119 protein-coding genes (1 of these 119 cut by a window edge) are annotated in these 112654 nt (G+C 59.2%); 78 read left to right on the forward strand and 41 right to left on the reverse strand.

Annotated elements, in window-relative coordinates; translation table 11 throughout:
- The first annotated feature begins 208 nt into the window (after positions 1 to 208).
- Both EQV90_RS10770 and EQV90_RS10775 read left to right on the forward strand, forming a co-directional pair.
- Positions 209 to 961, forward strand: a complete 753-nt coding sequence (locus EQV90_RS10770; RefSeq protein WP_240878080.1) for a hypothetical protein — start codon at positions 209 to 211, stop codon at positions 959 to 961.
- Positions 948 to 1526: a hypothetical protein gene (locus tag EQV90_RS10775; protein WP_240878081.1), complete on the forward strand. Its 579-nt coding sequence runs from the start codon at positions 948 to 950 to the stop codon at positions 1524 to 1526. The genes EQV90_RS10770 and EQV90_RS10775 overlap by 14 nt, the downstream gene beginning before the upstream one ends.
- Positions 1527 to 1612: 86 nt before the next feature.
- Here EQV90_RS10775 and EQV90_RS10780 read toward each other — a convergent pair whose 3' ends face one another.
- The 3 genes from EQV90_RS10780 to EQV90_RS10790 form a co-directional block, all read right to left on the reverse strand.
- Positions 1613 to 2143, reverse strand: a complete 531-nt coding sequence (locus tag EQV90_RS10780; RefSeq protein ID WP_240878082.1) for a hypothetical protein — start codon at positions 2141 to 2143, stop codon at positions 1613 to 1615.
- 633 nt (positions 2144 to 2776) lie between these two features.
- A complete protein-coding gene (locus EQV90_RS10785) occupies positions 2777 to 3343 on the reverse strand; it encodes a hypothetical protein (protein ID WP_240878083.1) in 567 nt (188 codons plus the stop codon).
- Positions 3291 to 3938, reverse strand: a complete 648-nt coding sequence (locus EQV90_RS10790; protein WP_240878084.1) for a hypothetical protein — start codon at positions 3936 to 3938, stop codon at positions 3291 to 3293. Before EQV90_RS10790 ends, EQV90_RS10785 begins: the two co-directional genes overlap by 53 nt.
- A 139-nt stretch (positions 3939 to 4077) precedes the next feature.
- Here EQV90_RS10790 and arfB point away from each other — a divergent pair, with 139 nt between their 5' ends.
- Entirely contained in the window at positions 4078 to 4491 is a 414-nt protein-coding gene (arfB, locus tag EQV90_RS10795) for an alternative ribosome rescue aminoacyl-tRNA hydrolase ArfB (protein WP_240878086.1), read from the forward strand.
- Positions 4492 to 4526: 35 nt separating this feature from the next.
- Here arfB and EQV90_RS10800 read toward each other — a convergent pair whose 3' ends face one another.
- The 6 genes from EQV90_RS10800 to phhA form a co-directional block, all read right to left on the reverse strand.
- Positions 4527 to 5714, reverse strand: coding sequence for an MFS transporter (locus EQV90_RS10800; RefSeq protein ID WP_003441767.1), 1188 nt, complete (start codon positions 5712 to 5714; stop codon positions 4527 to 4529).
- Positions 5715 to 5754: 40 nt separating this feature from the next.
- Positions 5755 to 5931, reverse strand: coding sequence for a hypothetical protein (locus tag EQV90_RS10805; protein WP_003441776.1), 177 nt, complete (start codon positions 5929 to 5931; stop codon positions 5755 to 5757).
- 84 nt (positions 5932 to 6015) lie between these two features.
- Positions 6016 to 6147, reverse strand: a complete 132-nt coding sequence (locus tag EQV90_RS21690; protein WP_255401987.1) for a hypothetical protein — start codon at positions 6145 to 6147, stop codon at positions 6016 to 6018.
- 171 nt (positions 6148 to 6318) lie between these two features.
- Positions 6319 to 7515, reverse strand: a complete 1197-nt coding sequence (locus EQV90_RS10810; protein ID WP_003441778.1) for an amino acid aminotransferase — start codon at positions 7513 to 7515, stop codon at positions 6319 to 6321.
- Positions 7515 to 7871 carry a 4a-hydroxytetrahydrobiopterin dehydratase gene (locus EQV90_RS10815; RefSeq protein WP_003441779.1) on the reverse strand — a complete coding sequence of 119 codons (357 nt, stop codon included), beginning with the start codon at positions 7869 to 7871 and terminating at the stop codon, positions 7515 to 7517. Before EQV90_RS10815 ends, EQV90_RS10810 begins: the two co-directional genes overlap by 1 nt.
- Positions 7872 to 7928: 57 nt before the next feature.
- Positions 7929 to 8720 carry a phenylalanine 4-monooxygenase gene (gene phhA / locus EQV90_RS10820; protein WP_240878087.1) on the reverse strand — a complete coding sequence of 264 codons (792 nt, stop codon included), beginning with the start codon at positions 8718 to 8720 and terminating at the stop codon, positions 7929 to 7931.
- A gap of 305 nt (positions 8721 to 9025) precedes the next feature.
- Here phhA and EQV90_RS10825 point away from each other — a divergent pair, with 305 nt between their 5' ends.
- The 50 genes from EQV90_RS10825 to EQV90_RS11070 all read left to right on the forward strand — a co-directional run bounded on the left by EQV90_RS10825 (position 9026) and on the right by EQV90_RS11070 (position 60149).
- Complete coding sequence (locus tag EQV90_RS10825) at positions 9026 to 10582, forward strand: sigma-54-dependent phenylalanine hydroxylase transcriptional regulator PhhR (RefSeq protein WP_003441784.1); 1557 nt, start codon at positions 9026 to 9028, stop codon at positions 10580 to 10582.
- Positions 10583 to 10868: 286 nt separating this feature from the next.
- A complete protein-coding gene (locus EQV90_RS10830) occupies positions 10869 to 11609 on the forward strand; it encodes a flagellar basal body rod protein FlgF (RefSeq protein ID WP_003441790.1) in 741 nt (246 codons plus the stop codon).
- A 52-nt stretch (positions 11610 to 11661) separates the two neighbouring features.
- Positions 11662 to 12447, forward strand: coding sequence for a flagellar basal-body rod protein FlgG (gene flgG, locus EQV90_RS10835; protein ID WP_003441792.1), 786 nt, complete (start codon positions 11662 to 11664; stop codon positions 12445 to 12447).
- A gap of 16 nt (positions 12448 to 12463) precedes the next feature.
- Positions 12464 to 13159, forward strand: coding sequence for a flagellar basal body L-ring protein FlgH (flgH, locus tag EQV90_RS10840; protein WP_003441795.1), 696 nt, complete (start codon positions 12464 to 12466; stop codon positions 13157 to 13159).
- Between the two features lie 60 nt (positions 13160 to 13219).
- Entirely contained in the window at positions 13220 to 14290 is a 1071-nt protein-coding gene (locus EQV90_RS10845; RefSeq protein WP_232286858.1) for a flagellar basal body P-ring protein FlgI, read from the forward strand.
- A 10-nt stretch (positions 14291 to 14300) separates the two neighbouring features.
- Complete coding sequence (gene flgJ, locus EQV90_RS10850; RefSeq protein WP_240878089.1) at positions 14301 to 15554, forward strand: flagellar assembly peptidoglycan hydrolase FlgJ; 1254 nt, start codon at positions 14301 to 14303, stop codon at positions 15552 to 15554.
- A gap of 10 nt (positions 15555 to 15564) precedes the next feature.
- The gene (gene flgK / locus EQV90_RS10855; protein ID WP_240878090.1) at positions 15565 to 17613 is read left to right on the forward strand and encodes a flagellar hook-associated protein FlgK; all 2049 of its coding nucleotides are present in this window, start codon (positions 15565 to 15567) and stop codon (positions 17611 to 17613) included.
- A gap of 14 nt (positions 17614 to 17627) precedes the next feature.
- Complete coding sequence (locus tag EQV90_RS10860) at positions 17628 to 19217, forward strand: flagellar hook-associated protein 3 (protein WP_240878091.1); 1590 nt, start codon at positions 17628 to 17630, stop codon at positions 19215 to 19217.
- 354 nt (positions 19218 to 19571) lie between these two features.
- Positions 19572 to 20501: a ketoacyl-ACP synthase III gene (locus tag EQV90_RS10865; RefSeq protein ID WP_003441810.1), complete on the forward strand. Its 930-nt coding sequence runs from the start codon at positions 19572 to 19574 to the stop codon at positions 20499 to 20501.
- A 287-nt stretch (positions 20502 to 20788) separates the two neighbouring features.
- The gene (locus EQV90_RS10870) at positions 20789 to 22510 is read left to right on the forward strand and encodes a flagellin (protein WP_240878092.1); all 1722 of its coding nucleotides are present in this window, start codon (positions 20789 to 20791) and stop codon (positions 22508 to 22510) included.
- 73 nt (positions 22511 to 22583) lie between these two features.
- Positions 22584 to 22934, forward strand: coding sequence for a flagellar protein FlaG (locus tag EQV90_RS10875; RefSeq protein WP_240878093.1), 351 nt, complete (start codon positions 22584 to 22586; stop codon positions 22932 to 22934).
- 95 nt (positions 22935 to 23029) lie between these two features.
- Positions 23030 to 24391: a flagellar filament capping protein FliD gene (gene fliD / locus EQV90_RS10880; RefSeq protein ID WP_240878094.1), complete on the forward strand. Its 1362-nt coding sequence runs from the start codon at positions 23030 to 23032 to the stop codon at positions 24389 to 24391.
- Between the two features lie 96 nt (positions 24392 to 24487).
- The gene (fliS, locus tag EQV90_RS10885) at positions 24488 to 24877 is read left to right on the forward strand and encodes a flagellar export chaperone FliS (protein ID WP_010656441.1); all 390 of its coding nucleotides are present in this window, start codon (positions 24488 to 24490) and stop codon (positions 24875 to 24877) included.
- Positions 24878 to 24901: 24 nt separating this feature from the next.
- Positions 24902 to 25195, forward strand: coding sequence for a hypothetical protein (locus tag EQV90_RS10890; RefSeq protein ID WP_003441825.1), 294 nt, complete (start codon positions 24902 to 24904; stop codon positions 25193 to 25195).
- Positions 25196 to 25371: 176 nt separating this feature from the next.
- A complete protein-coding gene (locus EQV90_RS10895) occupies positions 25372 to 26847 on the forward strand; it encodes a sigma-54 dependent transcriptional regulator (RefSeq protein WP_240878095.1) in 1476 nt (491 codons plus the stop codon).
- A gap of 239 nt (positions 26848 to 27086) precedes the next feature.
- Positions 27087 to 28253 carry an ATP-binding protein gene (locus EQV90_RS10900; RefSeq protein ID WP_003441830.1) on the forward strand — a complete coding sequence of 389 codons (1167 nt, stop codon included), beginning with the start codon at positions 27087 to 27089 and terminating at the stop codon, positions 28251 to 28253.
- A 5-nt stretch (positions 28254 to 28258) separates the two neighbouring features.
- On the forward strand, positions 28259 to 29638 hold the full coding sequence (locus EQV90_RS10905) for a sigma-54 dependent transcriptional regulator (protein WP_003441834.1): 1380 nt from the start codon (positions 28259 to 28261) through the stop codon (positions 29636 to 29638).
- A gap of 234 nt (positions 29639 to 29872) precedes the next feature.
- A complete protein-coding gene (fliE, locus tag EQV90_RS10910; RefSeq protein WP_003441837.1) occupies positions 29873 to 30205 on the forward strand; it encodes a flagellar hook-basal body complex protein FliE in 333 nt (110 codons plus the stop codon).
- Positions 30206 to 30220: 15 nt separating this feature from the next.
- Entirely contained in the window at positions 30221 to 32002 is a 1782-nt protein-coding gene (fliF, locus tag EQV90_RS10915) for a flagellar basal-body MS-ring/collar protein FliF (protein ID WP_240878096.1), read from the forward strand.
- Positions 31995 to 33017, forward strand: coding sequence for a flagellar motor switch protein FliG (gene fliG, locus EQV90_RS10920; RefSeq protein WP_003441844.1), 1023 nt, complete (start codon positions 31995 to 31997; stop codon positions 33015 to 33017). Before fliF ends, fliG begins: the two co-directional genes overlap by 8 nt.
- Complete coding sequence (gene fliH / locus EQV90_RS10925; RefSeq protein WP_010656437.1) at positions 33018 to 33785, forward strand: flagellar assembly protein FliH; 768 nt, start codon at positions 33018 to 33020, stop codon at positions 33783 to 33785.
- A complete protein-coding gene (fliI, locus tag EQV90_RS10930; protein WP_003441848.1) occupies positions 33775 to 35133 on the forward strand; it encodes a flagellar protein export ATPase FliI in 1359 nt (452 codons plus the stop codon). Before fliH ends, fliI begins: the two co-directional genes overlap by 11 nt.
- 6 nt (positions 35134 to 35139) lie before the next feature.
- A complete protein-coding gene (fliJ, locus tag EQV90_RS10935) occupies positions 35140 to 35592 on the forward strand; it encodes a flagellar export protein FliJ (RefSeq protein WP_003441852.1) in 453 nt (150 codons plus the stop codon).
- Positions 35593 to 35728: 136 nt separating this feature from the next.
- Positions 35729 to 36031 carry an STAS domain-containing protein gene (locus tag EQV90_RS10940; protein WP_003441855.1) on the forward strand — a complete coding sequence of 101 codons (303 nt, stop codon included), beginning with the start codon at positions 35729 to 35731 and terminating at the stop codon, positions 36029 to 36031.
- A complete protein-coding gene (locus tag EQV90_RS10945) occupies positions 36028 to 37725 on the forward strand; it encodes a fused response regulator/phosphatase (protein WP_240878097.1) in 1698 nt (565 codons plus the stop codon). The genes EQV90_RS10940 and EQV90_RS10945 overlap by 4 nt, the downstream gene beginning before the upstream one ends.
- 30 nt (positions 37726 to 37755) lie before the next feature.
- Entirely contained in the window at positions 37756 to 38118 is a 363-nt protein-coding gene (locus tag EQV90_RS10950) for an Hpt domain-containing protein (RefSeq protein WP_003441860.1), read from the forward strand.
- Between the two features lie 77 nt (positions 38119 to 38195).
- A complete protein-coding gene (locus tag EQV90_RS10955; RefSeq protein ID WP_240878098.1) occupies positions 38196 to 39467 on the forward strand; it encodes a flagellar hook-length control protein FliK in 1272 nt (423 codons plus the stop codon).
- Between the two features lie 185 nt (positions 39468 to 39652).
- The gene (fliL, locus tag EQV90_RS10960; RefSeq protein ID WP_003441871.1) at positions 39653 to 40144 is read left to right on the forward strand and encodes a flagellar basal body-associated protein FliL; all 492 of its coding nucleotides are present in this window, start codon (positions 39653 to 39655) and stop codon (positions 40142 to 40144) included.
- Positions 40145 to 40153: 9 nt separating this feature from the next.
- The gene (fliM, locus tag EQV90_RS10965) at positions 40154 to 41122 is read left to right on the forward strand and encodes a flagellar motor switch protein FliM (protein ID WP_003441872.1); all 969 of its coding nucleotides are present in this window, start codon (positions 40154 to 40156) and stop codon (positions 41120 to 41122) included.
- Positions 41123 to 41180: 58 nt separating this feature from the next.
- On the forward strand, positions 41181 to 41645 hold the full coding sequence (gene fliN / locus EQV90_RS10970; protein ID WP_003441873.1) for a flagellar motor switch protein FliN: 465 nt from the start codon (positions 41181 to 41183) through the stop codon (positions 41643 to 41645).
- Positions 41646 to 42086, forward strand: coding sequence for a flagellar biosynthetic protein FliO (gene fliO, locus EQV90_RS10975; protein WP_003441874.1), 441 nt, complete (start codon positions 41646 to 41648; stop codon positions 42084 to 42086). It begins immediately after the preceding gene.
- Complete coding sequence (gene fliP / locus EQV90_RS10980; RefSeq protein ID WP_003441875.1) at positions 42086 to 42829, forward strand: flagellar type III secretion system pore protein FliP; 744 nt, start codon at positions 42086 to 42088, stop codon at positions 42827 to 42829. Before fliO ends, fliP begins: the two co-directional genes overlap by 1 nt.
- Before the next feature lie 24 nt (positions 42830 to 42853).
- Complete coding sequence (gene fliQ / locus EQV90_RS10985) at positions 42854 to 43123, forward strand: flagellar biosynthesis protein FliQ (RefSeq protein WP_003441876.1); 270 nt, start codon at positions 42854 to 42856, stop codon at positions 43121 to 43123.
- Positions 43124 to 43906 carry a flagellar biosynthetic protein FliR gene (gene fliR, locus EQV90_RS10990; protein WP_003441877.1) on the forward strand — a complete coding sequence of 261 codons (783 nt, stop codon included), beginning with the start codon at positions 43124 to 43126 and terminating at the stop codon, positions 43904 to 43906. It begins immediately after the preceding gene.
- Positions 43907 to 43908: 2 nt separating this feature from the next.
- On the forward strand, positions 43909 to 45045 hold the full coding sequence (gene flhB, locus EQV90_RS10995) for a flagellar biosynthesis protein FlhB (RefSeq protein ID WP_240878099.1): 1137 nt from the start codon (positions 43909 to 43911) through the stop codon (positions 45043 to 45045).
- A gap of 72 nt (positions 45046 to 45117) precedes the next feature.
- The gene (locus EQV90_RS11000) at positions 45118 to 45687 is read left to right on the forward strand and encodes a hypothetical protein (protein ID WP_010656434.1); all 570 of its coding nucleotides are present in this window, start codon (positions 45118 to 45120) and stop codon (positions 45685 to 45687) included.
- A gap of 218 nt (positions 45688 to 45905) precedes the next feature.
- Positions 45906 to 48035 (forward strand): flagellar biosynthesis protein FlhA, encoded by a 2130-nt coding sequence (gene flhA / locus EQV90_RS11005; protein ID WP_003441880.1) that lies wholly within the window; start codon positions 45906 to 45908, stop codon positions 48033 to 48035.
- 11 nt (positions 48036 to 48046) lie between these two features.
- Positions 48047 to 49360, forward strand: a complete 1314-nt coding sequence (gene flhF / locus EQV90_RS11010) for a flagellar biosynthesis protein FlhF (RefSeq protein ID WP_003441881.1) — start codon at positions 48047 to 48049, stop codon at positions 49358 to 49360.
- Positions 49361 to 49479: 119 nt separating this feature from the next.
- Positions 49480 to 50310 carry a flagellar synthesis regulator FleN gene (fleN, locus tag EQV90_RS11015; RefSeq protein WP_003441882.1) on the forward strand — a complete coding sequence of 277 codons (831 nt, stop codon included), beginning with the start codon at positions 49480 to 49482 and terminating at the stop codon, positions 50308 to 50310.
- Entirely contained in the window at positions 50307 to 51050 is a 744-nt protein-coding gene (gene fliA, locus EQV90_RS11020) for an RNA polymerase sigma factor FliA (RefSeq protein WP_232286857.1), read from the forward strand. Before fleN ends, fliA begins: the two co-directional genes overlap by 4 nt.
- Before the next feature lie 207 nt (positions 51051 to 51257).
- A complete protein-coding gene (locus EQV90_RS11025) occupies positions 51258 to 51629 on the forward strand; it encodes a chemotaxis response regulator CheY (RefSeq protein ID WP_165439717.1) in 372 nt (123 codons plus the stop codon).
- 20 nt (positions 51630 to 51649) lie between these two features.
- Positions 51650 to 52438 carry a protein phosphatase CheZ gene (locus EQV90_RS11030; protein ID WP_003441885.1) on the forward strand — a complete coding sequence of 263 codons (789 nt, stop codon included), beginning with the start codon at positions 51650 to 51652 and terminating at the stop codon, positions 52436 to 52438.
- A gap of 70 nt (positions 52439 to 52508) precedes the next feature.
- Positions 52509 to 54695, forward strand: a complete 2187-nt coding sequence (locus tag EQV90_RS11035) for a chemotaxis protein CheA (RefSeq protein WP_240878100.1) — start codon at positions 52509 to 52511, stop codon at positions 54693 to 54695.
- A gap of 48 nt (positions 54696 to 54743) precedes the next feature.
- Positions 54744 to 55874: a chemotaxis response regulator protein-glutamate methylesterase gene (locus tag EQV90_RS11040; protein WP_127196238.1), complete on the forward strand. Its 1131-nt coding sequence runs from the start codon at positions 54744 to 54746 to the stop codon at positions 55872 to 55874.
- The gene (locus tag EQV90_RS11045) at positions 55874 to 56614 is read left to right on the forward strand and encodes a flagellar motor protein (protein WP_010656431.1); all 741 of its coding nucleotides are present in this window, start codon (positions 55874 to 55876) and stop codon (positions 56612 to 56614) included. Before EQV90_RS11040 ends, EQV90_RS11045 begins: the two co-directional genes overlap by 1 nt.
- A 2-nt stretch (positions 56615 to 56616) precedes the next feature.
- A complete protein-coding gene (gene motD, locus EQV90_RS11050) occupies positions 56617 to 57507 on the forward strand; it encodes a flagellar motor protein MotD (RefSeq protein ID WP_003441890.1) in 891 nt (296 codons plus the stop codon).
- A 50-nt stretch (positions 57508 to 57557) separates the two neighbouring features.
- The gene (locus EQV90_RS11055) at positions 57558 to 58346 is read left to right on the forward strand and encodes a ParA family protein (RefSeq protein WP_003441891.1); all 789 of its coding nucleotides are present in this window, start codon (positions 57558 to 57560) and stop codon (positions 58344 to 58346) included.
- Between the two features lie 84 nt (positions 58347 to 58430).
- Positions 58431 to 59204, forward strand: coding sequence for a CheW domain-containing protein (locus EQV90_RS11060; protein WP_161718832.1), 774 nt, complete (start codon positions 58431 to 58433; stop codon positions 59202 to 59204).
- Between the two features lie 69 nt (positions 59205 to 59273).
- Complete coding sequence (locus EQV90_RS11065; RefSeq protein WP_010656429.1) at positions 59274 to 59756, forward strand: chemotaxis protein CheW; 483 nt, start codon at positions 59274 to 59276, stop codon at positions 59754 to 59756.
- A complete protein-coding gene (locus tag EQV90_RS11070; protein ID WP_003441894.1) occupies positions 59757 to 60149 on the forward strand; it encodes a DUF2802 domain-containing protein in 393 nt (130 codons plus the stop codon). It begins immediately after the preceding gene.
- 739 nt (positions 60150 to 60888) lie between these two features.
- On the opposite strand, the gene EQV90_RS11075 is transcribed toward EQV90_RS11070, so the two are convergent.
- Both EQV90_RS11075 and EQV90_RS11080 read right to left on the reverse strand, forming a co-directional pair.
- Complete coding sequence (locus tag EQV90_RS11075) at positions 60889 to 61209, reverse strand: EscU/YscU/HrcU family type III secretion system export apparatus switch protein (RefSeq protein ID WP_003441895.1); 321 nt, start codon at positions 61207 to 61209, stop codon at positions 60889 to 60891.
- On the reverse strand, positions 61206 to 62777 hold the full coding sequence (locus EQV90_RS11080; protein WP_240878101.1) for a flagellar hook-length control protein FliK: 1572 nt from the start codon (positions 62775 to 62777) through the stop codon (positions 61206 to 61208). Before EQV90_RS11080 ends, EQV90_RS11075 begins: the two co-directional genes overlap by 4 nt.
- A gap of 191 nt (positions 62778 to 62968) precedes the next feature.
- Here EQV90_RS11080 and ccmA point away from each other — a divergent pair, with 191 nt between their 5' ends.
- From ccmA to EQV90_RS11140, 12 genes are all read left to right on the forward strand, one after another.
- The gene (gene ccmA, locus EQV90_RS11085; protein WP_010656427.1) at positions 62969 to 63604 is read left to right on the forward strand and encodes a cytochrome c biogenesis heme-transporting ATPase CcmA; all 636 of its coding nucleotides are present in this window, start codon (positions 62969 to 62971) and stop codon (positions 63602 to 63604) included.
- On the forward strand, positions 63601 to 64269 hold the full coding sequence (gene ccmB, locus EQV90_RS11090) for a heme exporter protein CcmB (RefSeq protein WP_240878102.1): 669 nt from the start codon (positions 63601 to 63603) through the stop codon (positions 64267 to 64269). Before ccmA ends, ccmB begins: the two co-directional genes overlap by 4 nt.
- Before the next feature lie 84 nt (positions 64270 to 64353).
- Positions 64354 to 65112, forward strand: coding sequence for a heme ABC transporter permease (locus EQV90_RS11095; protein ID WP_177412974.1), 759 nt, complete (start codon positions 64354 to 64356; stop codon positions 65110 to 65112).
- Complete coding sequence (gene ccmD / locus EQV90_RS11100; protein ID WP_003441903.1) at positions 65109 to 65285, forward strand: heme exporter protein CcmD; 177 nt, start codon at positions 65109 to 65111, stop codon at positions 65283 to 65285. Before EQV90_RS11095 ends, ccmD begins: the two co-directional genes overlap by 4 nt.
- Positions 65282 to 65737, forward strand: a complete 456-nt coding sequence (ccmE, locus tag EQV90_RS11105; protein WP_003441905.1) for a cytochrome c maturation protein CcmE — start codon at positions 65282 to 65284, stop codon at positions 65735 to 65737. The genes ccmD and ccmE overlap by 4 nt, the downstream gene beginning before the upstream one ends.
- 3 nt (positions 65738 to 65740) lie before the next feature.
- Complete coding sequence (locus EQV90_RS11110) at positions 65741 to 67729, forward strand: heme lyase CcmF/NrfE family subunit (protein WP_003441907.1); 1989 nt, start codon at positions 65741 to 65743, stop codon at positions 67727 to 67729.
- Positions 67726 to 68262 carry a DsbE family thiol:disulfide interchange protein gene (locus EQV90_RS11115; RefSeq protein WP_003441908.1) on the forward strand — a complete coding sequence of 179 codons (537 nt, stop codon included), beginning with the start codon at positions 67726 to 67728 and terminating at the stop codon, positions 68260 to 68262. The genes EQV90_RS11110 and EQV90_RS11115 overlap by 4 nt, the downstream gene beginning before the upstream one ends.
- Entirely contained in the window at positions 68259 to 68735 is a 477-nt protein-coding gene (locus EQV90_RS11120) for a cytochrome c-type biogenesis protein (RefSeq protein ID WP_003441910.1), read from the forward strand. The genes EQV90_RS11115 and EQV90_RS11120 overlap by 4 nt, the downstream gene beginning before the upstream one ends.
- The gene (ccmI, locus tag EQV90_RS11125; RefSeq protein ID WP_003441913.1) at positions 68728 to 69930 is read left to right on the forward strand and encodes a c-type cytochrome biogenesis protein CcmI; all 1203 of its coding nucleotides are present in this window, start codon (positions 68728 to 68730) and stop codon (positions 69928 to 69930) included. The genes EQV90_RS11120 and ccmI overlap by 8 nt, the downstream gene beginning before the upstream one ends.
- Before the next feature lie 84 nt (positions 69931 to 70014).
- The gene (locus tag EQV90_RS11130) at positions 70015 to 70410 is read left to right on the forward strand and encodes a hypothetical protein (RefSeq protein ID WP_003441914.1); all 396 of its coding nucleotides are present in this window, start codon (positions 70015 to 70017) and stop codon (positions 70408 to 70410) included.
- A gap of 364 nt (positions 70411 to 70774) precedes the next feature.
- Positions 70775 to 72460, forward strand: a complete 1686-nt coding sequence (locus EQV90_RS11135) for a sodium:solute symporter family protein (RefSeq protein WP_003441915.1) — start codon at positions 70775 to 70777, stop codon at positions 72458 to 72460.
- Complete coding sequence (locus tag EQV90_RS11140; RefSeq protein WP_003441916.1) at positions 72442 to 72573, forward strand: putative transporter small subunit; 132 nt, start codon at positions 72442 to 72444, stop codon at positions 72571 to 72573. Before EQV90_RS11135 ends, EQV90_RS11140 begins: the two co-directional genes overlap by 19 nt.
- A 47-nt stretch (positions 72574 to 72620) precedes the next feature.
- On the opposite strand, the gene EQV90_RS11145 is transcribed toward EQV90_RS11140, so the two are convergent.
- Positions 72621 to 73343: an SDR family oxidoreductase gene (locus EQV90_RS11145; RefSeq protein ID WP_010656423.1), complete on the reverse strand. Its 723-nt coding sequence runs from the start codon at positions 73341 to 73343 to the stop codon at positions 72621 to 72623.
- Between the two features lie 173 nt (positions 73344 to 73516).
- Between EQV90_RS11145 and EQV90_RS11150 the strand changes: the two genes are divergently transcribed.
- Positions 73517 to 74359, forward strand: a complete 843-nt coding sequence (locus EQV90_RS11150) for a PhzF family phenazine biosynthesis protein (RefSeq protein ID WP_010656422.1) — start codon at positions 73517 to 73519, stop codon at positions 74357 to 74359.
- 15 nt (positions 74360 to 74374) lie between these two features.
- On the opposite strand, the gene EQV90_RS11155 is transcribed toward EQV90_RS11150, so the two are convergent.
- The 7 genes from EQV90_RS11155 to gcl form a co-directional block, all read right to left on the reverse strand.
- Complete coding sequence (locus tag EQV90_RS11155; RefSeq protein ID WP_003441919.1) at positions 74375 to 76312, reverse strand: DNA topoisomerase III; 1938 nt, start codon at positions 76310 to 76312, stop codon at positions 74375 to 74377.
- Between the two features lie 212 nt (positions 76313 to 76524).
- Positions 76525 to 77529, reverse strand: coding sequence for a sulfate ABC transporter substrate-binding protein (locus EQV90_RS11160; protein ID WP_003441920.1), 1005 nt, complete (start codon positions 77527 to 77529; stop codon positions 76525 to 76527).
- 93 nt (positions 77530 to 77622) lie between these two features.
- Positions 77623 to 78444 carry an ion transporter gene (locus EQV90_RS11165; protein ID WP_003441923.1) on the reverse strand — a complete coding sequence of 274 codons (822 nt, stop codon included), beginning with the start codon at positions 78442 to 78444 and terminating at the stop codon, positions 77623 to 77625.
- A 39-nt stretch (positions 78445 to 78483) separates the two neighbouring features.
- Complete coding sequence (locus EQV90_RS11170) at positions 78484 to 79395, reverse strand: urea transporter (protein WP_010656421.1); 912 nt, start codon at positions 79393 to 79395, stop codon at positions 78484 to 78486.
- Positions 79396 to 79544: 149 nt separating this feature from the next.
- Positions 79545 to 80435 (reverse strand): 2-hydroxy-3-oxopropionate reductase, encoded by an 891-nt coding sequence (locus EQV90_RS11175; RefSeq protein WP_003441938.1) that lies wholly within the window; start codon positions 80433 to 80435, stop codon positions 79545 to 79547.
- Between the two features lie 135 nt (positions 80436 to 80570).
- Complete coding sequence (gene hyi / locus EQV90_RS11180; RefSeq protein ID WP_003441941.1) at positions 80571 to 81353, reverse strand: hydroxypyruvate isomerase; 783 nt, start codon at positions 81351 to 81353, stop codon at positions 80571 to 80573.
- A gap of 56 nt (positions 81354 to 81409) precedes the next feature.
- Positions 81410 to 83185, reverse strand: a complete 1776-nt coding sequence (gcl, locus tag EQV90_RS11185; RefSeq protein ID WP_010656420.1) for a glyoxylate carboligase — start codon at positions 83183 to 83185, stop codon at positions 81410 to 81412.
- 266 nt (positions 83186 to 83451) lie between these two features.
- Between gcl and EQV90_RS11190 the strand changes: the two genes are divergently transcribed.
- A complete protein-coding gene (locus EQV90_RS11190) occupies positions 83452 to 83892 on the forward strand; it encodes a heme-binding protein (protein ID WP_003441948.1) in 441 nt (146 codons plus the stop codon).
- A gap of 321 nt (positions 83893 to 84213) precedes the next feature.
- On the opposite strand, the gene EQV90_RS11195 is transcribed toward EQV90_RS11190, so the two are convergent.
- Positions 84214 to 84819: a TetR/AcrR family transcriptional regulator gene (locus tag EQV90_RS11195; protein ID WP_003441950.1), complete on the reverse strand. Its 606-nt coding sequence runs from the start codon at positions 84817 to 84819 to the stop codon at positions 84214 to 84216.
- A 133-nt stretch (positions 84820 to 84952) separates the two neighbouring features.
- Here EQV90_RS11195 and EQV90_RS11200 point away from each other — a divergent pair, with 133 nt between their 5' ends.
- Positions 84953 to 85894 carry a DUF808 domain-containing protein gene (locus tag EQV90_RS11200; RefSeq protein ID WP_003441952.1) on the forward strand — a complete coding sequence of 314 codons (942 nt, stop codon included), beginning with the start codon at positions 84953 to 84955 and terminating at the stop codon, positions 85892 to 85894.
- On the opposite strand, the gene EQV90_RS11205 is transcribed toward EQV90_RS11200, so the two are convergent.
- Complete coding sequence (locus EQV90_RS11205; RefSeq protein ID WP_240878105.1) at positions 85884 to 87083, reverse strand: MFS transporter; 1200 nt, start codon at positions 87081 to 87083, stop codon at positions 85884 to 85886. The genes EQV90_RS11200 and EQV90_RS11205 overlap by 11 nt on opposite strands.
- A 116-nt stretch (positions 87084 to 87199) precedes the next feature.
- On the opposite strand from EQV90_RS11205, the gene EQV90_RS11210 reads away from it, so the two are divergent.
- Positions 87200 to 87802 (forward strand): TetR/AcrR family transcriptional regulator, encoded by a 603-nt coding sequence (locus EQV90_RS11210; protein WP_003441956.1) that lies wholly within the window; start codon positions 87200 to 87202, stop codon positions 87800 to 87802.
- Positions 87803 to 87821: 19 nt separating this feature from the next.
- Here EQV90_RS11210 and EQV90_RS11215 read toward each other — a convergent pair whose 3' ends face one another.
- From EQV90_RS11215 to puuE, 8 genes are all read right to left on the reverse strand, one after another.
- Positions 87822 to 88607, reverse strand: coding sequence for an outer membrane protein OmpK (locus EQV90_RS11215; protein ID WP_003441958.1), 786 nt, complete (start codon positions 88605 to 88607; stop codon positions 87822 to 87824).
- Between the two features lie 358 nt (positions 88608 to 88965).
- Positions 88966 to 89751, reverse strand: a complete 786-nt coding sequence (locus EQV90_RS11220) for an outer membrane protein OmpK (RefSeq protein ID WP_003441959.1) — start codon at positions 89749 to 89751, stop codon at positions 88966 to 88968.
- A gap of 122 nt (positions 89752 to 89873) precedes the next feature.
- The gene (locus EQV90_RS11225; protein WP_003441961.1) at positions 89874 to 91238 is read right to left on the reverse strand and encodes a nucleobase:cation symporter-2 family protein; all 1365 of its coding nucleotides are present in this window, start codon (positions 91236 to 91238) and stop codon (positions 89874 to 89876) included.
- A gap of 84 nt (positions 91239 to 91322) precedes the next feature.
- Complete coding sequence (locus tag EQV90_RS11230) at positions 91323 to 92612, reverse strand: urate hydroxylase PuuD (RefSeq protein WP_240878106.1); 1290 nt, start codon at positions 92610 to 92612, stop codon at positions 91323 to 91325.
- Between the two features lie 49 nt (positions 92613 to 92661).
- Positions 92662 to 93165 (reverse strand): ureidoglycolate lyase, encoded by a 504-nt coding sequence (locus EQV90_RS11235; RefSeq protein ID WP_240878107.1) that lies wholly within the window; start codon positions 93163 to 93165, stop codon positions 92662 to 92664.
- Positions 93166 to 93280: 115 nt separating this feature from the next.
- On the reverse strand, positions 93281 to 94276 hold the full coding sequence (gene alc / locus EQV90_RS11240; protein ID WP_003441968.1) for an allantoicase: 996 nt from the start codon (positions 94274 to 94276) through the stop codon (positions 93281 to 93283).
- Positions 94277 to 94337: 61 nt separating this feature from the next.
- A complete protein-coding gene (gene uraD / locus EQV90_RS11245; RefSeq protein WP_003441971.1) occupies positions 94338 to 94853 on the reverse strand; it encodes a 2-oxo-4-hydroxy-4-carboxy-5-ureidoimidazoline decarboxylase in 516 nt (171 codons plus the stop codon).
- Positions 94850 to 95779, reverse strand: a complete 930-nt coding sequence (gene puuE, locus EQV90_RS11250) for an allantoinase PuuE (RefSeq protein ID WP_003441974.1) — start codon at positions 95777 to 95779, stop codon at positions 94850 to 94852. The genes uraD and puuE overlap by 4 nt, the downstream gene beginning before the upstream one ends.
- 373 nt (positions 95780 to 96152) lie before the next feature.
- On the opposite strand from puuE, the gene uraH reads away from it, so the two are divergent.
- Entirely contained in the window at positions 96153 to 96506 is a 354-nt protein-coding gene (gene uraH, locus EQV90_RS11255; RefSeq protein WP_003441977.1) for a hydroxyisourate hydrolase, read from the forward strand.
- A 127-nt stretch (positions 96507 to 96633) separates the two neighbouring features.
- Here the strand turns inward: uraH and EQV90_RS11260 are convergent, their stop codons facing one another.
- The 3 genes from EQV90_RS11260 to EQV90_RS11270 form a co-directional block, all read right to left on the reverse strand.
- Positions 96634 to 97260 carry a LysE family translocator gene (locus tag EQV90_RS11260; protein ID WP_003441992.1) on the reverse strand — a complete coding sequence of 209 codons (627 nt, stop codon included), beginning with the start codon at positions 97258 to 97260 and terminating at the stop codon, positions 96634 to 96636.
- A 68-nt stretch (positions 97261 to 97328) separates the two neighbouring features.
- Positions 97329 to 98648 carry an NCS2 family permease gene (locus tag EQV90_RS11265; protein ID WP_165439772.1) on the reverse strand — a complete coding sequence of 440 codons (1320 nt, stop codon included), beginning with the start codon at positions 98646 to 98648 and terminating at the stop codon, positions 97329 to 97331.
- A gap of 272 nt (positions 98649 to 98920) precedes the next feature.
- Positions 98921 to 99361, reverse strand: a complete 441-nt coding sequence (locus EQV90_RS11270) for a MarR family transcriptional regulator (RefSeq protein ID WP_003441996.1) — start codon at positions 99359 to 99361, stop codon at positions 98921 to 98923.
- An 82-nt stretch (positions 99362 to 99443) separates the two neighbouring features.
- Here EQV90_RS11270 and EQV90_RS11275 point away from each other — a divergent pair, with 82 nt between their 5' ends.
- Both EQV90_RS11275 and EQV90_RS11280 read left to right on the forward strand, forming a co-directional pair.
- Entirely contained in the window at positions 99444 to 100610 is a 1167-nt protein-coding gene (locus tag EQV90_RS11275) for a PLP-dependent aminotransferase family protein (protein ID WP_003441999.1), read from the forward strand.
- Positions 100611 to 100621: 11 nt separating this feature from the next.
- A complete protein-coding gene (locus EQV90_RS11280) occupies positions 100622 to 101224 on the forward strand; it encodes a glutathione S-transferase family protein (RefSeq protein ID WP_010656413.1) in 603 nt (200 codons plus the stop codon).
- A gap of 121 nt (positions 101225 to 101345) precedes the next feature.
- On the opposite strand, the gene EQV90_RS11285 is transcribed toward EQV90_RS11280, so the two are convergent.
- The 6 genes from EQV90_RS11285 to EQV90_RS11310 all read right to left on the reverse strand — a co-directional run bounded on the left by EQV90_RS11285 (position 101346) and on the right by EQV90_RS11310 (position 105004).
- Entirely contained in the window at positions 101346 to 102077 is a 732-nt protein-coding gene (locus EQV90_RS11285) for a hypothetical protein (protein ID WP_240878108.1), read from the reverse strand.
- A gap of 156 nt (positions 102078 to 102233) precedes the next feature.
- On the reverse strand, positions 102234 to 102605 hold the full coding sequence (locus EQV90_RS11290; protein ID WP_003442008.1) for a glutathione S-transferase N-terminal domain-containing protein: 372 nt from the start codon (positions 102603 to 102605) through the stop codon (positions 102234 to 102236).
- 100 nt (positions 102606 to 102705) lie between these two features.
- The gene (folE, locus tag EQV90_RS11295) at positions 102706 to 103251 is read right to left on the reverse strand and encodes a GTP cyclohydrolase I FolE (protein WP_240878109.1); all 546 of its coding nucleotides are present in this window, start codon (positions 103249 to 103251) and stop codon (positions 102706 to 102708) included.
- Between the two features lie 77 nt (positions 103252 to 103328).
- Positions 103329 to 103886, reverse strand: coding sequence for a Smr/MutS family protein (locus EQV90_RS11300; protein ID WP_003442014.1), 558 nt, complete (start codon positions 103884 to 103886; stop codon positions 103329 to 103331).
- A gap of 63 nt (positions 103887 to 103949) precedes the next feature.
- Positions 103950 to 104270, reverse strand: coding sequence for a hypothetical protein (locus EQV90_RS11305; protein ID WP_003442017.1), 321 nt, complete (start codon positions 104268 to 104270; stop codon positions 103950 to 103952).
- A 143-nt stretch (positions 104271 to 104413) separates the two neighbouring features.
- On the reverse strand, positions 104414 to 105004 hold the full coding sequence (locus tag EQV90_RS11310; protein WP_003442020.1) for a cysteine hydrolase family protein: 591 nt from the start codon (positions 105002 to 105004) through the stop codon (positions 104414 to 104416).
- 273 nt (positions 105005 to 105277) lie between these two features.
- Between EQV90_RS11310 and prmB the strand changes: the two genes are divergently transcribed.
- A complete protein-coding gene (prmB, locus tag EQV90_RS11315; RefSeq protein ID WP_003442023.1) occupies positions 105278 to 106186 on the forward strand; it encodes a 50S ribosomal protein L3 N(5)-glutamine methyltransferase in 909 nt (302 codons plus the stop codon).
- A gap of 45 nt (positions 106187 to 106231) precedes the next feature.
- Here the strand turns inward: prmB and EQV90_RS11320 are convergent, their stop codons facing one another.
- Both EQV90_RS11320 and EQV90_RS11325 read right to left on the reverse strand, forming a co-directional pair.
- Positions 106232 to 107023, reverse strand: coding sequence for a hypothetical protein (locus tag EQV90_RS11320; RefSeq protein ID WP_240878110.1), 792 nt, complete (start codon positions 107021 to 107023; stop codon positions 106232 to 106234).
- Positions 107024 to 107082: 59 nt separating this feature from the next.
- Positions 107083 to 108081 carry an alpha/beta fold hydrolase gene (locus EQV90_RS11325; protein WP_240878111.1) on the reverse strand — a complete coding sequence of 333 codons (999 nt, stop codon included), beginning with the start codon at positions 108079 to 108081 and terminating at the stop codon, positions 107083 to 107085.
- 143 nt (positions 108082 to 108224) lie between these two features.
- Between EQV90_RS11325 and aroC the strand changes: the two genes are divergently transcribed.
- The 3 genes from aroC to EQV90_RS11340 all read left to right on the forward strand — a co-directional run bounded on the left by aroC (position 108225) and on the right by EQV90_RS11340 (position 111142).
- Positions 108225 to 109316, forward strand: coding sequence for a chorismate synthase (aroC, locus tag EQV90_RS11330; protein ID WP_003442032.1), 1092 nt, complete (start codon positions 108225 to 108227; stop codon positions 109314 to 109316).
- A 34-nt stretch (positions 109317 to 109350) separates the two neighbouring features.
- Positions 109351 to 110505 carry an MFS transporter gene (locus tag EQV90_RS11335; protein WP_010656409.1) on the forward strand — a complete coding sequence of 385 codons (1155 nt, stop codon included), beginning with the start codon at positions 109351 to 109353 and terminating at the stop codon, positions 110503 to 110505.
- 91 nt (positions 110506 to 110596) lie between these two features.
- Positions 110597 to 111142 carry an acireductone dioxygenase gene (locus EQV90_RS11340; protein ID WP_240878112.1) on the forward strand — a complete coding sequence of 182 codons (546 nt, stop codon included), beginning with the start codon at positions 110597 to 110599 and terminating at the stop codon, positions 111140 to 111142.
- Between the two features lie 111 nt (positions 111143 to 111253).
- Here EQV90_RS11340 and EQV90_RS11345 read toward each other — a convergent pair whose 3' ends face one another.
- On the reverse strand, positions 111254 to 111532 hold the full coding sequence (locus EQV90_RS11345) for a DUF3509 domain-containing protein (RefSeq protein ID WP_003442035.1): 279 nt from the start codon (positions 111530 to 111532) through the stop codon (positions 111254 to 111256).
- Between the two features lie 313 nt (positions 111533 to 111845).
- Here EQV90_RS11345 and EQV90_RS11350 point away from each other — a divergent pair, with 313 nt between their 5' ends.
- On the forward strand, positions 111846 to 112379 hold the full coding sequence (locus tag EQV90_RS11350) for an ankyrin repeat domain-containing protein (protein WP_003442036.1): 534 nt from the start codon (positions 111846 to 111848) through the stop codon (positions 112377 to 112379).
- A gap of 70 nt (positions 112380 to 112449) precedes the next feature.
- A protein-coding gene (locus EQV90_RS11355) for a hypothetical protein (protein ID WP_003442037.1) crosses the window boundary here: on the forward strand, positions 112450 to 112654 show its beginning. 326 nt of this gene lie beyond the right edge of the window; only the first 205 of its 531 coding nucleotides appear in the window; it begins with the start codon at positions 112450 to 112452; its stop codon lies off the right edge, out of view.

Below are 112654 nucleotides of genomic sequence, written 5' to 3' on the forward strand. Positions count from 1 at the left end.
CGAGCATTACAACGAGCAGCATCCGCACAGTGCTTTGAAATATAGGTCGCCGAGAGAGTTTAGGCGTTTGGCAGCAGCATCAATTTAACGGGGAGTTGGTGTCCGGTTTGGTAGGGGCAAGTCCAATTGCTTATATCGTGAACTGCCAAGCGAGATAAAATATTACCTCGCAGATATCTTTATCGAAGAAGATGGTTTAAGAGCTACTTTGCTGATTAATAAGAGTGACCCTACTGAGCCTGATCAAACCATATCAAATCCTATCGAAGGCAATAGGCAAGAGCTTGAAAAGCCTGAGGGGTATGGGAATGACTACTCTGCACATGTATGTATAAACTTGACTCCTGTCGCACCTAATCTATATTCAATGGTTTATGAGTCTCCTCGAGGTGGAATACCAGGCGCGCAAGTCCATAGCTTTTTGAATCACCTTCTCCGTGAATGTAGAAAAGCTAATGAGGCAGTTTACAAAGTCGCGCATCCTGCCGGAATAATGGAAAGGGGCGCCCCGGTCTTAGTAAATGCTTTACATACGGTCGATATGAACGGAAAAATATCCGATGACTTTTATAGTGACTTGGCTAATGGTAGCTTAGGTCGTATTGAGTTAGCTAATTATGAAAGTGTCGGCCTCGTATGGGATCAAAGTGCTGGGCTTACGGAAGAGAAAAAAATAATTGTTTTGCGGCCTCAGTTAGATAACTTGCCTGCCAATGGGGTTTTAGAATCTTTGAAACAGGCATTTACGCGGGGAAAGCAATTTAATTTCGAGCAGGCAGTTATAGTGTTCAAGGATCCATCAGATACTCAGCACACTGTTACAGTTAATACGGATGACTTTACGCTGACAGATAATGAAAAATATGTTAAAAAGGCATTTATCGTTACTCCAGATGTAAATCATAACGGTTATGGTGATATTGATGAGGATATCAAGTTGGCGTTATATGCAGCCCTTTAATGCTTTGATAAAGCAGGTAGTTCGCCCTTTTTCCTACCTAGCTATAAAGCATGAGCATAAATGGATCATGGATTGGGTTTTGCCTGGCGTGCTTGCGATCGCTACTGCTCTTTTCATATTTGTATTTAGGCACACCCTAAATATTTATGGCGACTCAGGTGTGATATCAAGAATCTTAGGGTTTATCCAGAATCTTCCAGGGTTTTATATTGCCGCCTTAGCAGCTATTGCGACATTTGGGCGTACAGATATCGATAATATGATACCTACACCCACGCCGACTATAATTGAGGTTCGTGCGGGAGAGCGAAGTGAAATACCTCTAACGAGACGACGTTTTCTATGCATGATGTTCGCGTTTCTAACTGCTGAGTGTGTGGTAATTATACTAGCGTCCATTGCATCTCTTTCTTTTGCCAGTGACTACGTAGGTAGGGCTTCTGAAGGATTGAAATTGCTTAGTGGTGGCGTGTTCGTTGTTTATATATTTTTCTTTTATCAAATGTTATTAGCAACTTTTTGGGGGTTGTTCTACTTGGGTGATAAAATTCATCAGGTTGACTAGGGGGTTAAATAACACGGCGACTTTACCAGTTGCCGTGTTATTTGTTGTGTGGTTGGTTTTGTATGGCTATTATGGTAGTCATTAAATTAATCCCTGTTCCCCCTTTTTTTCTTCTCTCTGTAATACTTGATGATTGGGCTGCTGTGTTTCGCTTTTGTTATTTTTGAAAATAGCTTGTTAATATCTTCTACACCTGACTCTTTACGAATCATCTCCTTTGCATTGCGCAAGTTTTTGTAAAATCTTTCGAGTGCAATCTTTTTTTCTGCCTCATCTTCAAGGTCGTAAACATCCTCCATGCCCATTAATAGTGGGCAGCAATGGACTACTATTTCGTCATTCAAGTACATGTTGTAAATATCACACCATTCCACAATAGAATGAACTCCGTCCGAGACGGCTATAAGTCTTTCTCCGAAGCTGTAGTCTTCATTGCTGGTGACATTGTTTGCTATCTCGCTACAAGCAGCAACTCTCTCGTAAAGACCTTCGTATATTTCCAGCCTCTTATCGAAAACGCGAGAGGCATAACTTTCAATTCGGCTTTTGCGACGGAGAATCTCATTAATGAATACTCCAACTATTACGCCTAGTAATCCAATCAGTGCTGTTTCCATAATTTTTTCCTGAGGTTGATTGTTGATATTTAAGGGCGCTCCCAGGGGCAGCTAGCTCAAAAGTTTAGCCCTCCAACTCACTGCTCTGAAATACAAGTCAGACAATATCTTCACCAAAATGCCAAGTCAGCTTAAAAACGCTAAAATAAACAAAAATAGCATGAAAAAGCACTTATCCCCCTCCCGCCGACGCGCTTTGTGTATTTTTTTTGTGCAATTCCAGAGGTAATGTAATCAGGGGGCTAGCCCAAGCTCGCCGTGGGGCTTGGCAGGTTAGAGTCAATTTCATTATATGTAAGCTTGTGAAAAAGAATGCAAAGGGATTGCAGTGACCTTTACCGGCCAATGACGACGTTGAATGCTACGAAAGCCAGCGTACATAAGGGGTAGGCTGGATTTTTCTAAAATAAACCGCTCATATTTTTCTGTGTAACCTGACAGTGCTTATCTGATACTGAAAACCCTGTAGGCCAGGTGTATTAAGGCATGCAGCCAATCTCACAGTGTTTTGGTGATTTCATTTCTTGCCGTACATCCGATACTTGGTGCGTAGCTAAAAGAGCTCAGAAAAGAAGAAAGCCACACAGAGGCGGCTTTAAAAAGGGCAGCAAGAATCCAGTTGTCACGCGGTACTTATGCTTTGCTGGCCTGTCTGAGTTTCATCAGTGCACCGGGTGTTTCTACGTGCACTTCTCCATGAACCGTACTCGGCATCACGACCAAGGTAGGGGCCAGTATTTCCCGTTCAGCACCGTTGAATAGCTTTTCAAGTTCCTGACCGAATGCCCTCCAGGTGAGTTCTTGAGTTTTCGCCTGCCTTTCGCGTTGACTGTTGCAACTAGATAACACCCCATCATGTTCATCAATACTTTTGATAAATAATGCGCGCGATAGCGCAAAAAGCTGAAGAAGCTTATCCCGCATACCTTCCTGTGTTAGAGTTTTTGCGAGAAGGGCTTGCCAATACGCTTTATTAATTTCCCCAGGCGCTCCTACCAACGTCATACGAGCTTCAGCCAAATTAATCATTAACTTGCGCTGGGTGCTGCTTCGAACGTCAACTGTAAGTCGTAGTACTTCCGCTTCTTTCTGGAGTTTTGCACCGCGCTCAATCTCTGCGTTGATCTCGGGCTGACTGGCATTTGGCTCACTCGCTAACTGTCGCCAGGCTCGTTCTGTTGCTCTGGCTTGCGCATCCAATATGGACTGATCTGTTGCCAATCCCACGGCCTTTCGGCTTGCGCCGCAGCACTCCGGATAAAATGAGTTGAATATCCTCTGGCTCGATCCGGGCTGCAGGACGCTGCACTAAATCCGGATGGTAATCTTTGATGTGGGATTTGAACTGGTTTGCAACGGCTTTATGGCTGACTTTGCCTGTGCTTTCCAAGTTGGCAACGTAGGAGTCCAGCAGCTCGCCAAAGCTCCCGCGTCTTGCTTCTATATCGTTTCTTTGGAGCTGTTCTAGCTTGGCGGTTGCCTTGAGTTCCACTTGTTCGCTGAGGTAAGGCTCCAAGCCACCAGCAGCAATGGATGCGGTTGCAACACGCAGCGCTGCAAGCCGCATCGTGTCCAAGTCCATTTCGTTTGTACCTGAGCGCGGCTTTTTGACCAGGGTTCCCAGTAGGATGCGTTTATCAGCTGCGTTCGTACGTTCGCGGTAGTAGCCGTTTATAAATCCTGCTGTCTTGCGCTCAAGTGTCAGAGTGCCTTTGCCACGGGTGCCAATAGGCTCAGATTTTTTGCCTTTGACGTTGTAGGCTTCCATTTCTGTCAGTCGAATTCGCTTGGCCATTTTTCCCGTTTATTTCCCGTTTCGCCTGAAAATTCACGTTATTCCGTGAAACACTGAGACAATAGAAGAACGCCTAAAGCCCCAATAATCAAGGGCTTTGTGGGTACTAAGAGGCTTCAAGAATCACTGTGAGAATGCAATGCTGAGGGTTTCCAACAACGTTCATATTCCCGATAACGAGATCGAGCTGACAGCCATTCGTGCTCAAGGCGCAGGCGGGCAGAACGTCAATAAAGTCTCAAGCGCGATGCACTTGCGCTTCGACATAGCCAACTCGTCCTTGCCGCCGTTTTATAAAGAACGGCTGCTGGCGCTGCGTGACAGCCGCATTACCAGCGATGGCGTGCTGATCCTCAAGGCACAGCAATATCGCACTCAGGAACAGAACCGGGCGGATGCCCTGGAGCGCTTGGCAGAATTGATCATCAGCGCCACCAAGGTCGAGAAAAAACGCCGCCCGACCAAGCCGACCTTAGGCTCGAAAAAGCGGCGGCTGGAGTCCAAGACCAAGCGTGGCAGCATCAAGGCCGGGCGGGGCAAGGTGGATTTCTGAACCTGTCACTTCTATCTCGTGAACTGCTGCAACCTTTACGCAGGCCTTAAGCGCTTGGCCTGACGGTACAAGTAAACACTCAGTAACAGCCCGCCAAACGCCGCCATTGCCGCGAACAGAAAGATCGAGGCAAAGCCAAAGCCTGCGGCTACAGCGCCGACCAGTGGCCCGGTAATGCCCAGTGACAGGTCAATAAACAGTGAGTAGGCACCCACCGCCGCCCCGCGGCTGGAGGCTGGCACCAGATTCACGGCTTCAACCCCCAGTGCCGGGAATACCAGCGAGAAGCCGAAACCGCTGAGTGCCGCGCCGGCCAGTGCCAGCTCGGGGCTGGGTGCCAGCCACAGCAGCAATAGGCCCAGGGTTTCGACGCTCAAGCAGGCAATTGCCACCCGAAAGCCGCCGATACGGTTGATCAGGTTGCCGAACAGCAGTCGGGCGCCGATAAAGCTGGCCCCGAACAGACTCAGGCACAGTACGGCGTTGTCCCACTGGTTGGTGGCGTAGTACAGGGTGATAAAGGTGGCGATGGTGCCGAATCCTATCGAACCCAGCGCCAGGCCTGCGCCGTGAGGCAGTACCCGGCCCAGGACATGCAGGAACGGCAGGCGCACGCCGCTGACAATGGGCGCGGCGCGTTTCGGCCAGGCCAGCAGCAGGCCAACTATGGCCAGGGCAATAATGCTCGCGCCCATGCTCCACATACCCCAATGGCTGACCATCAGCACGCCCAGCGGTGCACCTATGGCAATGGCGCCATAACTGGCGATGCCATTCCAGGAAATCACCTTGGCCGTGTTTTGTGCGCCGACCCGGCCAATGCCCCAGCCGATGGCCCCTGAGCCGACCAGGCTTTCAGCACTGCCCAGCACCAGCCGGCCGATCAGCAGGCAGGTCAGGCTCAGGGCCGGCATGGCCGCCGTCCACGTGGACGCCAGCATCAATACACCGCTCAGGCCGCAGCCGGCCAGGCCATACATGACGGCGCGTTTACTGCCGCGATTATCGATGATGCGGCTGGCATAAGGACGGCTCAGCAGCGTGGCCAGATATTGCACGCTGATCACCAGTCCGGCGATGACTGTGCCGTAGCCCAGGTGGTTGTGTACGTATCCGGGCAATACAGCCAGCGGAATGCCGATATTCATATAGCCGATAAAGGTAAACAGAACGATGGAAACCACTTGTAGCGTGATCGCCATTGGACGCTGTGTTTCAGGCATGGGGTAGGGGTCCTGCGGGGTGCGGTTGGGTGCAGATTGATTATAGCGGCGCAACCAGTTGTGTCGCGATCAGGGCGGCCAGGGCGTTTTCCTTGGTGCCAAAACGTTTGAGCAAGGTGGCTTGCTTCTCTGGTGTGAGGCGCTCCCAAAGGACGATCATTTTCTCGGCGGTGCCGATCAAAACGCTGGCTTGGGTTTCGCTGAAGGTATCGGTCACGCTGTAATCCTGGGAGGGGGGTGAAGCGATTGTGTCAGGCGCTGTGAAAAAACCAATGCTTTTTCACACCGCCTGATGAAGCCGTCAGTCTTCGCTGTCGGCCATGAGGCTTTCAGGGGCCTCTTCCAGTGCGGGGTTTTCGCCACTGGTGTGTTCCGGGATTGGCTGCTGAGCTTCTTGCAGGCTTGGGAAGGGGAGGTTTGGGATTTCGTGCATCGTCGCGCTCCTCGCAAGGTGTGTTTTAAGTAGCTTGCTAAGGATACAGGAGGGAGTGTGACAATTTGTCTTTTTCTTGGGTCTGGCGGGGATTATGTCGAACTTTTCATGTTTTCGTTGTCGCAACCAGAGCCTGCAGGAGCGAGCTTGCTCCTGCAGGTTGTGGTGGGACTAGCGGGTACACACCTGCGCGATGGCCTTGGCCAGCAGGCTCAGGCGTGTGCCATCGACCCCGGCCATATTGGCCCGCCCGGAGCCGACCATGTACACGCTGTGCTTTTCACGCAGCAACTGCACTTGCCCGGCAGTCAGGCCGGTGTAAGAGAACATCCCGCGTTGCTGGTTGATATGGGCAAAGTGCTCGGCCAGCCCGAACGGTGTCAACGCCTCAACCAGCCCGCTGCGCAACTGCGCGATACGGCTGCGCATGGCCTCAACTTCCCCGGCCCACTCTTGTTTGAGCTGGGAATCACCGAGAATGGTCGCGACTACGGCCGCGCCATGATCCGGCGGGTTGGACCAAAGATTACGCGCCAGGTAAGCCAGCTGGCTGCGGATGTCAGTCAGCTTTTCGGCGTCGTTGGCGCATACGATCAAGGCACCCACCCGTTCGCGATACAGGCCGAAGTTCTTCGAGCAGGAGCTGGTGATCAGCACTTCCGGCAGCTCCCGGGCGAACAGGCGGGTGGACCATGCATCCTCTTCCAGTCCGTCGCCGAAGCCCTGATAGGCAAAGTCGATCAGTGGCAGCAGTTCGCGGCGGCGCACGACCTCCAGCACTTGCAGCCAGTCAGCCCGGGACAGGTCAAAACCGGTCGGGTTGTGGCAGCAGGCGTGCAGCAGCACCACGTCGCCCTTGGGCGCCTGCTCAAGAGCGGCAAGCATGGCGCCAACATCGAGTGTGTTGTCACTGCCCACATAGGGGTAGTGGCTGATTTTCAGGCCCGCGGCGGCGAAGATGGTTTCGTGAATCGGCCAGGTCGGATCGCTCAGCCAGATTCCGCGGCCCGGCAGGCACTGCGCGATAAAGTCTGCGCTCAGGCGCAGGGCACCGGTGCCACCCGGGGTCTGGGTTGCACCGGCACGGCTGGCTGCCAGCAAGGAGGAGTCGGCACCCAGCACCAGCTCACTGATCAATTGGCCAAAACGGCTGTCACCGTGGCCGCCGATATAGGTTTTGGTCTGCTGCTGATCCACCAGGCGCTGTTCCGCCTTCTTCACCGACTGCAAGATCGGCGTCAGGCCATTGGCGTCTTTATAGACCCCCACGCCCAGGTCGAACTTGTTCGGGTTGGGGTCCTGGTTGTAAGCGTCCATCAACCCGAGAATCGGGTCGCCAGGGACCCGTCCAATGGCTGCGAAGTGCATTACTTACGACCCTCAGCGGTTTTCGCCACTTCGTCGGTGCGTGCGGCCATGATGAAGTCGTTGCGGTGCAGGCCTTTGATCGAGTGGCTCCACCAGGTCACGGTCACTTTGCCCCACTCGGTGAGCAGGCCCGGGTGATGGCCTTCAGCTTCGGAGATTTCGCCGACGGCATTGGTAAAGGCCAGGGCGAACTTGAAGTTTTTGAACAGGAAAACCTTTTCCAGTTGCATGACGCCGTCGCGAACTTCGATGTTCCAGTCCGGGATCTGTTTGATCAGGATCGGCAACTCTTCATCGCTGACCTGTGGAGCATCGGCGCGGCAGGCTTCGCAGTGGGCTTGGTTCAGTGTGTTCATGGTGTATTCCTGAAGTCAGTTGTTCTTCTTGTGGAAAAAAATGTTCAAAAAGACCGGTCAAGCCGCTTTCGGCTTGGGCGCGAACTTGGGCGCGTGCAGGCCCATGGTCATGCCTTTTTCGACCATGCCCATGATGTCCTCGTGGGCCAGATCAAACAGCCGCTTCAAGTCCGGTAGGACAAAATACAGCGGCTGCAGAATGTCGATGCGATACGGCGTGCGCATGGCTTCCAGCGGGTCGAAGGCCTGATGTTCAGGCTCTGCCGACAGGCTGTAAACCGTTTCTTTGGGTGACGAGAGAATCCCGCCGCCGTAAATGCGCTTGCCTTGCGGGGTGTCGACCAGCCCGAACTCGATGGTCATCCAGTACAGGCGGGCCAGATACACGCGCTGCTCCTTGGATGCCTGCAGGCCGAGTTTGCCGTAGGTGTGGGTGAATTCGGCGAACCAGGGGTTGGTCAGCAGCGGGCAGTGACCAAAAATCTCGTGGAAAATATCGGGTTCTTGCAGGTAATCCAGCTCTTCCGGGGTGCGAATAAAGGTCGCTACCGGGAATTGCTTGTTGGCGAGCAATTCAAAGAAGGTCTGGAACGGAATCAGCGCGGGAACGCGGGCAACTTGCCAGCCAGTGGTGGCGCCCAATACCTGATTGATTTCGCTTAATTGCGGGATGCGATCGTGGGGCAGGCCGAGTTTTTCGATGCCTTCCATGTATTCGGGGCAGGCGCGGCCTTCCAGCAGTGTCAGCTGGCGGGTAATCAAGGTATTCCACACCCCGTGTTCTTCGGGTGTGTAGTCGATAAAGCCGTTGGCATCCGGCTCGCGAGCGACGTATTTCGTTTGCTTCATGGGGCTCTCCGCAATGAAATCGTTTTTATTATTCGGGTTGTTGCGATGCCTTAGTGATACCCCAATTGAGTGCGTCATGCCCCTAGCCTTGAGCCAGTATTACTGGGATGATGCGGCTTATTCGTAAAGTTTTCGTTACGCTTGTATGGTTGGGCCGTCACTCTTGAGTGTGTGACGGCTAAACTGTCAAATAATCGTGACGCTGAAATGCCCGATTTTCAAATTTCTGCACCTGTGGCAGCCGGGTTATCGGCTCCCACCCTTGTTTATTGTCCCAGCCACGCTATTTTTCCCGAGCCTGCCCCATGCGTATCAAAGTCCACTGCCAAAACCGGATTGGCATCCTTCGCGACATTCTTAACCTGCTGGTTGCCTACGGCATTAACGTCAAGCGCGGGGAGGTCGGTGGCGATCAGGGCAACGCGATCTATTTGTACTGTCCGAACTTGATCAATCTGCAGTTCCAGGCCCTGCGTCCGAAGTTTGAGACCATTGCCGGGGTCTTTGGGGTCAAGCGGGTGGGTTTGATGCCCAGCGAGCGCCGGCACATGGAACTCAACGCCTTGCTCGGGGCCCTGGAGTTTCCGGTGCTGTCCATCGACATGGGGGGCTGCATTGTGGCGGCCAACCGTGCCGCCGCGCAGTTGCTCGGGGTTCGGGTGGATGAAGTCCCGGGGATTGCCCTGTCGCGCTATGCCGAAGACTTTGACTTGCCCGAACTGGTACGCGCCAACAAGTCGCGGATCAACGGCCTGCGGGTCAAGATCAAGGGCGACGTGTTTCTGGCCGACATCGCCCCGTTGCAACTGGAGCATGATGAAAGCGAGGCCATGGCCGGGGCGGTTCTGACCCTGCATCGCGCGGACCGCGTGGGCGAGCAGATCTACAACGTGCGCAAACAGGAGCTGCGTGGCTTCGACAGCATCTTCCAAAGCTCGAAAGTCATGGCTGCGGTAGTCCGCGAGGCCCGGCGCATGGCACCCCTCGACGCTCCTCTATTAATAGAAGGTGAAACCGGCACCGGCAAGGAGCTGCTGGCCCGTGCCTGTCACCTGGCCAGCCCGCGGGGACAGTCGCCGCTGATGGCACTCAACTGTGCCGGTCTGCCCGAATCGATGGCCGAAACCGAATTGTTCGGTTACGGCCCCGGGGCCTTTGAGGGCGCGCGGGCGGAAGGCAAGCTCGGTCTGCTGGAACTGACCTCGGGCGGTACGTTGTTTCTCGATGGCGTAGGGGAAATGAGCCCGCGCCTGCAGGTCAAATTACTGCGTTTCTTGCAGGATGGCTGCTTTCGGCGTGTCGGCAGTGATGAAGAGGTGTACCTCGATGTGCGGGTGATGTGCGCCACCCAGGTCGACTTGTCCGAGCTGTGTGCCCGGGGCGAGTTCCGCCAGGACCTTTATCACCGGCTCAATGTGTTGTCGCTGCATATCCCCCCGTTGCGTGATTGCCTGGACGGTCTGGAGCCTTTGGTCGAGCATTTCCTGGATCAGGCCAGCCGGCAAATCGGTTGCCCGTTGCCGCGCCTGGCACCTGCGGCCATGGCGCGGTTGAGCCACTACCACTGGCCGGGTAACGTCCGGCAGCTGGAAAACGTGCTGTTTCAGGCGGTTTCGTTGTGCGATGGCGGCATGGTCAAGGCCGAGCATATCCGCCTGCCGGACTACGGCGTGCGCCAGCCGTTGGGGGAGTTTTCCCTGGAAGGCGGGCTGGAACAGATTGTCGGACGTTTCGAGAAGTCAGTGCTGGAGCAGCTGTATTCCGAGTATCCAAGCAGCAGGTTGCTGGGCAAGCGCCTGGGGGTTTCCCACACCACCATCGCCAACAAGCTGCGTGAGCACGACATTATCAAGCCGGCCTAGGCCCAATCGCCGGCAAGCCGGCTGCCACAGGGTGAGTGAGTATTTCACTCGCCCTGCAGGCGCGAGCTCTTGATTGCCGCGTCCGACGTCACAGGCCATGCCTTGCCGCTACCGGCACAATAGCGCCGTTTTTACGTCTTCAACCTGTGCTTGCACCTCCCACGACCCGTCTTCAGGCCCCGCAGCGCGGCCATTGGCACCGTCAAAAAAAAGTTGGTGCGCAAATTGCTAGATGCTCTGCAGTACAGCGGTGGGCGGCAAGCGTCCGTCAGACAGAGGAAAGACTGTGGACAAGTACCTTTATGTGGCAATGACCGGCGCCAGCCAGAACGCACTGGCGCAAAAGGCTCATGCCAACAATCTGGCGAACATCTCGACCAACGGCTTTCAGCGAGACCTGGAACAGGCCCGCTCGATGCCGGTATTCGGTGACAGCTTTCCAGCACGTGCCTTTGCCTTGACCGAGCGCCCGGCCACTGACTTCACCCCCGGGGCCATGATTGAAACCGGGCGCGATCTGGATGTGGCCGTGGCCGGTGATGGCTGGATGGCCGTGCAGTCTCCCGACGGCAGTGAAGCCTATGTGCGTACCGCGAGCATGAATGTGGATGCCCTGGGCATTCTGCGTGCTGGCAATGGTATGCCGGTGATGGGCAACGGCGGGCCGATTGCCGTGCCGCCCGAGCAAAAAATCGAAGTCGGTGAAGACGGCACCATCTCCATCCGCGCCATGGGCGAAGGCCCGCGGGTGATGGCGCAAGTGGACCGCATCAAGCTGGTTCAGCCGGACCTGAAAACCATGAGCAAGGGGCTGGACGGCATGATCCACACCAACGACGGCCAGCCGGCCCAGGCCGACGCCAACGTGCGCGTGGTCTCGGGGTTTCTGGAGGCGAGCAACGTCAATGCCGTCGACGAGATGACCTCGGTGCTGGCGCTGTCCAAGCAGTTCGAACTGCATATCAAAATGATGAACACCGCCAAAGAAGACGACCAGGCCATGACTCGCGTCCTGGCGATGAGCTAACTCGGCCTATTACTTAAACGTGTCGCCCTGACCGGCGCGCGAGGAGAGCACCATGCTTCCGGCACTGTGGGTTGCAAAAACAGGTTTGGCTGCACAAGACACCAACCTGACCACCATTTCCAACAACCTGGCCAACGTCTCGACCACCGGTTTCAAGCGTGATCGTGCCGAGTTTCAGGACTTGCTGTACCAGATCAAACGCCAGCCCGGCGCCCAGTCGACCCAGGACAGCGAACTGCCGTCGGGCCTGCAGGTCGGCACCGGGGTGCGCATTGTCGGCACGCAAAAGAACTTCTCGGCCGGCAGCTTGCAAACCACCGACCAGCCGCTGGACATGGCGATCAATGGCCGCGGCTTTTTCCAGATCATGCAGCCGGACGGCACCACGGCCTACAGCCGCGACGGTACCTTTCACCTGGATTCCAACGGCCAGATCGTCACCGCCAGCGGTTTTGCCCTGGAACCGGCAATTGTGGTGCCGGCCGATGCCCAGACTTTTACGGTCGGGCAGGATGGCACCGTGTCAGTAACGATTGCCGGCAACCCGGCCGCACAAGTGATAGGTAACGTGCAGACCGCCGACTTCATCAACCCGGCCGGTTTGCAGTCCCAGGGCGGCAACCTGTTCCTGGAAACCGCGTCCAGCGGCGCACCGCAGATCGGTACCCCGGGCCTCAACGGTTTTGGCACCACGATGCAAAGCACCCTGGAAACCTCGAACGTCAGCACCGTGGAAGAAATGGTCAACATGATCACCACCCAGCGCGCTTACGAGATGAACTCCAAAGTGATTTCCACCGCCGACCAGATGCTGTCGTTTGTCACGCAAAATCTGTAAGTACGCAGGAGCCGTCATGAAACCTTTTTGTTCTGTTCTGGCCTTGGCCGGCGTCACCTTTCTGGCGGGTTGCGTCAGCCCGCCACCACGGCCCAACGACCCCTATTACGCACCTGTCCTGCCGCGTACACCGCTGCCGGCAGCGGCCAATAACGGCTCGATTTACCAGGCTGGCTTTGAACAGAACCTGTACAGCGACCGCAAGGCGTTTCGCATTGGTGACATCATCACCATCACCCTGAACGAAAAAACTCAGGCGAGCAAAAACGCCAACTCGGCGATCGGTAAAAACAGCAATACCAGCATCGGCCTGACCTCGTTGTTTGGCGGCGGCCTGACCACCAACAACCCGCTGGGCGGTGGCGATCTGAGCCTAGATGCCGGCTACAGCGGCAGCCGCGCGACCAAGGGTGACAGCAAGGCCGGGCAGGGCAACAGCCTCACCGGTTCGATCACCGTGACCGTGGCCGATGTATTGCCCAACGGCATCATCGCGGTACGTGGCGAGAAGTGGATGACGCTGAACACCGGTGACGAACTGGTACGGATTGCCGGCCTGGTCCGCGCCGATGACATCAGCACCGATAACACCGTGTCCTCGACCCGGGTGGCTGATGCGCGCATTACCTACTCGGGCACCGGCTCGTTTGCCGATGCCAGTCAGCCGGGCTGGTTTGACCGCTTCTTCCTTAGCCCGCTGTTTCCTTTCTAATAAAGAGTCCATTTAGTGATGACCGCCCATCTCAAGCACTTGCTGGCAGCCGTACTGCTGATGTCGACCGCCCTGGGCGTTCACGCCGAGCGGTTGAAGGACATCGCCAGCATTTCTGGCGTGCGCTCCAACCAATTGATTGGTTATGGCCTGGTGGTCGGACTTAACGGTACGGGCGACCAGACCACACAAACCCCGTTCACCCTGCAGACGTTCAACAATATGCTCTCGCAGTTCGGGATCAAGGTGCCGCCTGGCTCGGGTAACGTGCAGCTGAAAAACGTCGCCGCGGTGTCCATCAGTGCCGATTTACCGGCGTTCGCCAAGCCGGGGCAGGTGATCGATATCACCGTTTCCTCCATCGGCAACTCCAAAAGCCTGCGCGGCGGCACGCTGTTGCTCACACCGCTCAAGGGTATCGATGGCAATGTCTATGCGGTCGCCCAGGGCAATCTGGTGGTGGGCGGTTTTGATGCCGAAGGTCGCGACGGTTCGAAAATCACCGTCAACGTGCCTTCGGCCGGGCGCATTCCCGGCGGAGCGTCGGTAGAGCGTGCGGTGCCGAGCGGTTTCAACCAGGGCAACAGCCTGACCCTGAACCTCAACCGTTCGGACTTCACCACGGCCAAGCGCGTGGTCGACAAGATCAACGACTTGCTCGGCCCCGGTGTCGCCCAGGCGATTGATGGCGGCTCGGTGCGTGTCACTGCGCCACTGGACCCGAGCCAGCGGGTCGACTACCTGTCGATCCTGGAAAACCTCGAAGTCGATCCGGGGCAGGCAGTGGCCAAAGTCATCATCAACTCGCGCACCGGCACCATAGTGATCGGCCAGAACGTCAAGGTTTCGCCTGCGGCCGTGACCCACGGCAGCCTGACCGTCACCATCACCGAAGACCCGATCGTCAGCCAGCCGGGCCCGTTGTCCAACGGCCAGACCGCTGTCGTGCCGCGTTCGCGGCTCAATGCACAGCAGGAAGCCAAGCCGATGTTCAAATTTGGCCCGGGCACCACGCTGGACGAAATTGTCCGGGCGGTGAATCAGGTTGGCGCGGCGCCTGGGGACTTGATGGCGATTCTCGAAGCGTTGAAACAGGCCGGCGCCCTGCAAGCCGACCTGATAGTGATCTGAGGCCGTCATCATGGATATGCGTAAGAGCGGTGCGGTCAGTGGCAGCGATTCGGGCGCCTTTACCGACCTCAATCGTCTGAACAAGCTGAAGGTCGGCGACCGCGAAAGCGACAGCAACATGCGCAAGGTGGCGCAGGAATTCGAGTCGCTGTTCCTCAACGAGATGCTCAAGTCCATGCGCTCGGCGAACGAAGTGCTGGGCAAGGACAACCCGCTCAACACCCCGGCGGCCAAGCAGTATCAGGAGATGTACGACCAGCAACTGTCGGTGACCTTGTCCCGTCAGGGTGGCGGTATCGGTCTGGCCGATGTGCTGATGCGCCAGATGTCGAAGAACAAGTCCGCAGTGCCGGGGGAGGCCGCCACGGTTGCCTTGAACCCTGAGGTGAAAACACCTGCCCCGGTCGCCCCTGCGATCGACAGCCCGTTTGTGCGCTCCAGCGGCCAGCGTCCGCTGTGGGCTTCGCGGGTGGCCACCAGCGCCGTGGAAAGCGGCCATAAAAACGATGTGGCGATGCTCAATCAGCGTCGTCTGGCCTTGCCGAGCAAGCTGACCGATCGCTTGCTGGCCGGGATCGTGCCTTCGGCCGATGCGGCCCGCTCAACCCTCAATACCGGTACGGTGCCCGGGCGCACCAGCCCGTCGCTGGATGCGGTGATCAAAGGCAGCCGTCACCCCATGCTCAGCGCCGGCGGTGTGCAAGGGCGGATGCAGATTTACGGGCGTGCCGTGGCGCAACCGCCATTGGCTCCGACCAAACAGGCATTCGAGTCGCCGGACGCCTTTGTGGCCACCATGTTGCCGATGGCGCAGCAGGCCGCCGACCGTATCGGTGTCGATCCGCTGTATCTGGTGGCGCAAGCGGCACTGGAAACCGGCTGGGGCAAGTCGGTGATGCGCCAGCAGGACGGCAGCAGCAGTCACAACCTGTTCGGCATCAAGGCCACTGGCAGTTGGCAGGGGCCGCAGGCTCGGGCAATTACCAGCGAGTTCAAGGGCGGGCAGATGGTCAAGGAGACGGCGGACTTCCGTTCCTACGACTCCTATCAGGACAGCTTCCACGATTTGGTCACGCTGTTACAAAGCAACAATCGTTATAAAGAAGTGCTGAACGCAGCCGATAAACCAGAGCAGTTTGTTCGCGAGTTGCAGAAGGCCGGTTATGCAACCGACCCTGAGTACGCGAGCAAGATTTCGCAGATTGCCAAGCAAATGAAGACCTACCAGAGCTACGTCTCGACGGGTTCTTTCACGCATTTATAAGGTTTGAACCATGGCGAGTTTGATCAACATCGGGATGTCGGGGCTGAACGCCAGCCAGGGGGCTTTGGCCACGGTCGGCAATAACATTGCCAACGCCAACACCTCGGGCTACTCGCGCCAGCAGATCGTGCAGGGCAGTGCCGGCTCGCAGCAAGTGGGCGGGGTGTTTATCGGCACCGGCACCACCCTGGCTGACGTACGCCGGGTGTACAACTCCTACCTCGATGCGCAGTTGCAAACCACCACTTCATTGAACGGCGATGCCCAGGCTTACCTCGACCAGATAGGTTCGGTGGACAAGCTGCTGTCAGATAAAAGTACCGGTGTCTCGGCCGTACTCAACAGCTTCTTCTCGTCCTTGCAAACGGCGGCCGGCGCCCCCGGCGACGCGTCCGCCCGCCAGTTGCTGCTGACCAATGCACAAGCCTTGAGCAACCGCTTCAACTCGATCTCGACCCAGCTCAACCAGCAAAACGAAGGCATCAACAGCCAGTTGGACACCCTGACCTCGATGGTCAACCAGCACACGGCCACCATTGCCTCGCTGAACCAGCAGATCGCCCAGGCCACCACCGCCGGCAATACGCCGAACAACTTGCTGGATGCCCGCAACGAGGCCGTGCGTACCCTGAATGAACTGGTCGGAGTAACGGTCCAGGAACACGACAACGTCTATGACGTGACCCTGGGGACGGGTCAGGCGCTGGTGCAGGGCAATACCTCCAATACCCTGTCGGCGGTGCCGGGCAAGGTCGATAAAAGCCAGTTCAGCATTCAGATCAACTACGCGCAGTCCAGCTCCGACGTGACCTCGGTCATCTCCGGCGGCAAGATCGGCGGCCTGTTGCGCTATCGCGATGACGTGCTGGCACCGGCCATGAACGATCTGGGGCGCACTGCGATTGTGGTCGCCGACGCGATCAACAAGCAGTTGGGGCAGGGCCTGGATGCCAATGGCGAGTTTGGCTCGTCGATGTTCAACAGCATCAACAGCGCGCAGGCCATCAGCCAGCGCAGCCTTGCGGCGACCGGTAACAGCCCGGGTTCGGGCAACCTGAACGTCAGCATCACCGACAGTGGCGCATTGACTGCCTACGACTATCAGGTGACGTTCACCAGCGACAAGGACTACACGGTCAGACGCTCGGACGGCACCAGCATGGGGGCCTTCAATCTGGATCAAAAGCCTGCTGCGGTCATCGACGGCTTCACCATGGACCTTAACGGTGGTGCGTTGAGCAAAGGTGATCAATTCCAGGTCAGCCCGACCCGCAACGGCGCCAGCAACATCGGCGTACAGATGAGCGATGCCAGTAAATTGGCGTTCGCCGGCCCTTTGGTGGCAGGCAAGGGCGGCTCCAACAGCGGTACGGGGGCCTTGAGCACGCCGAGCCTGTCCTCGGCGCTGGATATTTACGCGGGTGCGGACCTCGGCCTGGCGCAGTCGCAGATTGAAGGCGCAATGCCGGTACGGATTGCTTTTGACGAAGCTGCAAACGGCGCCCAGGGCTACCGCGTGCTGAACGAAAAAGGCGAGGAAATCGGTAAAGGCACCCTAGTGCCGGGCCAGGACAACAAGGTCACGATCAACCTGCCGGTGCTGGACGCTGCGGGCTTGCCGGTCACAAACGCCGACGGCACGCCGAAAACCATTGGCTTTGACACCACCATCAGCGGGTCGCCGGCCAAGGGCGACAGCTTCGACATCAAGTTCAACAAGGACGGCAAGGCGGACAACACCAACGCCAACCTGTTGCTGGGCCTGCAAACCAAAGCCACGGTCGGCGTCGGCAAGGACGGCACCGGCGGCGTCAGCATGGGTTCTTCCTACAGCCAGCTGGTGGCGAAAGTCGGTGGCCAGGCCAGTCAGGCCGCCGTCGACGGCACGGCCAACACCGCAGCGCTGGCGTATGCCACGCAGACCCGCAGCTCGGTGTCCCAGGTCAACCTGGATGAAGAGGCCTCCAACCTGGTCAAGTTTCAGCAGTACTACACCGCATCGTCGCAGATCATCAAAGCGGCGCAAGAAACCTTCAGCACGCTGATCAACAGTCTTTAAGGGAGTCCTCGACGATGCGTATCTCTACTTCCCAGTTTTTTGAGTCGACCAGTGCCACCTACCAGAACAACTTCTCGTCGGTGATCAAGACCCAGAGCCAGATCGACTCCGGCGTGCGCATTCAGACCGCTGGCGATGATCCGGTGGGTGCCGCGCGCCTGCTGCAATTGCAGCAGCAAAAAGACATGTTGGGTCAGTACACCACCAACATGAACGGTATCAAGGCGTCGCTGGGCAGTCAGGAAACCATCCTCGACAGCATCAACACCGCCCTGCAAAAGGCCAGTGAGCTGGCTCTGGGGGCTGGCAGCGGGAAAAGCGATGCCGATCGCGCGACGATTGCCAGCGAACTGGGGAGTATCGAAGACCAGGTGTTCAGCCTGCTCAACAGCAAGGATGCCGCGGGCAACTATATGTTCTCGGGCTCCAAGACCGATACGCCGCCCTATACCCGCAACAACGATGGCACTTACAGCTATCAGGGCGACGATACCCAGCTCAATCTCAAGGTCTCGGACACCCTGAGCCTGGCCGGCAGCGACACGGCCAAAAGCTTTATGGAAAACTCGGTCAATACCGGGCGTACACAGGTCACTGCACTGCCGGTGGTAGACGCAACCGGTGCGGTTATCCCGGACAATGGCAAGGTTTCGCTGTCCGCCGGTTTGATCACCTCAAGCCCGGTGTTCAATAAAGGCTTTGCCGAGGGTCAGCCCTACACCCTGGAATTCACCAGCAGCACCCAGTACAAGCTGACTGACGCCCAGGGCAAGGACGTGACCTCTGAAGTGCCAGGCAATGGTGTCTTCGATTCCACCAAGGAGGGTGCTCACAGCATCAGCCTGCGCGGCGTATCGTTCGACATTAACCTTAATCTCAAGGACATCCCGGCAGCCGATCAGGATGCGGCGGTGGCGGGGCACTCTTTCACCCTCGAGGCCAAACCCGACACCTTCAACACCTCCCGTACCCCGAGCAATACCTCGACGGCACAGATCACCGGGACTGGCGTGGCGGATGCCAAGGCCTACAGCGACAGCTTTCCGGGCAATGGTGCGGTGATCAAATTCACCAGTGACACCGAATACGAAATCTACGCCCAGCCAGTGACTGCCAGCAGCAAGTCGATTGCCAGCGGCAGCATGACCGGCGACACGCTCAGCGCCATGGGGGTTACCTTCGATTTCACCGGCGCGCGCGCGGCTGGCGACCAGTTTGTGGTCAACAGCAACAACCACCAGAGTCAAAGTGCGCTGGACACCATCAGCCAGCTGCGTAAAGCACTGGTGATCCCCAGCGACAAAGATCCGGCGGCCCAGCAGATCCAGAAAGACGCCATCAACTCGGCCATAGGCAATCTGAAAAACGCCAGTGCCGGGGTCGACAGTGCCCGGGGTTCGATTGGTGCGCGCTTGAAGGCGGTGGATATCCAGGCCGACGAAAACATCAGCATGGGCCTGGCCAACGATTCCACCACTGCCGCCATTGGCAACACAGACATGGCCGGCGCTTCGATCGACTTGGCATTCCAGAAAGCCATGCTTGAAGCCTCGCAACTGGCCTTCGTCAAGATCTCCCAGCTGAGCCTGTTCAATCAGCTGTAATGCAGAATTTGCAGCATACCTGTGGGAGCTGGCTTGCCAGCGATACCGGCAAAACCGGCCTGTCTGAAGGGGCAGGGTGATGCTATCGCCGGCAAGACGACTCCCACTTGATCCTCGGTTTACCCGAAACGTTTTGTAAAAAACCGCACCAAATCGAGTGACCTATGAGTCATAACGCGCATCTTCACTGTATCGTGTGAAACGTACGGGCGGGTGCCGGGCCTTTTCCAGGCTGTTTTGTCTATTTTCATGCACCCATATTCGCCGCTTTTTGCGCGACTAAGCCCTTTTATTGTCAGCGCCCCTTGATTGTTCGAGCGGGTGATCTCCAGCTATTAGTATTGGGAAGCCACAATGATTGGCATTAAAAGCATCGCCAGTTACGTGCCTGCAAACGGTGTAGACAACTATGCCCAGGGCGCGAAGTTCTCCAAGGACGAAGACTTCATTCTGGGCAAGATTGGCTCGGCGTTTCTGCCGCGCAAAGATGCTGACCAGGAAACCTCGGACCTGTGTGTCGAGGCCGTCAACGCACTGTTTGCCAACAATCCGCAGCTCAAGCGCGAATCCATCGACGCGCTGATCGTCGTGACCCAAAACGGTGACGCAGAAGGTTTGCCCCACACCGCTGCCATCGTCCAGGACAAGCTGGGCCTGCCGACCCACGTAGCCGCCTTTGATATTTCCCTGGGGTGCTCGGGCTACGTCTACGGCATCTACGCGATGAAAGGCTTCATGGAAGCCACGGGCCTGAAAAACGGCCTGCTGATCACCGCCGACCCGTATTCGAAAATCGTCGACCCCGAAGACCGCAACACCACCATGCTCTTCGGCGACGCCGCTACCGCCACCTGGATGGGCGAAGACGCACCCTGGCAGCTGGGCAAGGCCAAGTTCGGCACCGACGGTTCGGGTGCCCCGCACTTGAAAGTCAGCGACGGCGTGTTCTTTATGAATGGCCGCCAGGTATTCAACTTCGCGTTGCTTAAAGTGCCTGCACACTTGCACGAGTTGATGGACGAGTCGCAACTGACCTCCCAGGACATCGACGCCTTCTGCATCCACCAGGGCAGCGCGGCGATCGTTGATGCGGTCGCTCGGCGCTTCGAAGGCGAGCCGGAGAAGTTCATTAAGGACATGGTCGAGACCGGCAACACCGTGTCCTCGAGCATTCCGTTGCTGCTGGAAAAGCACGTGATGGACACCCCTGACTGGAAGCGCGTGGCCCTGAGCGGCTTCGGCGTAGGCCTGTCATGGGGCTCGGCGATCATCTATCGCCCTTGAGCTGAGGCTTGAACCACAAAACGCCCATGGCCAGAAGCCATGGGCGTTTTGCGTTGTGGCGTCCCCACTGTGGGAGCTGGCAAGCCAGCTCCCACCGGCAAACAGATCAGCTCCGGGTCTGTGTAACCCCTTGAAACACAAGGGCTGGCCCCCTGCCAGTAAAAAAAATTAAAAAACCCCTCAAGCAACCTGCATTCACGACGATAACTATTACGAAGGTTCTCTAGGCCACACCCGGCGGTTGCCAGGGCCGGAAGCCGCAGTATTCATCCAATGAGGATTTCGTCATGGCTTTATCAGTAAACACTAACGTCACGTCCCAGACCGTTCAGAAGAACCTGAACAAAGCCGGCGACTCGTTGAGCACCTCGATGACCCGTCTGTCTTCCGGCCTGAAAATCAACAGCGCCAAAGATGACGCTGCCGGCATGCAGATCGCCAACCGTCTGACCTCCCAGGTTAAAGGCATGACTGTCGCCATCGCCAACGCCAACAACGGCTCGTCGATTGCCCAGACAGCTGAAGGCGCGATGCAAGAATCGACCAACATTCTGCAACGTCTGCGTGAACTGGCCCTGCAGTCCGCGAACGGTGATAAAAGCGCTGATGACCGTGCATCCCTGCAGCAAGAATTCACCGCCAAAGTCGGTGAGCTGACCCGTATTTCGTCGACCACCACCTTCGGTGGCCGTAACCTGCTGGACGGCTCGTTCCAGAACCAGTCCTTCCAGGTCGGTGCCGATGCCAACCAGACCATCTCGTTCGGCATGACCGATATCAGTGCTACCGGTTTGAAAGGTTCTTTCGGTGAGGCGAATGCTACTGGCGGGATCACGCAACTGGCTGCCAAGGTTACTGGTGGCGCGATCGATCTGAGCGGTACAACAACCCCGAACACACTTGCCACTGCTGCGGCCTATGCTACGCCAACCGCTGATCAGGTCCTCACATTTGGTGGTGCGAGCACAGGTAGCGTAACGCTGACTTCTGCAGAAGATAGCGCTGCGAAAGCTGCCGATAAAATCAACCTGTCGTCAGGTACCACGGGCATTACTGCAAAAGAAAATGCGGGCAAGCTGGAGCTGAGCTCCACTGCAGCATTTACTGTGTCCAGCAGTATTGCCGGCAACTTCGCAACTGCAGCTACTGCTTCAGCTGCTGGTACACCTGTTACCGGGTTGGCCAAAGACGCTGATATCAATGTTAACGGTACGAAAATTTCGCTGACTGCCGGCATGAAGCTTGAAGGCACTGGCGGAGTCATTGAGACAATCAATGCTCAGACGACTGCCGCCGGTAAAACGGGTGTCACGGCAAGCGCTCAGGATGGTCGTTTGGTGTTGACCTCCCAGGACGGCAAGGCTGTGAGCCTGACCGACCAGGCAGATACGCCTGAAGGTAAAGGTGCTTTGGCGCAGTTGGGTCTGGCCGCAGGCAAGACCGAGGCTAAGCTGACAGCTGATACTTCAGTCACCATGAACGGCGTTGAAGTGAAGTTCAAAAAGGGCGACTCGATGGACTCCATCGTTTCTTCGATCAACAGTGCAAGCACCGGCGTAACCGCCAGCAAAAATGCTGATAACACGCTGAAGCTGTTCTCCACCAAGGACATCACTGTTGGTGACGGTAGCGCCGGTACTGGCTTGGACTCCCTGGGTCTGACTGCGAAAACCACAAGTTCCAACACTGTTGAAACCAGCGTAGCCAGCCTGAGCATTTTGTCCGCCGAAGGCGCTCAACAATCGATCCAGGCCCTGACTGGCGCAATCCAGCAGATCGATACTCAGCGTTCCGAGCTGGGTGCCGTGCAAAACCGTTTCGACAGCACTGTGTCCAACTTGCAAAGCATCTCCGAGAACTCGACTGCTGCCCGTGGTCGCGTTCAGGACACCGACTTCGCATCCGAAGCCGCAGAGCTGACCAAGCAACAAACCCTGCAACAGGCCGCTACCGCGATCCTGTCCCAGGCGAACCAGCTGCCGTCCGCTGTGATGAAACTGCTTCAGTAATTTCAGCCCTCGGTTGACAACGGAAGGGCGCGTTTACGTGCCCTTTCGTTTTTTTCAGTTTTGAGGTGATGGCATGGACATGAGCATCAAGCTGAGCACCGCTTACCCGAGCCCTGCAGCAGTACCGAACCCCGCGCCGGCACCGGTCGCAACCACTCAGGCAGGAGCGGTTTCTACCCCGGTGACAGGCAAGCCGCCTGAGCGTGCGGAGCTGGAAAAGGCTGTTAGTGACATACAAGCATTCGCACGGTCGAACCAGCGCAAGCTGGACTTTTCGATTGATGACACCACCGGCGTGATGGTGGTCAAGGTGATTGCCTCCGACAGCGGAGAGGTGATTCGCCAGTTACCTTCAGAGATGGCCCTCAAGCTGGCGCAAAACCTGGCTGATCCCCACAGCCTGCTTTTTCAGGGCAAAGCCTGAAGGTGGCATGAATTGTGATGCTGTCTGCTTCCTCGGCCTTGCTCGTCAAAAAAGCGTAAGCCCATAAAGCGGCAGCCCGGATAAGGAGAATACAGATGGCAAGTTCTACGATTACGGGTGTTGGTTCGGGTTTCGATACCATCGGTATTGTTAAAGCGTTGGTGGATGCTGAAAAAGCGCCCAAGCAAACCCAGATTACTGCGCAACAAAAAGACACCACGATTCAGTTGTCCGCTGTGGGCACGGTAAAAGGCGCGCTTGAAACCTATCGCGCAGCCATTGCCAAACTCAATAGTGTCTCCAGCTTCAACGGCCTGGCGGCTACCTCGTCAGACGAAAAAATTTCCAAGGTCACCATTGATGACAAGGCCTCCAGCGGTACCTACGCGCTGGATGTGACCAAGCTGGCGACCGCCTCGAAAGTTACCAGCAAGGTATTTGAGGGGGGGACCTCGTCAGTGGTCAACTCGGGTACCGAGCCCACGACCCTTACCATTTCGCAGTCCGGCAATGATTACAATGTATCGGTCCCGGCTGGCGCTACCCTGCAGCAAACCCGTGAAGCGATTAACACCCAGCTGCAATCCAAGGGCATCAGTGCCAACGTTTTGACCGATGCCAACGGGTCGCGCCTGGTCATCGGTTCGCAAACCACGGGCAAGGGTACTGACATCACCATCAGTGGTGACTCAGGGTTGTCGACCGGCTATGACGCCGGTAAAGCTCCAGAGAATGCCATTTACACCATTGATGGCATCGCCATGGAGTCGTCGAGCAACAAGATCACTTCGGCCATCAGCGGCGTGACGCTGGAGTTGATTGATACCAAGGCGTCGACCATTACCGTGGCCTCCAATACGGCAACCCTGAAAACCTCGGTTCAGTCCTTTGTCAGTGCTTACAACGCGCTGCTGACCAGTATCAACACGCAAACCAAAGTCACCGCCACCGGTGATGCCGCAACCACCACCTCGGGCGCCCTTACCGGTGATGCCTCGATGCGGCAACTGGTTAACGGTATTCGTAACGAGCTGCTGCAGAACAGCAGTTCGTCGAGCATGGGCAGTCTGTCCCAGATGGGTATCAGTACCGATCAGAAAACCGGGCTTCTGACCCTGGATGACAAGAAGTGGGATGCCGCAGTGGCAACCCCCAACGGTGCGCTGGAAATCAGCAAGGTTTTTACCGGTGACACCGGTCTGGTTGCGCGTATGACCAAGGCCACAGACAGCTATGTCGGTACCACCGGGCTGCTGGCGAGTCGAGTCACTGACTTGAATACCAAGCTGACGGATCTGACAACGCAGCAGGCGGATCTGGATCGACGGATGGAGAGCATGAAGACTTCCCTGACGTCCAAGTACACCGCGATGGACACCCTTATCGCCCAGATCAACGCCAGCAGCTCCAGCATCATGACCACTCTGAACTCGCTGAATAACCCTAAATCCAGCTGATTTCCCGCAGCCGGATCACTAAAGTTTTAGCCGTGACAGTCGACATAAAGATCAAGTCCTGGCCATTTTTGCCTGTCACCGTAATGAGGTAGCAACATGAACCCGATGCGCGCCCTTCGTCAGTATCAGAAGGTCAATTCCCACGCCCAGATCTCTGAGGCCAGCCCCCATCGCCTGATTCAAATGCTGATGGAAGGCGGTCTGGATCGCATGGCCCAGGCCAAGGGCGCGATGAGCCGTGGTGATATCCCGCAGAAGGTGGTGTTGATTACCAAGGCTATCGACATCATCACTGGCTTGCGCCAGGGCATGGATGAATCAAAGGCTGAAGACAAGGTCGCCTTCCAGCGCCAGGACAGCCTGTACGAGTACATGACCATCCGTTTGACCCAGGCCAATGCGCAGAACGATCCCGAAATCATCGACGAAGTGGCCCGCCTGCTGATCACGGTCAAAAGTGGTTGGGACGAGATTGCACCACAATAAAATTGAAGGCCCGAGGAGTGCGTCATGAGCCAACTGCAACGAATTCAAGAAACCCGTGAAGCACTGATCGATGCCCTGGCTGAACGCAACTGGGATGCCATCGGCCAGCTGGATTCAGCCTGCCGGGTGTGTGTCGAGAGTGTGCTGGATGAGGCGCCTGTGGATGAGGCGGTGTTGCGCGAGAATCTGGAAGGGTTGCTGGTGGTCTATCGCATGCTGCTGGAGGCGGCCACCGACGAGCGCCAACTGCTGGTCGAGCAAATGTCACAGATCAATCAAGCAAAAAGCGCATCAAAGGTTTACCATCTGTTCCGTTAAGGCATAAGGAATATGTGGTTAATTGACACATGCGCGCCATAAATTTGACTATGTATGTCTTTTGACTTAACTAGTGCTGTATTCTTTTTCAGTCGTCTTAGATATCCAACAGGTTGGGGCGACTAAATATGCCCTGCGTTTCGGGGCATTGAGTTGACTAGGGAAGTTGCTATTGCATGTGGCGTGAAACCAAAATTCTGCTGATCGATGACGATAGCGTCCGCCGCCGCGATTTAGCGGTGATTCTGAATTTTCTGGGTGAAGAAAATTTGGCCAGCTCCAGCCTTGAGTGGGAGCAGGCTGTCAGCTGTTTGTCGTCCAGTCGCGAAGTGCTCTGCGTGCTGGTAGGTACTGTCAGCATCGCTGGCGGTGTTTCCAGCCTGCTTAAGACACTGGCCGGGTGGGATGAGTTCCTGCCGATCATGCTTTTAGGTGAAATTTCTGCGGTCGACCTGCCGGAAGACCAGCGCCGCCGCGTTTTATCCAGCCTCGAAATGCCCCCCAGCTACAGCAAACTCCTCGATTCCCTGCACCGTGCCCAGGTCTATCGCGAGATGTATGACCAGGCCCGCGAGCGCGGCCGTCATCGCGAACCCAACTTGTTCCGCAGTCTGGTGGGCACCAGCCGGGCGATTCAGCATGTGCGGCAAATGATGCAGCAAGTGGCCGATACCGACGCCAGCGTGTTGATCCTCGGCGAGTCCGGAACCGGCAAGGAAGTGGTCGCACGCAATCTGCATTACCACTCCAAACGCCGCGACGCGCCATTTGTGCCGGTTAACTGCGGGGCGATTCCCGCAGAGTTGCTTGAAAGCGAGTTGTTCGGCCATGAGAAGGGCGCCTTCACCGGCGCAATCACCAGCCGCGCCGGGCGTTTAGAACTGGCCAATGGCGGCACGCTGTTCCTCGATGAAATCGGCGATATGCCGTTGCCGATGCAGGTCAAACTGCTACGCGTCCTGCAGGAAAGAACCTTTGAGCGTGTGGGTAGCAACAAGACCCAAAGCGCTGATGTGCGGATCATCGCCGCCACCCATAAAAACCTCGAAAGCATGATTGAAGTCGGCGCTTTTCGCGAAGACCTGTACTACCGCCTCAACGTCTTCCCGATCGAAATGGCGCCCCTGCGCGAGCGGGTCGAAGATATCCCGTTGCTGATGAACGAGCTGATTTCGCGCATGGAGCACGAAAAACGCGGCTCCATCCGCTTCAACTCCGGCGCCATCATGTCGCTCTGCCGTCATGCATGGCCGGGCAATGTCCGCGAGCTGGCCAATATGGTTGAGCGCATGGCGATCATGCATCCGTACGGGGTGATTGGCGTCGCCGAACTGCCGAAGAAATTTCGCTACGTGGACGACGAAGACGAGAACCTGGTCGACACCCTGTTCAGCGACATGGAAGAGCGGGTGGCGATCAACAACAGCACCCAGGACTTCAGCGCCACGGCGATGCTGCCCCCTGAAGGCCTGGACCTCAAGGACTACCTCGGTGGTCTGGAGCAAGGGTTGATCCAGCAAGCGCTGGATGACGCCAATGGCATTGTCGCCCGCGCCGCCGAGCGCCTGCGCATTCGCCGTACCACCCTGGTCGAGAAAATGCGCAAATACGGCATGAGCCGTCGCGACGGGGAAGAGCCGGCGGAGGATTGACGCCTGCTACTGCTTTTGACTCTGTAGCAGCGAGCCAGCTCGCGAGTCTGTTGCTCCAGGATGCCCGGAAGCCGCCATCACCCGCGGGCTTGCGCCGGTACAGTTTCAAGCCGCTTCTTTAGGCACGGGTATTGCACCGCTTGGGTCAACGAACCGTTTTATGACGGTCAGCCAAGCGAGAACGCCCCATGCCGCACATAGCCCAACAGTCCTCTGGCCCTGATCTCGCAGGGCAAGCCATGTCGCTGGGGGCTACGCCGTCTACTCCGGCGCAACTGGAGCACGCGTTCTCGCTGTTCAATCAAATGTCGACCCAGTTGACCGATTCCTACAGTCTGCTCGAAGCCCGGGTCACCGAGCTTAAAGGCGAACTGGCATTTGTCAGCGCCCAACGCATGGCGGAACTTGCGGAGAAAGAACGGCTGGCCAACCGCCTGCAAAACCTCCTCGATCTATTACCGGGCGGGGTCATCGTGATTGATGACCGCGGCCTTGTGCGCGAGGCTAATCCTGCGGCCAGCGAGCTGCTTGGCTTGCCCCTGGAGGGCGAGCTGTGGCGCCACGTGATCGCCCGCTGCTTTGCCCCCCGTGAAGATGACGGGCACGAGGTATCGCTCAAAGACGGGCGGCGCCTGTCGATTGCCACCCGATCGCTGGATGCAGAGCCCGGGCAACTGGTATTGCTCAACGACCTGACAGAAACCCGGCGCCTGCAAGATCAACTCGCCCGCCATGAGCGTTTATCTTCGTTGGGGCGCATGGTCGCTTCGCTCGCCCATCAGATCCGCACGCCGCTGTCGGCGGCACTGATCTACGCCAGCCATCTGACTGAACAGGTGCTTCCCGTCGAAACCCAGCAGCGCTTTGCCGGGCGTCTCAAGGAGCGTCTGCATGAGCTGGAGCACCAGGTGCGCGACATGCTGGTGTTTGCCCGTGGCGAGCTGCCGCTGACCGATAAAGTTGCCCCCAAGGCCTTGATGCAGGCCCTGCAAGCCGCAGCCCAGACCCATGTTCAGGGCGTGTCGATGCGCTGGCAGTGCGACGCTTATGGCGGTCTTGTGTTGTGTAACCGTGACACCCTGGTCGGTGCATTGCTCAACCTGATCGAAAATGCCCTGCAAGCCGGTACACCTCAGGTGCGGCTCAAGGTTCATCTGTACGCCCGTGACAACACCTTGCGCCTGTGCGTCAGTGACAGCGGCAGCGGCATCGAGCCCAAGGTGCTGGAGCGTCTGGGCGAGCCGTTTTTCACCACCAGGGCCACCGGTACCGGGCTGGGCCTGGCGGTGGTCAATGCAGTGGCCCGGGCCCATCAGGGTCAGCTGCTTTTACACTCGCGGCCGGGGCGCGGCACTTGTGCCTTGCTCAGCTTGCCGCTGATTCCAGGCGAGGCGCAGGAAAACTGATGGCGATGGCAATCAAGGTTTTACTGGTCGAAGACGATCGCGCTCTGCGTGAAGCCCTGGCGGACACCCTGTTGCTGGCCGGGCACGGTTTTCGCGCGGTGGCATCGGCCGAAGAAGCGCTGGAGGCAGTTGCTGGCGAGTCATTCAGCCTGGTGATCAGCGACGTCAATATGCCTGGTATGGACGGGCACCAATTGCTTGGCCGGTTGCGTGTCAGCCAGCCGCAATTGCCGGTGTTGCTGATGACCGCCCATGGCGCCGTCGAGCGCGCCGTGGATGCCATGCGCCAGGGTGCGGCGGACTATCTGGTGAAGCCGTTTGAGCCCCGGGCGCTGCTGGATCTGGTCGCCCGGCATGCGCTGGGTAGCCTTGGGGCGGCAGACAGCCAGGGACCGGTGGCGGTTGAGCCGGCCAGCCTGCAATTGCTCGATCTGGCGGCGCGAGTGGCCCGCAGCGACTCCACGGTGCTGATCTCGGGCGAGTCGGGCACCGGCAAAGAAGTGCTCGCGCGCTACATCCACCAGCATTCGCACCGCAGCAGTCAGCCGTTTGTGGCAATCAACTGCGCGGCAATCCCCGACAACATGCTCGAAGCCACCTTGTTCGGCCATGAAAAAGGTTCGTTCACCGGGGCCATTGCGGCGCAGGCGGGCAAGTTCGAACAGGCGGACGGCGGCACCTTGCTGCTCGACGAAATCAGCGAAATGCCCCTGGGGTTGCAGGCCAAATTGTTGCGGGTGCTGCAAGAGCGCGAAGTCGAGCGGGTCGGCGGGCGCAAGCCGATTGCGCTGGATATCCGCGTAGTCGCCACCACCAACCGTGATCTGGCGGGGGAGGTGGCAGCGGGGCGTTTTCGCGAGGACCTGTACTACCGGCTTTCGGTCTTTCCTCTGGCCTGGCGCCCGTTACGCGAGCGCACCGCGGACATCCTGCCGTTGGCCGAGCGCTTGTTGGCCAAGTACATCAGCAAAATGAAGCACACCGCGGTGCGCTTTTCGCCCCAGGCCAGAGCCTGTCTGACCACCTATGCGTGGCCGGGCAATGTACGGGAGCTGGACAACGCGATTCAGCGGGCGCTGATCCTACAGCAGGGCGGTTTGATTGAAGCGCCGGACTTCTGCCTGGCAGGTCCGGTGGCGTGCGCGCCATTGCCGGTTTTGGTCGAATCCTTGCCGCTTGATACGGCCGAGTCGTCGGGAGCGCTGGGTGATGATCTGCGTCGCCGCGAGTTCGAGATGATCATCGAGACCTTGCGCGCCGAGCGCGGCCGTCGCAAAGAGGCCGCCGAGCGCCTGGGCATCAGCCCGCGCACATTGCGCTACAAGCTGGCGCAAATGCGCGATGCCGGGATGGATGTCGAGGCCTGCCTGTTTGCCGCGACGTAACCGGGGCCGTGGCTGTAGTCGCTGACGAGGCTGCGATGGCGTTGTGCTGGCTTCGCGGCCGCTGCGCATCCGATCGCAGCTTGGTGCCTCTTCAGCGACAACGGGGGTTTCTGCCTGCGACGATTGGTAACGTTAATTCTTCGAAAACGACAAAGAGCTGGCACCCTTGTTGCTACACCCCAGGATGCGTTGTGAAAGTGTCAAAAAATTGCGGGTCGTCGGAGGCAGTCGTCCATGAGCCAAGGTATTGAATTTAATCGATTGATGTTGGACATGCGGGCCATGCAAATGGACGCCATGGCCCAACCGAAATCGGCTGTGCAGGCCGTTCCCGAAGCGGGTGCCAGCAGCTTCTCCGACATGCTCGGCAATGCGATCAACAAGGTCAGTGAGACGCAGCAGGCGTCGAGTCAGTTGTCGAACGCGTTCGAAATCGGCAAAACCGGCGTTGATCTGACTGACGTGATGATTGCGTCGCAAAAAGCCAGCGTCTCCTTTCAGGCATTGACCCAAGTGCGTAACAAGCTGGTTCAGGCGTACCAAGACATCATGCAGATGCCGGTTTAAGGACGATATTAAGTCATGGCTGATGCACTCCCGGATAACGTTCCGGCCAATCCAGGCCCGGCCGGCGGCAAAGCGCCGCTGTTCGGGTTGTCTTTTCTGGACAACCTGGCCGAAATGACCATGTTGCGTCAGGTCGGCCTTATGGTCGGTCTGGCTGCGAGCGTGGCGATTGGCTTTGCCGTGGTGCTGTGGTCGCAACAACCCGATTACCGGCCGCTGTACGGCAGCCTGGCCGGTATGGATGCCAAGCAGGTCATGGAAACCCTGGCCGCCGCCGACATTGCCTACACCGTTGAGCCCAACTCTGGCGCCTTGCTGGTCAAGGCCGATGACGTCTCCCGTGCCCGGCTAAAACTTGCCGCCGCCGGCGTCACGCCTACCGACAGCAATATCGGCTTTGAAATCCTGGATAAAGACCAGGGCCTGGGCACTAGCCAGTTCATGGAAGCCACCCGCTATCGCCGTGGCCTGGAAGGCGAACTGGCGCGCACCATTTCCAGCCTCAACAACGTCAAGGGCGCCCGGGTGCACCTGGCGATCCCCAAGAGCTCGGTGTTCGTGCGCGATGAGCGCAAGCCCAGCGCCTCGGTGCTGGTCGAGCTGTACGGCGGCCGTTCGCTGGAGCCGGGCCAGGTGCAGGCGATCATCAATCTGGTGGCCACCAGCGTTCCGGAGCTGAACAAGTCGCAGATCACGGTTGTCGACCAGAAAGGCAACCTGTTGTCCGATCAGGCGCAAAACTCCGAGCTGACCATGGCCAGCAAGCAGTTCGACTACAGCCGACGCATGGAAAGCATGCTGACCCAGAGGGTGCACAACATCCTGCAGCCGGTGCTGGGCAATGACCGCTACAAGGCGGAAGTGTCTGCCGATGTTGATTTCAGCGCAGTCGAGTCCACCTCCGAGCAGTTCAACCCGGATCAGCCGGCCCTGCGCAGCGAGCAGTCCACCAGCGAGCAGCGCACCGCCAGCAATGGCCCGCAGGGTGTTCCCGGGGCGCTGAGCAATCAGCCCCCGAGCCCGGCGTCGGCGCCGCAACAAACCGCCCAGGGCGGTGCAGCAGGCGCGGGCATGATTCAGCCCGGCCAACCGCTGCTGGATGCCAATGGTCAACAAATCATGGACCCGGCGACCGGCCAGCCGATGTTGGCCCCGTACCCGGCAGACAAGCGCTCGCAATCGACCCGCAACTTTGAACTGGACCGCTCCATCAGCCACACCAAGCAGCAGCAGGGTCGGGTCAATCGCCTGTCCGTGGCGGTGGTGATCGACGACAAGGTCAACATCAACCCGGCCAACGGTGAAGTTACCCAGGTGCCATGGACCAGCGATCAACTGGCACGTTTTACCCGGCTGGTGCAGGACGCGGTGGGTTTTGATGCCAGTCGTGGCGACAGTGTCAGCGTGATCAACGTGCCGTTCTCCACCGAACGCGCGGAAGTGGTTGCCGATATTCCGTTCTATTCCCAGCCCTGGTTCTGGGATGTGCTCAAGCAAGTGCTGGGTGTGCTGTTCATTCTGGTGCTGGTGTTCGGGGTGTTGCGTCCGGTGCTGAACAACATCACCGGCCATGGCCGCAACAAGCAGGTGGCGGGTATTGGCAGTGATGCCGAGATGGGCAGCCTGGATGGCGAACTGGCCAACGATCGCGTCAGCCTTGGGGGCCCGCAGAGCATCATGCTGCCGAGCCCGAGCGAAGGCTATGACGCGCAGTTGAACGCCATCAAGAGTCTGGTGGCTGAAGACCCGGGCCGTGTGGCTCAGGTGGTAAAAGAGTGGATCAACGCTGATGAGTGATAACCGAGCTGCTGCCAACGCCAAGCTGACCCGGGTCGACAAGGCAGCCATTTTGCTGCTGTCCCTCGGCGAGTCTGATGCGGCCCAGGTACTGCGCCATATGGGGCCCAAAGAAGTCCAACGGGTGGGTGTGGCGATGGCGCAAATGCGCAACGTGCACCGCGAGCAGGTTGAACAGGTGATGAGCGAGTTCGTCGAGATCGTCGGTGACCAGACCAGCCTGGGGGTCGGCTCCGACAGTTACATTCGCAAAATGCTCACATCGGCCCTGGGCGAAGACAAAGCCAACGGCCTGATCGATCGCATCCTGCTGGGTGGCAACACCAGCGGCCTCGACAGCCTGAAGTGGATGGAACCCCGTGCCGTGGCGGACGTGATCCGTTTTGAACACCCGCAGATTCAGGCCATTGTGGTGGCCTATCTCGACCCCGATCAGGCGGGCGAAGTGCTCGGCCACTTTGATCAAAAGGCGCGGCTGGACATCATCCTGCGCGTTTCCTCGCTCAACACCGTGCAGCCGGCGGCACTTAAAGAGCTGAACCAGATCCTCGAAAAGCAGTTCTCCGGCAACTCCAACGCTGCGCGCACCTCTTTGGGCGGCATCAAGCGGGCGGCCGACATCATGAACTTCCTCGACAGCTCGATGGAATCTCAACTGATGGACTCGATTCGCGACATCGACGAAGACCTGTCCGGGCAGATCGAAGACCTCATGTTTGTCTTCAACAACCTGGCGGATGTCGACGACCGCGGCATTCAGGCGCTGCTGCGCGAAGTGTCCTCCGACGTGCTGGTACTGGCCCTCAAGGGCTCCGACGAGAACGTGCAGGAAAAAATCTTCAAGAACATGTCCAAGCGGGCCGCCGAATTGCTGCGCGACGACCTGGAAGCCAAAGGCCCGGTACGGGTCAGCGATGTCGAAACCGCACAGAAAGAAATCCTCACCATCGCCCGCCGAATGGCCGAAGCCGGAGAAATCGTTCTCGGCGGGAAGGGCGGCGAAGAGATGATCTAAGTGAGCAATGGTGAGTCGCCCGGAGATGTGATTCGCGCCAAGGATGTGGGGGCCTTCGACGTATGGGGCCTGCCCAGCTTTGACCCGTGGCGCGAGCCGCTCGAGGTTGAGCCCGAGGTGGTCGAGGAGCCGCCGGTCGAGATGCAGGAGGTGCCGCTGGATGAAGTCCAGCCGCTGACCCTTGAGGAGCTCGAAAGCATCCGCCAGGAAGCCTACAACGAAGGCTTTGCCACGGGTGAAAAGGAAGGCTTTCACAGCACTCAGCTCAAGGTGCGCCAGGAAGCCGAGGTCGCTCTGGCGGCCAGGGTGGCCAGCCTTGAACGCTTGATGAGCAGCCTGATGGCGCCGCTGGCCGAGCAGGACCAGCAGCTGGAAAAAGCCATGGTCGGCCTGGTCGAGCACATGACCCGCCAAGTGATCCAGCGCGAACTTAAAACCGATTCCAGGCAGATCGAACAGGTATTGCGCGAGGGCCTGAAGCTGTTGCCCATGGGTGCCGATAACATTCGCCTGTTTATCAATCCCCAAGACTTCGATCAGATCAAGGCCTTGCGCGAGCGTCACGACGAACGCTGGAAAATCGTCGAAGACGACAGCCTGCAAGCGGGCGGCTGCCGTATCGAAACCGAACACAGTCGCATCGATGCCAGTATCGAAACCCGGATCAAACAGGCGATGAGTCAGCTGTTCGATCAGCTTCACGAGCAGGCATTGCACCCGGCCGCGCCGGACATCGACGTCGATCTGGACCAGCCCGATGCACCTTAAGCGCACCAGCTTCGCCAGGCGCCTGGGCGCCTATGCCCCGGTGGTCGCATTGCCCGCGCAGCCGGTAGTCGAAGGCCGCCTGTTGCGCATGGTCGGCCTGACCCTGGAAGCCGAAGGTCTGCGCGCGGCCATGGGCAGTCGCTGTCTGGTGATCAACGATGACAGTTTTCACCCGGTGCAAGTCGAAGCCGAGGTGATGGGGTTTTCGGGCAGCAAGATTTTTTTGATGCCCGTTGGCAGTGTCGCCGGAATCGCCCCGGGTGCCCGGGTGGTGCCCCTGGCCGATAACGGTCGCTTGCCAATGGGCATGAGCATGCTCGGTCGTGTACTCGATGGTGCGGGGCGGCCGCTGGACGGCAAGGGCGGGATGAAGGCCGAAGACTGGGTGCCGATGGATGGCCCGGCCATCAACCCGCTCAAGCGTGATCCCATCAGCGTGCCGCTGGACGTGGGCATTCGCAGCATCAACGGTTTATTGACGGTCGGCCGTGGACAGCGTCTGGGCCTGTTTGCCGGTACTGGCGTGGGCAAGAGTGTGCTGCTGGGCATGATGACCCGCTTTACCGAGGCCGACATCATCGTGGTCGGGCTGATCGGCGAACGGGGTCGCGAGGTGAAGGAATTCATCGAGCACATCCTCGGCGAGGAGGGCCTCAAGCGTTCTGTGGTGGTGGCATCCCCGGCTGACGATGCGCCGCTGATGCGTCTGCGCGCGGCCATGTACTGCACACGTATTGCCGAATACTTTCGTGACAAGGGCAAGAACGTGTTGCTGTTGATGGACTCGCTCACCCGATTTGCCCAGGCCCAGCGTGAAATTGCCTTGGCCATTGGCGAGCCTCCGGCCACCAAGGGCTATCCGCCTTCGGTATTTGCCAAGTTGCCCAAGCTGGTGGAGCGGGCCGGTAACGCCGAAGCCGGGGGCGGCTCGATCACTGCGTTTTACACCGTGCTGTCCGAAGGCGATGACCAGCAGGACCCGATCGCTGACTCGGCGCGGGGCGTGCTTGACGGGCACATTGTGCTGTCCCGGCGTCTGGCCGAAGAAGGTCATTACCCGGCGATCGACATTGAAGCGTCCATCAGCCGGGTGATGCCGTCAGTGGTTACCCCGGAACACATGCGTCGTGCCCAGCAGTTCAAGCAGTTGTGGTCGCGCTTCCAGCAGGCCCGGGACTTGATCAGCGTGGGGGCATACGTGCCCGGCGGCGATCGCGAAACCGATACCGCGATTGCCTTGCAGCCAGCGATGGTGGCGTACCTGCGCCAGGGGCTGAACGACAATATCAGCCTGGGTGAAAGTGCTGGTCATCTGGGGACAATCTTCGCTCCGGCCGCGGGCGGTTAATCGACCATGGCCAGTGATGGAAGGGCAGCGCGTCTGGCGCCGGTGGTGGACATGGCCGAAAAAACCGAGAAGGCCGCAGCGCAGCGGCTGGGGCATTTCCAGGGCCAGGTCAATCTGGCCAACAGCAAACTCGGCGACCTGGAAAACTTCCGCGGGGAATACCAGTCGCAATGGATTGAGCGCGGCAGCCAGGGCGTCACGGGGCAATGGTTGCGCAACTATCAATACTTCCTCAACCAGCTTGAAACCGCCGTCGGGCAGCAGCGCCAAAGCCTGGTCTGGCATGAGAACAACCTCAACAAGGCCCGCGAAACCTGGCAACAGGCCTATGCCCGGGTGGAAGGGCTGCGCAAACTGGTCCAGCGTTACGCCGAAGAAGCCCGCCAGCTGGAAGACAAGCGCGAGCAAAAACTGATGGACGAGCTGTCCCAGCGTTTACCGCGTAACAATCCTTACTGAAATCCCCCCTCTCCTGTAGGAGCGAGCTTGCTCGCGAGCAGGCTCGCTCCTACAGAGTTTGTGCGGCGTCACTCCCTGGGTTTCAGAGCGTCTATAGTTTGCGGGTCAACCCGAAACCCGACACGGGAGCTCCCCCATGGCAGTGACGTCTGAAATCTCCGCAGATGGCCGCAAGCTGACGATCGCGATCAAAGGCCGGTTCGACTTTGCCAAGCATCAGCAATTTCGTGAGGCTTACGAAAAGCTCGACTCTGATACCGAATGCGTGGTGGATCTGAAGGAAGCGACCTACGTCGACAGTTCGGCGCTGGGCATGCTGTTGTTGCTGCGCGACCATGCCGGCGGCGACAACGCAGAAATCAGGGTGATCAACAGCAACCCGGATGTGCTCAAGATTTTCAATATTTCCAACTTCGACAAACTGTTCGATATCACGTGAACACCTCCTTGACCGTGTTGATTGCCGAGGACAGCAGCGCTGACCGCCTGCTGTTGTCGAGCATTGTGCAGCTTCAGGGGCATAACGTGCTGCTGGCAGCCAATGGTGCTGAAGCCGTAGCGCTGTTTGCCCGGGAGCGTCCACAGCTGGTGTTGATGGATGCTGTGATGCCAGTGATGGACGGATTCGAGGCCGCGCGCCAGATCAAAGCATTGGCGGGCGAGGTGCTGGTACCGATCATTTTTCTCACGTCCCTGAATCAGGCCGATGCCCTGGCCCGCAGTCTCGAGGTCGGCGGCGACGACGTGCTGAGCAAGCCTTACAACCCCATGCTGCTGGCGGCGAAAATCACCGTGATGGACCGGATGCGGCGTCTGCAGGAAACCGTGCTGCAACAGCGTGACCAGATCGCTCGGCATAACGATTACTTGCTCAACGAGCAGCGGGTGGCCAAGGCCGTGTTTGACCGGGTGGCACACGCGGGCTGTCTGAGCGCGCCGAATATCAGTTACCTGCAATCGCCCTATGCCTTGTTCAATGGTGATTTATTGCTGGCGGCCTACACCCCGACCGGAGATACCCATCTTCTTTTGGCCGACTTTACCGGGCACGGCCTGCCGGCTGCGATTGGTGCCATGCCTTTGGCAGAAGTGTTTTACAGCATGACGGCCAAAGGCTACGGGCTGGCCGAAATGCTCCGGGAAATGAACGCCAAGCTCCAGGGCATCCTGCCCGTCGACATGTTTTGCTGCGCCACGGTGCTGTGCGTCAGTGCCCAGCGGCGCAGTGTCGAAGTCTGGAACGGCGGCATGCCCGATGGCTATCTGCAAGCCCGGGCCACGGGGCAGCGCAGGGCATTGACCTCGCAGCACCTGCCGTTGGGCGTATTGCGTGCCGAAGCCTTCGATCACTCCACCCGTGTATGGCCAATGCTGCCCGGTGACCAGCTGTTTTTACTGACCGATGGTGTGATCGACACCAGCGGCCCGGATGAGCAGCTGTTCGGAGTTGAGCGCTTGCAGCAGGTACTGGATGCCAATCGCCAGCCGCACATGCTGATTGCCGAGGTCGAACAGGCCCTGCACGATTTCCAGGGCCATTCCCGTGATGATGTGAGCATGGTGCAGATCACGTCACAGTTGCCGCAGCCTCTGGATGTGCCGGTCATGCCTTATTCCGACAGTGACCAGTGCAGCCCGCTGGACTGGTCGGCCAGCTTTGAATTCCGCGGGGCCACGCTGCAACGGTTCAATCCGCTGCCCTATCTGTTGCAATTGCTGATGGAGGTTCACGGCTTGCGGGCCCGGGGTGCAGTGATTCATGCGGTACTGTCCGAGCTTTACAGCAATGCCCTGGAGCACGGCGTTCTGGGCCTTGATTCACGGCTCAAGCGAGATGCCCGGGGGTTTGCCCGCTATTACCAGTTGCGTAATGAACGTCTGGCAGCGCTGCGAAGCGGGTTTGTACGGGTGCGGGTGCAGGTCGAACCTGTGCCACGGGGCGGGCGCTTATTGCTGCAGGTAGACGACAGTGGTGAGGGTTTTGATGTTGCAACAGTGCTGTCCAGACCGCTGGACCTGAACCGTTTGTCGGGGCGTGGGGTGAGTTTGGTACGCCAACTGTGCCCTGCAGCGCAATGGTCCGCCGATGGTCGCAGTGCGACCGTAGAGTTTTCATGGGAGGCTCTGGCATAATCCGATCATTCTTGATCAAGGAGTGAACAAGTGTCCGACATTCATATGGATCCAAAGGTAGTCAGTGCGTTGCGGGACGTAATGGAAGGCGGGTTTGAGGATTTGCTCGACACCTTTCTTTCTGATTCCGAAGAGCGTCTGGATCAACTGCGCAGCACACACGAAGCCCACGACCTGAGTCTGGTCGCCCACAGCTTCAAAGGCAGCAGCAGCAACATGGGTGCCATTCGTTTGGCGCATCTGTGCGGCCTGCTTGAAGAGCGCGCGCAAAAGAAGCCGCTGGCCGGCATCAAGGAACTGGTCGTCAAAATCGACGATGAATACCAGATGGTGCGTCGTCTTTATCGTGCCGAGCGCCAGCGTTTCAACCCGTCGAACTTTGCCTCCGGCTGATTCGGCCAAAGCTGGCCCGAACCTTGCTCTGACTCATCCACCTGTACCTATGCCAGCCGTACAGTGGAGACCTGTTAATGCCCCTTGCCGCCAATCCCTTTCTTCAGACCTCCGGTACTGCTGCGTCCAAAACGCCTGCGGTCAAAACTCCCCTGTCTGGCACCGAGCCCGCTAAATCCGGAGCTGAACCCTTTTCCAGGGTGTATGCGAAAGCGTCTGAAACCAAGCCCTTGAGTCATGTGCGGGAACCCTCTGCGGGAGCGCTCGCCAAGCGTAATCAGGGCAGCGACCAGGCGTCTGAAAGACCGCCGGCGGTTGCCGATAGCGGCAAGACCTTGCCTGCTGGCAAGACCAAAGACACCGGCAGCGCAAGTCAGCAAGATGCCGCTGACGGGGTGCGCGACGAGGCGACTGTGCCGGTGCAGGCAGTGGTAGCGCCGCCTGCGGCTGAAGCTGCAGTGCCGGTAGAGCCGGCGCAGCCCGAGGTGCAAGCCGCGCAATTGGCCGCTGCGGCGCAAGCACAGCTGCAGCCGCTACCGGTGGAGGATGACAGTTTCGATCCTGAGGCCGATCCCCTGGACGATATGCCTGCGGTGCGCCTGGCCATGGAGCAGGGCGGGCATGTCTCGGCCGGTAGCCAGACGCCGGGGAAAAATGCGGCACTGGAGAATTCCCCGGCCACTGTTCAGGGGCAAACCGCTGCGGTTGCCATGCTGATCGACCCGAAAGCCGACGGTTCAGCGTCCGGCGAGGGGGGGGAGGAAGTATTCAAGGGGCTGCTCGATGATGGCCTCAAAGACCTGAAGAGCGCATCCAGCGATACCCGGGTGGATGACTTCGCCAGTCGCCTGGCTGCACTCACCCAGGCGGCGGTACCCAAAACCGCCAATGCATTGCCGGTCAACCAGCCTTTGGCCATGCATCAGAGCGGCTGGACCGAAGAGGTGGTCAATCGTGTGATGTACCTGTCCAGCGCCAACCTGAAATCGGCAGATATCCAGTTGCAGCCGGCGGAGTTGGGGCGGCTGGATATCCGGGTCAACATCGCCCCCGACCAGAGCGCGCAGGTCAACTTCGTCAGTGCCCACGCCGGGGTGCGCGAGGCGCTGGACAACCAGATGCACCGCTTGCGTGAAATGTTCGCCCAGCAGGGCATGGGGCAGGTCGACGTCAACGTCTCGGACCAGTCGCGCAACTGGCAGGGGCAGGGCCAGGAGCAGCAGGCGCAGAACCCCTCTGGTGGTCACCGGCTTGAAGGTGCCGGCGAAGATGAGCCGGCAATCGCGACCACCGGCAGCGTAGCGCCGAGCGTGGTTATCGGCTCCAGCGCGGTGGATTACTACGCCTGAGCCACAGCCTCGCTCCCCCTCTAGGCGCGAGCTTGCTCGCGGGTTTTTTCAATGTGCAGGCGAGCAGGCTCACGCCTGCACAGGTGTGCTCTTACAGTGTTCTGCCACATCCCGACACTTCTGGCATAACACTTGCTCTGCCTACCCAAGCATCTGTGAAAACCGAAAAGCGACGGATTATTGGCATGGCGACGAGCGACGTAGTGAAGGACCCTGCCGAGAAAGGCAAATTGAAGCTGATCATCCTGGTCGCAGTGGCAGTGTTGCTGGCGATCGGCCTGTCTGTGGGCGCCACCTGGTATTTCCTGAGCGGCCCCAAGAGCGAGTCCGCACCTGTGGTTGACGCAAACATCAAGCTCCCTGCGATTTATGAACCCATGGCGCCGGCCTTCGTGGTCAATTTCAACGCCAATGGCCGCCAGCGCTATATGCAAGTGAGCATGACCTTGCAGGCGCGCGACCAGAATGACCTCAACGCCCTCAAGGTGCATATGCCAGTGATCCGCAACAATCTGGTGATGCTGTTCTCCGGGCAAACCTTCGATGACCTGGCGACGCCGGTGGGGCAGGAAATACTTCGTCAGAAAGCTACTGCCAGCGTTCAGGAAGTGGCGCAGAAAGAACTCGGAAAAGTGGTTGTCGATCAGGTGCTCTTTACTAACTTTGTATTGCAGTAGGATCACGACATGGCCGTGCAAGACCTGCTGTCCCAGGATGAAATCGACGCGCTGTTGCATGGTGTCGATGATGGCCTGGTACAGGCCGAAGCAGCTGCCGAACCCGGCAGTGTCAAAAGTTACGACCTGACCAGTCAGGACCGGATTGTCCGGGGCCGCATGCCGACCCTGGAAATGATCAACGAGCGTTTCGCCCGTTACACCCGCATCAGCATGTTCAACATGCTGCGCCGCTCTGCGGACGTCGCGGTGGGCGGGGTACAGGTCATGAAATTCGGTGAATACGTGCACTCGCTGTACGTGCCCACCAGTCTCAACCTGGTCAAGATCAAGCCGTTGCGCGGCACTGCGCTGTTTATCCTCGATGCCAAGCTGGTGTTCAAGCTGGTGGACAACTTCTTCGGCGGTGACGGCCGTCACGCCAAGATCGAAGGCCGTGAATTCACCCCCACCGAACTGCGGGTGGTGCGCATGGTGCTGGAGCAGGCCTTCATCGATTTGAAGGAGGCCTGGCAGGCGATCATGGAAGTCAATTTCGAGTACATCAACTCGGAAGTGAACCCGGCAATGGCCAATATCGTCGGCCCCAGCGAAGCGATCGTGGTGTCAACCTTTCACATCGAGCTCGATGGCGGTGGCGGAGACCTGCACGTCACCATGCCGTACTCGATGATCGAGCCGGTACGCGAGATGCTCGATGCCGGTTTTCAGTCCGACCTCGACGATCAGGACGAACGCTGGAGCAAGGCTTTGCGCGAGGACGTGCTGGATGTCAGCGTGCCACTGAGCGCCACCGTGGCCCGCCGGCAATTGCGTCTGCGGGACATTTTGCACATGCAGCCGGGTGATGTGATTCCCGTCGAACTACAAGACGAACTGGTGATGCGCGCCAACGGCGTGCCTGCGTTCAAGGTCAAACTGGGCTCGCACAAAGGCAATCTGGCCTTGCAAGTGATCGAGCCCATCGGACGGCGCTAGGCGTCGGTCCACCCCAAATTGCTGTGTTAATGATTGACTGCTCGCCGAGGACTCCCCGATGGCTACCGAACACGATACAAGTGCTGCAGACCAGGCCCTGGCTGATGAATGGGCTGCGGCCCTGGAAGAAACCGGCGACGTCGGGCAGGCGGATATCGACGCCTTGCTGGCGGCCGATGCAGCCACCAAGCCGGCCTCCAGCCGCTTGCCAATGGAAGAGTTCGGCAGCGTGCCGCGCAATAACGAACCGGTCACCCTGGATGGTCCCAACCTGGATGTGATTCTGGATATTCCGGTCTCCATCTCCATGGAAGTGGGCAGCACCGACATCAACATCCGCAACCTGTTGCAACTCAATCAGGGTTCGGTCATCGAGCTTGATCGTCTGGCCGGCGAGCCGCTGGACGTGCTGGTCAACGGCACCCTGATTGCCCATGGTGAAGTGGTGGTGGTCAACGAAAAGTTCGGTATCCGCCTGACTGACGTGATCAGTCCAAGCGAACGCATCAAGAAGCTGCGTTAAGTGAAGCGGCTTCTCGGCGGTTTACTGGCTTTACCCCTGAGCGTGCTGGCGGCCGAGCCGCTGGCCAGCGCCACCCCTGTCGCTGCACCTGTGATCGGCAGTGGCATCGGCGGGCAGCTGACACAGCTGGTGCTGGGTTTGTTGCTGGTGCTGGGGCTGATCTTTGCCCTGGCCTGGCTGCTGCGCCGGGTACAGCAGACCGGGTCGCGACAGGGGCAGGTGATTGAGTTGATCAGTTCGCGGGCCTTGGGTGCCCGCGACCGGCTGGTGCTGGTGCAAGTGGGCGAGGAGCAGATTCTGCTTGGCCTGACGCCCGGGCGTATCACCCCCTTGCACGTGCTCAAGGAGCCGGTGCAGGTGCCGGGTACCACGCAGTCGGCAACCCCCGAGTTTGCCAAACGATTGATGGAAGTATTGGGTCAGCAAAAGGACAAGCCGTAATGCGTTTAGTCGTCGCGCTGTTGTTGACGTTGCTCGCACCAGTAGCGTTCGGGGCCGATCCGCTGTCGATTCCGGCGATCACCCTGGGCACCGGGGCCAACGGCCAGCAAGAGTACTCGGTCAGCCTGCAAATTTTGCTGATCATGACCGCGCTGAGCTTTATTCCGGCGTTCGTCATGCTGATGACCAGCTTCACGCGGATCATCATTGTGTTTTCGATCCTGCGCCAGGCCCTGGGGCTGCAGCAAACGCCGTCGAACCAGATTCTCACCGGCATGGCGCTGTTCCTCACCATGTTCATCATGGCGCCGGTATTCGACAAGGTGAACCAGGACGCCTTGCAGCCTTACCTGGCAGAAAAACTCTCGGCCCAGGACGCCATTCTCAAGGCGCAAGTGCCGCTCAAGGACTTCATGCTGGCGCAAACCCGCACCAGCGACCTTGAACTGTTCATGCGCCTGTCCAAGCGCACCGACATCGCCACTCCGGATGCCGCGCCCCTGACCATTCTGGTGCCGGCCTTCGTCACCTCGGAGCTGAAAACCGCATTCCAGATCGGCTTCATGATCTTCATCCCGTTTTTGATCATCGACCTGGTGGTGGCCAGTGTGCTGATGGCCATGGGCATGATGATGCTCTCGCCGCTGATCATTTCGTTGCCGTTCAAAATCATGCTGTTCGTGCTGGTGGATGGCTGGGCGTTGATTATCGGCACCCTGGCCAGCAGTTTCGGCGGAGTTTGACCCCATGACCGGGAGTAATGCGCAATGACCCCAGAAGTCGCGGTTGACCTGTTTCGCAGCGCGCTGTGGCTGACCACGGTGATGGTCGCGGTGCTGGTCGTGCCCAGTTTGCTGGTCGGGCTGTTGGTGGCCATGTTTCAGGCGGCTACCCAGATCAACGAGCAGACCCTGAGCTTCCTTCCGCGGTTGCTGGTGATGCTGGTCACCCTGATCGTTGCCGGGCCCTGGCTGGTGCAGACCTTTATGGAATACATCCTGCAGTTGTACGGCAGCATTCCGCAGTTGATCGGCTAAATGTCGCTACTCGCTTTGACGGACGCGCAGATCAGCACCTGGGTCGCCAGCTTCATGCTGCCGCTGTTCCGGGTGGGCGCGTTGCTGACCACCATGCCGATCATCGGCACGACCCTGGTGCCCAAGCGCATCAAGCTGTTTCTGTCGCTGGCCATCACCCTGGCAATCCTGCCCAGCCTGCCGCCGCTGCCGGCCGTCAACCCGCTGGACCTCAGTGGCCTGATGCTGATTGCCGAGCAAATCATCATCGGCGCATTGCTGGGCTTCTCGCTGCAACTGTTTTTCCAGGCGTTCGTGGTGGCCGGGCAAATTGTCGCAATCCAGATGGGCATGGGCTTCGCGTCCATGGTCGACCCGGCCAACGGGGTCAACGTGGCGGTCATCGGGCAGTTCTTCACCATGCTCGTGACTTTGTTGTTTCTGTCCATGAACGGCCATCTGGTGGTCTTCGAGGTGCTCACCGAGAGCTTCACTACCTTGCCGGTGGGCGGTGGCTTGTTGACCAATCACTACTGGGAAATCGCCAACAAGCTGGGCTGGGTGCTGGGTGCCGCATTGTTGCTGGTGCTGCCGGCCATTACTGCATTGCTGGTGGTCAACATCGCCTTTGGTGTGATGACCCGGGCGGCGCCGCAACTCAATATCTTCTCGATCGGTTTTCCGCTGACTCTGGTGCTGGGCATGGTGATCCTGTGGATCGGCCTGGCGGATATTCTCAATCAGTATCAACCGCTGGCCTCCGAGGCCTTGCAGTTTTTACGTGAGCTGGCACAGGCGCGATAGCCATGGCAGAAAGCGAGAGCGGTGCCGATAAAACAGAAGACCCCACGGAGAAACGAAAAAAGGACTCCAGGGAAAAGGGCGAGATCGCACGCTCCAAAGAGCTGAATACCCTGGCCATCATGCTGGCGGGCTCTATCGGACTGCTGATTTTTGGCGGCGCGCTGGCGCGGGACATGATGGATCTGATGCGCTACAACTTCAGCATCAGTCGCGAAACCCTGCTTAATCCCGATTCCATGGGCCTTTTTTTGCTGCACTCGGGCAAGGTTGCGCTGATTGCCGTGCAGCCGGTTCTGGTGACCTTGCTGATTGCTGCCCTGGTCGGGCCCATTGCCCTGGGCGGGTGGCTGTTCGCTGCCGGCAGCCTGGCGCCCAAGTTCATCCGCATGAACCCCGCTGCCGGGATCAAGCGCATGTTCTCGGCCAAGGCGCTGGTGGAACTGCTGAAGGCGCTGGCCAAATTCTTCATCATCCTGATCGTGGCCTTGCTGGTGTTGCAGTCCGACATCGACGACCTGCTGCGAATCGCCCATGAGCCTTTGGAGCTGGCGGTAATCCACAGTGTGCAAGTGGTTGCCTGGAGTGCGCTGTGGATGGCCTGCGGGTTGATCCTGATTGCGGCGGTGGACGTTCCGGTGCAGCTGTGGGAAAGCCACAAAAAACTGCTCATGACCAAGCAGGAAGTGCGTGATGAGCACAAGGATCAGGAAGGTCGGCCCGAGGTCAAACAACGGATTCGCCAACTGCAACGGGAAATGAGCCAGCGGCGCATGATGAGTGCCATTCCCGACGCCGACGTGATTATCACCAACCCGACGCACTACGCCGTGGCGTTGAAATACGATCCGGAGAAGGGCGCGGCGCCCATGCTGCTGGCCAAGGGCAGCGATTTTCTGGCACTCAAGATTCGCGAGATTGGTGCCAAGCATAATATTTTGCTGCTGGAGTCTCCGGCCCTGGCGCGCTCGATCTACCACTCCACGGAGCTGGATCAGGAGATTCCTGCCGGGTTGTATCTGGCCGTGGCCCAGGTACTGGCCTATGTGTACCAGATACGCCAGTATCAGGCGGGCCGGGGCAAGCGCCCGGATCCGCTCAAGGACTTGCCGATTCCGGCGGATTTACGGCGTGATCAGTAGAGGCTTGCCCCAAACCTGCTTAACTTGGAATGCGATGTCTTTTTAGTTCGCGCGCAGGCAATGGAGAGTGCTATGCCGATTGAGTTAACCCTTATTCCTGAAAGTTCGATCAGAACCTATGCGCTAAGTGATTCGAGTGACATTGCTCACGTCGATCTCGAAGGGTTGTTTCCGAAATTCCCTGCTCTGGACGGCACCTTTGCCATTTTCTGGCTGGAACAATTGCAGGGGCGGCATATTGTCGGCTTCAGTACCGAGGGCTCGAACTTGCTGGCGGTGATCTCGTTGCCTACCGTGCCCCATGGCCTGGGCCGGGAGCAGTACTACGCCGGGATCATGGAGCGCTGCTACAAAGAGCGGGACTCCATCATGTCTTTTCTGCGCAAGTCGTTGAGTTTCGAAGGCATCAATGGCCGCTGCGTGCGCAGTTTCATCCTCTACAAGCTGATACGCCAGTTGCAGCTGGACAGCGTGCCGGTGTGGGAAGAGCGCCCGCACATCGGCGATGGGCGCTGTGGTGCGATTTTGATCGGTGGTCGCGGATCTGAGCGCTACGAGCCCAATCGCAAGCTGGATGTGGTGTTCCGCTCCAGCAGCAGCGCGTGTCTGGTGATCGACCTTGGGGAGTGGCGCTGGAACTGAGTTCCGGCGCCCCTTTGACCGTAGGAGCGAGCTTTTCAATCTGCAGACAAACAGCTCGCGGGCAAGCTCGCTCCTGCAGGGTTATGTATATATGGCTGCCGCCCGGCAGCTCTGAAATATAGACATGGCCATTTGCCAAAGTTGGAAGGCTTCTTGCACAGGCAGGCTTTACGGCGCATATGGCGTCAAAAGTTTGCTAAAGGTTTGTCGCAATGTCATTGGATCGCTCTCAGTTAATCAACACCGCACGCAACGGTCTGGCCGGTTTGGGGCATGGACAGTTGGGCGTGCCGTTGTTATTGCTGGTGATGCTGGCAATGATGATGCTGCCAATCCCGGCCTTTCTGCTGGACGTGTTTTTCACCTTCAATATCGCGCTGTCGATTGTGGTGTTGCTGGTCTGTGTCTATGCCCTGCGGCCGCTGGATTTTGCCGTATTCCCCACCATTTTGCTGGTCGCCACGTTAATGCGTCTGGCGCTCAACGTGGCTTCGACCCGGGTGGTCATGCTTCACGGCCAGGAAGGCCACGGGGCCGCCGGCAAGGTGATTCAGGCCTTCGGTGAAGTGGTGATCGGCGGTAACTACGTAGTCGGTATCGTGGTGTTCGCGATTTTGATGATCATCAACTTCGTGGTGGTGACCAAGGGTGCCGGACGTATTTCCGAAGTGAGCGCCCGTTTCACCCTCGACGCCATGCCCGGCAAGCAAATGGCAATTGACGCCGATCTCAATGCCGGTCTTATCGATCAGCCCCAGGCCAAGCAGCGCCGTCAGGAAGTTGCCCAGGAGGCAGAGTTCTACGGCTCGATGGACGGCGCCAGCAAGTTCGTGCGCGGTGATGCCATCGCCGGCTTGCTGATTCTGTTCATCAACCTGATCGGTGGCATGGCCGTCGGTATTTTCCAGCACGGCATGACGTTCGGCGAGGCCGGCAAGGTCTACGCCTTGCTCACCATCGGTGACGGTTTGGTGGCGCAGTTGCCATCGCTGTTGCTGTCCACCGCTGCCGCGATCATGGTGACCCGCGCGTCCGGCTCCGAAGACATGGGCAAGCAGATCAATCGCCAGATGTTTGCCTCGCCCAAGGCGCTGGCGGTGTCGGCCGGTTTGATGGCGGTCATGGGGATCGTGCCGGGCATGCCGCACTTCTCCTTCCTGAGTCTGGCCGCCGTTGCGGGTGGCGTGGCCTATCTGATGTGGAAAAAGCAGAATGTGGTCAAGGTCCAGGCCCTGCAAGAGGTGCAGCGTCAGCAAGAGTTGCTGCCATCGCCGGCCCGGGCCCAGGAGAGCAAAGAGCTGGGCTGGGATGACGTAACGCCCATCGACATGATCGGGCTGGAAGTCGGCTATCGTCTGATCCCGCTGGTGGACCGCAATCAGGGCGGCCAGTTGCTGGCACGGATCAAGGGCGTGCGCAAAAAACTGTCCCAGGACCTGGGCTTTCTGATGCCCACCGTGCATATCCGCGACAACCTCGATCTGGCCCCCAGCGCCTATCGCCTGACCTTGATGGGGGTGATTCTGGCCGAGGCCGAGATCTACCCCGATCGCGAACTGGCGATCAACCCGGGGCAGGTGTTCGGCACACTTAACGGTATTACCACCAAAGATCCGGCCTTCGGTCTGGAAGCCGTGTGGATCGAGATCAGTCAGCGCAGTCAGGCGCAATCGCTGGGCTATACCGTAGTGGATGCCAGCACTGTAGTTGCGACCCACTTGAACCAGATTCTGTACAAGCACTCCCATGAACTGATCGGTCATGAAGAAGTGCAGCAGTTGATGCAGCTGCTGGCCAAGGCCTCGCCCAAATTGGCCGAAGAGCTGGTGCCGGGGGTGTTGAGCCTGTCGCAGTTGCTCAAGGTGTTGCAGGCCTTGTTGGCAGAACAGGTACCGGTGCGCGACATTCGAAGCATTGCCGAAGCCGTCGCGAACAATGCCCATAAGAGTCAAGATACTGCCGCGCTGGTTGCTGCGGTCCGGGTCGGACTGTCCCGCGCAATCGTGCAAAGCATTGTAGGCGTTGACTCCGAGCTGCCTGTGATCACCTTGGAACCAAGGTTGGAACAAATATTGCTCAATAGTTTGCAAAAGGCCGGACAAGGCCAGGAAGAGGGCGTGTTGCTGGAGCCAAGCATGGCGGAAAAACTCCAGCGCTCGCTGATCGACGCCGCCCAGCGTCAGGAGATGCAAGGCAACCCGGTGATCTTGCTGGTGGCAGGCCCGGTACGTGCAATGCTTTCGCGGTTTGGACGCCTGGCGGTGCCTAACCTGCATGTGCTCTCGTACCAGGAAATTCCTGATAACAAGCAAGTCACGATTGTTGCGACAGTAGGCCCTAACGGCTGAGGGTTTGATTTATGCAAGTGAAGCGATTTTTCGCCGCCGACATGCGTCAGGCCATGAAGCTGATTCGTGATGAATTGGGGGCCGACGCCGCCATTATCGGTAACCGCCGGATCGCCGGTGGGGTGGAGCTGACTGCCGCCCTGGACTACAAGCTGTCGGCGCTGGCACCGCGGGTACCGAATATGGAACTGGAAGAAGAGCTGCGCAAAACCCAGTCCAGCATTGTTTCGGCCCGGGCCGAACTGAGTTTGCGCGGGGATGGCGATGCCGATGTCAGCCGCCAGTTGTTTGCCGGTCTGCCGCTGACCGCCGCCGAGCCGTTGACCGAGCCGGCGCCGCAGGAACCGGCGCGTCCTGCTCCTGTGGCCGCGCCGTCGATGGACCAGCGCGCCTTTGACAACATGCGCTCGGAACTCAATGTGCTGCGCGAACTGCTCGAAGTGCAGTTGGGCTCGCTGGCCTGGAACCAGTTGCAGGCCGCCAAGCCTGCACAAGCCAATTTGTGGCGCCGTTTACAGCGCATTGGCTTGTCCGGGCCGCTGTCGCGGGATCTGCTGGCGCAAGTGGCTGGAATTGAAGAACCGCGTCAGGCGTGGCGGATGTTGCTGGCCCACCTGGCGCGGATGATCGCGACCCCGGAGCTTGAACCCCTGGAAGAGGGCGGTGTGATTGCCATGGTGGGGCCTGCGGGCATGGGCAAAACCACTACCCTGGCCAAGCTGGCAGCGCGTTATGTCCTCAAGTACGGCGCGCAAAATATTGCCCTGGTGAGCATGGACAGCTTTCGTATCGGTGCCCAGGAACAACTGAAGACCCTGGGCCGAATTCTCAATGTACCCGTGACCCACGTTGCGCCTGGCCAGTCGTTGGGCCAGACCCTTGAGCCGCTGGTACGCAAGCGCGTGGTGCTGGTGGATACCGCCGGCCTGCAGGCCAGCGATCCGGCACTGCGCCTGCAGCTTGAAAGTCTTGCGGGGCGCGGGATCAAGGCACGCAACTATCTGGTACTGGCGACCACCAGTCAGAAACAGGTGTTGACGGCGGCTTACCTCAGTTACAAACGATGCGGGCTGGCCGGTTGCATTCTGACCAAGCTGGATGAAACCGCGAGTCTGGGGGAGGTGCTGAGCCTGGCGATCCAGCACGGGCTGCCGGTGGCTTACCTCACGGATGGTCCGCGGATCCCCGATGATCTTCACTTGCCCCGTCGTCACCAGTTGGTGAGCCGGGCCGTGAGTGTGCAAATGCAGGAAGAACCCAGTGAAGAGGCCATGGCCGACATGTTCGCTGATATCTATCAAAGCCCTCCCAAACAGGTCGGCTGAGGTACTCAAGGTTACGTAGCAATGTACCTACATCGATGGTCTGCAAGGTGTTGTGCCAGTGGGGCACGTGCAGCCAACCTTTGTAGCCGCGTCTAAGAAAGACAAGGTAAAAAATGATCATGGGCAGCATGCATCCCGTACAGGTGATCGCAGTGACCGGCGGCAAGGGTGGCGTCGGTAAAACTAACGTGTCAGTCAACTTGTCTATCGCGCTTGCCGAAATGGGCAGACGCGTCATGTTGATGGATGCCGACCTGGGCCTGGCAAACGTCGATGTCCTGCTCGGGCTGACCCCCAAGTACACCCTGGCCGATGTGGTCGAGGGTCGTTGCGAGCTGCGCGACGTACTGCTCCAGGGCCCTGGCGGGATCAGGATCGTACCGGCGGCGTCGGGCACCCAGAGCATGGTCAATCTGAGCCCGGCCCAGCATGCCGGTCTGATCCAGGCCTTCAGTGACCTGGGCGATAACCTCGACGTGCTGGTGATCGATACCGCAGCCGGGATCGGCGACTCAGTGGTGAGTTTTGTGCGCGCCGCCCAGGAAGTCCTGCTGGTGGTGTGTGACGAACCGACTTCGATCACCGATGCCTACGCGCTGATCAAGCTGCTGAACCGCGATTTCGGGATGAACCGGTTCCGGGTGCTGGCCAACATGGCCCAGAGCCCGCAGGAAGGGCGCAATCTGTTCGCCAAACTGACCAAGGTTACCGACCGTTTTCTGGATGTCGCCCTGCAATACGTGGGCGCCGTGCCCTACGACGAGAGTGTGCGCAAGGCGGTGCAAAAACAGCGCGCCGTGTACGAGGCATTTCCGCGTTCCAAGTGCTCCCTGGCGTTCAAGGCCATCGCCCAGAAAGTTGACACCTGGCCGCTGCCGGCCAATCCCCGGGGGCATCTGGAGTTCTTTGTCGAGCGCCTGGTGCAACAGGCAGGCGGAGGGCGTCCCTGATGACCGCCAGCGGCTATCGCATGTACAGCAAAGCGTCGCGTGACAGCCAGTATGAGCTGATCGAACGCTACGCACCGTTGGTCAAGCGTATCGCCTATCACCTGTTGGCGCGTTTGCCCGCCAGCGTGCAGGTGGACGACCTGATCCAGGCCGGGATGATCGGCCTGCTCGAAGTGTCGACCAAATACGACGCGACCAAGGGCGCGAGTTTCGAGACCTACGCCGGTATCCGCATTCGTGGTGCGATGCTCGATGAAGTGCGCAAGGGCGACTGGGCGCCGCGCTCGGTGCACCGCAATACCCGCATGGTCAGTGACGCAATTCGGGTAATTGAAGCAAAAACCGGTTGTGACGCTAAAGATCACGAGGTTGCGGCCGAACTCCAGTTAAGCCTTGATGATTATTACGCCATTTTGAATGACACCCTGGGCAGCCGCCTGTTCAGTTTCGACGACCTGTTGCAGGACGGCGAGCACGAAGGGTTGCATGAGGATGGTGCCAGTGCTCACCCGGAACCCTCGCGGGACCTGGAAGATGAACGCTTCCAGACAGCACTGGCCGACGCGATCAGCCTGTTGCCGGAGCGTGAGCGACTGGTCCTGGCGCTGTATTACGACGAAGAACTGAACCTCAAGGAAATCGGCGAGGTGCTGGGGGTCAGCGAATCCCGTGTCAGCCAGCTGCACAGCCAGTGCGCCGCCCGACTGCGGGCACGCCTGGGGCAGTGGCGGGCGAACTGAAAACAGCGGGCAATCGCTGATTCATTGTGGGAGCGGGCTTGCCCGCGATGGGCGCGACGCGGTGGATCAGTTAACCGGCGTTGCCTGCATCGCGTCAGGCCCGCTCCCACAGTTGATTTATGGCGTGTGCGAAATCGAATTGATTGAATGGCGCGTCCAGAGACTGAACGCGTTTAAGACTGCTTGGAGGTCGAATTGGACAAGAACATGAAGATCCTCATCGTTGATGATTTCTCAACGATGCGACGGATCATTAAAAATCTGTTGCGTGACCTCGGGTTCACCAACACGGTGGAGGCGGACGACGGCACCACGGCGTTGCCGATCCTCAACCAGGGGCACATCGACTTTCTGGTGACGGACTGGAACATGCCGGGCATGACCGGTATCGAGTTGTTGCGCCATGTGCGTGCCGACGAAAAACTCAAGCACCTGCCCGTGCTGATGGTGACCGCTGAAGCCAAGCGCGAACAAATCATCGAGGCGGCCCAGGCCGGGGTCAACGGCTATGTGGTCAAGCCGTTCACGGCCCTTGCACTCAAAGACAAGATCGAAAAAATCTTTGATCGCATCGGTTGAACGGTTTCCCGGGGGGCGCTATGGAGCATCAAGAAGCGACACAGGGCGAGTTTGAGTCGACCCTGAAAAAACATGCCCGCGAATTGGTCGACAGCCTTGAGAAAGGCAAGTTTGGCGACGCCGTGCAACTGATTCATGAACTGAACCAGACTCGCGATCGCGGCCTGTACCAGGAAGTCGGCAAGCTGACCCGTGAGTTGCACAGCTCGATTGTCAACTTTCACATCGATCCGAACATGCCGCGCGCTGAAGAAGTGTCGCAGATCACCGATGCAGCCGAGCGTTTGGCTTATGTTGTGAAGCTCACGGAAGCTGCGGCGAATCGAACCATGGATCTGGTAGAAAACAGCACGCCGCTGGTGAATGGCCTGGGCAGCGAGGCTAAAGCCCTGAGCGCAGACTGGGGCCGCTTTATGCGGCGCGAAGTAGGCGCCGAGGAGTTTCGCGAACTGGCGCGGCGGGTTGACAGTTTTTTGACGCGCAGCGAAGCCGACAACCATGTGGTGTCCGCCAACCTCACTGACATATTGCTCGCCCAGGATTACCAGGACCTCACCGGTCAGGTGATCAAGCGTGTCACCCAGCTGGTGACCGACGTGGAAAGCAATTTGCTCAAGCTGGTGCTGATGGCCAGTCAGGTCGATCGCTTTGCCGGGATCGAACACGACCGTGCGGCACTGCTCGCAGAAAATAATTCGCAAAAAAACCTGACTAAGGGTGAAGGTCCGCAGATTCATGCCGATAAACGTGATGATGTCGTGTCCGGCCAGGATGATGTAGACGATTTGCTTTCCAGTTTAGGTTTCTAGGTACTGAGTAGGCGCGCGGTAAGGGTTACCCGTCCCGGCGTCGAAAGGTCCTACTTCAAGGAGCACGTACATGAGCTTCGGCGCCGATGAAGAAATCCTTCAGGATTTCCTGGTTGAAGCCGGCGAGATTCTAGAGCTGCTGTCCGAACAGCTGGTCGAGCTTGAAAGCCGACCGGATGATGCGGACTTGCTCAATGCAATTTTTCGCGGTTTTCACACTGTAAAAGGGGGCGCCGGCTTCCTCCAGCTCCACGAGCTGGTGGAGTGCTGCCACATCGCCGAGAACGTTTTCGACATCCTGCGCAAGGGTGAGCGTGGCGTCGACTCGGAATTGATGGACGTGGTTCTTGAGGCCCTGGACGCGGTCAACGCCATGTTTACCCAGGTGCGCGAGCGCCGCCCGGTTACGCCGGCAACCCCGCAGCTGCTGGCGGCGCTGGCACGTCTGGCCGAGCCAGCTTCGGTGCCGACAGTCGCCGCTGCGGTGGCGGTCGCCGAACCTGTGGCCGGCGACAGCAGCGATATCACCGATGACGAATTTGAACTGCTGCTGGACTCCCTGAATGCAGTCAAGGCTGCTGCTGCCGAGCCCGTGCAGGCAGTTGCAGCGCCTGCAGGCAGTGATGAAATCAGCGATGCCGAATTCGAGTCGCTGCTCGACCAGTTGCACGGCAAGGGGCAGTTTCGCCCCGACACGGCCTCCAGCGTGGCGCCAGAGTCGGCACCTGTGATGACAGAGGCGGTGAGCAATGAAATCACCGACGACGAATTCGAAGCCTTGCTTGATCAGTTGCATGGCAAAGGTTCATTCAATACCGATGCGCTGGGCGCAGCCCCGGTTGTGCCGGCAGACCAGGCTGGCGAGCCTGTCAGCCCGGATCACATCAGCGATCACGAATTTGAAGCACTGCTTGATGAGCTGCACGGCAAGGGCCAGTTTTCTGTCCAGAGTCCTGCGGTTGCAGCCGTTGTTGCGGCCCCGGCTCCGGCTCCGGCTCCAGCGCCGGTAGCCAGTGCGCCCGAGGCCGCCCGTGCAGTGGCCCCCCGGGCCCCGGCTGCCAGCGCCGACAAGCCCCAGGCTTCTGAAGCCGAGACCACGGTGCGGGTTGATACTGCGCGGCTGGACGACATCATGAACATGGTCGGCGAGCTGGTGCTGGTGCGTAACCGTTTGGTGCGCCTGGGCCTCAACAGCCACGACGAAGCGATGGCCAAGGCATTGTCCAACCTCGACGTGGTGACCGCCGACCTGCAGACCGCGGTCATGAAGACCCGGATGCAGCCGATCAAAAAAGTCTTCGGCCGTTTTCCGCGTCTGGTGCGCGATCTGGCGCGCCAGTTGAAAAAAGAAATCAGCCTGGAGCTGGTGGGCGAAGAAACCGACCTCGACAAGAATCTGGTCGAGGCACTGGCCGATCCGCTGGTGCACTTGGTGCGCAACGCGGTTGACCACGGGTGTGAAACCCCCGAAGAGCGCGAAGCAGCCGGTAAACCGCGCTGCGGCAGGGTAATTCTGTCGGCCGAGCAAGAAGGCGACCATATCCTGCTGTCGATCTCCGATGACGGCAAAGGCATGGACGCCAATGTGCTGCGCGCCATTGCAGTGAAAAAAGGGCTGATGGACAAGGATGCAGCCGATCGCCTGAGCGAAAACGATTGCTACAACCTGATTTTTGCCCCGGGCTTCTCCACCAAAACCGAGATTTCCGATGTGTCCGGGCGTGGCGTGGGCATGGATGTGGTGAAAACCAAGATCGCCCAGCTCAATGGCTCGCTGAGCATTGAGTCGACCTTGGGTCGCGGTTCGAAAATCGTGATCAAGGTGCCGCTGACCCTGGCCATCATGCCGACCCTGATGGTGATGCTGGGCAATCAGGCGTTTGCGTTCCCGCTGGTCAACGTCAACGAAATTTTCCACCTCGACCTGTCGCGCACCAATGTGGTCGACGGCCAGGAAGTGGTGATCGTGCGGGACAAGGCGTTGCCATTGTTCTACCTCAAGCGCTGGCTGGTGGCCTCGGCGGCCCATGAAGAGCAGCGCGAAGGGCATGTGGTGATTCTTTCGGTGGGCACCCAGCGCATCGGCTTTGTGGTCGATCAACTGGTGGGCCAGGAAGAAGTGGTGATCAAGCCGTTGGGCAAAATGCTCCAGGGCACGCCAGGCATGTCGGGCGCCACCATCACCGGTGACGGCCGTATTGCCCTGATCCTGGATGTTCCGAGCATGCTCAAGCACTACGCTTCGCGGCGTATTTGATTCTGGTGGCACCGGCGGTTGCACCTCATACCGCCTAACGGAGTGTTTATGGTAGTCAAGGTCCTGGTGGTGGATGATTCCGGTTTTTTCCGCCGCCGCGTCTCGGAAATTCTGTCGGCTGATCCAACAATTCAAGTGATCGGTACCGCCACCAACGGCAAGGAGGCGATTGATCAGACGCTGGCGCTCAAGCCCGATGTGATCACCATGGACTACGAGATGCCGTTGATGGATGGCATTACGGCGGTGCGCCATATCATGCAGCGCTGTCCGACTCCGGTACTGATGTTCTCTTCGCTGACCCACGAAGGCGCCCGGGTCACCCTGGATGCGCTGGACGCCGGGGCGGTGGATTTCCTGCCGAAAAACTTTGAAGACATCTCGCGTAATCCGGACAAGGTCAAACAATTGCTGTGCGAAAAGGTGCACAGCATCTCCCGCAGCAACCGTCGCTTGTCCGGCTACAGCGCACCAGCCCCCGGCATACCGGCGCCTGTTGTCAGCCGGCCGGCAGCGGGCGGTTTTGCGCCGCCTGCAGCCATCCCGGCTCCGGCACGCACCACGCCGATTGCCAGTCGTACGGCCGCGCCAGCGACGTCCCCCGGGCCAAAGCGCAAAGCCTACAAACTGGTGGCCATCGGCACCTCAACTGGCGGTCCGGTGGCCTTGCAACGGGTCCTGACCCAGTTGCCGGGTAATTTCCCGGCGCCGATCGTACTGGTCCAGCATATGCCAGCGGCTTTTACCAAAGCCTTTGCCGAGCGTCTGGACAAGCTGTGCCGGATCAGCGTCAAGGAAGCCGAAGACGGCGATATCTTGCGCCCCGGCCTGGCGTTGCTGGCTCCGGGCGGCAAGCAGATGATGATTGACGGGCGTGGCGCGGTAAGAATCCTGCCAGGCGATGAACGTCTGAACTACAAACCGTGCGTGGATATCACCTTCGGTTCAGCTGCCAAGTCCTACGGCGACAAAGTTTTGGCGGTGGTATTGACCGGCATGGGCGCGGATGGCCGTGAAGGTGCACGTTTGCTCAAGCAGGGCGGCAGTACGGTGTGGGCCCAGGACGAGGCCAGCTGTGTGATTTACGGCATGCCCATGGCCATCGTCAAAGCCAACCTGGCGGATGCGGTGTACAGCCTCGATGATGTCGGCCGGTACCTGGTGGAGGCCTGTCACTGATGGATGTGCTCAGTCTGATCGGCATCATCATGGCCTTTGTCGCGATTATCGGCGGCAACTACCTGGAAGGGGGCCATCTGGGCGCCCTGGTCAATGGCCCGGCGGCCTTGATTGTGGTGGGCGGTACAGTGGGCGCGGCGTTGCTGCAGTCGCCCGTGAGTGCGTTCAAGCGGGCGATGCAAACCCTGGTCTGGATTATCTTTCCGCCGCGCATCGATATGGCTGCCGGCATCGACCAGGTCGTCAACTGGAGCCTTACCGCGCGCAAGGAGGGCCTGCTGGGCCTTGAAAGCGTGGCCGATGCCGAGCCCGACAGCTATTCGCGCAAAGGCCTGCAATTGCTGGTGGACGGCGCTGAGCCCGAAGCCATTCGCAGCGTGCTGGAGGTCGATTACATGACCCGGGAAAGTCGCGATATCGAGGCCGCCAAAGTCTTTGAAAGCATGGGCGGCTATGCGCCGACCATCGGCATCATCGGTGCAGTGATGGGCCTGATCCACGTGATGGGCAATCTGGCCGACCCGGCGCAACTGGGCAGCGGCATTGCCGTGGCGTTTGTGGCGACCATTTACGGGGTGGCCAGTGCCAACCTGTTGCTGTTGCCCATTGCCAGCAAACTCAAGGCGATTGCCCTGCGCCAGTCGCTGTACCGCGAGATGATGCTCGAAGGCATCCTGTCGATTGCCGAAGGCGAAAACCCGCGCTCCATCGAACTCAAGCTCCAGGGCTTTGTGGGTTAACTATGAGTCGCCGTCGCCGCTCCGCCGATGAGCACGTCAATCATGAACGCTGGCTGGTGTCCTACGCGGATTTCATTACGCTGCTGTTTGCCTTTTTTGTGGTCATGTACTCGATTTCGTCGATCAACGAAGGCAAGTACAAGGTGATTTCCCAGGCCCTGGTCGGGGTTTTCAATGACAGCGAGCGCAGCGTCAAGCCAATCCCCGTCGGCGATGAGCGCCCGCTGACGACGACCCCGGCAGAGCCGTTGATCAAAGACAGCGAACACACCGACGCCGGTCTGGGGCAGTCTCCTGATGATCCGCTTAAAACCATTGCCGATGACATCACCACCGCCTTCGGCGACTTGATCGCGTCCAGACAATTGACGGTGCGCGGTAACGAGTTGTGGGTCGAGATCGAACTCAATTCCAGCCTGTTGTTCGGCAGCGGCGACGCCATGCCCAGCAATATGGCGTTCAGTATCATCGACAAGGTGGCGGCGATCCTCAAACCCTTCGACAACCCGATTCACGTCGAGGGCTTTACCGACGATTTGCCGATACGTACCGCGCAGTACCCGACCAACTGGGAGCTGTCGTCGGCACGCTCGGCGAGCATCGTGCGCATGCTGGCGATGCAGGGGGTCAACCCCGGGCGCATGGCGTCGGTGGGCTACGGCGAGTTTCAACCGGTGGCCAATAACGCCACGCCTGAGGGGCGCGCCCTCAATCGCCGGGTGGTACTGGTGGTGTCGCGCAATCTGGAAGTAAGGCGCAGCCTGACCGGCGTGGGCACCGCTCACGCAACACCGGATGCCGCCCTGAAGCGGGCTGGCACACAAACTGCACCGCCTCCAACAAAGCCGCCGGTTCGTGGGAATGCCGTCAATTCCCCGTCACCGCTCCTATAAGTGCATGTCAATTCTCGGCCGGCACGTCCGCAGCCGGGAGGAACAACAAAATGAGAGTCTGGGCAGTAGCCAATCAAAAAGGTGGAGTCGGTAAGACCACCACATCCATCGCTCTGGCCGGTTTGCTGGCTGAGGCGGGCAAGCGCGTGGTGGTGGTCGACCTCGACCCGCACGGTTCCATGACCAGCTATTTCGGTTACGACCCGGACGCCCTCGAGCACAGCGTTTACGACTTGTTTTTGCACCAGGGCCAGGTGCCGCAAGGCCTGGCTGCGCAATTACTGCTGTCCACCAGCCATCCGAACATTGCCTTGTTGCCAGCCACCACTGCGCTGGCAACCCTGGAGCGTCAGGCGCCGGGGCAGAGCGGCCTGGGTCTGGTCATCGCCCGCAGTCTGGCGCAGCTGTGGCAGGATTATGACTACGCCATCATCGACAGCCCGCCGATCCTGGGGGTGCTGATGGTCAATGCATTGGCGGCCAGCCAGCAGTTGATCATCCCGGTGCAAACCGAGCATCTGGCCCTCAAGGGCCTGGAACGCATGGTCCACACCCTGCGCATGATCAACCGCTCGCGCCAGCAGGAACTGCCGTTCTGCATCGTGCCGACCTTGTTCGACCGCCGCACCCAGGCCTCGATGAGCACCTTGCGGGTTTTGCGCGATGTGTACCCCGACACACTGTGGCAGGGCTTTGTCCCGGTGGACACGCGTTTGCGTGATGCCAGCCGGGCAGGGCAGACGCCCTCGCAGTTCGATGAAAAAAGCCGTGGGGTGATCGCCTATCGCGCCTTGCTCAAGCATGTATTGACCCGCCAGCTCGCGCCGCAGGCGGTCTGAGGTGCGCGTGCATTCAAGTAGCCGCCGGGTGCGGCCGATAACGTCTCAAGGCCTCAGTCGCGAGGCAGTTGAGTGGGGCACTTTATGAAACAGGCGACAGCGCTTTCCCACGGCCCGCAATTGGCTTTGCAGTCCTATCTCGACGACTTGCTGTTCGATGCCACAGAAGGGTTGCAGCAGGTTGAACCACAGCCGGACGAGCTGTCCGCACTTGCCCTTGACGGGCAGGTGCAGGCTGAAGAACCGGCGGTTGCCATGCCGCTGGAGCTGGCAGACGTGGGGGTGGCCACCGAAGCGTTCGCCCACCCTCTGGTGCAGGTGCACAGGCCGCGCGCCGCGGCGGCTCCATTGCCGGCGCAGACCGACGGCCGCCCGGCCTGGGCCGACGAGCCTTTCGAATGTCTGCTGTTTGACGTGGCCGGGCTGACGCTGGCGGTGCCGCTGGTGTGCCTGGGCTCGATTTATTCACTGCAGGGGCGGGAATTGACTCCCCTGTTCGGTCAGCCGGAGTGGTTCCTGGGCATTCTGCCGAGCCACAGTGGCAACCTCAATGTGCTGGACACCGCGCGCTGGGTGATGCCCGACCGCTATCGCGATGATTTTCGCGAGGGCCTGCAATACGTTATTTCGGTCCAGGGTTATGACTGGGGGCTGGCCGTGCATCAAGTCAGCCGCTCACTGCGCCTGGACCCCGAACAGATCAAATGGCGGACCCGGCGCGGGCAGCGACCGTGGCTGGCGGGCACTGTGATTGAACACATGTGTGCGCTGCTGGACGTGGCGCAGTTGGCAGAGTTGATCAGCAGTGGCGCGGTCAAGCACATGGCCAGTGCCGCCGCCGGGGCAACCGACAAATAAACCACCGGGCCTTTGGCCGCGGTCAGACAGTACACACCGCATCGACGGTATTTCTTCAGGGGTTTGGGTATGAGCAAGGCAGCGGCACAACAGAGCAGCGAAGATCCGATCCTGCAGTGGGTCACCTTCAAGCTGGACAACGAGACCTACGGCATCAACGTCATGCAGGTGCAGGAAGTACTGCGTTATACCGAAATCGCCCCGGTTCCTGGTGCGCCGTCTTACGTGCTGGGCATCATTAACCTGCGCGGCAATGTGGTGACGGTGATAGACACGCGTCAGCGTTTTGGCTTGCAGGGTACCGAGATTACTGACAACTCGCGGATCGTCATCATCGAAGCCGACAAGCAAGTGGTGGGGATTCTGGTCGACAGCGTGGCGGAAGTGGTTTACCTGCGTCAGTCTGAAATCGAAACGGCGCCCAATGTGGGCAATGACGAGTCGGCAAAATTTATCCAGGGTGTGTGCAACAAGAACGGCGAGCTGCTGATTCTGGTTGAGCTGGACAAGATGATGACCGAAGAAGAGTGGTCGGACCTGGAGAACATCTGATTGATCCTTGAGGCGGCGGTAATCGTCCTGGGCCTGCTCTGGGTGGCGACACTGTGGGTGCTGGTGACCTATATCCGCCGCCAGCGCGTGAGTGCCGCACAGCAGGCGGGGGCGGACGAACTGCGTGACCGGCGCCTCAAGGAACTGACCCGGCGGCTGGACACCTACCAGAACGGCAGCGTGCAGATGGGCGAAGACCTGCACGAACTGCGCGCCGTGGTAGCGCCGCTGCCCGAGAAGCTGACCCAGCTGGAACAGCGCGACCCCACCAGCCTGTCGTTCAACCAGGCAGCGCGTCTGGTGGGCATGGGTGCCAGCGTTGACGAACTGACCCAGTCCTGCGGCCTGACCCAGGCCGAGGCCGAATTGATGAGCAAGATGCATAAAGGCTGAACCGCCAAACCTGTAGGAGCGAGCTTGTCTCGCGAGCTCTTTGCGGTTTTGCTGAAAAGCTCGCGAGACAAGCTCGCTCCAACAGGTGCAATTGCAGCTTCCTGCATGGGGTGCCTTACGGCCTGGACGGTGAAGTCTGCGATCTGCCGCATTTCTGCACAGCACAACCCCTGTAGGAGCGAGCTTGCTCGCGAGCTCTTGGGGTTTGGTTGAAAAGCTCGCGAGACAAGCTCGCTCCTACAGATGCGGTTGCTACCTCCTGCATGGGGTGCCTGCCGGCCTGGACGGTGAAGTCTGCAATCTCCCGCATTTCTGCACTGCACAACCCCTGTAGGAGCGAGCTTGTCTCGCGAGCTCTTTGCGGTTTTGCTGAAAAGCTCGCGAGACAAGCTCGCTCCTACAGGTGCGGTTGCAACCTCCTGCATGGGGTGCCTTCCGGCCTGGGCGGTGAAGTCTGCGATCTGCCGCTTTTCTGCACTGCACAAACCTTGTAGGAGCGAGCTTGTCTCGCGAGCTCTTTGCGGTTTTGCTGAAAAGCTCGCGAGACAAGCTCGCTCCTACAGATGCGGTTGCAGCCTCCTGCATGGGGTGCCTTCCGGCCTGGACGGTGAAGTCTGCGATCTGCCGCATTTCTGCACAGCACAACCCCTGTAGGAGCGAGCTTGCTCGCGAGCTCTTTGCGGCTTGGTTGAAAAGCTCGCGAGACAAGCTCGCTCCTACAGGTGCCTTGTGATCTGGCTTATTTCGGCGGGGTTATATCCCGTTCCACCGGCCCGGCATCGGGATCGAATCCCTCCGGGAATTTGCCTTTAAGCTGCCAGGCAAAGGCAATGATCTCCGCCAGGGTGCGGTACAACTCCTGCGGGATGCTGTCCCCCAGTTCCATGCGCGCCAGTAATTTCACCAGCTCGGCATTTTCATAAATTGGCACTTCGTACTCGCGGGCCAGTTTGAGAATGGCTTCGGCCAGTTCATCGTCACCCTTGGCGGTGAGGGTGGGCGCTTGTTTGCCGTCGTATTTGAGGGCAATCGCCTGACGCGTTTCGGGCTCTGTGCTCATGCGGTTTCGTCGACCCAGCGTTGTTCCAGTGGGGTGTGGCCACCTTGCGGCGGGATGCCCTGGTGGCAATCGAGATCGGTCACGCTCAGCCCGGCATCGTTGAGACGCTGGCGTAACGTGCCCAGCTGGCTGGCGATCAGTTCTGCGGTACTGGCCCGTTGCGCCCAGAGCTGGCCCGACAGGTTGCCGCGAAGCAATTGCGCCTGTACATGCAAGGGGCCCAGCGGGCTCAGGTCGAAGGCCAGTTCCACCCGCCACAGCTGATCTTTGACTTCACGGCTTTCGGCCGTGTCTTGGGCTTGTTTCTCTCCCGGATCTTCACGCTGAAACTTGATCTGCAGCGCAACTACGTCGTGGGCGTTGCGCATCGGTATTTCCAGTTGCCAGGTGGTCAGCAGGTTGCCATCAGCGGTTCGTCCGCTTTGCTCCAGGCTGGACAGTTGATGGCTTTGCAGGCGCGAAATGGCCGCCGCTGCGAGTTTCAGCAAATGTTCCAGGCTGTCTTCGTCTTCGCCACCGGGCAGTCCACGCTTGGGCAGCGGAAAGCCGCCAGGCTGGGGTTTGGCGCTGACCTGGCCGAGCATCCCCAGGGCATTGCGGACAAAGGTCGGCATGGCCTGGGCCTGGCTGCTGGCGGCCATGGCGGGGGTGAAAGCGGAGTTTGCAGGTACGCCCGGCAAGATCTGTGCAATCAGGCGCAGCAATGTGGCTTTCATGTCTGGAGCCAGGGCCTGGGTTTGGCCGTTCAGCAGTCTGGCTTCCAGAAAAGCGCCGCTGTTGAGTAGGGCCGCTCCTAATGTTTTGGGGTTACTCAACTCTGCTGGCGTAGGCAAGCTCGCCAACAGCTTGTCGATGGAGGCGCGCAACGCGTCGGGCATGTTGTTGCTGGCCGGGAGTTTTTGCAGGGCGCTGAGCAGGCCTTCCAGTGAAGCCTGGCGACCTTGCTGCATGGCCAGTTGTTGCGCCACCGCCAGTTGATCCTGACGACCGCTCAGCGGGACAAAATTCAGGGTCTGTGCATCCTGCACCTGTGCACTCAGCAAGCTGCCCACGCGCAAGGGTTGGGGGCTGTCCACAGTCAGGGTGCTGCCGTTCAGGGCGCTGTTGAGCAGTGTGACCATTGAGCGATAGACCGCAGGCTGACCAGCGCTCTGGGCCAGCAGCTGGGTGGTCAGCACTTTGCCCTGCAGCAGGCTGCCCGCCGGCAATTGTTGCGGGTCAAGCCGGGTGAGGCTGGCCACGCCGCTGCTCAGGGCTTGCTGCAGGCTGATGGCCAGACTGCCGGGGCCGGGCTGGCTCACGGCGAGCAGGGTGCCCAGGGGCAGGGGTTGGAGGCTGCTGACTTGCACATTGGTCTGGCGCCCGCTATCGAGGGTCAATCGGAGCAGCAGCTGGAAGGCCGCATCCCCCTGCTTAAGTGATAACACCTGTGCCTGTGCACTTTGGCCGGGGCCGATCAGGCCCGGGAGAGGCTGCAGCAATTTGAGCGTTTCACCGCCCGTAATGCCAGGACGTACGGCGGTCGGCGCAGCGGGCAGGACGGGTGGAATTGTCATGTCGCCTTTCATCGTAACAGCCTGTCGAAATTGGCTCATTTAGAGTAGGGCATGGCATGTATAATGCTGCCCCGTCGTTCAGAGCGGGTGAAAACATCGCTATTGTTTGACCCAGCTCTCTGAAACAGGTCGCCAAAGCATTTATCCTGCATCATTTTAACGGCCGCGCCTCAGCCGACTTGAACCGTGAAGGCCTCAATTACGTGACCAGCCCTCTTTTAGAAGCCGTAGCACTCGCCTGTGAGCGCGACTGGCGGATGCTGTTCGAGAATCTCGAATTGCGACTCGCCAGCGGCGACATGTTACAAATCAGCGGGCCCAACGGCAGCGGCAAGACCAGCCTGTTGCGTTTGTTGGCAGGCCTGATGCAGCCGACGGCGGGTGAAGTCCGGCTCAATGGCCTGCCGTTGAGCAGTCAGCGAACGCAACTGGCCGGTAATCTGCTCTGGATCGGCCATGCTGCCGGTATCAAGGATTTGCTCACCGCGGAAGAGAACCTGGCCTGGCTCTGCGCCTTGCATCGCCCGGCCACCCGTGACGCTATCTGGGCAGCGCTGGCTGCAGTGGGGCTCAAGGGTTTTGAAGATGTACCGTGCCACACCTTGTCCGCAGGTCAGCAGCGGCGTGTGGCTCTGGCGCGGCTGCATCTGGACAGCCCGCCGTTGTGGATTCTCGATGAGCCGTTTACCGCGCTCGATAAACAGGGTGTGGCCCAGCTCGAAGAGCACCTGGCGAGTCACTGCGAACGCGGTGGCATGGTGGTACTGACCACTCACCACAACTTGACCCGGATGCCGGCCGGTTACCGCGATATCGACCTGGGGCATTGGGCTGTATGAGTGTGTTCGCAACCTTGGTGGCACGTGAAGCGCGTTTGCTGTTTCGCCGTCCGGCGGAACTGGCCAACCCTCTGGTGTTCTTCGCAATTGTGATCGCCATGTTCCCGTTGGCAGTCGGACCCGAGACTCAGTTGTTACAAACCTTGTCTCCGGGGCTGCTCTGGGTAGCTGCCCTGTTATCGGTTTTGCTCTCGCTGGACGGGCTTTTCCGCAGTGATTTCGAGGACGGATCACTGGAACAGTGGGTCCTTTCGTCGCACCCCCTGCCTCTACTGGTATTGGCCAAAGTGCTGGCACACTGGGCGTTTTCCGGTCTGGCCCTGGTCATCCTGTCGCCGCTGCTGGCCTTGATGCTGGGGTTGCCGGGGGCCTGCCTGCCGGTCTTGCTGCTGTCGTTGTTGCTGGGTACGCCGGTCTTGAGTCTGCTCGGCGCTGTTGGCGCGGCGCTGACCGTGGGCCTCAAACGGGGTGGCCTGCTGCTGGCCCTGCTGATTCTGCCTTTATATATCCCGGTGCTGATTCTTGGCAGCGGCGCGTTGCAGGCGGCCTTGCAAGGCATGCCTGCGACGGGTTATCTGCTTTGGCTTGCAAGCCTGACCGCCCTGGCAGTAACCCTGACACCTTTTGCTATAGCCGCCGGCCTGAAAATCAGCGTCGGCGAATAATGAGGTCTGGCCCCATGGGGCCAGTAAAGACCCTGGCTTTGTCAACGACCCTCGGGCGTGGCAAAGCACCGTGATGGAAACAGCGTGATGAACTGGACTTGGTTTCACAAACTCGGCTCGCCCAAATGGTTCTATGCCATCAGCGGGCGTCTGCTGCCCTGGTTAAGCATTGCGGCAGCGCTGCTGATTACCTGCGGGGTAGTCTGGGGCCTGGCATTTGCGCCGCCCGACTACCAGCAGGGCAATAGCTTCCGGATCATTTATATCCATGTGCCGGCGGCGATGCTGGCCCAGTCCTGTTATGTGATGCTGGCGGTGTGCGGCGTGGTTGGCCTGGTCTGGAAGATGAAAATCGCCGACGTGGCCCTGCAGTGCGCAGCGCCCATCGGTGCCTGGATGACCGCCGTGGCGCTGCTCACCGGTGCGATCTGGGGCAAGCCGACCTGGGGCTCGTGGTGGGTGTGGGATGCTCGCCTGACCTCGATGCTGATCCTGCTGTTTCTGTACTTCGGCCTCATTGCCCTGGGCAATGCCATCACCAATCGCGACAGCGCGGCCAAGGCCTGCGCGGTATTGGCGATTGTCGGCGTGATCAATATCCCGATCATCAAATACTCGGTCGAGTGGTGGAACACCCTGCATCAGGGCGCGACCTTCACCCTGACCGAAAAACCGGCCATGCCGATGGAAATGTGGTTGCCATTGCTGCTGACGGTGCTGGGTTTTTATTGCTTCTTTGGCGCCGTGCTGTTGTTGCGCATGCGCCTCGAAGTACTCAAACGCGAGGCCCGCAGTAGCTGGGTCAAGGCCCTGGTATTGAAAGCGCTGGAGGGTGGACGATGAGCTTTGCGTCTTTCGGCGACTTTATCGCCATGGGCCATCACGCGGTATATGTCTGGTCGGCCTATGGCATTTGCCTGGCAGTGCTGGGGTTGAACGTAGCGCTGCCGATTGTGGCGCGCCGGCGTTATCTGCAACAAGAGGCGCGTCGTTTGCGCCGGGAGAACTCGAAGTGAATCCGCTGCGCAAAAAACGTTTGATCATCATCCTGGCAATTCTGGTGGGGGTAGGCATTGCCGTTGCCCTGGCCTTGAGTGCCCTGCAGCAGAACATCAACCTGTTCTACACCCCGACCCAGATCGCCAATGGCGAAGCCCCGCTGGACACCCGCATTCGTGCCGGCGGCATGGTGCAAGCCGGTTCGCTGAAACGCTCTGGCGACTCGCTGGACGTGCAGTTCGTGGTCACCGATTTCAACAAGTCCGTAACCATCGCTTATCGCGGCATCCTCCCGGATCTGTTCCGTGAGGGGCAGGGCATCGTCGCGCTGGGCAAGCTCAACGCCCAGGGTGTGGTGGTGGCTGATGAAGTGCTGGCCAAGCACGACGAAAAATACATGCCGCCCGAAGTGACCAAAGCGTTGAATGAAAGTGGCCAGTCCGCGCCTGTACCGGCTAAAGAGGGTTAAGTAATGACGTTTGGACTGTTTGTTCCTGAATTGGGCCAGCTGGCCATGATTCTGGCCCTGTGCTTTGCCATCGTGCAGGCCATCGTGCCGCTGCTGGGTGCCTGGCGCGGCGACAAGTTGTGGATGAGCCTGGCGCAACCTGCCGCCTGGGGCCAGTTTGCCTTCCTGCTGTTTTCGTTCGGTTGCCTGACCTACGCCTTTATGAGTGATGATTTCTCGGTGGCGTACGTGGCGAGCAACTCCAACAGCGCGCTGCCCTGGTACTACAAGTTCAGCGCCGTGTGGGGCGCCCACGAAGGTTCGCTGCTGTTGTGGGCGATGATTCTGGGGGGCTGGACCTTCGCCGTGTCGATCTTCTCGCGCCAGTTGCCGCAAGTGATGCTGGCCCGGGTGCTGGCGATCATGGGCATGATCAGTATCGGCTTCCTGCTGTTTCTGATCATGACTTCGAATCCGTTCGTACGTCTGCTTCCGCAAATTCCTGCAAACGGCAATGACCTTAACCCGCTGCTGCAGGACATCGGTCTGATCGTTCACCCGCCGATGCTGTACATGGGCTATGTCGGTTTCTCGGTGGCCTTTGCCTTCGCCATTGCCGCCTTGCTCGGCGGTCGGCTGGATGCTGCCTGGGCCCGCTGGTCGCGTCCGTGGACCATCGTTGCCTGGGCCTTTCTCGGTATCGGTATCACCCTGGGTTCGTGGTGGGCGTATTACGAGCTTGGCTGGGGCGGCTGGTGGTTCTGGGACCCGGTAGAAAACGCCTCGTTCATGCCATGGCTGGTGGGCACTGCGCTGATTCACTCGCTGGCCGTGACCGAAAAACGCGGAGTGTTCAAAAGCTGGACCGTGTTGCTGGCGATTGCCGCCTTTTCGTTGAGCCTGCTGGGGACCTTCCTGGTGCGTTCCGGCGTGCTGACGTCGGTCCACGCGTTTGCCTCCGACCCCGAGCGCGGGGTGTTCATCCTGATTTTCCTGCTGTTTGTCGTAGGCGGTTCGCTGACCCTGTTTGCGTTGCGTGCACCGGTGGTCAAGAGCCACGTCAGCTTCAAGCTGTGGTCCCGCGAAACCTTGCTGCTGGGCAACAACCTGGTGCTGGTGGTGGCCGCTTCGATGATTCTGCTGGGCACCTTGTATCCGCTGATTCTGGATGCCATCAGTGGCGCCAAGATGTCGGTCGGCCCGCCGTACTTCAACGCCATGTTCATTCCACTGATGGGCTTGCTGATGGTGGTAATGGCCGTCGGCATGCTGGTGCGCTGGAAAGACACTCCGGTCAAATGGCTGCTGAGCATGCTGACCCCGGTTCTGCTGGGCAGTGCGGCGCTGGCGGCGATTGCCGGCGTAGCCTATGGCGACTTCAACTGGGCGGTGATCACCACCTTTATGCTGGCGGCCTGGGTGTTGCTGGCCGGGGTGCGCGACATTGGCGACAAAACCCGTCACAAAGGCCTGATCAAAGGCATGCGCAGCCTGACCCGCAGCTACTGGGGCATGCAGATCGCCCACCTGGGGATTGCGGTCTGCGCGCTGGGCGTGGTGTTGTCGAGCCAGAACAGTGCCGAGCGCGACTTGCGTCTGGCGCCGGGCGAGTCCATGGAACTGGGTGGTTATCACTTCATTTTTGAAGGTGCCAAGCATTACCAGGGCCCCAACTTCACATCGGACAAAGGCACGGTACGGGTGATCCGTAACGGCAAGGAAGTCAGCGTGCTGCACCCGGAAAAACGTTTGTACACGGTGCAGAACTCGATGATGACCGAAGCCGGGATCGATGCCGGCTTTACCCGTGACCTCTATGTAGCACTGGGTGAACCGCTGGATAACGGTGCCTGGGCCGTACGGGTGCATGTCAAACCGTTCGTGCGCTGGATCTGGTTCGGCGGCCTGCTCACAGGCTTTGGCGGTTTGCTGGCAGCGATGGACCGGCGTTATCGGGTCAAGGTTAAAAGCCGCGTGCGTGAAGCATTGGGCATGACAGGAGCCACCGTATGAAGCGCTGGTTGATGCTGGTTCCGCTGGCCGTATTTCTGGGCATGGCGTGGTTTCTCTACAGAGGCCTGTACCTGGACCCCACCGAATTGCCCTCGGCAATGATCGACAAACCGTTCCCGGCCTTCAGCCTGCCAGCGGTCGAGGGTGACAAGACCCTGACCGAGGCCGACCTCAAGGGCAAGCCGGCGCTGGTCAACGTGTGGGCCACCTGGTGCATTTCGTGCCGGGTCGAGCACCCGGTGCTGACCAAACTGGCCGAGCAGGGTGTGGTGATTTACGGCGTCAACTACAAGGACGTGAATGCCGACGCCAAAAAATGGCTCAAGGACTTTCACAATCCCTACCAGCTGGACATCAACGATGCAGACGGCTCGCTGGGCCTGAACCTCGGGGTGTACGGTGCGCCCGAGACCTTCCTGATCGACAGCAAGGGCATCATTCGCCACAAGTTTGTCGGTGTGATCGATGAAACCGTTTGGCGCGAACAACTGGCCAGCCGCTATCAGGCGCTGGTTGACGAGGCCAAGCCATGAAGCGCTGGTTAGCGGCAGCTGCCCTGGGCCTGGCCCTGAGCGGCGTGGCCCAGGGGGCCATCGACACCTATGAGTTTGCCAATGATGCCGAACGCGCGCGTTTTCGCGAGCTGACCCAGGAACTGCGTTGCCCCAAGTGTCAGAATCAGGACATTGCCGATTCCAATGCACCGATCGCCACCGACCTGCGGCGCGAGATCTACCGCATGCTGGGCGAGGGCAAGGACAACCAGCAAATCCTCGACTTCATGGTCGCGCGCTACGGTGATTTCGTGCTCTACAAGCCGGCCCTGACCAGCAAGACCGCAGTGCTCTGGTTTGGCCCGTTCGCCTTGCTGCTCGGTGGCCTGGTGCTGATCGGGGTGATTGTCGGTCGCCGTCGTCGAGCCCCGCAGGCTGCAGGCTCGGACACACTTTCTGTCGAAGAGCGTCAGCGCCTCGACACTTTGCTGGATAAAACCAAAGATGATTGATTTCTGGCTCGCAGCAGGCTTGCTGCTACTCATTGCCCTCAGTTTTTTATTGATTCCGGTACTGCGCGGGCGTCGTGCCCAGCGTGAAGAAGACCGTACCGCGCTCAACGTAGCGTTGTATCAGGAGCGTCTGGCTGAATTGCAGCAGCAGCTTGAAGAGGGCGTATTGAACGCCGGGCAGCTGGAAGCCGGGCGTGCCGAAGCCGCCCGGGAATTGCTGGCAGACACTGAAGGCGTGGCCCCGGCGCGGGTTTCCAGCCTGGGCAAAGCCTTGCCACTGCTGGCAGCGATCATGGTTCCGGTATTGGGTCTGGGCCTGTACCTGCACTATGGCTCCAGCGATAAAGTCGAGCTGACCCGCGAATTCTCGCAACCGCCGCAATCCCTTGAAGAGATGGTCGCGCGCCTGGAGCGTGCTGCGGCAGCGCAGCCGGACTCGGCCGAAGGCCTGTATTTCCTGGGGCGTGCCTATATGGCGCAAAACCGCCCGGCCGACGCCGCCAAAGTGTTTGAGCGCACCGTGGCCCTGGCCGGCCGTCAGCCGGAGTTGTTGGGGCAATGGGCCCAGGCGCAGTACTTTGCCGATGACAAACAGTGGAGCGACAAGACCCAGGCGCTGACCGATGAAGCCCTGAAGGCCGATCCGAAAGAAGTCACCAGCCTCGGTCTGCTGGGTATCGCCGCCTTTGAAGGCAAGCGTTATCAGGAAGCCATCACCTATTGGCAGCGGCTGCTCAACGAACTGCCCCAGGGTGACAAGTCCCGTGAAGCGCTGGAAGGCGGCATCGAACGTGCTCGTCAGCAGTTGCTGGCCAGTGGTGGCAAAGTCGAAGAGGCCCCTGCGGCCAAGGCCCGGGCTTCGATCAAGGTCAGTGTCGATCTGGCTGATGCAGTCAAGGCCCAGGTCCTGCCGGGTGACAGCGTCTTCATCTTCGCCCGTGCAGTCTCAGGCCCGCCGGCACCCCTGGCGGTCAAGCGCGTGACCGTGGCCGACCTGCCGATCACCGTTGAACTGGGTGATGTCGACGCAATGATGCCGCAATTGAAACTGTCCAACTTTCCTGAAGTCCAACTCATGGCACGCATCTCCCGCGCCGGCCAGCCAACAGCCGGCGAGTGGATAGGGCGGGGCAAACCGCTGTCCAGCAGCACCACGCAGCTGCAACAGCTGACCATCGACAGTCCGGACAAATAACCGGGAACCCCCAGGAGCGAGCTTTTTCAAAGCGGCAACGAAAAGCTCGCTCCTGCAGGGCAATCAATGACAAGAGAATTATCCATGGCCGTCCTTGTACGCATCACTGTGCTCAGTCTGGTTTTAGGCCTCAGTGCCTGTGCGGTTCATCAGCCCTATGAACCCTCGGCGCCATCGACGCCCGCTCCGCAACCGGCGCCGCAGCCTTCGGGTCAGCCGTTGCCGGACATGCCCATCCCCAAGCCGCCCAAGCCGCTGCCGCGGACCTCGGCCACCTTCGCGCCGCCACCCGGTGGCCCGAGCCATTGGGATGCGCGCATGGGGGTCTATGTGCTGGATGACCAGACCAACATCTTCTATCGCCAGCGTGCCTACTACCGTTGGGACAATGGCTGGAGCCGGGCAGTCAGCCCCAATGGCCCGTGGGAAGAGACCGACACCAGCGGTGTTCCGCCGGGGTTGAGCCGGCAGTTCAAGTGATGTAGTAACGGCGGCCCTCGGGTCGCCGTTTTTGTTTATGGGACTGCAACCGGCAATCCCCGCCCCAAGCCTGTTATAATTCCCGGCTGTCGGTGTCAGGCCTTGTGCCTTGGATACCGACTCATCTTCCGGCTCTTGCCGGCCATTGCTGCAAGCACAGGGTTCAACGTGCTGGCGCACGCTTTACCTTTGGACCTGGGTCGCCCTTTGCGTCCCGTCCCTTGTCAGCCTTCATGAAAACAACCCAGCGGACCGCTGTCCGTCGCTGCCTGCCTGTCAGGAAACCCGGGTTGTTTTGCGCCTGCCTTTATCGGCCTTTCGTTGCGACTGTGACGACTGTGGCGCACATAAAAAGGAGAAAGGAATGTTTCAACTTTCCACCCCCACCGTGTTGCTGCTTCTGTTCTGTTTCTATGGCCTGACCTTTCTGGTGTCGTTGCGCGTCGGGCGCAAGGACGAAAACGTCGACGGTTATATGGTCTCCAATAATTCCATTGGTTTCGGCATGGCGGCTGCCAGCATGACCGCCACCTGGATCTGGGCGGCCTCGTTCTATGCCGCTGCCAGCTCAGGCTACAAGTTCGGTCTTTCGGGGGCGCTGCATTACGGCTTCTGGGGCGCGCTGATGATTCTGTTTATCTACCCCTTCGGCCGGCGTTTTCGCGAGCTGGCACCCAAGGCCCATACCCTGGCGGAAATCATGCATGCCCGGCACGGGCGCTCCAGCCAGATGATTCTGGCGGGCTCCAATATTGTCGGGAGCATGATCAGCCTGATGGTCAACTTCACCGCCGCCGGGGCGCTGGTGGCGGTACTCTCGCCCTTGAGCTTTATCCACGGGGTCTTGATCGCAGGCTTCGGGATTCTGGGCTACACCATCTGGTCGGGTTTTCGCTCTTCGGTGCTGACGGATTTCGGTCAGTTGATCGCCATGATCTTCGCGGCCGTGGTGATTATTCCGATTATTTTCTTCCAGCTCGGCGGCCCGGAATTATTTGCCCGGGGCATGCCGAATATTTCTGCCGAACAAGCGAGTTTTTACTCGAAAACCGCGATTCTGGAGCAGGGCGCCCCCTATTTTGTCGCGGTGCTGGCGTATGCCATTGGTAACCAGACCATCGCCCAGCGGCTGTTCGCGGTGCGTGAAGACCTGATGAAATCGACCTTTGTCACGGCTACCATCGGCTATGCCTCGATCGTGATCGGCCTTGGCATGCTGGGTTTTCTGGCTTTGCTGGCCGGTGTGCAACCGGTGGACGGCGACCTTAACAACCTGATCCCGCAGATGGCCTCGACCTACTTGCCACCTTTTGCGGTCGGGCTGTTTTTCATCATGGTGATTGGCTCGCTGTCGTCCACTGCCGATTCGGATCTGTCGGCGTTGTCGGCACTGGTGATGACCGACGTCTATGGCAAAAATATGGCCAAGGGCAAACCCAATCCTAAAACCATGTTGTTCGTCGGGCGCATGACCATGGTGGTGGCGACGATGCTCGCGGTGGTTTTCGCCAGTCTCAAGCTGGACATCCTGACCATGCTGATTTTTGTCGGCGCACTGTGGGGAGCCATCGTGTTCCCGGTAATCGCCAGCCTGTACTGGGGGCGCATCACCAATGCCGCCTTCACCAGTGCGGCCATTGCCGGTTTTGTCATGTTTCTGGTGGCGCGCTTCGAACTGCTGGAACTGCAGGGAGTGGTGGCCCTGTTCTTCGAACTCTTTGCATCGGTCGGTGGCGGGGTAGTCATAGGTTTGATGGCCTTTGGTTTCTTCGGGCGCAAGGTCGGATTCACCTTGGGCGGCTTGGCGTTTCTGGTGCTTGCACCCTTTGCCTTTGGCTTCTTGCGCGACTACCCGGTTTTGCTCAGTTCACTCACTGCCTACGGCATCAGCACCGTGGTCTGTGTACTGGTGAGTTTGCTGTCCAACGAAAACTTTGATTTCGACTGCATCAATGAGCGTGTGGTGGCCTTCCACTACAACCCTGTGCCCGAAACCTCGGATAAACCTGCAATTGAACAAGGAGATTCCCCATGTCCAGCTACGCGTTAACCCTTTATGTAATGATCTGGCCGGTGATAGCGGCGGGCGTGATGATCACCCTGTGCGTCAGCGTGTACCGCGATATGCGCAAGGCCAGACGTGACGGTACCGACCTGGTGTAAATCGTTCCGTGGTGCGGGCAAGTGCCGTGCGCTTGCCCGCATGCGCATTAAAACGCGGCCTTGCCTACCGAGGCACCGCCGTCGACAAACAGGGTCTGGCCGGTGATGAAGCCGCTGTTCTCCGAGAGCAGGAAGGCAATTGCCGAGGCAATTTCCTCGGGTTGTCCCAGACGTGCCATCGGCACTCCGGCCAGATAGCGGGCTTCGCCTGCCGAACCCGGCGGGTTATTGGCACGGAACAGTTCGGTTTCGGTAGGGCCCGGGGCCACGGCGTTCACGGTGATCCCGCTTTGCGCCAGCTCCAGTGCCCACGAACGGGTGAAGCTGACCAGTGCAGCTTTGGCCGCGGCATAGGCGGTGCGTTGAGCGATGCCCAGCACCGTCAGGCTGGAAATATTGACAATCCGGCCCCAGCCCCGTGCCTGCATCCCCGGCAGCAAAGCCTGGGTGGCTTGCAGCGCCGAGTGCAGGTTGACCCGCATTACGTCATCAAACGCATCCAGATCGATCTCACCCAGTGCTTGAGGGCGAACCAGCCCTACGTTATTCACCAGCCCGTCAAACGCAAAGCGTTCGCTGAGTTCCCCGAGCACCTGGGCGCTACGTTCGCGGTCGGCCAGATCCAGCGCCACCAGCGTGCCGGGAAAGCTCGGGTCATCGGCATTGCGGGCGATGCCCACCACGGTATGCCCGGCTTGCGCCAGCCAGGTTGCCAGGGCGCGACCGATACCTTTGCTGGCACCAGTGATGAGGAAGGTACGTGCAGTCATGCTGTGCTCCTGAGTTAAATCTGCAGCGATGATACCGGTTTGCCATTGACCCTGTAGGAGCGAGCTTGCTCGCGAGCTTTTTGTTGCTGCGTTGTAAAAGCTCGCGGGCAAGCCCGCTCCTACAGTACGGGGGCCATGGTAGGCTGCGATTTATTCGAAAACAGGAGGTCGCAGTGAGCCAATTTGAATTCAAACAAGTGGATGTTTTCAGCACGGTTGCCCTCAAAGGCAACCCGGTGGCGGTGGTGTTGAACGCGGACAGTCTGAGCGATCAGCAAATGGCCGACTTTGCGCGCTGGACCAACCTCAGTGAAACCACTTTCGTCCTCAAACCGCAAAACCCGGAAGCAGATTACCGCCTGCGGATTTTCACCACCCTCAGGGAGCTGCCCTTTGCCGGGCACCCGACGTTGGGCAGTTGCCATGCCTGGCTGGAAGCAGGTGGCAAGCCGCGGGGTGAAGAAATCATCCAGGAATGCGCCGTGGGCCTGATCCGGGTTCGTCGCCAGAATGGACAGCTGGCTTTCACTGCACCGCCTCTGCTGCGCGACGAAGCCCTGGATGACGACCTGCTGCAGCGCATCTGCCGTGGCCTGGGGATCGACACCCGGGCGGTGGTGCAGGCCCGCTGGATCGACAATGGTCCCGGCTGGCTGGGGTTGCTGCTGCGCGATCGCGAACAGGTGCTGGCGCTGAAGCCGGACTTTTCACAGTTGCATAATCGGGTGGTCGGCGTAGTCGCCCCGTGGAACCCCGAGCGCGACGGCACTGAAGCGCAATTTGAAGTCCGTGCCTTCGTTGCCGGTGACGGCATGTCGGAAGATCCGGTGACCGGCAGCCTGAATGCCGGGCTGGCGCAATGGTTGATTGGCGAGGGTATTGCTCCGTCGCGCTATGTGGCCAGCCAGGGCACGGCCATGGGCCGGGAAGGGCGGGTATCGATTGAGAAAGTCGGCGCCGATATCTGGGTCGGCGGTGCCGCAGTGACCTGCATCAACGGCTCGCTGACGCTTTGACCGGCAGCCGCCGGCTCAAGTGCTTTTAGCTTTCACCGCCCGCTTTGGCTTTGCCCTGGCGGGCGCTGCCTTACGTTTTTTCTTCCACGCCGGCGCCATGCCCGCCGGGCTGGCCGGGCCGCTGATGGTCATGGTCATGCCACTGCAGCGGGCGATGTGTTTGCTCATCCACGCCGCCTGTTTGGCGACGAAGGTCTCCAGGGTCATTTCACCGCTTTGCACCATGTCCAGCGCTTGTTCCCAGATGGCAGTGGTGCCGGGGTCGGCGATGGCGCGGGGCACCGCATCGATCAGGCTGAAGGCCGGCGCAGTGGCGGCCAGGGCCTTGCCGTTTTTGATCAGGTAGCCACGATCCAGCAGCCCCTGAATGATCCCGGCGCGGGTGGCCTCGGTGCCGATGCCGGTGGTGTCCTTGAGCTTTTGTTTCAACAGCGGGTCCTGCACCAGTTTGGCGACGTTTTTCATTGCCTTGATCAGGTCGCCTTCGGTGAAAGGCTTGGGTGGCTGGGTCCACAGGTCTTTGAGGTGGACGTTGGCAATGGCGCAGTCCAGACCCTCGCGCAAAATCGGCAATGGTTGCGGGGCCGCAGCTTCGCGACCCCTGGCCGGAGCCAGGGCCTCGGGCAGGGCGCGTTTCCAGCCGGCTTCGACAATTTGTTTGCCCACGGCGCGCAGGGCCTGGCCGGCGCAATCGAAGTCGGCCTGGGTGCGATCGTATTCGTGGTTGGGCAGGAATTGCGCCAGATAGCGTGCGCGAATCAGGGTATACACCGCACGGTGTTTGCCCGTCAGGCGTTCCAGGTTTTTCGCCGCTGCCGTAGGAATGATGCCGTGGTGAGCACTGACTTTGGCGTCGTTCCAGGCCCGGGAGCGGCGTTGCGGGTCGAGGTGTCCGGCCAGCGGTGCCAGGCTCGGGTCGGCCTGCTGCAGGGCTGCCAGAATCGATGCTGCTTCGCTGTGCTGGCTTTGCGGCAGGTAACCGCAGTCACTGCGTGGGTAGGTGACCACCTTGTAGGTTTCGTACAGCGCCTGGGCGATGTCGAGGGTTTCCTGGGCGCCGAGGCCGAGCTTTTTCGAACACACTTCTTGCAGGGTGCCGAGGTCGAATGGCAGTGGCGCGACTTCCCGCATGCGTTCGGTGCGCAATTTGCTCACCCGGGCACTGCCGGCGCTGTTGATGGCGTCGGCCGCCTGCTGGGCATGGGCCTGATTGAGGCAGCGATCCTGTTCGTCGCAGGTGTCGGGATCGGCCCGCCACTGAGCGATGAACAACTGCCCGTCGTGTTTGAGCTGCACGTCGATGGCCCAGTAAGCCACGGGTACGAAGTCGCTGATGCTGCGATCGCGGTCGACCACCAGTCGCAGGGTGGGGGTTTGTACCCGGCCCACCGGCAGTACGCCCTGATAGCCGGACTGGCGCCCGAGGAGGGTGAACAGGCGGCTCATGTTCATCCCGATCAGCCAGTCGGCCCGCGAGCGGCCCAGGGCCGAGTGATAGAGGTTAAAGGTTTCGCTGCCCGGCTTGAGGGCGGCCAGGGCCTTGCGAATAGACGCGTCATCCAGGGCTGACAGCCACAGGCGCTGGATCGGCCCGCGATAGCGGCAGTGCTCGACCAGTTCACGGGCGATCATTTCACCTTCGCGATCGGCGTCGGTGGCGATCACCAGTTCGCTGGCTTCGCCGAGCAGGCGTTTGACGGCCTTGAACTGGCTGGCGGTCTTGGGCTTGACGCGCATTTTCCACTTTTCGGGAATGATCGGCAGATCGGCCAGCACCCAGCGCTTGTAGCGCTCGTCGTAGGCATCGGGCGGGGCGGTTTCGAGCAAGTGACCGATGCACCAGGTGACGGTGACAGCGGGGCCCACCCAGCAGCCATCACCGCGTCGGCTGGCACCGAGCACGGCCGCAATATCTTTGGCCTGGGAAGGTTTTTCGCACAGAAACAGCCGCATAGCTCCACTCATTCATCATGCCGCACAGAAGGTGCACAGCATGGCAGAGAATGGCTGAAGGGCAACTGTTTTTACTGTGTTTTTGTACAGCCTTGAGGTGGTTGCCAACCAACCTGCAGGAGCGAGCTCTTCGTTGTGGCGTTGAAAAAGCTCGCGAGCAAGCTCGCTCCTACAGACTAGTTCGCTCCTGCAGACCAGCTCGTGGGTGGGGGTTATTGACCGTTGTAGATCTGGTCGAACACGCCACCGTCGTTGAAGTACTTTTTCTGCACGTCGCGCCAGTCGCCGAAGGTTTTCTCAACCGACAGGAAATCGACTTTCGGGAAGCGGTCGTTGTACTTGGCCAGGATTGCCTGGTCCCGTGGACGCAGGTAGTTTTTGGCGGCGATTTCCTGACCTTCAGGGGACCACAGGTACTTCAGATATTCTTCGGCCGTTGCGCGGGTGCCTTTTTTGTCCACCACCTTGTCGACTACGGTCACTGGCGGCTCGGCTTCGGCCGACACGCTCGGGTAGATCACTTCGAACTGGTCGCGACCGAACTCGCGGGCGATCATTTCCGCTTCGTTTTCGAAGGTCACCAGCACGTCGCCGATCTGGTTGGTCATAAAGGTGGTGGTGGCTGCACGGCCGCCGGTGTCCAGTACAGGAGCCTGCTTGAACAGTTTGCCGACGAACTCCTTGGCCTTGGTTTCATCGCCGCCGTTCTTCAGAACATAGCCCCAGGCCGAAAGGAAGGTGTAGCGGCCGTTACCCGAGGTTTTCGGGTTTGGCACTATCACTTGCACGCCATCCTTGAGCAGGTCCGGCCAGTCTTTCAGGGCTTTGGGGTTGCCTTTGCGCACAATAAACACGGTGGCCGAAGTGAAAGGCGCGCTGTTGTCCGGCAGGCGGGTCACCCAGTTTTGCGGAACCAGCTGGCCATTATCCGCCAGGGCATTGATGTCGGTGGCCATGTTCATGGTGATCACGTCAGCCGGCAGGCCATCAATCACTGATCGGGCCTGTTTGCTCGAACCGCCAAAGGACATTTGCACATTGAGCTTGGTGCCATGCTCGGCTTCCCAGTGTTTCTGGAACGCGGCATTGTAGTCCTTGTAGAAATCGCGCATCACATCGTAGGACACGTTTAGCAATGGCGGCGGGGTGGCTGCATGGGCAATGCTGCCGAGGGCCAGGCCAGCGGCCAGGATTGAGGCACTAAAAAGTTTTTTCACTGCGCATTCCTTGTTATAGGGAGCAATAGGGGCAAATTGCCAGCGACTATAGTCGCTGCCGCATAGGTCTTAAAAGATTAAAAAGCACTTTGGTTATGCATTTTTAGCATATAGAGCATTGCCGCAGCGTGAACAGAATGAGGCGGACTGTTCGTGACGTTGTTTCTTGCACGCCGGGCAGTCGTGCTGCAGTTGCTCGCCGCGCATGGCGTTGGCCAGTTCGGCGGTAAAAATACCGGTTGGCACGGCGATAATCGAGTAGCCCGTGATCATGACCATGGCCGAGATGACTCGCCCGAGGACGGTTTGCGGCACGATGTCACCGTAACCCACAGTGGTCAGGGTCACGATGGCCCAATAGATGCTCACAGGAATGCTGGTAAAGCCGTTCTCCGGGCCTTCAACCACATACATCAAGGTGCCGAACACGGTCACCAGGGTCGATACACCGACCAGGAAAACGATGATTTTCTGTTTGCTGCCCCGCAGGGCCGAGAGCAGGTAGTTGGCCTGGCTGAGGTACGGCACCAGCTTGAGCACCCGAAAGATGCGCAGCATGCGGATGATGCGGATGATCAGCAGGTACTGCGCGTCACTGTAATAAATCGCCAGAATGCCGGGTACGATCGCCAGCAGGTCCACCAGCCCGTAAAAGCTGAAGGCATAGCGCAGGGGCCTGGGTGAGCAATACAGGCGCAGGCCGTACTCCACGGCAAAGACAAAGGTGAAACCCCACTCGATGTAAGCCAGCAGATCGGCGTAGTCGCGGTGAATGCTGTTGATGCTGTCGAGCACCACCACCACCAGGCTGCACAGAATGATCAGTAACAGCGTGGTGTCAAAGCGCCGCCCGGCAGGCGTGTCAGCCTGAAAGACCATGACGTACAGGCGTTGACGCCAATCCTTGTTATTCATGTAGGTTGCTCGAGCCTTAAATGACAGAAGGTTCAAGGATTAACGCTCAATGCGCAACCTGCATTGCTCTTCGGATTTCGCCGCGGCGGGTCTGAGTACCCGCACACTGGAATGCACCAGCCAGCAGGCGAGAATAAATGGAGCGGTTAAAAGGGGCAGCCCCAGGGCAATGAATCCGGGGGTCAGGATCAGGGTCACGACGATACCGATCAATGGCAGCCAGGGTCGACGTCGCTGCTGGCTCAGGGCCAGGGCGGCCAGCACCGGGTTGTAGCCGCCGAGCCCGCTGAGCGCGGCACTGGTGTCCTGTTGATACAGACTGAATAAAAGACCTGCCAGCGATCCCGCCAATGCCCAGCCTGCGGCCCGCCAACTGCTCAGCCACAGCCCGAGCGCAATCAGCAACCCGGCCACGGGGTGTTGCAGCAACATGACCTGGCCAATGCCTTTGAGCACGGCCAGACCCAGGGTCAGGCCATTGAGTGGCAGGTCGTGATTCAGGGGTTGGGCCGGCGGGTTGTGCAGGTGCAGCAGGATCCAGCCCAGCCCGACAAAGGGCGCGGTATAGGCCAAAAGGCTTTGCCCGTCTGCCGCGCGTTTGAGCCACTGGTGAATCAGCATGGTACTCAGGCCGGCACTGGCGATGATCAGCAGCGGCAACAGGGCCGACCATTGCAGTTGGTGGCTCAGCAACATGCCCAACAGAATGCCGTTGTAGCTATAGAGGCCTGCCTGGCGTTCGGCCTTGGGATAGTCACGGCGTTGCGCAGTCAAGAGTCCGGCAATCCCTCCCAGCAACGCGCCACTGAGCAGGCCCGGGGCACTGACCAGAATTGCCAGCAAGCACAAAACCCCGCACAGCGGCTGGCGCTGGAGGAAGATCTGACTGAACCCCGCGCACAGAGCGGTGGCCCAGTCAGGGCATGCAGGACTGAGTTGGTTTGAGCCCATGATGAGTTCCGTGGCACGCGAGGGGGGAGTCGCAGCCGAGGCGCGAAGGCTGCGAGCTCTTGGTGGTCAGCGCTTGGCGGTTAACTGCTAACCGCCAAGCGCGGTCCTGCGGCCCGCATCGCTGCCTTCGTGCCTCGTCAGCGTCAGGTTTATTTGTCGCGGATCGAGAAGTTGGCCATGTGCTCCAGGCCCTTGATCAGTGCCGAGTGATCCCAGTTGCTGCCACCCAGGGCGGCGCAGGTGCTGAACACTTGTTGTGCGTTGGCGGTGTTGGGCAGGTTGATCCCCAGCTCGCGGGCACCGGCCAGCGCCAGGTTGAGGTCTTTCTGGTGCAGGCTGATGCGGAAGCCCGGATCGAAAGTGCCTTTGATCATGCGCTCGCCGTGCACTTCGAGGATTTTCGAAGAGGCAAAACCGCCCATCAGGGCCTCACGAACCTTGGCCGGGTCAGCGCCGTTTTTGGCGGCAAACACCAAGGCTTCAGCCACCGCCTGAATGTTCAGGGCGACGATGATCTGGTTCGCCACTTTGGCGGTCTGACCGTCGCCGTTGCCGCCGACCAGGGTGATGTTTTTGCCCATGCTCTGGAGCAGGGACAGGGCGCGGGCGAAGGTCTTTTCGTCGCCGCCGACCATGATGCTCAAGGTGCCTGCCTTGGCCCCGACTTCACCACCGGAGACCGGTGCGTCCAGGTATTGCGCGCCTTTGGCGTTGATCTTTGCGGCGAAGGCTTTGGTCGCAGTGGGGGAGATCGAGCTCATGTCGATCACCACTTTGTTCGGGCTCAGGCCGGCAGCGATGCCGTCCTCGCGGAACAGCACGTCCTCGACCTGGGGGGTGTCCGGGACCATGACGATGATGAACTCGGCCTCCTGGGCGACTTCTTGCGGGCTGGCCAGGGCGACCGCGCCAGCGGCCACCAGATCGGCAGGAGCTGCACCGTGGTGGGTGGACAGGAACAGGCTGTGCCCGGCCTTTTGCAGGTTGCTGGCCATGGGTGAGCCCATGATGCCGGTGCCGATAAATCCGATTTTAGCCATGACAAATCCTCTTGTTTTTATTTGCAGCTGATGCAGGTCCGTGGGAGCTGGCTTGCCAGCGATGCGGTGTTTCCGTTTTCGCCGGGTGATCCAATCGCTGGCAAGCCGGCTCCCACAAAAGACCCGTAGTCGCGCTTAAACCGCGTTGTGGGTTTTGAGCCACGCAAGACCGGCTTCGGTGCTGGTCAGCGGCTTGTATTCGCAGCCGACCCAGCCTTGATAGCCAATACGGTCAAGGTGCTCGAACAGGAAGCGATAATTGATCTCGCCGGTGCCGGGTTCGTGGCGCCCCGGGTTGTCGGCCAGTTGGATGTGGTTGATCTGCGGCAGGTGCGCCTGCATCGTGCGGGCCAGATCCCCTTCCATGATTTGCATGTGATAGATGTCGTATTGCAGGAACAGGTTGGCACTGCCGACCTTGTCCTGAATGGCCAGTGCCTGCTTGGTGTTGTTCAGGTAGAAGCCCGGAATGTCGAGGGTGTTGATCGACTCCATCACCAGCCTGATCCCCGCCGCCTGAAGCTTGTCGGCGGCGTACTTGAGGTTGCTGACCAGGGTTTTTTCGACCTCGGCCTCGGCCACGCCCTGGGGGCGAATTCCGGCCAGGCAGTTGATCTGGTCGTTGCCCAGGACTTGTGCATAAGCGAGGGCCAGATCGACCCCCGCGCGAAATTCTTCAACCCGGTCCGGGTGGCAGGCAATGCCGCGCTCGCCCTTGGCCCAGTCACCGGCCGGCAGGTTGAACAGCACCTGGGTCAGTTTGTTGGCGTCGAGCTGGGCCTTGATCTCGGCGGAGCTGTAGTCGTAAGGAAACAGGTATTCAACGCCGTGGAAACCAGCATTGGCAGCCGCTTGAAAACGGACAAGGAAATCCTGTTCGGTGAACAGCATGGACAGGTTGGCGGCAAAACGCGGCATGGTGAACTCCTGTGAAAAGGGGATGCCCCTCCCCGAAGTGAGAGGGGCGCAGTCAGTCAGTCAAGCATCGAAATGGCGGTCGGCGCGTCGTTGCCTACCAGCGCCAGGTCTTCAAATTCATTGACTGCGTTGATTTCAGTGCCCATCGAAATGTTGGTCACACGCTCCAGAATGATTTCCACCACCACCGGTACGCGGAACTCCTTGATCAGCTCTTGAGCCTTGCGCAGTGCCGGCTGGATGTCGTTCGGTTCGAAGACCCGCAGTGCCTTGCAGCCCAGGCCCTGGGCGACGGCTACGTGGTCGACGCCATAGCCGTTGAGCTCCGGAGCATTGAGGTTATCGAAAGACAGCTGTACGCAGTAGTCCATTTCAAACCCGCGCTGTGCCTGGCGAATCAAGCCCAGGTAGGAGTTGTTCACCACCACATGGATGTACGGCAAGTTGAACTGTGCGCCGACGGCCAGCTCTTCGATCATGAACTGGAAGTCGTAGTCGCCGGACAGGGCCACGACATTACGCTGCGGATCGGCCTTGACCACCCCCAGGGCTGCCGGAATGGTCCAGCCCAGCGGGCCGGCCTGACCGCAGTTGATCCAGTGGCGCGGTTTGTAAACGTGCAGGAATTGCGCACCGGCAATCTGCGACAAACCGATGGTGCTGACGTAGCAGGTGTCTTTGCCGAACACCTGGTTCATCTCTTCGTACACCCGTTGCGGTTTGACCGGCACGTTGTCGAAGTGGGTCTTGCGGTGCAGGGTGGCTTTGCGCTGCTGGCAGTCTTGTAGCCAGGCGCTGCGGTTTTTCAGGATGCCGGCGGCTTTCCATTCCCGGGCTACTTCAAGGAACATCCTGAGCGCCGAGCCGGCGTCGGAAACGATGCCCAGGTCGGGAGTAAATACCCGGCCAATCTGGGTCGGTTCAATGTCGACGTGGATGAATTTGCGGCCTTCGGTGTAGACATCGATCGAGCCGGTGTGGCGGTTGGCCCAGCGGTTGCCGATGCCCAGCACCAGGTCGGATTTTAGCAGGGTGGCGTTGCCGTAGCGATGGGAGGTTTGCAGGCCGACCATGCCCACCATCAGCGGGTGATCGTCGGCAATGGTGCCCCAGCCCATCAGGGTTGGAATGACCGGGATCCCGGTCAGCTCGGCAAACTCCACCAGCAGTTCACTGGCGTCAGCGTTGATCACACCACCGCCACTGACCAGCAGCGGGCGCTCGGCCTGGTTGAGCAGGTGCAAGGCTTTCTCGGCCTGGATCCGGGTCGCCGTCGGCCTGGACAGCGGCATCGGTTCGTAGGCGTCGATATCGAATTCGATTTCTGCCATTTGCACATCAAACGGCAGGTCGATCAGCACCGGTCCGGGACGCCCGGAGCGCATTTCGTAAAAGGCCTTCTGGAAGGCATAAGGCACCTGGCCCGGCTCCATGACCGTGGTTGCCCACTTGGTCACGGGCTTGACGATGCTGGTGATGTCCACGGCCTGGAAGTCTTCTTTATGCATCCGCGCACGCGGGGCCTGGCCGGTGATGCACAGAATCGGGATCGAGTCGGCAGAGGCGCTGTACAGGCCGGTCACCATGTCGGTCCCGGCGGGGCCGGAGGTGCCGATGCACACGCCGATGTTGCCGGCTTTGGTGCGGGTATAACCCTCGGCCATATGCGAGGCGCCTTCGACGTGGCGAGCAAGGACGTGATCGATGCCGCCGACCTTTTGCAGGGCAGAGTACAGCGGGTTGATCGCGGCGCCCGGGATACCGAATGCGGTATCGACACCTTCGCGACGCATCACCAGAACGGCGGCTTCGATTGCTCTCATTTTGCTCATCGTTTTGTGCCTCTTACGTTTTATAATTGTATACAAGTGGCTGTTTGGCGAGTGTATTCATGCTCCGGTGCGCAGGTCAATGGGTTTTGTAGAATCAGTTTGTAATAGCCGATCCCCCTTGTAATAGGGCGCAAGGCCTAATGATTTAGGGTTTTCCATTTAAAATTGTATACAAATAAATTATTTATTGTGTTCTATTGGTTGTATTGAGTTCGCCCATAGAGGCGCGCGAAAGGCTTTCCAATAACAAAATAAGGACGGCAACCATGAGTGCTTTAACCTTGAAAGTCGCTTTAGACCTGACCGCACAGGCCTTGAACACAGGGCGCCGGATAAGCGCCGCCCCATTGACCGTGGCGGTGCTGGACAGCGGCGGGCATTTGTTGGCGCTGCAGCGCGAAGATGGCGCCAGCCTGCTACGGCCCAGCATTGCCATTGGCAAGGCCTGGGGCGCGATTGCACTGGGTAAGGGCTCGCGTTTGCTGGCGCTGGATGCACAGCAGCGCCCGGCGTTTTTCGCCGCGCTGAACGGCATGGGCCAGAGTGACGTGGTGCCTGCGCCGGGCGGGGTACTGATTCGCGATGCTCAGGGGCAGGTGATAGGCGCCATGGGTATCAGCGGCGATACCTCGGATATTGACGAGCAATGCGCCATCAGTGCGATAGAAGCCCAGGGTTTGCGGGCGGATGCGGGGGTGGCGGTGTAGTCCGCTATTGGCTCGCCGCTTGTTGTAGGAGCGAGCTTGTCTCGCGATCTGTTTTAAAGGCTCGCGAGGCAGCTCGTTCTTACAGAGGGCAGGGGGTGGGCAGTCCTGTGCCTCGCGTCTGTTTTAAAAGCTCGCGAGGCAAGCTCGCTCCTACAGGGGCAGGGGGTGGTCAGTCCTGTGCCTCGCGTCTGTTTTAAAGGCTCGCGAGGCAAGCTCGCTCCTACAGAGGGCAGGGGTGGTCAGTCAGGTGCCTCGCGTCTGTTTTAAAAGCTCGCGAGGCAAGCTCGCTCCTACAGGGGCAGGGGCAGGGGCAGGTGATGGTCAGTCCGGTGCACAGCCCTTGAGCACCAGGCGGATGATGGTCTGGGCCGCGGCTTCGTAGTCGCTGTCTTGCAGTTTGGCTTTGCCGGTGATGGCCGAGATCTGCCAGTCGAAGTCGGCATAGGTCTGGGTCGCTGCCCAGATACTGAACATCAGGTGATGGGGGTCGATCGGCGCAATCTGGCCACGGTCGATCCAGGTCTGGATGCAGTCAATGTTGTGTTTGGCCTGGACGTTCAACAATTGCACCTGCTGCTCGCTCAGGTGCGGGGCGCCATGCATGATTTCGCTGGCGAACACTTTTGAAGCAAAGGGCAGGTCGCGGGAAATCATGATTTTGGAACGTATGTAATTGCTCAGCACGGCATTGGGTTCGCCGTCGGCATTGAACGGGGTCGATGCGCGCAGAATAGGGTCGATAATGCTTTCGAGGACCTCGCGGTAGAGGTTCTCCTTGGATTTGAAGTAGTAGTAGACATTGGGCTTGGGCAAGCCTGCCTTGGCGGCGATGTCGCTGGTTTTGCTGGCGGCGAAACCCTTGTCAGCGAACTCTTCGCTGGCGGCACGCAAAATCAGTTCTTTATTACGCTCGCGGATACTGCTCATAAACCCGATATTTCCTTGCCTGGTTGGGCGGTCGGGCATGGTAGCACCGGGCTTGCGAGCTGCTCAAGATTGCAGCCTGAGGGCTGGCACGCGCTATGCTTGGCACCATTCAATCTGGAAGGGAAGTTTGCCCATGGCAGGCAGTAGTTTACTGGTGTTGCTCGACGATATCGCCGCAGTCCTTGATGACGTCGCGCTGATGACCAAAGTGGCCGCCAAAAAGACCGCCGGGGTGCTGGGGGATGACCTTGCACTCAACGCGCAGCAGGTCTCTGGCGTAAGGGCCGACCGGGAGTTGCCGGTGGTGTGGGCGGTAGCCAAAGGCTCGTTTCGCAACAAGCTGATTCTGGTGCCCGCGGCGCTGGCCATCAGTGCGTTTGCGCCGTGGGCCGTGACGCCGCTGTTGATGCTGGGCGGTGCTTACCTGTGTTTTGAGGGTTTTGAAAAACTCGCCCATCCGTTTATGCACAGCAAGGCCGAAGATCAGGGCAAGCACCAGGCGTTGCAACAGGCGGTGGCCGATGCAGAAGTCGATCTGGTGGCTTTCGAGAAAGACAAGGTCAAGGGGGCCATACGCACCGACTTCATTCTGTCGGCCGAAATTATCGCCATCACCCTGGGAATCGTGTCCGAGTCGCCGTTGCTGCAGCAGGTCGTCGTGCTCAGCGGTATCGCCATCGTGATGACGGTGGGGGTTTATGGCCTGGTGGGCGGCATCGTCAAACTGGATGACGCCGGCCTGTACCTGAGCCAGAAAACCGGTGATGGTGTGTGGTCAGGTTTCCAGCGCAGTTTCGGCCGCGGTTTGTTGAGTACCGCGCCGTACATGATGAAAAGCCTGTCGGTGATCGGCACCGCGGCCATGTTTATGGTCGGTGGCGGCATCCTCACCCACGGCGTACCTGCGGCCCATCACTGGATCGAAGGCGTGGCTGCAAGCAGCGCCCAGTGGCTGGGTGTGGTCTCGGCCATAGTCCCGACCCTGCTCAATGCCGTGGCCGGCATTGTTGCCGGCGCGGTGGTGCTGGCCGTGGTGGCGGGCGTGAGCAAGGTCTGGCGCGCCATCAAAGGCTAGGACGAACCGTGGTGCTGCGTTGCAACAAGCGATAACCCAGTACGGCAACCAGCAGCATCACGCTCCCCGCCGCCAGCGATACGCCAAACCCGGCCTGGGCACCGTAAGCATCAATGACCCAGCCGCCAAGCACGGCGCCCAGGGCAACCCCCATGCCCAGGCCGGTGATCATCCAGGTCAGGCCTTCGGTGAGCTTGGCCGGCGGCACTATGTTTTCCACCAGGCCCATGGCGGTAATCAGGGTCGGGGCGAAGAACAGCCCGGCGACAAACATGGCGCCGGCCAGGGTGGCGATGCTGTCGGCCCACATCAGCGGCACCATGGTCAATGCGGTGGCCAGCGCACCCAGCAGGAACAGTTTGGGCAACGGCATGTTCAGCTTGAGCGTGCCGAACACCAGTCCGACGATGCACGATCCCAATGCGTACACCGACAGCACAATACTCGCGGCGGCGGGTTGGCCTTGCTGTTGGGCGAAGGCAACACTGACCACATCCACGGTGCCGACAATCGTCCCCAGCCCCAGCAATGCCAGGAGCAATATCATCACTGCACCCTGACTCAGGACGGTGCCGTTGTTGTCGGGGCTGCGCGGGTGCACGGGTGGCTCGGTTTTGCGTTGCAGTACAAATGCAGTGACCCCGATCGCGAGGAAAATGGCGGCCGCCAGAGGGCCGGCCTGGGGAAACAGCGCCACGCTCAGCCCCACGGAAATCGGCGGGCCAATAATAAAACTCACCTCATCGAGTACCGATTCGAACGAGAACGCGGTATGCAGTTTGGGCGAGCCGCGAAACAACTCGGTCCAGCGTGCGCGGACCATCGCCGACATGCTGGGAATGCAGCCGGCCAGCGCGGCGAAGACGAAGAGAGTCCAGTCCGGCGCCGCGAAATGACTGCACAGCAGCAATGCCAGCAACGCCCCCACGCCGATGGCGCTAATGCCGGGCAGCACTCGGCCCTGGCCGTATTGATCGACCCAACGCGAGATCTGCGGTGCCAGCAATGCCATGGACAAGGCAAAGGTTGCTGCCACGGCACCAGCCAGCCAGTAGGAGTCGCGCAGTTGCGCCAGCATGGTAATGATGCCGATCCCGACCATGGAAATCGGCATGCGGGCGAGCAGGCCCGCACCGCTGAAAGCCTTGGTGCCGGGGGCGCTGAAAATCTCGCGATAAGGGTTGGCCATACAAGCTCCGAAGCATTCATCTGACCGCGTCACATACGCGGCGTATGCAGAAATATACGCATACGCTGCGTATGTCAATTAACATACGCGACGTATCTGAAATTAGGGGGACAGGCATGGCGCCCAAAGTGCGGTCACAAATGATTGAACAAACCCGTGGCAAGCTGCTCGATGCAGCGCGTCAGGCGTTTGGCTCGATCGGTTATGCGCAGACGTCGATGGATGAACTCACTGCTTCGGTGGGGCTGACCCGGGGTGCGCTGTATCACCATTTTGGCGACAAGAAGGGGTTGTTGCAGGCCGTGGTTCAGCAAGTCGATGCCGAGCTGGATGTACAGCTGGCAGAGGCCTTTGCGCGGGCGGCGAGCCCGTGGGACGGTTTTAAAGGGCGTTGTCGGATGTTTCTGGAAATGGCACTGCAGGTGGAGGTGCAGCGGATCATGCTGCGCGATGCGCCGTCGGTGCTGGGGTCGCAGTACCTGCAGAGCAGCCAGTCGGACTGCAGCGCTTCAATGGCGGCGATGCTGCAAGGCTTGATGGACACCCGGGTGATTCAGGCCACCGATCCCGAAGCCCTGGCACGGTTGATTCAGGGTGGCTTGATGGACCTGTCGTTCTGGATTGCCGGGGCCGACAACCCGCCACAGCGTCTGGCGGCGTCTCTGGACAGCCTGGACCTGATGCTGCGCGGGTTGCTGCTGGCGCCCCAGGCGCAGTGAAGCGCCCGGGGCCCGGGTATCAGAAGTGGTACTTGACCAGCAGGCTCGCAGTGTCCTGATTGGTTTTGAACGCGCCGCTGTCTTCGATGCCGTATTTGTTTTTCCAGTAGTCGTATTCAATACCGACGTACAACTGCTTGGCGCCCCAGCTCAATGCCTTGCCCAGGTCATATTTGATCTGCGGGTTGAAGTGCAGGTTGGCGTGGTAGGTGCCGCGCGAGTTCTGGTCGTTGTCGACCACCCAGTCCATGTAGCCGTCGATCAGCACATCGGAATTGCCCAGGGGCAGGGTGTAGGACCACACCGGGGTGATCTGCCACACGCCACGGCCGGCACGGTTGCCTTCAGGGAAGCGCTGGTAGAAGTTCAGCTGGAAGTAGTCGAAGCCCGGTACGTTCAGGTCGAAACCCGGACCGATCAGGTAGGCATCGGTGTCGCCTTCGCCGAACTCGTAAGTCATGGCCAGCAGCACGTCTTTGATCGGACCGAACTCAAACTTCTGGTCGAAGATCTTGCCCATCGACAAACGCGGGGTGAACTCGCCGTAGTAAGTGTTCGGGCCTACGTTGCCATCTTTTTTACCGTTGTAAAAAATACGGTCGACGAAGAGAAAGTTGTCACCGTACTTCCAGCTGTCAGCGTGCTCGAAGGTCAGGGTCTGTTGAATTTTCGGGTTGACCTGGAAGTCCTTGCCGTACAAGTAAGTCAGGCTGTTGGTTTGCCATTGCAGCAGGTCGCCGGCAACTGCCGGTGCCCCGCCAAGCATGCTCCCCGCAAGCATCAGGCTGGTCAGAATGCGCTTCATTCGGTTGCTCCAAAAATTAAAAATTCTGCATTGATAAGAACGTAACGCTCTGTTCCGGCGCCTTGATTCCTCTGTTTAAAACTTGCCCTTTCGGTCAACTTTAATACCTGTAGCAAGTGCCGGGCCACGGCGGTTTGGCGGCCAACGTAAATCCCTCGGCTGTCGTCTGACAGTTGAGTGGATAGAGCGCTAAGGCGGCCGTAAACCCTTGGTTTAACTGTATTAAGTTGGCTTTGAAGTCAGCTTTGAACAACGCTCACCCGTGAGCGGGCGCGCAGGATACGGGCTCCGGGGCCGGTACTCAAGTGCCCTGTCATTGCGCATGTCGGGCAATCACAGGGCATCGCAGAGGCTTGATCTAGAAGTGCACTTTCACCAGGGCGCTGGCAGTGTTCTGATTGGTGTCCAGACGGCTGCTGCTATCGATGCCGTACTTGTCCTTCCAGTAACTGTATTCGATCCCGACATACAATTGTTTTTCACCCAGATTGAGGGCTTTGCCCAGGTCGTACTTGATCTGCGGATTGAAGTGCAGGTTGGCGTGGTAAGTGCCCCGTGAGTTGCGGTCGTTGTCCACCACCCAGTCCATGTAGCCATCGATCAGCAGGTTGGAGCGGCCCAAGGGCAGGGTGTAGGAAAACGACGGAGTGATCTGCCAGGTTCCGGTGCCGGGACGCGGCCCTTCGGTGTGACGGCGATAGAAGTTGAGGGTGAAATAATTGAACCCGGGTACCGCCAGGTCAAAGCCCGGGCCGATCAGGTAGGCCTCGCTGTCGCCTTCGCCGTACTCGTAAGTCATGGCCAGCAATACATCCTTGACCGGACCGAACTCCAGTTTCCGCTCGAATATCTTGCCGAACGACAGCCGCGGGCTGAACTCGCCGTAATAAGTGTGCGGACCTTTGTTGGGGTCGGCTTTGCCGTTGTAGAAAATCCGGTCGACAAACAGGAAGTTGTCGCCGTATTTCCATTTATCGGCATGTTCAAAGGTGAGGGTTTGCTGGATCGAAGGGTTGATCGCGAAATTCTTGCCGTACAGATACGTCAGGCTGTTGGTTTGCCATACAAACAGATCACCGGCCATGGCCTGACCGGCAGCCAGAAACCCACCCGCGAGCGTGATGCCCCAGTGTTTGCAGTTCATGGGTAATTCCCTTTTTTATTATTTTTAATACCGATGCGCCGATGCACTGTAGGAGCGAGCTTGCTCGCGAGCTTTTCGTTGCTGCGTTAAAAGCTCGCTCCTACAGACAGGCAGATGGGGCATCAGTGCTGATGCACGTGCCCGCTCATGGCGGCGCGACCGGCGCCGCCCAGCACATTGAACAACAGGTTCAGGCTGACCGCGCTGACGGCGGCCATGGCAATGCCGCTGTGGGTGATGGGGCCCATCCACAGTGGCAGGTGGGCGAAGAACTCCGGCCGTACCACCGGAATCAGGCCCATGCCGATACTTACCGCCACCAGCAATTGATTGCGTCGGTCGGCAATGTCCGCTTCCTGAAGGATCTTGATCCCCGTGGCTGCCACCATGCCGAACATGGCGATGGCTGCGCCACCCAGTACGGCTGGCGGAATCGAGGCCACCAGATAGGCTGCCTTGGGCAGCAGGCTGAGGGTAATCAGGAATACCCCGGCCATGATGGTTACCGAGCGGCAACGCACGCCGGTCATTTGCACCAGACCGATATTCTGGGCGAAGGAGGAGTGGGTAAAGGTGTTGAAGAAGCCGGCCAGGAACGAAGCCCCGGCATCGCACAGCAAGCCGCGGCGCAGCATGCGCGGGGTTACCTCCTGGCCGGTAATTTTGCCCAGGGCCAGAAACATCCCGGTGGACTCGACAAAAATGATCACCACCACCAGACACATGGACAGGATCGGTGCCAGATGGAATTCAGGCATGCCGAAGTGCAGCGGGGTGACCACCTGGAACCACGGCGCCAGACCGATGCCGTTGAGGTCGACCATGCCCAGTGCGCCGGACAATATATAACCCAGGGCCATGCCGATCAGCACCGAAATGTTGACCCAGAAGCCACGCATGAAACGGTTGATCAGCAGGATGGTGGCCAGCACCAGTGCGGCGATGGCCAGGTACATCGGTGAGCCGAACTGTGCCGCGGCACTGCCGCCACCGGCCCAGTTCACTGCCACGGGGAACAGTGACAGGCCAATGGAGGTGATCACGGTGCCGGTCACCAGCGGCGGGAAGAAGCGCACCACCCTGGACATGAAGGGCGCGATGATCATCCCGAAAAAACCGGCAGCAATGGTTGCGCCGAAAATCCCGGTCATGCCGATACCCGGCATTCCGGCCATGGCCACCATGCTGCCGACTGCAGCGAAACTGGCGCCCATCATCACGGGCATGCGAATGCCCATGGGGCCGATGCCCATCGACTGGACGATGGTTGCGATCCCGGCCACCAGCAGGTCGGCGTTGATCAGGAAAGCGATCTCTTCGCGGCTAAGGCCCGCGGCCTGGCCGATAATCAGCGGTACGGCAACGGCGCCGCCATACATCAGCAGCACATGCTGCAAGCCGACCAGAATCAATTGCAACAACGGCAACCGCGCCAGGGGAGGCGGAGCGGTTATGGCGGGTATGCGTGGTTCGGTTAATTCGGACATGCAACACCTCGTTCATTTTTATTGTTGTGAGCTTGTGGTGTGTTTCTGTGACCGCGCCATGGCTGCGGTCACAGAAGGTGTGCGTCAGTTGGTGCGGGCTCCGGTGTTGATCCAGGCGCCCAGAAGGTCACGTTCCTGTTGGGTCATCTGGGTGATGTTGCCCAGCGGCATGATCTGGCTGGCGACGGCCTGGGCCTGAATTCGCGGTGCCATCAACTGGATTTGTTGTGCGGTGTCGAGCATCACGCCCCCGGGGGCCGCGCTGAACAGCGGGCTGGTGGGTGTGGCCGAATGACAGACCGCGCAGCGCTCCTGAATCACGGCGTGCACCTTGTCGAAATCGACGCTGGCCACCGGTGCTGGCGCTGCAGCAGGTGCAGTGACAGGCGCTGGCGCGGTAGCGGGTTTGGCGCCACTGACTGCGGTTTCAGGGATGGGCTGATACTTGATCACCTTGGCCGCTTCGGGGGCGGTTGGTGCAGGCTTGGGGCCGGTGACGTATGCCAGGCAGATCATGCCCAGTGCCGCGACCGGCAAGGTCCAGGCAAATTTGTGGCTGTTATGGCGGGTGTTGAAGTAATGGCGTACCAATACTGCCAGCACCGCAATCCCGGCCAGGATCAACCAGTTGTAGGCACTGCCGTAGGTGCTGGGGAAGTGGTTGCTGATCATGATGAACAGCACAGGCAAGGTGAAGTAGTTGTTGTGACGCGAACGCAGCAGGCCTTTGGCCGGCAGGGCCGGATCGGGCGTACGGCCTTCCTTGATCGCGGCCACCAGAGCCCGCTGGGCCGGCATGATGATGCGAAACACGTTGCCGACCATGATGGTGCCGATAATGGCGCCCACATGCAGATAGGCGCCTCGGCCGCTGAACACCTTGCTCAGGCCGAATGCGGCAGCTACCAGCAGTACGAACAGGATCAGGCCGAGCAGCGCCGGGCGTTTGCCCAGAGCCGAATCGCACAGAAAGTCGTAAATGAACCAGCCGGCAATCAATGAACCAATGCCGATGGCCACCGCTTGCGGGCCGCCCAGGCTGCTGCCGGGAGCGATCAGGTAAAGTGCCGGGTTGAAGTAGAACACCAGGCACAGCAGGGCGATGCCCGACATCCAGGTGAAATAGGCCTCCCATTTAAACCAGTGCAGGTTGTCCGGCATGGTAGGGGGGGCCAGCTTGTATTTTTCGAGGTGGTAAATGCCGCCGCCGTGGATGGCCCACAAGTCGCCGGCCAGCCCCTCTTTTGGGTTGTTGCGGTTGAGGTTGTTTTCCAGCCAGACAAAATAAAACGACGCGCCGATCCAGGCCACACCGGTAATCATATGAATCCAGCGTACGCTCAGATTCAGCCATTCCATCAGATGTGCTTCCACAGTCTCTACCTCTTGCCTGTCACTCTTGCGTGAGTGATCAGACCTTCTCTTATTGGTGGGGGGCGAGGATCAATCGCTCATCCTCTTTGAAGAAATGCTCATCGCAGTTATTGCCTGTGCCACTGCGATCAACCACCAGGAAGTCATCCCGCTTTTCGATCGTCAGCACCGGATGGTGCCAAACGCCGCGATGGTAATTAATGCCCTGCCTGCCATTACTGACAAAGGCGCGGACCAAGCCTGATACAGGTTCATCGCCAAGTGGCGCGACCACGATCAGAAAGGGGTTGCCGAGCAGCGGGATGAAAGCCTGACTGCCCAACGGATGGCGCTCCAGCATGCACACGGTCAGCGGCATGTCCTGCGCATCGGCGCGGAAAATGCTGATGATGGCCTTGTCTTCCGGCTGCGCGGTTTCGACTTCGGCCAGACGATGAAAGCGCATGGTCGAACCGTTGTTGATCATGAAGTGGTCGCTGCCGTCGGTTTCAATAACGTCACCGAAGGGGGCGAAGGCTTCTTTGGTCAGCGGTTCAATCAGCAATGTGCGCATGGTCTGTCTTCTTTTCCGGATTCTGTGGTGTTGGATCTGTTGTTGTCGCTGGCAAGCCGGCTCCCGCATTGGCAAATGCCTGTGGGAGCCGGTTGACCGGCGACGGGGTTATTCCTTATTTAGCGACCTTGCCCAGGATACGCAGGCGGCTTACACCACCGTCCGGGAACAGGTTGAGGCGAATGTGAGTGATCGGGCCCAGGGCTTTGATCTGCTCGCTGAAGCTGTGCTCGGCGTGCATTTCCATCTTCTGTGCAGGCAGCAGTTCACGCCAGAACAGCGATTGGGTTTCGATCTGGCTGTCAGTGCCGCCTTTGACGAACGCGCCCTGAATCGAGCAGGTGTCCGGGTAGTTGCCCTTGAAGTGCAGGGTGTCGACGATGATTTTTTCGATCTCGCCTGCATGCCCCAGCGCCACGATCACCCAGTCGTTACCCGGGGTACGGCGGCGTGCAGTTTCCCAGCCGTCGCCCATATTGATGCCGCGGCCCGGGTTGAGGATGTTGCTCATGCGGCCGAAGTGTTCGTCGGAGCAGGCCAGGGCACGGCCACCGTTCAGGGCTGCGGCAAGGTCGACCTGTTCGTTGTCGCCCACTGCCGACCAGTCACGGAACGGCACGCCGTACACGCGAAGACGGGCTACGCCGCCGTCCGGGTAGATGTTGAAACGCAAGTGGCTGAAGGCCTGGTCATTGCTGATTTCGTGGTAGTGGTGGCTGTTGCCTTGCAGTTCGACCGCGGACAGCACTTCAACCCACTGGGTGTTTTCGTTGGGCTCGCCCTGGGCCAGAAAGCAGGCTTCAAGGGAAGCAGACGGCGGGAAGTTGCCGGTGAAGAATGAAGTGTCGATGTCCACGCCTTTGATCGAGCCGGGTACGCCCAGGCGGATCACCGCGCTGTCATAGCCTTCGAAGCGCTTGCGGCGGGACTCCCAGCCGTCCATCCACTTGCCGTTGTCATCGAAAACGCCCTCCTTCCATACGGCCGGGGTCGGCTGGAACATGCGGTTGGCGTCAGCGAACCAGTCATCGGTCACCGAGATAATCTTGGTGCCCAGACGGGCATCGGCCAGGTTGACGAACTTCTCGAAAGGTACGGCGTAAGCTTTCATTCTTCTGGTCTGCCTTTAAATAAGTGGCTGGAGATGCGTGACCGGCAGGTGCCGGCTCGGCTTAGAGCTGGAGTAATCGGAACAGGGCTATTTTGTTGATTTGCGCCAACGCACATTTGAACTCGACGTCTGCCGGGTTGTGGATGCGGGTCTCGAACGCGGCGAGGATCTGGTGCCGGTCGCTGCCTTTTACCGCCATGATGAAGGGAAACTTGAACTTGGCTTTATAGGCCTCGTTCAGCTCGGTGAAGCGCTGAAACTCTTCTTCCGTGCATTGGTGAATACCGGCGCCAGCCTGTTCATGGGTGCTGGCTTCGGTCAGTTGGCCCTGTACGGCAGCTTTGCCCGCCAGGTCCGGGTGAGCATTGATCAGTGCCAGCTGACTGGCGTGATCGGCGCTCAACAAAATGTCACTCATGCGCTGGTGCAGGGTTTCGATCTGGTCGACGCTGCTGTCCAGACCCAGGTCGTAAGCCTTTTCGGCGACCCAGGGCGAGTGTTCGTAAATATCGGCAAAGGCTGCCACGAACGCTTCACGACTCAGGGTTGAAGGCTTGAGAGTTTTGAAGGTGCTCATTGGCCGGTCTCTGCAACAAAAGGGTGGGTGGCGTGCCAGTGCCGGGCGATGTCCACGCGGCGGGTGAACCAGACCTGTTCGTGGCCCCTGGCGTATTCAAGGAAGCGCTTGAGGGCGGCGAGACGCGCAGGGCGGCCAATGAGGCGGCAATGCAGGCCGATCGATAGCATTTTCGGCGACTCTGCGCCTTCGGCGTACAGCACATCGAAAGCATCCTTGAGGTACTGGAAAAATTGCTCGCCGGTGTTGAAACCCTGCACCTGGGTGAAGCGCATGTCATTGGTGTCCAGGGTGTAAGGGATCACCAGATGCGGCTTGCCGGTGGGGTTGTTGGGTTCCCAGTAGGGCAGGTCATCGTCGTAGGTGTCAGAGTCATACAGAAAGCCGCCTTCTTCCATCACCAGCCGCCGGGTATTGGGGCCGGTGCGGCCGGTGTACCAGCCCAGCGGACGCTCGCCACTGATTTCGGTGAGGATGCGGATGGCTTCGAGCATGTGTTCGCGCTCGAGGGCTTCATCCATGTACTGGTAGTCGATCCAGCGATAACCGTGGCTGCATATCTCATGTCCGGCGGCAACCATGGCCCGGATTACGTCAGGGTGACGTTGGGCCGCCATGGCCACGGCGAACACCGTGAGCGGGATATCGAATTCGCGAAACAGCTTGAGCACGCGCCATACGCCGGCACGGCTGCCGTATTCGTACAGGGACTCCATGCTCATGTTGCGCTCGCCCTGCAGCGGCTGCGCCGAAACCATTTCCGAGAGGAAGGCTTCTGATTCTTTGTCGCCGTGGAGGATGTTGCGCTCGCCGCCTTCTTCGTAGTTGAGTACGAAAGACAGGGCGATGCGGGCGTTGTCCGGCCAATGCGGATGCGGAGGGTTGGGACCGTAACCAATCAGGTCGCGTGGGTAGTCAGCGCTCACTCAATCTTCCTTATTGTTTAGTTAACAGTCGATTGGCCAGACCTGGCGTCACTGTGATGGTCTGATTGTATACAACTTTGCAATACGTTTGTAACCCTGCTTTTGCGCATTTTTACCATGCTTTGTGCGGGAAAGGTACTTGCAAAAAACTTGCCTGATTGGTCAGCTTATGAATATAAAGTCTTTGGCTGCAGCGGTGTTCAAGGAATACGGGGGGCCAGGCCTTATGCGCTGTGGCCTGGGTTAATTTGCGTTTTTAATTGTGTACAATTTTTTTAATAAATGTCTTAATCCTGGCTGCGCCGGATCTTTTGACGGGTCAAAAGGGTGCAGCGCCAGTTTTATTTACCGGTTCGGGGAGGTCGCACACGCAATGGGACGTTTGACTACGCACGTTTTGGATGCCGCACACGGTTGTCCGGGCAGTTCGATCAAGGTCGAGCTGTATCGGGTGGAAGGTTCGCAGCTGCAACTGGTCGCCACGGCGCAGACCAATAGCGATGGCCGTTGCGACGCACCGTTGCTGGAGGGTGACACTTACCGTTCAGGGGTTTATCAGTTGCAGTTCAGTGCCGGTGACTACTACCGCGCACGGGGTGTGCAGTTGCCGGAGCCGGCATTTCTGGATGTGGTGGTGCTCAGATTCGGTATCAGTGCCGAGCAGGATCACTACCATGTGCCGCTACTGATTTCGCCGTACAGCTATTCGACGTATCGCGGCAGCTAGGTTTTTCGATCTGCGCATGTGGTTATTTGCCCGCTCGCACTGCGGGCTTTTTTTTGCCCGCAATGTGCGCCAAGCCTGTAGGAGCGGGCTGTTAAAAAGCTCGCCCCTACAGGTGTTATTGCCGGCTTTAGCGGCTCAGCAAAGACGCGGTGCCCGCCACGCCGAACAGGCCGGCACTGATACGGTTGAACCAGCTCTGGCCCTTGCCGCTGCGCAGGTAGCCCGCCGCGCCATGTGCGCCCAGGCCGTAGGCCAGCTTGCAGAGCAGGTCCAGCACGGTCCAGGTGGCAATCATCACCAGTAACTGCGCCAGGAAAGGCTGATCGGGATCAAGAAACTGCGGCAGAAATGCGGCAAAGAACAGAATGTCTTTCGGATTGCTGGCGCCCAGTACGAACGCGCGTCCAAACAGGGCACTGAAGCGCGGTTTTGGTGCGGCGGCCGGTACGTTGACGGCGGTGGCCGGTTGCCGCGATTGCTTCCAGCTTTGCCAGGCGAGGTAGAACAGGTACAGCGCACCGACGATCTTGAGCGCGCTGAACAACTGCTCCGAGGCCAGCAGCAGGGCCCCCAGCCCCAGTGCCGAAGCGCTGAGCAGGCAAATCGAGGCAATCACGCCACCCAGAAAGGCGGGGTACGAGCGGCGCAGGCCGTAGTTCAAACTGTTGCTGATCATCAGTAACGACAACGGCCCCGGGATAAGGATCACCACCAGTGCCGCGCTGCTGAACAGCAGCCAGGTTTCCAGACTCATTACGTGCTCTCCCTCTTCTAAAAAAGCAAACGCCCCGCACCGGGCGGGGCAGGTCGATATTGCCCTGTTTACAGGTAAATAAACTTGGCAATGAAAATGGCGCAGAGCACCCACAGGCTCACTGATATCTCGCGGTACCTGCCCGTGCCGGCCTTGAGTGCAACGTAGCTGATAAAGCCAAGGGCTATACCGTCAGCCACCGAGAAGGTCAGGGGCATCATGATCATGGTCACAATCGCCGGGATGCAATCGGTAGGTTCGCTCCAGTTGATGTGCTCCATGCCGCCCATCATCAGCATGGCCACGTAGATCAGCGCTCCGGCAGTGGCATAGGCGGGAATCATGCCAGCCAGCGGGGCAAAGAACATCGCGGCGACAAACAGTACGCCCACGGTCACGGCGGTGAGCCCGGTACGTCCGCCGGCCGCAACGCCTGCGGCACTTTCGACATAGCTGGTGACGGGTGGTACACCGACCACTGCCCCAAATACGCTGGACGCACTGTCAGCCTTGAGGGCGCGGGACAGGTTTTCGATCTTGCCATCCGCTTTCACCAGTCCGGCGCGCTGGGCCACCCCCATCAAGGTGCCGGCGGTGTCGAACATGTGCACAAACAGGAAGGCCAGGACCACGCTGATCATGCTGACGTTGAACACGCCCTTGAGGTCCATCGCCATCCAGGTCGGTGCCAGGCTGGGCGGGGCGGACATGATGCCGTTGTAGTGCACCAGATCCAGGCCCCAGCCCGCCAGAGTGACGGCGATGATGCTGATCAGGATTGCGCCGAACACCCTGTGATAGCTGAGAATCGCGATCATCAGAAAGCACACGGCGGCCAGCAGCGGAGCGGGGTCGCGCAGTGAGCCGAGCTTGATCAGGGTGGCCGGGCTGTCGACGATGATGCCCGAGGTTTTCAGGCCGATGATTCCCAGAAACAGGCCGACGCCGGCACCCATGGCGTAGCGCAGGCTGGCGGGGATGCTGTTGAGCAACCATTCGCGTACCCGTGACAGGGTCAGAATCAAAAACAGCACGCCGGAGATAAACACTGCGCCAAGGGCGGTTTCCCAGCTATAGCCCATGGTGCCGACCACGGTGTAGGTAAAGAACGCGTTGAGGCCCATGCCTGGCGCCAGGCCTACCGGCCAGTTGGCATAAAGCCCCATCAGCATGCTGCCCAGCGCAGCGGCGATGCAGGTCGCGACAAAGGCTGCGCCATGGTCAATCCCGGCATCGGCCATGATGTTGGGGTTGACGAAGATGATGTAGGCCATGGTGATAAAGGTGGTCAACCCGGCAATCAGCTCGGTTTTGACCGTAGTGCCATGCAGCGACAGTTTGAACAGGCGCTCCAGCCAGCCTCGGGAGGCGGGCGGTGAAAGATCCAGGGCGGGTGCTTCTGACTTTTGGCTGTCCACGGTGATGTCCTCAGGCTTTTATTTTTGTAAGGGCGCTGTTTGAGGCGGGCGATGCTTTTCCTGACCTTTGAGTCAGAAATCTGTGTGCGACGAGGATTATGCTTTTGTATACAAAAAAAGCAAATAATGTTTTTCGGATTGTGATCGAAATATAAGCTCTGTTGGAGCGAGCTTGCTTGCGAGCTCTGCGTTATTGCATTGAAAAGCTCGCGAGCAAGCTCGCTCCTACAGATAGGCAGCTGTCAGGCCTGGCGGCTTTGGCCTAAAGCCTGATTGATCGCCAGCCAGCCATTGACCGCGTCTTCACCCGCCTGGGCAAATACCCGTTGCAGCAATTTGACTTGCTCGCGGCGCAGGGCTTTTTCGAAACTGACGCCGTCAGCCGTGAGTTCCAGTAGCCGCTTGCGCTTGTCGGTCTCGGGGGCAACGCTGCGTACCAGGTTCATCTCGATCAACTGGCGTAATGGCGTATTCAATGCCTGCTTGCTGACCCCCAGCAATACCAGCAGTTCCTTGACGCTCACCCCGGGGTAGTGGGCGATAAAAAAAACAATGCGCTGATGCACCCGACTCAGCCCGCGGCGGGCCAGCATTTCATCGGCTTTGGCGGTAAATGCTTGATAGCCAAAGAAGAAGGCTTCCATGGCGGCGCGCTGAGTGGTTGGATTTTTAAGGTCAGGCATATTGACGTATCTAGGCTGCGCGGCGTAATTTCGGTCAATCAGTTTGACTTATTTCCAATTACTTCCGCTACCGGTGATCTGTATGGCCTTCTCCGAACGTGTTTCCCGCCTGAAAAGCTCTTTGATTCGCGAAATTCTGGCTGCGGCCCAACGTCCGGAAGTCATGTCTTTCGCCGGCGGACTACCGGCCGAGGCCATGCTGCCCAAGGTCGACTGGACCGACATGCCGGCCTCGATGGGCCAATATGGCATGAGCGAAGGCGAGCCGGCCCTGCGTGAAGTACTGGCCGCAGAAGCCCGCGCCCTGGGGGTTGATTGTGATGCGAGCCAGGTGATGGTTCTCAGCGGTTCGCAACAGGCCCTCGACCTGGCGGCCAAGCTGTACATCGACAAGGGCACCGAAATCATGCTCGAAGCGCCGACCTACCTGGCGGCGCTGCAAATTTTTCAATTGTTCGGCGCCGAGTGCCTGAGCTTCCCGTTGCAAGCCGATGGCCCTGATCTGGCGGCGCTGCGGGTGCAGCTGGAGCAACATCGCCCGGCGTTCATCTACCTGATCCCGACCTTCCAGAACCCGTCTGCCGTGCGTTACAGCGAAACCAAGCGTGACGCGGTAGCGGCATTGCTGGACGAGTTCGGTGTGACCCTGATCGAAGACGAGCCGTACCGCGAACTGAATTTCGATGGCGGCAGCGCCACGCCGATTGTCAGCCGCCTGAAAAAAGCCAGCTGGATCTACACCGGCACCGTGTCCAAAACCCTGTTGCCGGGGCTGCGGGTGGGCTTCCTGATTTCCAGCCCGGACCTGTTCCCGCATCTGTTGCGCCTCAAGCAGTCGGCGGACTTGCACACCAACCGTGTCGGTCAGTGGCAGGCCTTGCAGTGGATCGGCACCGAGAAAATGAGCAACCACCTGGCTGAGCTGCGGGACTTCTATCGCGTGCGTCGCGATGGCTTTCAGCTGGCGCTGCAAGAGCATTTCTCGGACCTGGCTGACTGGCATGTGCCGCAGGGCGGGCTGTTCTTCTGGCTGACCCTCAAGCAGCCGTTTGACACCCGTACCTTGCTCAAGCCGGCGCTGGAGCAAAATGTCGCTTTCATGCCGGGCGAACCGTTCTTTGCCAATCCGGATCAGAATGTCGGCAGCCTGCGTCTGAACTTCAGCCATATCGACCCTGAGCGCCTGCACGAAGGTCTCAAGCGTCTGGCTAACGTGATTCGTCAAGCACAGGCCGCCCAGGCGGCCTGAAGGAAGTTGCGATGCTCAAGGTCTATGGCGATTACAACTCGGGCAACTGCTACAAGATCAAGCTGATGTTGCATTTGCTGGGTCTTGAGTATCAGTGGTTCGCGGTGGACATTCTCAAGGGCGAAACTGAAACCCCGGAATTTCTGGCGAAAAACCCCAACGGCAAAGTGCCGGTGCTGGAGCTGGAAGACGGCACCTGCCTTTGGGAGTCCAACGCGATTCTCAACTACCTGGCCGACGGCAGCGAGTTCTTGCCCGGTGAGCCCCGGCTGCGTACGCAAGTGTTGCAGTGGCAGTTTTTCGAGCAATACAGCCATGAGCCTTACATTGCAGTGGCGCGGTTTATCCAGTTGTACCTGGGGTTGCCCGAGGAACGTCTTGAGGAATACCGCAAACTGCAAAAGCGCGGTTACAAGGCGTTGGACGTGATGGAACAGCAGCTGGCCCGCACTCCGTATCTGGTGGGCGATCACTATTCGATTGCGGACGTGACGCTGTATGCCTACACCCACGTGGCAGATCAGGGCGGATTTGACCTGAGCGGCTATCCGGGCATTCAAGCCTGGCTGCAACGGGTGGCCAGCCATCCGCGGCATGTGGGGATGCTTGATTGAGATACAGAACAGGTTGAAAACCGGCCCTGTAAATTGGACTGCTGTGCAGTCCTCCGCTCGCCACAGGTAGGGTGTCAGGCCTTGAATGAGCAGTAAGGAGCCCAAGGGCTCCTTTTTTGCGTCACTGTTTTTCCAGCAGCCATTGGCGTGGACCCGGAGTGAGCTGGGGGATTTCGTCGGGCAGTGACAGGTTGATCGCCTTGAAAATCTCCAGCTGCTTGCCATGACGGACGAAAATCCATCCTTCCCCGATATCACCCTTGCCCAGGTAGAGGGTGTCATTGCCGGCACCTTGATTGGCGCAATCGCCTCCCAGGCACAACTCATACCGGTCATTTTGTCCCAGCCCTGTCACACCGCCATCATCTTTGAACGCAACGGTGTTACCGGTACCCGGGCCTTCAACGATCCTCCACTGACCACCCATATAGGCTGCGTTCAATGCCTGCCGGAAATTCGTGTCCGTTCTGGCGCCGGCGACGGACCGGGCCGGACGTGAGAAAACCTGGGCTGCATAAGTTTTTGTGGGCTGCTGGATCAGTTGTTTGCCATTGAGTTGCAGTTCGTTGATGAAATGCCCGTCGTGGTAAATGGCCCAGGTGCCGGGAGCCTTGGGCAGCAATTGGCCTTCGTTCAGCTCGAATGCATTGCGAAATTGTACTTTGCCGTTACGGGTGTCGATGTTCCATTCCAGGTTCATGCCGTGGGCATCAATGGCCTGCAGCAAGGGCCTGCCCTGGGCGGCTGAATCGATGGCCGCCTGATTGATCCATAGTCCGTTGATGTCGGACGTTTGCGGCTCATGACTGCAGCCGCCCAACAGGATCAGGCTCAGGGCAAGTAATTTTCGCATGGGGATAATCTGCACAAGGTTGGACGGTAATGACGCTGACTGAACCAGAAGCAACCCGCAGTCGCTGAAGATATACCAGGGCTGCGATCGGGCAGAGCCCGCAAAACCTGAGCTCGCAGCCTTGGTTCCCCGTCAGCGAGTACGGGTCACAGGAGGTTAAACGTTGGCAAAACGCTGGTTCAGGTAATCGATGATGACTTTGGAGTCGTACATCCAGGTGGTCTTGCCGTCTTCTTCGATCCGCAGGCACGGGACTTTGATCTTGCCCCCTTGCTCCAGCAGCGTCTGGCGGTCCTGTTCGTTGTTCTTGGCGTCGCGCAGTGCCACTGGTACGTTCAGGCGGCGCAGGGTGCGGCGGGTTTTTACACAGAACGGGCAGGCATGGAACTGGTACAGGGTCAGGCTTTTGGCGGCCTCGTCAACCTGGGCCTGAGCCGCTGCCGGGCGTTGCTTTTTGCCGGGACGGGTTATGAAATCGCCAGCGATGATCAGCTGACCCAGGCCTACGCGAAGCGCTTTGATAAACACAGTAAAAGCCTCATGGGCGAGAAAGAAGGGGCGCAGCTTACCTGAAATCGGCAGGCGAAAAAAAACCGGCGATCAACGCCGGTCTTTCTGACTGGGGATATTACTTGATCAAGCTGAGAAACTCGCTGCGGGTGGCCGCGTTTTCGCGGAACTCACCCAGCATCACCGAGGTGATCATCGACGAGTTCTGTTTCTCGATACCGCGCATCATCATGCACATGTGCTTGGCTTCAATCACTACGGCCACGCCCAGCGCACCGGTAACCTGCATCACCGCATCGGCAATCTGCCGGCTCAGGTTTTCCTGAATCTGCAGGCGACGGGCGTACATGTCGACTATCCGTGCCACTTTCGACAGGCCCAGCACTTTGCCGCTCGGAATGTAAGCGACGTGAGCTTTGCCGATAAACGGCAACAAGTGGTGTTCGCACAACGAGTAAAGCTCGATGTCCTTGACCAGTACCATTTCGCTGTTGTCAGAGCTGAACAAGGCACCGTTGGTGACTTCTTCCAGGGTTTGCTCATAGCCGCGGCAAAGGTACTGCATGGCTTTGGCGGCACGCTTTGGCGTATCCAGCAGGCCTTCACGGGAAACGTCTTCGCCGAGTTGACCGAGGATCGCGGTGTAGTTTTGTTCCAGGGACATTAATCTACCTGTGGGATTTTTCGCAAAGAGTAAGGGTACGGGGGCTGGCACGGCGCTGCAAGTGTGGTGATAGGGTGTTACTCGTCGCGACCGTCCATCATGGTGCGCTTGAGCATGACGTAAACCGCGCCGGCGCCCCCATGTCTGGCCTGGCAGGAGCAGAACCCCAGCACTTGCGAGTGTTGGCGCAACCATGTGTTGACGTGACTTTTGATCATTGGTCGCTTGCCGTCCAGGCGCACGGCTTTGCCGTGGGTGACGCGGACACAGCGCACTTCAAGGCGGGAGGCTTCGCCCAGAAACTCCCACAGGGTTTCGCGGGCCTTTTCGACGGTCATGCCGTGCAGGTCAAGACTGCCTTCGAAGCTGATCTGGCCGAGTTTGAGCTTGCGCATCTGGCTTTCTTGCACGCCGTCCCGTGACCAGTTCAATTGGTCTTCGGGGCCGACATCAATCACAAACTGGTCCGACAGGCCATCGATGATCGTGGCATTGGTGCGCACGGTCGCGTTCTGGCGCAGTTTGGCCAGTTGTGCCCGGTCGGATTTGGGTTTGCCGGTATCGGCACGATCATGCTTGATCGGCTTTACACCGCGAGTCTCGTTTTTGAACAGGGAAAAGTCGTCGTCTTGCATGTCAGCCTCCGCGAAGGGCGGCTAGTTTACCCAAGTCGACGACAATCGGGCGGCGGATATGCCTCAGTCGCGCTTTTTCATCAGGTGCGCAGCCATGCTCAGCCCAAACGGCTGGCGCATCCGGCGACGGCGGCGGCGCCAAAGCCAGACACCCAGCCAGCTGATCAGTATTCCGAATACCAGCACTACGATCGCCCCGGCAGGGCTGGCGTTGAGCTCGCCCAGCGCCTCTGGATGGCCAATCAGGCTACTGGCGCCGGCCAGTAGCAATAGCACGCCGCACAGCGTCAGCAGGGCGGCAAAAAGCAGCACCAGACGCGAACGCCAGTTGCTGTGTGCCTTGGGACGCAAACGTCGCGCGTCAAAACCATCGGCGATCTTCATTCCGATCTTTCCTTAAAGGGTATCGGCCCTTCGACAGGAACATGGACAGGTTGTTCCTGAGATGCGCTGAAAAGGGGAGCGTGCTGGCAATGGAATGTCTCGATAGGCGGCTTGAGCAGCCCGCCTATCAGGAGCGGACGGGATCAAATCAGGTTTTTGGTCAGGGTCAGGGTGGCGAAGTTGTCATTCATGATTGCCATCTCGGTTTTCTGTACCTGCGCGGCGCTGATAATGCCATCCGGAGTAGGCAGGTCGCGTGTGGCGCAGGCATCTTCGACCAGGGTGCAGCGCAAGCCATAGTCTTTGGCGGCGCGAACCGTGGTGCTGACGCTGGAGTGGCTCATGAAGCCGCAGACAATCACATCCAGGGAGCCCAGGTTTTCCAGGGCTTTTTGCAGGCCGGTGTCATTGAAGGCGTTGGGCATGCGTTTTTCGATGATCAACTCATCACCTTGAGGCTCCAGGCCCTTGATGAACGCGCCGCGCTCGCCTTGAGGGTCGAACATGCCACCCACCGTGCCCAGATGGCGGATATGAACCACGGGGCGCTTGGCCTTGCGGGCCGCGTCGAGCAGAAGGGCGATATTGGCGGTGGCGGCTTCCATTCCGGACAAGGCCAGAGGCCCGCTCAGGTATTCATTTTGCGCATCGATGATCAGCAGGCTGGCGTTGCTCAGGCTGGCAGCGGCATAACCACGTCCAGTGAGTTGAAACATCGTCTTTAAAGCGGGCATTCGAGGGGCTCCTTTGAGTGGGGCTTTTGCGACATTCTCCACTGGCCGGGCGCTTATGTGAATGGCTAGTCGTGTAAGCCACGTGGTTCTTGGCCTACAGCGCAGCCAGAGGTGAGCGCCGGAGTGCCCAAGTGTACGAAATGGAGTGATTTTGGGTTTTTGCGCAGCTGTTATGTGCGCCCGGCTTGGCATTTTGCCTGACCGTAGGGCACAACCTTAACCCTGTCGGGATTTGGCTGTTAGAATCATCGGTCGATTTTGAGGAGTAAGACCGTGATCACTTCCCGCCTGCGCACTCTGCGCGACCATATTCGCTGGGCCGTCAGCCACTTTCATGGGGAAGAGCTGTTCTTTGGTCATGGTACCGACAACGCTTGGGACGAAGCCCGACAGTTGGTGTTGGGGGCATTGAACCTGCCCTGGGAAATCGCTGACAGCTATCTCGACTGCCGCCTCGAGGATGATGAGCTGGTTAATCTGCAGCATCTGCTCAAGCGCCGGATTGAAGAGCGCGTGCCGACGGCTTACCTGCTGGGCGAGGCATGGTTCTGCGGCATGTCGTTTATCGTTGATGAGCGCGTGTTGATTCCGCGCTCGCCGATTGGTGAGCTGATCGAAAAGCGTTTCGAGCCGTGGCTGGGTGCAGAACCGGCGCGGATCCTCGATCTGTGCACCGGCTCGGGCTGCATCGGCATCGCCTGTGCGTATGAGTTCCAGAATGCCGAAGTGGTGCTGGCCGACCTGTCCTACGAAGCACTCGAAGTGGCCAACCAGAACATTGAACGCCATGGCGTTGATGAGCGGGTATACACGGTTCAGGGCGATGGCTTTGATGGTCTGCCGGGGCAGCGCTTCGATTTGATCGTGTCAAACCCGCCCTATGTCGACGCTGAAGATTTTGCTGACATGCCGGCGGAGTATCAGCACGAACCTGAACTGGGCCTGGCGTGCGGCGATGACGGGCTGAATCTGGTTCGCCGGATGCTGGCCGAGGCAGGCGATCATCTGACCGACAAGGGTTTGTTGATCGTTGAGGTGGGCAATAGTCAGGTTCACGTCGAGTCGTTGTATCCGGAAGTCGACTTTGCCTGGCTCGAGTTTGAGCGCGGCGGGCATGGCGTATTCATGCTTACGGCCGAGCAATGCCGTGAGCATCAAGCGCTGTTTGCTTCGCGGGTTTAAGCCCTGGATCGGCAGGCGCCTGGCAAGCCAGGCTCCAGCCGTTTTTTAGCGGTGAGTCGCAATCCAGATCAGTAGCGCTGCCTGGAACACCGCAAAGGCAACCAGGCAGGTGATGGTGAAGCGCAAACCGGTATCTTCGCGCTGGTATTTGCTGATCCGTTCTTCTTTTTCCCGCAGTTTCAGTTCTTGTGCCTGCAGATTTTGTTCTGCTTGCTGAAGCATTTGTGCGGCCTCGAGAATCTCCACGAACTGGATTTTTTCGCTGTTCCAGGTGTTGTACAGCTCGCCGGCCTGCACTTTTTCGATCCGCGCCTTACGCTGCAGTGCGTCCTCATAGATCACATCAAAGCCCTGGGTGCGCAGGCAGTGGTCGCGGCGCAGGCGGGTGTCTTCGTTGAGGGCATCGCGGCTGGGCAAGTCGATGCTGTCAAAATGGTAACGCGCCCATTTCTTCTGTACCCACTCAATCCCCTGGGCCATCAGGAAACGACCGATGCCGCGATTCATGGGCTCAACCAGCACACCGCGCTCGGGGCTGATGCTCACCCGCTGGGTGGCATGGTCGACACACACCTCAAGCTGGTTCTGTTCTTTGCGTACCTTTTGCCCGGGCAGCAGGATCTCCAGCCGCAACAGGCTGAGGTCTTTGTTGTTGCGCTCGGCATAGCCGAACTGCACAAAGCGCAAAGGCCGCGCGCCGGTGCTGCGGTCAGTCTGCAGGGGGGCCAGGCGCAGCATTTTGAAATGCTCGGGGTGCACATCTGCCCAAGGCCGCACAGGCGTCTCGGGCGTTGCCGGCTCTTCAGGGCCGGCGGGTTGTGATGGGGTGTCGCTCATAACGGCAGAGTCCTGTGCAAGCCCGGTATGTCGACCTGATTTGGGCGGTCGACACTGGCTTATCGGCCGTTAGTGCCAGGACTGGAGGGCTGGGCGGCATTCACTTTAGTGATGAAGCGCACAGTTCGATCACCAAGTTCTCCCGCCACCCGCTGATTGGGGTCGTTGTAGGACTGGATCTGGCGTTTCATGTCCATCGGCACTATGCGCATCACGTGGTTCATGCCGTTGATCAGGGTCAGCACGGCATCCGGCTTGGCCGCCTTGAGCAGGCGTGCATCCTTGACCTCGACCTGGATGTCGTGGGTGCCCTGGATAATCAGGGCCGGCATCTTCAGTGCGGCAAAAGCGGTAGCCGGGTTATAGCGCAGCAGGCTGATCATGTACGGCTGCACACTTGGACGGAAAATCACTTCAAGGTCGGCGGGCACATTGTCATCGGTGCGCCCGGCTTCGAGGGTGCTGATCAGCTCGAAGCTGCGCTTGAGCATGGCCGGTGGCAGGTGATTGCGCTGTAGCTGCTCGCGCAACAACTGGCCGACCGGGCGTCCCGTGCCGGCAATCGAAATTACCCCGGCGGCGCCTATGCGCGGCGCGGCCAGGCTGGCGATCAGCGCACCTTCGCTATGGCCCAGGACAAACACCTTGCCGAAGCGCGGGTCACTTTTGAGCTTTTCGCCCCAGGCCACGGCATCGGTAACGTATTGGTCCAGGCTCAGTTTGCTTTCGTCAGGCCCGGCGGGCTGGCTTTGGGCAATTCCGCGCTTGTCGAAACGCACGCTGGCGATATTGCTCTGGGCAAGGCGCCATGCCAGCTTTTTCAGGCTGTCGTTGCGTCCGCCAATGGTGTTGTTGCCATCGCGGTCGGTGGGGCCGGAGCCGGCAATGATCAGTACCACGGGCACGGGTTTATCGCTCTTTGGCAGCACCAGCGAGCCATAAAGCGTGCCGGAGCCGGTGTCCAGCTCGATGGGCCGCAGCAACACATTAGAAGGGGGGGCCGCCAGGGACTGGGTGCCAAACAGGGTCAGGGCTAAAAAAAGTATTCGCAGCATCATCACGCCATCATTGTCTAATGTGCCGGTTGGACAAACCCGGATGAGTAAGGTTCGAGGATGAACTACAAGGGCAGCCTGCGTATACTGGCGCGCATAGTTATCGAGGCTGAATTCAATCGGCTGATTTTCGCGGAGCGCCCTGCATGTCCGGCAATACCTTCGGCAAGCTGTTCACTGTCACCACCGCTGGCGAAAGCCATGGCCCGGCGTTGGTCGCCATTGTTGATGGCTGCCCGCCCGGGCTCGAGCTGTCCATTGAAGACTTGCAGCACGATCTGGATCGACGCAAGCCTGGCACCAGCCGTCATACCACCCAGCGCCAGGAGGCCGACGAAGTCGAAATTCTCTCTGGTGTTTTTGAAGGCCGCACTACCGGTTGCGCCATCGGCCTGCTGATCCGCAATACCGACCAGAAGTCCAAGGACTACTCGGCGATCAAGGATCTGTTCCGCCCGTCCCACGCGGACTACACCTATCACCACAAATACGGTGAACGTGATTACCGCGGCGGCGGCCGCAGCTCGGCCCGTGAAACCGCCATGCGCGTGGCGGCCGGTGCGATTGCCAAAAAGTACCTGGCGACCCAGGGCATTGTGATCCGTGGCTACATGAGCCAGCTGGGCCCGATTGAAATCCCGTTCAAGACCTGGGATTCGGTCGAAGAAAACGCATTCTTCAGCCCCGACCCGGACAAAGTGCCCGAGCTCGAGGCCTACATGGACCAGCTGCGTCGCGATCAGGATTCCGTCGGAGCGAAAATTACCGTCGTGGCCGAAGGGGTCATTCCGGGCCTGGGCGAACCGATTTTCGACCGTCTGGATGCAGAACTGGCCCATGCGCTGATGAGCATCAACGCAGTCAAGGGCATTGAAATCGGTGCGGGTTTTGCCAGTGTTGCCCAGCGCGGCACCGAGCATCGCGACGAGATGACGCCCCAGGGTTTCCTAAGTAACAACGCGGGCGGCATTCTGGGCGGTATTTCCAGCGGTCAGCCGATTGTTGCGCATCTGGCGCTCAAGCCGACATCCAGCATCACCACCCCGGGTCGCTCGATTGATGTTGACGGTAACCCGGTGGACGTCATCACCAAGGGCCGCCATGACCCGTGCGTGGGCATCCGTGCCACGCCGATTGCCGAGGCGATGATGGCAATCGTGTTGATGGACCACCTGCTGCGCCATCGCGGGCAGAATGCCGATGTGAGCGTCAGCACGCCTGTGCTGGGCCAGTTGTAATGCAAGGACTGTTGAGCGCCATGGTCTGACGACGGTGGCGCCACTTCCTTACTGGCGATTGTCGGGGTTCTATCTTTTTTACTTCGCTTTGCTCGGTGCAACAGCGCCTTTTCTGGCGCTGTACTTTCATCATCTCGGGTTCTCCAGCGCGCGAATAGGCGAGCTGGTGGCCATTCCGATGCTGATGCGCTGCATAGCCCCCAATCTGTGGGGCTGGCTGGGGGATTACACCGGCAAGCGCCTGTTGATCGTGCGACTGGGGGCGCTCTGTACGCTGCTCAGCTTCAGCTTGATCTTCTTCGGCAAGAGTTACGCCTGGCTGGCGCTGGTCATGGCATTGCACGCGTTCTTCTGGCACGCCGTGCTGCCACAGTTTGAAGTCATCACCTTCGCCCATTTGCGCGAGCAGCCGGAGCGCTACAGCCAGATCCGGTTGTGGGGATCCATTGGTTTTATCCTCACCGTCGTGCTTCTGGGGCGTTTGTTTGAATGGTTGAGCCTGGACATCTATCCGGCCGCGCTGATCCTGGTCATGGCCGGGATTGTCCTGTTCAGTCTGTGGGTGCCAAACGCCCAACCCTCATATCAGGGGCGAGAGCCGCTGGAAGGGGGCTTTTTGCAGCAGTTGTGCAGCCCCGGGGTGATCGCGTTTTACGTCTGTGTCGCGTTGATGCAGATGAGCCACGGACCGTACTACACCTTTCTCACCCTGCACCTTGAAGCCCTCGGCTATAGCCGGGGTGTGATCGGCTTGCTGTGGGCGTTGGGGGTGGTGGCAGAAGTGCTGATGTTTTTGGCCATGCGCCGCATCCTGCAAAGATTTTCGGTGCGCCGGGTATTAATGTTCAGCTTTCTGTTGGCTGCATTGCGCTGGCTGCTGTTGGGGTCTGTTGCCGAGTACCTGTGGCTGTTGCTGCTGGCGCAATTGCTGCACGCCGCCACCTTCGGCAGTTTTCATGCCTCTGCCATGACGTTCGTGCAGCGCAGCTTCGGTCCGGGCCAGCAGGGGCAAGGGCAGGCGCTGTATGCCACCCTGGCCGGCATTGGCGGCGCGGTCGGTGCGTTGTACGCCGGGTACAGCTGGAACACGCTGGGCCCGACTATCACCTTTAGTATGGCAAGCGTCGCAGCGTTGGCGGCAGCCGTTATCATTGCCACTCGACTGCAAGAGGACAGGGCACAACCCTGACTTCGCCGTAAATTTGCAGCCTGATTTGAAAGGATGCCTGAGCGGCCTGTAATAGCCGTAAGGGCATGCCTACGCCGAGGAACCACGTCCAATGAGCAGTCTGTCCGTTTATCACGTATCAAGCCCCGAAATGCCGAACAAGGTGCTGACCCACCTTGAAGACATCGCTGCGACGCTGGCCGAGCAGGGTGTGCACTTTGATCGCTGGCAGGCGTGCGCGCCGATCCGGCTGGGTGCCAGCCAGGAAGAAGTAATCGATGCCAACCGTGAGCAGATTGACCACTTGATGACCGAGGGCGGTTATATCGCGGTTGATGTGATCAGCCTCGATCGAGATCACCCGCAAAAAGCCGAGTTGCGCGCCAGGTTTCTGGACGAGCATCACTACGGGGAAGATGAAGTGCGTTTCCTGGTGGCAGGGCGCGGGCTGTTCAGCTTGCATATGGGGGATTATGTTTACGCGGTACTGTGCGAGAAAAATGACCTGATCTCAGTCCCTGCGGGCACTGCGCACTGGTTTGACATGGGCGAGCATCCGCATTTTGTTGCCATCCGCCTGTTCAGCAATCCTGAAGCCCTGGTGATGAGTTACACCGGCCAGGACATTGCCGGCCGCTTCCCGGGTTTCGAAGACTAAGGACGCGCCTGCCCAAGGAGCTTGGGCAAAGTCGACCCAGATGGACAAAAGCCAGCAGCCGCGTTGATAGCGGCTGCTGGCTTTTTAGTATTTCGGGTTTATGCCGCGTTATTACCGGGAGTGGTAGGTCGGCAGGGCAAAACGGTGCTGGCTTTGCAGCATCGAAATCGTCGGCAGTTCACTGGCTGTGCCGGCCAGGTCGCGGCGAATCGCGCTGATCACCCAGGTCAGTTGTTCTGCGGTGTGCAATTGCGCATAGGAAATTGAGCGTTGTGTCTGTTTGCCATCGCTGTCGCACAGGGTCAACAACACGCCGCCATCCGGGCGGGGTTTGACAGTAACGCTGTGGTTAGAGAACAACGATGCGAATTTTTCTTGGATCAGGCTCATGTGATTCAGCTCCATTGGCTCATGACTGGCTTGCATGGAGTAGGTATTGCAGTGATTGTGCCACTATTTATTTTTTAAAATATCCTTATAAATCAATGGCTTGTAATTTCAGGCTGAGCTGGCCGTCGTGCAATCTGCATGACTGGCCATCGTGCATCCTGCATTTTGCCCATTTTGTCCGGGTTATTTTCCCGTTGGATGGAATTATTCCAGTCGATTGATTGTCGCTATGGCGCACTTGAGCAAAAAAGGGATGACACGCAGGGCCGGTCTCAGGAAACTGGATTTCTTTGTAACGAACGTGGAGCTTCATATGTCAGACGACAAGCCAGCAGATCAAAATCGGCAGATGACCCCGGAAGAGGCTGCGGAGTTTGCCGAGCAGGTGTTCAACAAGGCGCGCGAAGGTGATGCGGCGATGCTGGCGGCCTTGCTGAGCAAGGGCTTGCCGCCCAATCTGCGCAATCACAAGGGCGATACCCTGTTGATGCTCGCCAGCTATCACGGGCACGTTGAAGCGGTGAAGGTTCTGCTCGAGCATAAAGCCGATCCCGAGATTCGCAACGATAACGGTCAGAGCCCGATTGCAGGCGCAGCATTCAAAGGCGACCTGGAGATGGTCAAAGCGCTGGTGGAGGGGGGCGCTCAGGTTGAAGGCGCTTCGTTCGATGGCCGTACTGCGCTGATGATGGCTGCGATGTTCAATCGCGTCGCTATCATCGACTACCTGATCAGCAAAGGGGCTGATCCGCAGGCCAAGGATGCCAATGGCATTACTGCACTGGATGCCGCCAAAACCATGGGCGCCACAGATGCCGTGGCTCAGCTCGAGAAACTGGCGGGCTGATTTCGGACCCCGGGGGGCGCATTTGATATATCCTGCGCGCCCTCAATTTTCCTCGTGACAGGCCTCGCCCATGAAAACCACTCTCGTTGAACTCATCAGCAAAATCAGCTCCGGGTGCATGGACGACGACGATATCGCCACCATCGCCACAGAAGCCGCCCAGGCTTACGCAGACCCGGTGGCATTTCTGGCAGCCAACCCGGATATCAATTACGACGACAGCTTCCCGATTGCCCTGGGTGAGTGGGTCGTGATCGGGAGCCTGCCAGACACCG

It is taken from the genome of Pseudomonas sp. TMW22089, assembly GCF_022496645.1.
GTDB classification, from domain to species: Bacteria; Pseudomonadota; Gammaproteobacteria; order Pseudomonadales; family Pseudomonadaceae; genus Aquipseudomonas; species Aquipseudomonas paraversuta.

Excerpts from the sequence above, each read along its gene's own strand:
- EQV90_RS11135 (WP_003441915.1), top strand. The coding sequence starts at position 70,775 with ATGTTTCAACTTTCCACCCCCACCGTGTTGCTGCTTCTGTTCTGTTTC.
- arfB (WP_240878086.1), top strand. The coding sequence starts at position 4,078 with ATGCTGAGGGTTTCCAACAACGTTCATATTCCCGATAACGAGATCGAG.
- fliQ (WP_003441876.1), top strand. The coding sequence starts at position 42,854 with ATGACCCCAGAAGTCGCGGTTGACCTGTTTCGCAGCGCGCTGTGGCTG.
- EQV90_RS11210 (WP_003441956.1), top strand. The coding sequence starts at position 87,200 with ATGGCGCCCAAAGTGCGGTCACAAATGATTGAACAAACCCGTGGCAAG.
- EQV90_RS11325 (WP_240878111.1), bottom strand. The coding sequence starts at position 108,081 with ATGATGCTGCGAATACTTTTTTTAGCCCTGACCCTGTTTGGCACCCAG.
- EQV90_RS10845 (WP_232286858.1), top strand. The coding sequence starts at position 13,220 with ATGTCGACCGCCCTGGGCGTTCACGCCGAGCGGTTGAAGGACATCGCC.
- fliJ (WP_003441852.1), top strand. The coding sequence starts at position 35,140 with ATGGCCAGTGATGGAAGGGCAGCGCGTCTGGCGCCGGTGGTGGACATG.
- fliI (WP_003441848.1), top strand. The coding sequence starts at position 33,775 with ATGCACCTTAAGCGCACCAGCTTCGCCAGGCGCCTGGGCGCCTATGCC.
- EQV90_RS11215 (WP_003441958.1), bottom strand. The coding sequence starts at position 88,607 with ATGAAGCGCATTCTGACCAGCCTGATGCTTGCGGGGAGCATGCTTGGC.
- EQV90_RS11280 (WP_010656413.1), top strand. The coding sequence starts at position 100,622 with ATGCTCAAGGTCTATGGCGATTACAACTCGGGCAACTGCTACAAGATC.
- aroC (WP_003442032.1), top strand. The coding sequence starts at position 108,225 with ATGTCCGGCAATACCTTCGGCAAGCTGTTCACTGTCACCACCGCTGGC.
- flhB (WP_240878099.1), top strand. The coding sequence starts at position 43,909 with ATGGCAGAAAGCGAGAGCGGTGCCGATAAAACAGAAGACCCCACGGAG.
- EQV90_RS10890 (WP_003441825.1), top strand. The coding sequence starts at position 24,902 with ATGAGCCAACTGCAACGAATTCAAGAAACCCGTGAAGCACTGATCGAT.
- EQV90_RS10780 (WP_240878082.1), bottom strand. The coding sequence starts at position 2,143 with ATGGAAACAGCACTGATTGGATTACTAGGCGTAATAGTTGGAGTATTC.
- EQV90_RS11040 (WP_127196238.1), top strand. The coding sequence starts at position 54,744 with ATGGTAGTCAAGGTCCTGGTGGTGGATGATTCCGGTTTTTTCCGCCGC.
- EQV90_RS11055 (WP_003441891.1), top strand. The coding sequence starts at position 57,558 with ATGAGAGTCTGGGCAGTAGCCAATCAAAAAGGTGGAGTCGGTAAGACC.
- hyi (WP_003441941.1), bottom strand. The coding sequence starts at position 81,353 with ATGCCGCGTTTTGCCGCCAACCTGTCCATGCTGTTCACCGAACAGGAT.
- EQV90_RS11305 (WP_003442017.1), bottom strand. The coding sequence starts at position 104,270 with ATGAAGATCGCCGATGGTTTTGACGCGCGACGTTTGCGTCCCAAGGCA.
- uraD (WP_003441971.1), bottom strand. The coding sequence starts at position 94,853 with ATGAGCACCTTCAAAACTCTCAAGCCTTCAACCCTGAGTCGTGAAGCG.
- ccmI (WP_003441913.1), top strand. The coding sequence starts at position 68,728 with ATGATTGATTTCTGGCTCGCAGCAGGCTTGCTGCTACTCATTGCCCTC.
- alc (WP_003441968.1), bottom strand. The coding sequence starts at position 94,276 with ATGAAAGCTTACGCCGTACCTTTCGAGAAGTTCGTCAACCTGGCCGAT.
- flgK (WP_240878090.1), top strand. The coding sequence starts at position 15,565 with ATGGCGAGTTTGATCAACATCGGGATGTCGGGGCTGAACGCCAGCCAG.
- EQV90_RS10815 (WP_003441779.1), bottom strand. The coding sequence starts at position 7,871 with ATGAACACACTGAACCAAGCCCACTGCGAAGCCTGCCGCGCCGATGCT.
- EQV90_RS11120 (WP_003441910.1), top strand. The coding sequence starts at position 68,259 with ATGAAGCGCTGGTTAGCGGCAGCTGCCCTGGGCCTGGCCCTGAGCGGC.
- EQV90_RS21690 (WP_255401987.1), bottom strand. The coding sequence starts at position 6,147 with ATGCACGAAATCCCAAACCTCCCCTTCCCAAGCCTGCAAGAAGCTCAG.
- EQV90_RS11300 (WP_003442014.1), bottom strand. The coding sequence starts at position 103,886 with ATGCAAGACGACGACTTTTCCCTGTTCAAAAACGAGACTCGCGGTGTA.
- fleN (WP_003441882.1), top strand. The coding sequence starts at position 49,480 with ATGGGCAGCATGCATCCCGTACAGGTGATCGCAGTGACCGGCGGCAAG.
- phhA (WP_240878087.1), bottom strand. The coding sequence starts at position 8,720 with ATGAAGCAAACGAAATACGTCGCTCGCGAGCCGGATGCCAACGGCTTT.
- EQV90_RS11270 (WP_003441996.1), bottom strand. The coding sequence starts at position 99,361 with ATGCCTGACCTTAAAAATCCAACCACTCAGCGCGCCGCCATGGAAGCC.
- EQV90_RS10870 (WP_240878092.1), top strand. The coding sequence starts at position 20,789 with ATGGCTTTATCAGTAAACACTAACGTCACGTCCCAGACCGTTCAGAAG.
- EQV90_RS10900 (WP_003441830.1), top strand. The coding sequence starts at position 27,087 with ATGTCGCTGGGGGCTACGCCGTCTACTCCGGCGCAACTGGAGCACGCG.
- EQV90_RS10810 (WP_003441778.1), bottom strand. The coding sequence starts at position 7,515 with ATGCACTTCGCAGCCATTGGACGGGTCCCTGGCGACCCGATTCTCGGG.
- folE (WP_240878109.1), bottom strand. The coding sequence starts at position 103,251 with ATGTCCCTGGAACAAAACTACACCGCGATCCTCGGTCAACTCGGCGAA.
- EQV90_RS11320 (WP_240878110.1), bottom strand. The coding sequence starts at position 107,023 with ATGAGCGACACCCCATCACAACCCGCCGGCCCTGAAGAGCCGGCAACG.
- uraH (WP_003441977.1), top strand. The coding sequence starts at position 96,153 with ATGGGACGTTTGACTACGCACGTTTTGGATGCCGCACACGGTTGTCCG.
- EQV90_RS11165 (WP_003441923.1), bottom strand. The coding sequence starts at position 78,444 with ATGAATAACAAGGATTGGCGTCAACGCCTGTACGTCATGGTCTTTCAG.
- EQV90_RS11200 (WP_003441952.1), top strand. The coding sequence starts at position 84,953 with ATGGCAGGCAGTAGTTTACTGGTGTTGCTCGACGATATCGCCGCAGTC.
- motD (WP_003441890.1), top strand. The coding sequence starts at position 56,617 with ATGAGTCGCCGTCGCCGCTCCGCCGATGAGCACGTCAATCATGAACGC.
- flgJ (WP_240878089.1), top strand. The coding sequence starts at position 14,301 with ATGGATATGCGTAAGAGCGGTGCGGTCAGTGGCAGCGATTCGGGCGCC.
- EQV90_RS11035 (WP_240878100.1), top strand. The coding sequence starts at position 52,509 with ATGAGCTTCGGCGCCGATGAAGAAATCCTTCAGGATTTCCTGGTTGAA.
- EQV90_RS11260 (WP_003441992.1), bottom strand. The coding sequence starts at position 97,260 with ATGAGTCTGGAAACCTGGCTGCTGTTCAGCAGCGCGGCACTGGTGGTG.
- EQV90_RS11060 (WP_161718832.1), top strand. The coding sequence starts at position 58,431 with ATGAAACAGGCGACAGCGCTTTCCCACGGCCCGCAATTGGCTTTGCAG.
- EQV90_RS11340 (WP_240878112.1), top strand. The coding sequence starts at position 110,597 with ATGAGCAGTCTGTCCGTTTATCACGTATCAAGCCCCGAAATGCCGAAC.
- EQV90_RS11350 (WP_003442036.1), top strand. The coding sequence starts at position 111,846 with ATGTCAGACGACAAGCCAGCAGATCAAAATCGGCAGATGACCCCGGAA.
- EQV90_RS11175 (WP_003441938.1), bottom strand. The coding sequence starts at position 80,435 with ATGGCTAAAATCGGATTTATCGGCACCGGCATCATGGGCTCACCCATG.
- fliM (WP_003441872.1), top strand. The coding sequence starts at position 40,154 with ATGGCCGTGCAAGACCTGCTGTCCCAGGATGAAATCGACGCGCTGTTG.
- EQV90_RS10895 (WP_240878095.1), top strand. The coding sequence starts at position 25,372 with ATGTGGCGTGAAACCAAAATTCTGCTGATCGATGACGATAGCGTCCGC.
- fliR (WP_003441877.1), top strand. The coding sequence starts at position 43,124 with ATGTCGCTACTCGCTTTGACGGACGCGCAGATCAGCACCTGGGTCGCC.
- EQV90_RS11115 (WP_003441908.1), top strand. The coding sequence starts at position 67,726 with ATGAAGCGCTGGTTGATGCTGGTTCCGCTGGCCGTATTTCTGGGCATG.
- EQV90_RS11310 (WP_003442020.1), bottom strand. The coding sequence starts at position 105,004 with ATGCCCGCTTTAAAGACGATGTTTCAACTCACTGGACGTGGTTATGCC.
- flgG (WP_003441792.1), top strand. The coding sequence starts at position 11,662 with ATGCTTCCGGCACTGTGGGTTGCAAAAACAGGTTTGGCTGCACAAGAC.
- EQV90_RS10775 (WP_240878081.1), top strand. The coding sequence starts at position 948 with ATGCAGCCCTTTAATGCTTTGATAAAGCAGGTAGTTCGCCCTTTTTCC.
- gcl (WP_010656420.1), bottom strand. The coding sequence starts at position 83,185 with ATGAGCAAAATGAGAGCAATCGAAGCCGCCGTTCTGGTGATGCGTCGC.
- EQV90_RS11190 (WP_003441948.1), top strand. The coding sequence starts at position 83,452 with ATGAGTGCTTTAACCTTGAAAGTCGCTTTAGACCTGACCGCACAGGCC.
- fliS (WP_010656441.1), top strand. The coding sequence starts at position 24,488 with ATGAACCCGATGCGCGCCCTTCGTCAGTATCAGAAGGTCAATTCCCAC.
- EQV90_RS11130 (WP_003441914.1), top strand. The coding sequence starts at position 70,015 with ATGGCCGTCCTTGTACGCATCACTGTGCTCAGTCTGGTTTTAGGCCTC.
- EQV90_RS11155 (WP_003441919.1), bottom strand. The coding sequence starts at position 76,312 with ATGCGGCTGTTTCTGTGCGAAAAACCTTCCCAGGCCAAAGATATTGCG.
- EQV90_RS10800 (WP_003441767.1), bottom strand. The coding sequence starts at position 5,714 with ATGCCTGAAACACAGCGTCCAATGGCGATCACGCTACAAGTGGTTTCC.
- EQV90_RS11025 (WP_165439717.1), top strand. The coding sequence starts at position 51,258 with ATGAAGATCCTCATCGTTGATGATTTCTCAACGATGCGACGGATCATT.
- EQV90_RS11275 (WP_003441999.1), top strand. The coding sequence starts at position 99,444 with ATGGCCTTCTCCGAACGTGTTTCCCGCCTGAAAAGCTCTTTGATTCGC.
- flhF (WP_003441881.1), top strand. The coding sequence starts at position 48,047 with ATGCAAGTGAAGCGATTTTTCGCCGCCGACATGCGTCAGGCCATGAAG.
- EQV90_RS11195 (WP_003441950.1), bottom strand. The coding sequence starts at position 84,819 with ATGAGCAGTATCCGCGAGCGTAATAAAGAACTGATTTTGCGTGCCGCC.
- EQV90_RS11225 (WP_003441961.1), bottom strand. The coding sequence starts at position 91,238 with ATGTCCGAATTAACCGAACCACGCATACCCGCCATAACCGCTCCGCCT.
- EQV90_RS10865 (WP_003441810.1), top strand. The coding sequence starts at position 19,572 with ATGATTGGCATTAAAAGCATCGCCAGTTACGTGCCTGCAAACGGTGTA.
- ccmB (WP_240878102.1), top strand. The coding sequence starts at position 63,601 with ATGAGTGTGTTCGCAACCTTGGTGGCACGTGAAGCGCGTTTGCTGTTT.
- EQV90_RS11140 (WP_003441916.1), top strand. The coding sequence starts at position 72,442 with ATGTCCAGCTACGCGTTAACCCTTTATGTAATGATCTGGCCGGTGATA.
- EQV90_RS11205 (WP_240878105.1), bottom strand. The coding sequence starts at position 87,083 with ATGGCCAACCCTTATCGCGAGATTTTCAGCGCCCCCGGCACCAAGGCT.
- EQV90_RS10905 (WP_003441834.1), top strand. The coding sequence starts at position 28,259 with ATGGCAATCAAGGTTTTACTGGTCGAAGACGATCGCGCTCTGCGTGAA.
- fliL (WP_003441871.1), top strand. The coding sequence starts at position 39,653 with ATGGCGACGAGCGACGTAGTGAAGGACCCTGCCGAGAAAGGCAAATTG.
- fliG (WP_003441844.1), top strand. The coding sequence starts at position 31,995 with ATGAGTGATAACCGAGCTGCTGCCAACGCCAAGCTGACCCGGGTCGAC.
- fliP (WP_003441875.1), top strand. The coding sequence starts at position 42,086 with ATGCGTTTAGTCGTCGCGCTGTTGTTGACGTTGCTCGCACCAGTAGCG.
- EQV90_RS10955 (WP_240878098.1), top strand. The coding sequence starts at position 38,196 with ATGCCCCTTGCCGCCAATCCCTTTCTTCAGACCTCCGGTACTGCTGCG.
- EQV90_RS11145 (WP_010656423.1), bottom strand. The coding sequence starts at position 73,343 with ATGACTGCACGTACCTTCCTCATCACTGGTGCCAGCAAAGGTATCGGT.
- EQV90_RS11285 (WP_240878108.1), bottom strand. The coding sequence starts at position 102,077 with ATGCGAAAATTACTTGCCCTGAGCCTGATCCTGTTGGGCGGCTGCAGT.
- EQV90_RS11030 (WP_003441885.1), top strand. The coding sequence starts at position 51,650 with ATGGAGCATCAAGAAGCGACACAGGGCGAGTTTGAGTCGACCCTGAAA.
- EQV90_RS11045 (WP_010656431.1), top strand. The coding sequence starts at position 55,874 with ATGGATGTGCTCAGTCTGATCGGCATCATCATGGCCTTTGTCGCGATT.
- EQV90_RS11080 (WP_240878101.1), bottom strand. The coding sequence starts at position 62,777 with ATGAAAGGCGACATGACAATTCCACCCGTCCTGCCCGCTGCGCCGACC.
- EQV90_RS11075 (WP_003441895.1), bottom strand. The coding sequence starts at position 61,209 with ATGAGCACAGAGCCCGAAACGCGTCAGGCGATTGCCCTCAAATACGAC.
- EQV90_RS10825 (WP_003441784.1), top strand. The coding sequence starts at position 9,026 with ATGCGTATCAAAGTCCACTGCCAAAACCGGATTGGCATCCTTCGCGAC.
- flgH (WP_003441795.1), top strand. The coding sequence starts at position 12,464 with ATGAAACCTTTTTGTTCTGTTCTGGCCTTGGCCGGCGTCACCTTTCTG.
- EQV90_RS10790 (WP_240878084.1), bottom strand. The coding sequence starts at position 3,938 with ATGGCCAAGCGAATTCGACTGACAGAAATGGAAGCCTACAACGTCAAA.
- EQV90_RS11000 (WP_010656434.1), top strand. The coding sequence starts at position 45,118 with ATGCCGATTGAGTTAACCCTTATTCCTGAAAGTTCGATCAGAACCTAT.
- EQV90_RS11235 (WP_240878107.1), bottom strand. The coding sequence starts at position 93,165 with ATGCGCACATTGCTGATTGAACCGCTGACCAAAGAAGCCTTCGCCCCC.
- fliE (WP_003441837.1), top strand. The coding sequence starts at position 29,873 with ATGAGCCAAGGTATTGAATTTAATCGATTGATGTTGGACATGCGGGCC.
- EQV90_RS10940 (WP_003441855.1), top strand. The coding sequence starts at position 35,729 with ATGGCAGTGACGTCTGAAATCTCCGCAGATGGCCGCAAGCTGACGATC.
- EQV90_RS11065 (WP_010656429.1), top strand. The coding sequence starts at position 59,274 with ATGAGCAAGGCAGCGGCACAACAGAGCAGCGAAGATCCGATCCTGCAG.
- EQV90_RS11345 (WP_003442035.1), bottom strand. The coding sequence starts at position 111,532 with ATGAGCCTGATCCAAGAAAAATTCGCATCGTTGTTCTCTAACCACAGC.
- fliN (WP_003441873.1), top strand. The coding sequence starts at position 41,181 with ATGGCTACCGAACACGATACAAGTGCTGCAGACCAGGCCCTGGCTGAT.
- fliD (WP_240878094.1), top strand. The coding sequence starts at position 23,030 with ATGGCAAGTTCTACGATTACGGGTGTTGGTTCGGGTTTCGATACCATC.
- ccmD (WP_003441903.1), top strand. The coding sequence starts at position 65,109 with ATGAGCTTTGCGTCTTTCGGCGACTTTATCGCCATGGGCCATCACGCG.
- fliF (WP_240878096.1), top strand. The coding sequence starts at position 30,221 with ATGGCTGATGCACTCCCGGATAACGTTCCGGCCAATCCAGGCCCGGCC.
- EQV90_RS10860 (WP_240878091.1), top strand. The coding sequence starts at position 17,628 with ATGCGTATCTCTACTTCCCAGTTTTTTGAGTCGACCAGTGCCACCTAC.
- EQV90_RS10875 (WP_240878093.1), top strand. The coding sequence starts at position 22,584 with ATGGACATGAGCATCAAGCTGAGCACCGCTTACCCGAGCCCTGCAGCA.
- EQV90_RS11170 (WP_010656421.1), bottom strand. The coding sequence starts at position 79,395 with ATGGGCTCAAACCAACTCAGTCCTGCATGCCCTGACTGGGCCACCGCT.
- EQV90_RS11110 (WP_003441907.1), top strand. The coding sequence starts at position 65,741 with ATGACGTTTGGACTGTTTGTTCCTGAATTGGGCCAGCTGGCCATGATT.
- EQV90_RS11220 (WP_003441959.1), bottom strand. The coding sequence starts at position 89,751 with ATGAACTGCAAACACTGGGGCATCACGCTCGCGGGTGGGTTTCTGGCT.